Source organism: Rhodonellum sp. (assembly GCF_030656585.1).
GTDB classification, from domain to species: Bacteria; Bacteroidota; Bacteroidia; order Cytophagales; family Cyclobacteriaceae; genus Rhodonellum; species Rhodonellum psychrophilum.
The window spans coordinates 1-115,343 of sequence record NZ_JAUSPP010000046.1 but is presented as its reverse complement, the minus strand read 5'-3'; the positions used below and the strand labels follow the sequence as shown (position 1 = coordinate 115,343).

Annotated in this window: 100 protein-coding genes, 1 other RNA gene and 1 pseudogene; 61 read left to right on the top strand and 41 right to left on the bottom strand. The window is 40.6% G+C overall.

The features are described from left to right. Positions 1-67: 67 nt before the first annotated feature. Both Q7J63_RS12060 and Q7J63_RS12055 read right to left on the bottom strand, forming a co-directional pair. Positions 68-1,123, bottom strand: coding sequence for a LacI family DNA-binding transcriptional regulator (locus Q7J63_RS12060; protein WP_304886399.1), 1,056 nt, complete (start codon positions 1,121-1,123; stop codon positions 68-70). Positions 1,124-1,347: 224 nt separating this feature from the next. Then, positions 1,348-1,815 (bottom strand): DUF1456 family protein, encoded by a 468-nt coding sequence (locus Q7J63_RS12055; RefSeq protein WP_304886438.1) that lies wholly within the window; start codon positions 1,813-1,815, stop codon positions 1,348-1,350. Positions 1,816-2,225: 410 nt separating this feature from the next. On the opposite strand from Q7J63_RS12055, the gene Q7J63_RS12050 reads away from it, so the two are divergent. From Q7J63_RS12050 to Q7J63_RS12040, 3 genes are all read left to right on the top strand, one after another. Then, a complete protein-coding gene (locus Q7J63_RS12050) occupies positions 2,226-2,681 on the top strand; it encodes a DUF1801 domain-containing protein (RefSeq protein WP_304886436.1) in 456 nt (151 codons plus the stop codon). A 309-nt stretch (positions 2,682-2,990) separates the two neighbouring features. Then, positions 2,991-3,407: a hypothetical protein gene (locus Q7J63_RS12045; RefSeq protein ID WP_304886397.1), complete on the top strand. Its 417-nt coding sequence runs from the start codon at positions 2,991-2,993 to the stop codon at positions 3,405-3,407. Positions 3,408-3,488: 81 nt separating this feature from the next. Beyond that, on the top strand, positions 3,489-3,650 hold the full coding sequence (locus tag Q7J63_RS12040; protein ID WP_019597168.1) for a lmo0937 family membrane protein: 162 nt from the start codon (positions 3,489-3,491) through the stop codon (positions 3,648-3,650). 899 nt (positions 3,651-4,549) lie between these two features. On the opposite strand, the gene Q7J63_RS12035 is transcribed toward Q7J63_RS12040, so the two are convergent. From Q7J63_RS12035 to Q7J63_RS12025, 3 genes are all read right to left on the bottom strand, one after another. After that, positions 4,550-5,113: a DUF3109 family protein gene (locus Q7J63_RS12035; protein WP_019597171.1), complete on the bottom strand. Its 564-nt coding sequence runs from the start codon at positions 5,111-5,113 to the stop codon at positions 4,550-4,552. Positions 5,114-5,264: 151 nt separating this feature from the next. Next, entirely contained in the window at positions 5,265-5,753 is a 489-nt protein-coding gene (locus Q7J63_RS12030) for a hypothetical protein (protein ID WP_304886395.1), read from the bottom strand. A gap of 165 nt (positions 5,754-5,918) precedes the next feature. After that, complete coding sequence (locus tag Q7J63_RS12025) at positions 5,919-8,363, bottom strand: TonB-dependent receptor (RefSeq protein ID WP_304886393.1); 2,445 nt, start codon at positions 8,361-8,363, stop codon at positions 5,919-5,921. A 253-nt stretch (positions 8,364-8,616) separates the two neighbouring features. On the opposite strand from Q7J63_RS12025, the gene rnpB reads away from it, so the two are divergent. After that, an RNA gene (gene rnpB, locus Q7J63_RS12020) (RNase P RNA component class A) lies at positions 8,617-9,046 on the top strand. Positions 9,047-9,068: 22 nt separating this feature from the next. Then, positions 9,069-10,226 carry a sigma-54 dependent transcriptional regulator gene (locus Q7J63_RS12015; protein WP_304886392.1) on the top strand — a complete coding sequence of 386 codons (1,158 nt, stop codon included), beginning with the start codon at positions 9,069-9,071 and terminating at the stop codon, positions 10,224-10,226. Between the two features lie 186 nt (positions 10,227-10,412). Here Q7J63_RS12015 and Q7J63_RS12010 read toward each other — a convergent pair whose 3' ends face one another. Further along, positions 10,413-11,408, bottom strand: a complete 996-nt coding sequence (locus tag Q7J63_RS12010) for an acyl transferase (protein WP_304886390.1) — start codon at positions 11,406-11,408, stop codon at positions 10,413-10,415. Between the two features lie 71 nt (positions 11,409-11,479). On the opposite strand from Q7J63_RS12010, the gene Q7J63_RS12005 reads away from it, so the two are divergent. Continuing rightward, complete coding sequence (locus tag Q7J63_RS12005) at positions 11,480-12,154, top strand: hypothetical protein (protein ID WP_019597178.1); 675 nt, start codon at positions 11,480-11,482, stop codon at positions 12,152-12,154. A gap of 313 nt (positions 12,155-12,467) precedes the next feature. On the opposite strand, the gene Q7J63_RS12000 is transcribed toward Q7J63_RS12005, so the two are convergent. Further along, on the bottom strand, positions 12,468-14,873 hold the full coding sequence (locus Q7J63_RS12000; protein WP_304886389.1) for a thiamine pyrophosphate-dependent enzyme: 2,406 nt from the start codon (positions 14,871-14,873) through the stop codon (positions 12,468-12,470). 442 nt (positions 14,874-15,315) lie between these two features. On the opposite strand from Q7J63_RS12000, the gene ald reads away from it, so the two are divergent. Then, the gene (ald, locus tag Q7J63_RS11995; RefSeq protein ID WP_304886387.1) at positions 15,316-16,434 is read left to right on the top strand and encodes an alanine dehydrogenase; all 1,119 of its coding nucleotides are present in this window, start codon (positions 15,316-15,318) and stop codon (positions 16,432-16,434) included. Positions 16,435-16,743: 309 nt separating this feature from the next. Here ald and Q7J63_RS11990 read toward each other — a convergent pair whose 3' ends face one another. The 3 genes from Q7J63_RS11990 to Q7J63_RS11980 are packed head-to-tail and all read right to left on the bottom strand — an operon-like array spanning position 16,744 to position 19,540. Then, a complete protein-coding gene (locus Q7J63_RS11990; protein ID WP_304886386.1) occupies positions 16,744-17,349 on the bottom strand; it encodes a hypothetical protein in 606 nt (201 codons plus the stop codon). Positions 17,350-17,354: 5 nt separating this feature from the next. After that, a complete protein-coding gene (locus tag Q7J63_RS11985) occupies positions 17,355-17,993 on the bottom strand; it encodes a LysE family translocator (protein WP_304886384.1) in 639 nt (212 codons plus the stop codon). Then, the gene (locus Q7J63_RS11980; RefSeq protein WP_304886382.1) at positions 17,990-19,540 is read right to left on the bottom strand and encodes a GH3 auxin-responsive promoter family protein; all 1,551 of its coding nucleotides are present in this window, start codon (positions 19,538-19,540) and stop codon (positions 17,990-17,992) included. The genes Q7J63_RS11985 and Q7J63_RS11980 overlap by 4 nt, the downstream gene beginning before the upstream one ends. 47 nt (positions 19,541-19,587) lie before the next feature. Between Q7J63_RS11980 and Q7J63_RS11975 the strand changes: the two genes are divergently transcribed. The 5 genes from Q7J63_RS11975 to Q7J63_RS11955 are packed head-to-tail and all read left to right on the top strand — an operon-like array spanning position 19,588 to position 23,754. Further along, complete coding sequence (locus Q7J63_RS11975) at positions 19,588-20,262, top strand: YggS family pyridoxal phosphate-dependent enzyme (RefSeq protein ID WP_019597184.1); 675 nt, start codon at positions 19,588-19,590, stop codon at positions 20,260-20,262. A gap of 1 nt (position 20,263) precedes the next feature. Continuing rightward, the gene (locus tag Q7J63_RS11970; protein ID WP_304886379.1) at positions 20,264-20,647 is read left to right on the top strand and encodes a DUF423 domain-containing protein; all 384 of its coding nucleotides are present in this window, start codon (positions 20,264-20,266) and stop codon (positions 20,645-20,647) included. Positions 20,648-20,653: 6 nt separating this feature from the next. Next, positions 20,654-21,952, top strand: a complete 1,299-nt coding sequence (locus tag Q7J63_RS11965; RefSeq protein ID WP_304886377.1) for a D-alanyl-D-alanine carboxypeptidase — start codon at positions 20,654-20,656, stop codon at positions 21,950-21,952. A gap of 7 nt (positions 21,953-21,959) precedes the next feature. After that, a complete protein-coding gene (locus Q7J63_RS11960; protein WP_304886375.1) occupies positions 21,960-23,006 on the top strand; it encodes an LD-carboxypeptidase in 1,047 nt (348 codons plus the stop codon). Between the two features lie 13 nt (positions 23,007-23,019). Beyond that, entirely contained in the window at positions 23,020-23,754 is a 735-nt protein-coding gene (locus Q7J63_RS11955) for an SGNH/GDSL hydrolase family protein (RefSeq protein WP_019597188.1), read from the top strand. 64 nt (positions 23,755-23,818) lie between these two features. Here the strand turns inward: Q7J63_RS11955 and Q7J63_RS11950 are convergent, their stop codons facing one another. Beyond that, positions 23,819-24,211, bottom strand: a complete 393-nt coding sequence (locus Q7J63_RS11950) for a DUF1573 domain-containing protein (protein WP_304886373.1) — start codon at positions 24,209-24,211, stop codon at positions 23,819-23,821. Positions 24,212-24,224: 13 nt separating this feature from the next. Next, a complete protein-coding gene (locus Q7J63_RS11945; protein WP_304886371.1) occupies positions 24,225-25,676 on the bottom strand; it encodes an ATP-dependent RecD-like DNA helicase in 1,452 nt (483 codons plus the stop codon). Positions 25,677-25,698: 22 nt separating this feature from the next. Between Q7J63_RS11945 and Q7J63_RS11940 the strand changes: the two genes are divergently transcribed. The 4 genes from Q7J63_RS11940 (at position 25,699) to coaD (ending at position 28,151) form a co-directional block, all read left to right on the top strand. After that, positions 25,699-26,202 (top strand): NUDIX domain-containing protein, encoded by a 504-nt coding sequence (locus tag Q7J63_RS11940; protein WP_019597191.1) that lies wholly within the window; start codon positions 25,699-25,701, stop codon positions 26,200-26,202. Positions 26,203-26,265: 63 nt separating this feature from the next. Beyond that, positions 26,266-26,847 (top strand): hypothetical protein, encoded by a 582-nt coding sequence (locus Q7J63_RS11935; protein ID WP_026333551.1) that lies wholly within the window; start codon positions 26,266-26,268, stop codon positions 26,845-26,847. Positions 26,848-26,849: 2 nt separating this feature from the next. After that, a complete protein-coding gene (locus Q7J63_RS11930) occupies positions 26,850-27,680 on the top strand; it encodes a DUF3822 family protein (protein WP_304886368.1) in 831 nt (276 codons plus the stop codon). A gap of 15 nt (positions 27,681-27,695) precedes the next feature. Then, complete coding sequence (gene coaD, locus Q7J63_RS11925; RefSeq protein ID WP_019597194.1) at positions 27,696-28,151, top strand: pantetheine-phosphate adenylyltransferase; 456 nt, start codon at positions 27,696-27,698, stop codon at positions 28,149-28,151. Here coaD and Q7J63_RS11920 read toward each other — a convergent pair. After that, positions 28,142-28,825, bottom strand: a complete 684-nt coding sequence (locus tag Q7J63_RS11920; RefSeq protein WP_019597195.1) for an NUDIX hydrolase — start codon at positions 28,823-28,825, stop codon at positions 28,142-28,144. The genes coaD and Q7J63_RS11920 overlap by 10 nt on opposite strands. Positions 28,826-28,933: 108 nt before the next feature. Between Q7J63_RS11920 and pyrE the strand changes: the two genes are divergently transcribed. Next, positions 28,934-29,581, top strand: coding sequence for an orotate phosphoribosyltransferase (pyrE, locus tag Q7J63_RS11915; protein WP_019597196.1), 648 nt, complete (start codon positions 28,934-28,936; stop codon positions 29,579-29,581). Beyond that, positions 29,545-29,733, top strand: coding sequence for a hypothetical protein (locus Q7J63_RS11910; RefSeq protein WP_019597197.1), 189 nt, complete (start codon positions 29,545-29,547; stop codon positions 29,731-29,733). The genes pyrE and Q7J63_RS11910 overlap by 37 nt, the downstream gene beginning before the upstream one ends. Before the next feature lie 80 nt (positions 29,734-29,813). On the opposite strand, the gene Q7J63_RS11905 is transcribed toward Q7J63_RS11910, so the two are convergent. From Q7J63_RS11905 to Q7J63_RS11895, 3 genes are all read right to left on the bottom strand, one after another. Continuing rightward, complete coding sequence (locus tag Q7J63_RS11905; RefSeq protein ID WP_304886364.1) at positions 29,814-30,578, bottom strand: TIGR02757 family protein; 765 nt, start codon at positions 30,576-30,578, stop codon at positions 29,814-29,816. 1 nt (position 30,579) lies between these two features. Continuing rightward, positions 30,580-31,134 carry a hypothetical protein gene (locus tag Q7J63_RS11900; protein WP_019597200.1) on the bottom strand — a complete coding sequence of 185 codons (555 nt, stop codon included), beginning with the start codon at positions 31,132-31,134 and terminating at the stop codon, positions 30,580-30,582. 461 nt (positions 31,135-31,595) lie between these two features. Next, positions 31,596-32,765 carry a LysM peptidoglycan-binding domain-containing protein gene (locus tag Q7J63_RS11895; RefSeq protein WP_304886360.1) on the bottom strand — a complete coding sequence of 390 codons (1,170 nt, stop codon included), beginning with the start codon at positions 32,763-32,765 and terminating at the stop codon, positions 31,596-31,598. A gap of 212 nt (positions 32,766-32,977) precedes the next feature. Between Q7J63_RS11895 and Q7J63_RS11890 the strand changes: the two genes are divergently transcribed. The 14 genes and pseudogenes from Q7J63_RS11890 (at position 32,978) to Q7J63_RS11825 (ending at position 48,686) form a co-directional block, all read left to right on the top strand. After that, positions 32,978-34,333, top strand: a complete 1,356-nt coding sequence (locus Q7J63_RS11890; RefSeq protein ID WP_019597203.1) for a nodulation protein NfeD — start codon at positions 32,978-32,980, stop codon at positions 34,331-34,333. A gap of 1,053 nt (positions 34,334-35,386) precedes the next feature. Continuing rightward, the gene (locus Q7J63_RS11885) at positions 35,387-35,791 is read left to right on the top strand and encodes a DoxX family membrane protein (protein ID WP_304886358.1); all 405 of its coding nucleotides are present in this window, start codon (positions 35,387-35,389) and stop codon (positions 35,789-35,791) included. Further along, positions 35,788-36,234: a hypothetical protein gene (locus Q7J63_RS11880; protein ID WP_304886356.1), complete on the top strand. Its 447-nt coding sequence runs from the start codon at positions 35,788-35,790 to the stop codon at positions 36,232-36,234. The genes Q7J63_RS11885 and Q7J63_RS11880 overlap by 4 nt, the downstream gene beginning before the upstream one ends. Positions 36,235-36,254: 20 nt before the next feature. Next, entirely contained in the window at positions 36,255-37,913 is a 1,659-nt protein-coding gene (locus Q7J63_RS11875; RefSeq protein ID WP_304886354.1) for a bifunctional UDP-sugar hydrolase/5'-nucleotidase, read from the top strand. 439 nt (positions 37,914-38,352) lie between these two features. After that, positions 38,353-38,949 carry a lysophospholipid acyltransferase family protein gene (locus Q7J63_RS11870; RefSeq protein WP_370691897.1) on the top strand — a complete coding sequence of 199 codons (597 nt, stop codon included), beginning with the start codon at positions 38,353-38,355 and terminating at the stop codon, positions 38,947-38,949. Beyond that, on the top strand, positions 38,946-39,233 hold the full coding sequence (gene gatC / locus Q7J63_RS11865; protein WP_019597209.1) for an Asp-tRNA(Asn)/Glu-tRNA(Gln) amidotransferase subunit GatC: 288 nt from the start codon (positions 38,946-38,948) through the stop codon (positions 39,231-39,233). The genes Q7J63_RS11870 and gatC overlap by 4 nt, the downstream gene beginning before the upstream one ends. Beyond that, positions 39,233-42,046, top strand: a complete 2,814-nt coding sequence (locus tag Q7J63_RS11860) for a M48 family metallopeptidase (protein WP_304886349.1) — start codon at positions 39,233-39,235, stop codon at positions 42,044-42,046. The genes gatC and Q7J63_RS11860 overlap by 1 nt, the downstream gene beginning before the upstream one ends. A 105-nt stretch (positions 42,047-42,151) precedes the next feature. Continuing rightward, entirely contained in the window at positions 42,152-42,874 is a 723-nt protein-coding gene (locus Q7J63_RS11855) for an ABC transporter ATP-binding protein (protein ID WP_019597211.1), read from the top strand. 83 nt (positions 42,875-42,957) lie between these two features. Next, a complete protein-coding gene (locus tag Q7J63_RS11850) occupies positions 42,958-43,506 on the top strand; it encodes a cob(I)yrinic acid a,c-diamide adenosyltransferase (RefSeq protein ID WP_019597212.1) in 549 nt (182 codons plus the stop codon). Between the two features lie 4 nt (positions 43,507-43,510). Then, positions 43,511-44,584: a branched-chain amino acid aminotransferase gene (locus tag Q7J63_RS11845; RefSeq protein ID WP_304886347.1), complete on the top strand. Its 1,074-nt coding sequence runs from the start codon at positions 43,511-43,513 to the stop codon at positions 44,582-44,584. A 261-nt stretch (positions 44,585-44,845) separates the two neighbouring features. Next, a complete protein-coding gene (locus tag Q7J63_RS11840) occupies positions 44,846-45,367 on the top strand; it encodes a hypothetical protein (RefSeq protein WP_304886346.1) in 522 nt (173 codons plus the stop codon). 62 nt (positions 45,368-45,429) lie between these two features. Further along, a protein-coding gene (gene prfB, locus Q7J63_RS11835; protein ID WP_139189650.1) for a peptide chain release factor 2 occupies positions 45,430-46,531 on the top strand; the annotation gives its coding sequence in 2 pieces (ribosomal slippage) (positions 45,430-45,489 and positions 45,491-46,531; 1,101 coding nt in all). Positions 46,532-46,615: 84 nt separating this feature from the next. Continuing rightward, positions 46,616-47,791 carry an MFS transporter gene (locus Q7J63_RS11830; RefSeq protein WP_019597217.1) on the top strand — a complete coding sequence of 392 codons (1,176 nt, stop codon included), beginning with the start codon at positions 46,616-46,618 and terminating at the stop codon, positions 47,789-47,791. A 184-nt stretch (positions 47,792-47,975) separates the two neighbouring features. Then, positions 47,976-48,686: pseudogene (locus Q7J63_RS11825) on the top strand (lysoplasmalogenase family protein). 34 nt (positions 48,687-48,720) lie between these two features. Here Q7J63_RS11825 and Q7J63_RS11820 read toward each other — a convergent pair. The 6 genes from Q7J63_RS11820 to Q7J63_RS11795 all read right to left on the bottom strand — a co-directional run bounded on the left by Q7J63_RS11820 (position 48,721) and on the right by Q7J63_RS11795 (position 54,562). Continuing rightward, positions 48,721-50,073 carry a M24 family metallopeptidase gene (locus Q7J63_RS11820; RefSeq protein ID WP_304886343.1) on the bottom strand — a complete coding sequence of 451 codons (1,353 nt, stop codon included), beginning with the start codon at positions 50,071-50,073 and terminating at the stop codon, positions 48,721-48,723. 3 nt (positions 50,074-50,076) lie between these two features. Next, entirely contained in the window at positions 50,077-50,634 is a 558-nt protein-coding gene (locus Q7J63_RS11815) for an acyl-CoA thioesterase (RefSeq protein ID WP_019597221.1), read from the bottom strand. Between the two features lie 41 nt (positions 50,635-50,675). After that, complete coding sequence (locus tag Q7J63_RS11810) at positions 50,676-52,049, bottom strand: MATE family efflux transporter (RefSeq protein WP_019597222.1); 1,374 nt, start codon at positions 52,047-52,049, stop codon at positions 50,676-50,678. Between the two features lie 27 nt (positions 52,050-52,076). Continuing rightward, positions 52,077-52,616 carry an NUDIX hydrolase gene (locus tag Q7J63_RS11805; RefSeq protein WP_304886431.1) on the bottom strand — a complete coding sequence of 180 codons (540 nt, stop codon included), beginning with the start codon at positions 52,614-52,616 and terminating at the stop codon, positions 52,077-52,079. Positions 52,617-52,677: 61 nt separating this feature from the next. Then, positions 52,678-53,160, bottom strand: coding sequence for an Lrp/AsnC family transcriptional regulator (locus Q7J63_RS11800; protein WP_019597224.1), 483 nt, complete (start codon positions 53,158-53,160; stop codon positions 52,678-52,680). 211 nt (positions 53,161-53,371) lie between these two features. Next, positions 53,372-54,562 carry a hypothetical protein gene (locus Q7J63_RS11795; RefSeq protein WP_019597225.1) on the bottom strand — a complete coding sequence of 397 codons (1,191 nt, stop codon included), beginning with the start codon at positions 54,560-54,562 and terminating at the stop codon, positions 53,372-53,374. Between the two features lie 74 nt (positions 54,563-54,636). Here Q7J63_RS11795 and Q7J63_RS11790 point away from each other — a divergent pair, with 74 nt between their 5' ends. The 3 genes from Q7J63_RS11790 to Q7J63_RS11780 all read left to right on the top strand — a co-directional run bounded on the left by Q7J63_RS11790 (position 54,637) and on the right by Q7J63_RS11780 (position 59,508). Continuing rightward, the gene (locus Q7J63_RS11790) at positions 54,637-55,284 is read left to right on the top strand and encodes a sulfate ABC transporter permease (protein WP_304886338.1); all 648 of its coding nucleotides are present in this window, start codon (positions 54,637-54,639) and stop codon (positions 55,282-55,284) included. A gap of 277 nt (positions 55,285-55,561) precedes the next feature. After that, positions 55,562-57,604 (top strand): M3 family metallopeptidase, encoded by a 2,043-nt coding sequence (locus Q7J63_RS11785; protein ID WP_304886336.1) that lies wholly within the window; start codon positions 55,562-55,564, stop codon positions 57,602-57,604. A 59-nt stretch (positions 57,605-57,663) separates the two neighbouring features. Next, on the top strand, positions 57,664-59,508 hold the full coding sequence (locus Q7J63_RS11780; protein WP_304886334.1) for a DUF4153 domain-containing protein: 1,845 nt from the start codon (positions 57,664-57,666) through the stop codon (positions 59,506-59,508). A gap of 392 nt (positions 59,509-59,900) precedes the next feature. Here Q7J63_RS11780 and Q7J63_RS11775 read toward each other — a convergent pair whose 3' ends face one another. After that, positions 59,901-60,890: a cation diffusion facilitator family transporter gene (locus Q7J63_RS11775; protein WP_304886332.1), complete on the bottom strand. Its 990-nt coding sequence runs from the start codon at positions 60,888-60,890 to the stop codon at positions 59,901-59,903. Between the two features lie 166 nt (positions 60,891-61,056). Here Q7J63_RS11775 and Q7J63_RS11770 point away from each other — a divergent pair, with 166 nt between their 5' ends. After that, positions 61,057-62,142, top strand: a complete 1,086-nt coding sequence (locus tag Q7J63_RS11770; protein WP_304886330.1) for an AI-2E family transporter — start codon at positions 61,057-61,059, stop codon at positions 62,140-62,142. Continuing rightward, positions 62,123-63,064 carry a tetratricopeptide repeat protein gene (locus tag Q7J63_RS11765; RefSeq protein ID WP_304886328.1) on the top strand — a complete coding sequence of 314 codons (942 nt, stop codon included), beginning with the start codon at positions 62,123-62,125 and terminating at the stop codon, positions 63,062-63,064. Before Q7J63_RS11770 ends, Q7J63_RS11765 begins: the two co-directional genes overlap by 20 nt. Here Q7J63_RS11765 and Q7J63_RS11760 read toward each other — a convergent pair. The 4 genes from Q7J63_RS11760 to Q7J63_RS11745 all read right to left on the bottom strand — a co-directional run bounded on the left by Q7J63_RS11760 (position 63,052) and on the right by Q7J63_RS11745 (position 71,611). Beyond that, positions 63,052-65,982, bottom strand: coding sequence for a PAS domain S-box protein (locus Q7J63_RS11760; protein ID WP_304886326.1), 2,931 nt, complete (start codon positions 65,980-65,982; stop codon positions 63,052-63,054). The two genes, Q7J63_RS11765 and Q7J63_RS11760, sit on opposite strands and share 13 nt — an antisense overlap. Before the next feature lie 167 nt (positions 65,983-66,149). After that, positions 66,150-67,385, bottom strand: coding sequence for a porin (locus Q7J63_RS11755; RefSeq protein ID WP_304886324.1), 1,236 nt, complete (start codon positions 67,383-67,385; stop codon positions 66,150-66,152). Between the two features lie 94 nt (positions 67,386-67,479). Then, on the bottom strand, positions 67,480-69,741 hold the full coding sequence (locus Q7J63_RS11750) for an aconitate hydratase (RefSeq protein WP_019597235.1): 2,262 nt from the start codon (positions 69,739-69,741) through the stop codon (positions 67,480-67,482). A gap of 856 nt (positions 69,742-70,597) precedes the next feature. Then, complete coding sequence (locus Q7J63_RS11745) at positions 70,598-71,611, bottom strand: acyl-CoA reductase (protein WP_304886321.1); 1,014 nt, start codon at positions 71,609-71,611, stop codon at positions 70,598-70,600. Positions 71,612-71,755: 144 nt separating this feature from the next. Between Q7J63_RS11745 and Q7J63_RS11740 the strand changes: the two genes are divergently transcribed. From Q7J63_RS11740 to cas6, 5 genes are all read left to right on the top strand, one after another. Continuing rightward, a complete protein-coding gene (locus Q7J63_RS11740; protein WP_019597239.1) occupies positions 71,756-72,103 on the top strand; it encodes a 4Fe-4S binding protein in 348 nt (115 codons plus the stop codon). A gap of 172 nt (positions 72,104-72,275) precedes the next feature. After that, positions 72,276-72,605, top strand: a complete 330-nt coding sequence (locus Q7J63_RS11735; protein ID WP_019597240.1) for a DUF3276 family protein — start codon at positions 72,276-72,278, stop codon at positions 72,603-72,605. A 125-nt stretch (positions 72,606-72,730) separates the two neighbouring features. After that, a complete protein-coding gene (locus tag Q7J63_RS11730; RefSeq protein WP_019597241.1) occupies positions 72,731-73,813 on the top strand; it encodes an AI-2E family transporter in 1,083 nt (360 codons plus the stop codon). Between the two features lie 14 nt (positions 73,814-73,827). Continuing rightward, positions 73,828-74,925, top strand: a complete 1,098-nt coding sequence (gene ychF / locus Q7J63_RS11725) for a redox-regulated ATPase YchF (protein WP_019597242.1) — start codon at positions 73,828-73,830, stop codon at positions 74,923-74,925. A 104-nt stretch (positions 74,926-75,029) separates the two neighbouring features. Continuing rightward, positions 75,030-75,899 (top strand): CRISPR-associated endoribonuclease Cas6, encoded by an 870-nt coding sequence (gene cas6, locus Q7J63_RS11720; RefSeq protein ID WP_026333555.1) that lies wholly within the window; start codon positions 75,030-75,032, stop codon positions 75,897-75,899. Positions 75,900-75,937: 38 nt separating this feature from the next. Here cas6 and Q7J63_RS11715 read toward each other — a convergent pair whose 3' ends face one another. After that, positions 75,938-77,206, bottom strand: a complete 1,269-nt coding sequence (locus Q7J63_RS11715; RefSeq protein WP_304886315.1) for a DUF5103 domain-containing protein — start codon at positions 77,204-77,206, stop codon at positions 75,938-75,940. A gap of 95 nt (positions 77,207-77,301) precedes the next feature. Next, entirely contained in the window at positions 77,302-79,230 is a 1,929-nt protein-coding gene (locus tag Q7J63_RS11710; RefSeq protein WP_026333556.1) for an ABC-F family ATP-binding cassette domain-containing protein, read from the bottom strand. 95 nt (positions 79,231-79,325) lie between these two features. On the opposite strand from Q7J63_RS11710, the gene Q7J63_RS11705 reads away from it, so the two are divergent. Then, entirely contained in the window at positions 79,326-80,453 is a 1,128-nt protein-coding gene (locus Q7J63_RS11705) for a sorbosone dehydrogenase family protein (RefSeq protein WP_304886313.1), read from the top strand. A gap of 62 nt (positions 80,454-80,515) precedes the next feature. Here Q7J63_RS11705 and Q7J63_RS11700 read toward each other — a convergent pair whose 3' ends face one another. The 4 genes from Q7J63_RS11700 to Q7J63_RS11685 all read right to left on the bottom strand — a co-directional run bounded on the left by Q7J63_RS11700 (position 80,516) and on the right by Q7J63_RS11685 (position 84,981). Next, entirely contained in the window at positions 80,516-81,835 is a 1,320-nt protein-coding gene (locus tag Q7J63_RS11700; protein WP_304886311.1) for an AarF/ABC1/UbiB kinase family protein, read from the bottom strand. 11 nt (positions 81,836-81,846) lie between these two features. After that, a complete protein-coding gene (locus Q7J63_RS11695; protein WP_304886309.1) occupies positions 81,847-82,512 on the bottom strand; it encodes a TetR family transcriptional regulator C-terminal domain-containing protein in 666 nt (221 codons plus the stop codon). Positions 82,513-82,632: 120 nt separating this feature from the next. Next, a complete protein-coding gene (hslV, locus tag Q7J63_RS11690; RefSeq protein WP_019597249.1) occupies positions 82,633-83,175 on the bottom strand; it encodes an ATP-dependent protease subunit HslV in 543 nt (180 codons plus the stop codon). A 96-nt stretch (positions 83,176-83,271) separates the two neighbouring features. After that, positions 83,272-84,981: a pyruvate dehydrogenase complex dihydrolipoamide acetyltransferase gene (locus tag Q7J63_RS11685; RefSeq protein WP_304886307.1), complete on the bottom strand. Its 1,710-nt coding sequence runs from the start codon at positions 84,979-84,981 to the stop codon at positions 83,272-83,274. Between the two features lie 122 nt (positions 84,982-85,103). Between Q7J63_RS11685 and Q7J63_RS11680 the strand changes: the two genes are divergently transcribed. From Q7J63_RS11680 to Q7J63_RS11645, 8 genes are all read left to right on the top strand, one after another. Further along, entirely contained in the window at positions 85,104-86,063 is a 960-nt protein-coding gene (locus Q7J63_RS11680; RefSeq protein ID WP_304886306.1) for a YheT family hydrolase, read from the top strand. 25 nt (positions 86,064-86,088) lie between these two features. Next, positions 86,089-86,787 (top strand): SOS response-associated peptidase, encoded by a 699-nt coding sequence (locus Q7J63_RS11675; RefSeq protein ID WP_304886304.1) that lies wholly within the window; start codon positions 86,089-86,091, stop codon positions 86,785-86,787. Then, positions 86,787-87,686: an MBL fold metallo-hydrolase gene (locus tag Q7J63_RS11670; RefSeq protein WP_304886302.1), complete on the top strand. Its 900-nt coding sequence runs from the start codon at positions 86,787-86,789 to the stop codon at positions 87,684-87,686. The genes Q7J63_RS11675 and Q7J63_RS11670 overlap by 1 nt, the downstream gene beginning before the upstream one ends. A gap of 149 nt (positions 87,687-87,835) precedes the next feature. Then, entirely contained in the window at positions 87,836-88,834 is a 999-nt protein-coding gene (locus Q7J63_RS11665) for a 3-oxoacyl-ACP synthase III family protein (protein ID WP_304886301.1), read from the top strand. A 10-nt stretch (positions 88,835-88,844) separates the two neighbouring features. Beyond that, positions 88,845-89,408 carry a hypothetical protein gene (locus Q7J63_RS11660; RefSeq protein ID WP_304886299.1) on the top strand — a complete coding sequence of 188 codons (564 nt, stop codon included), beginning with the start codon at positions 88,845-88,847 and terminating at the stop codon, positions 89,406-89,408. An 84-nt stretch (positions 89,409-89,492) separates the two neighbouring features. Continuing rightward, positions 89,493-91,082: a toxin-antitoxin system YwqK family antitoxin gene (locus Q7J63_RS11655; RefSeq protein ID WP_019597256.1), complete on the top strand. Its 1,590-nt coding sequence runs from the start codon at positions 89,493-89,495 to the stop codon at positions 91,080-91,082. A gap of 44 nt (positions 91,083-91,126) precedes the next feature. Further along, the gene (locus tag Q7J63_RS11650) at positions 91,127-91,300 is read left to right on the top strand and encodes a Lacal_2735 family protein (RefSeq protein WP_019597257.1); all 174 of its coding nucleotides are present in this window, start codon (positions 91,127-91,129) and stop codon (positions 91,298-91,300) included. Positions 91,301-91,652: 352 nt separating this feature from the next. Next, positions 91,653-93,077 carry a DUF6600 domain-containing protein gene (locus Q7J63_RS11645; protein WP_304886296.1) on the top strand — a complete coding sequence of 475 codons (1,425 nt, stop codon included), beginning with the start codon at positions 91,653-91,655 and terminating at the stop codon, positions 93,075-93,077. A gap of 36 nt (positions 93,078-93,113) precedes the next feature. On the opposite strand, the gene Q7J63_RS11640 is transcribed toward Q7J63_RS11645, so the two are convergent. Continuing rightward, positions 93,114-93,638: a hypothetical protein gene (locus tag Q7J63_RS11640; RefSeq protein WP_019597259.1), complete on the bottom strand. Its 525-nt coding sequence runs from the start codon at positions 93,636-93,638 to the stop codon at positions 93,114-93,116. Between the two features lie 254 nt (positions 93,639-93,892). Here Q7J63_RS11640 and Q7J63_RS11635 point away from each other — a divergent pair, with 254 nt between their 5' ends. Further along, positions 93,893-95,131, top strand: a complete 1,239-nt coding sequence (locus tag Q7J63_RS11635) for an ROK family protein (protein WP_304886293.1) — start codon at positions 93,893-93,895, stop codon at positions 95,129-95,131. 273 nt (positions 95,132-95,404) lie between these two features. On the opposite strand, the gene Q7J63_RS11630 is transcribed toward Q7J63_RS11635, so the two are convergent. Continuing rightward, the gene (locus Q7J63_RS11630; RefSeq protein ID WP_304886291.1) at positions 95,405-96,442 is read right to left on the bottom strand and encodes a LacI family DNA-binding transcriptional regulator; all 1,038 of its coding nucleotides are present in this window, start codon (positions 96,440-96,442) and stop codon (positions 95,405-95,407) included. A gap of 319 nt (positions 96,443-96,761) precedes the next feature. Next, positions 96,762-98,924 (bottom strand): glutamine synthetase III, encoded by a 2,163-nt coding sequence (locus Q7J63_RS11625; protein ID WP_026333558.1) that lies wholly within the window; start codon positions 98,922-98,924, stop codon positions 96,762-96,764. Between the two features lie 233 nt (positions 98,925-99,157). Between Q7J63_RS11625 and mtaB the strand changes: the two genes are divergently transcribed. Beyond that, entirely contained in the window at positions 99,158-100,477 is a 1,320-nt protein-coding gene (gene mtaB / locus Q7J63_RS11620; RefSeq protein WP_026333559.1) for a tRNA (N(6)-L-threonylcarbamoyladenosine(37)-C(2))-methylthiotransferase MtaB, read from the top strand. A gap of 442 nt (positions 100,478-100,919) precedes the next feature. Here the strand turns inward: mtaB and Q7J63_RS11615 are convergent, their stop codons facing one another. The 4 genes from Q7J63_RS11615 to lpxK form a co-directional block, all read right to left on the bottom strand. Next, positions 100,920-102,611 carry a GMC oxidoreductase gene (locus Q7J63_RS11615; RefSeq protein ID WP_304886288.1) on the bottom strand — a complete coding sequence of 564 codons (1,692 nt, stop codon included), beginning with the start codon at positions 102,609-102,611 and terminating at the stop codon, positions 100,920-100,922. 12 nt (positions 102,612-102,623) lie between these two features. Then, the gene (locus Q7J63_RS11610; RefSeq protein ID WP_304886286.1) at positions 102,624-103,868 is read right to left on the bottom strand and encodes an ABC transporter permease; all 1,245 of its coding nucleotides are present in this window, start codon (positions 103,866-103,868) and stop codon (positions 102,624-102,626) included. A 265-nt stretch (positions 103,869-104,133) separates the two neighbouring features. Next, positions 104,134-106,080, bottom strand: a complete 1,947-nt coding sequence (locus Q7J63_RS11605; RefSeq protein WP_026333560.1) for a putative porin — start codon at positions 106,078-106,080, stop codon at positions 104,134-104,136. Beyond that, positions 106,070-107,131 carry a tetraacyldisaccharide 4'-kinase gene (gene lpxK / locus Q7J63_RS11600; protein ID WP_304886284.1) on the bottom strand — a complete coding sequence of 354 codons (1,062 nt, stop codon included), beginning with the start codon at positions 107,129-107,131 and terminating at the stop codon, positions 106,070-106,072. The genes Q7J63_RS11605 and lpxK overlap by 11 nt, the downstream gene beginning before the upstream one ends. A gap of 41 nt (positions 107,132-107,172) precedes the next feature. Between lpxK and Q7J63_RS11595 the strand changes: the two genes are divergently transcribed. The 3 genes from Q7J63_RS11595 to Q7J63_RS11585 all read left to right on the top strand — a co-directional run bounded on the left by Q7J63_RS11595 (position 107,173) and on the right by Q7J63_RS11585 (position 109,567). After that, positions 107,173-108,273: a Nif3-like dinuclear metal center hexameric protein gene (locus Q7J63_RS11595; protein WP_304886282.1), complete on the top strand. Its 1,101-nt coding sequence runs from the start codon at positions 107,173-107,175 to the stop codon at positions 108,271-108,273. Positions 108,274-108,276: 3 nt separating this feature from the next. Next, positions 108,277-109,044, top strand: coding sequence for a zinc ribbon domain-containing protein (locus Q7J63_RS11590; protein ID WP_019597273.1), 768 nt, complete (start codon positions 108,277-108,279; stop codon positions 109,042-109,044). Between the two features lie 100 nt (positions 109,045-109,144). Beyond that, complete coding sequence (locus tag Q7J63_RS11585) at positions 109,145-109,567, top strand: hypothetical protein (RefSeq protein ID WP_019597274.1); 423 nt, start codon at positions 109,145-109,147, stop codon at positions 109,565-109,567. Here the strand turns inward: Q7J63_RS11585 and Q7J63_RS11580 are convergent. Then, positions 109,545-110,174 carry a histidine phosphatase family protein gene (locus Q7J63_RS11580; RefSeq protein ID WP_019597275.1) on the bottom strand — a complete coding sequence of 210 codons (630 nt, stop codon included), beginning with the start codon at positions 110,172-110,174 and terminating at the stop codon, positions 109,545-109,547. The two genes, Q7J63_RS11585 and Q7J63_RS11580, sit on opposite strands and share 23 nt — an antisense overlap. A 53-nt stretch (positions 110,175-110,227) precedes the next feature. Here Q7J63_RS11580 and Q7J63_RS11575 point away from each other — a divergent pair, with 53 nt between their 5' ends. The 5 genes from Q7J63_RS11575 to Q7J63_RS11555 all read left to right on the top strand — a co-directional run bounded on the left by Q7J63_RS11575 (position 110,228) and on the right by Q7J63_RS11555 (position 114,851). Continuing rightward, a complete protein-coding gene (locus tag Q7J63_RS11575) occupies positions 110,228-110,653 on the top strand; it encodes a hotdog fold thioesterase (protein ID WP_304886279.1) in 426 nt (141 codons plus the stop codon). Then, positions 110,650-111,864, top strand: a complete 1,215-nt coding sequence (locus Q7J63_RS11570; protein WP_304886278.1) for a chorismate-binding protein — start codon at positions 110,650-110,652, stop codon at positions 111,862-111,864. Before Q7J63_RS11575 ends, Q7J63_RS11570 begins: the two co-directional genes overlap by 4 nt. Beyond that, complete coding sequence (gene menD, locus Q7J63_RS11565) at positions 111,861-113,549, top strand: 2-succinyl-5-enolpyruvyl-6-hydroxy-3-cyclohexene-1-carboxylic-acid synthase (RefSeq protein ID WP_304886276.1); 1,689 nt, start codon at positions 111,861-111,863, stop codon at positions 113,547-113,549. The genes Q7J63_RS11570 and menD overlap by 4 nt, the downstream gene beginning before the upstream one ends. Before the next feature lie 364 nt (positions 113,550-113,913). Further along, entirely contained in the window at positions 113,914-114,198 is a 285-nt protein-coding gene (locus tag Q7J63_RS11560) for a hypothetical protein (RefSeq protein WP_304886275.1), read from the top strand. 95 nt (positions 114,199-114,293) lie between these two features. Then, positions 114,294-114,851: a fasciclin domain-containing protein gene (locus Q7J63_RS11555; protein ID WP_304886273.1), complete on the top strand. Its 558-nt coding sequence runs from the start codon at positions 114,294-114,296 to the stop codon at positions 114,849-114,851. The last annotated feature ends 492 nt before the right edge of the window (positions 114,852-115,343 follow it).

The following is a 115,343-nucleotide window of genomic DNA, read 5'->3' as shown; positions in this document are numbered from 1 at the left end:
CAAAGTCATGGAAAAAATAATTACAACTTTGAGAAAAATAAAAATGTACTCCACTAAAACTCCCCGCCTATTTGGTTTTCCCTGATGCAGCACCCGACTCCAACATAGAGGATTTCCTGAGTATCAATTTCCCTGGAAGGCTGACCTGAAACAATTTAGGGCTTTTGGATCTTGATTTGAGCAAATTCAAAGTGCCTTTTATAAGCTCCTCTGCCAGTTCAGAAACAGGTTGGGAAACCACACTGATCGGGGGCGAATGGAGTTCAAACAATTCCCTGTCATCAAAAGTAATCACGCCAATATCTTCAGGTAGTCTTTTTCCCACTTCCCGCAGCACCCGCAGCCCTGTTATTGCCAAACTATTGGTCGAAAACAAAATTGCATCGATGTTTGGGTGCTCCTTCAATAAATTCTCAAAAACCTGTTTTCCCTTTGCGGACTTAACCTCGTCAAATTTAATTAGAAGTGAAATTGGATGCTTTTGATTGTTTTTGACTGCATCCAGATAACCTTCCAGCCTTTCCTTCATGGGTGAAAGATTGGATTCCAATCCCACAAATGCTATGTTTTCAAACCCCTCCTCCAACAAAGACTTTACCGCCTTTCCACAACTCTTGTAATTGTCAAGAACCACATAATTGTGATTCAGGTCATTATAATGCCTGTCAAAAAGCACTATTTTTCTATTTTCGGCGATCAGTGCATTGATTTCATCCTCAAAGTCCTCCGGTGGTGTAATGATGAAGGCATCTATTTGTCTGTCCTTGAATGTGGAAAGCAATTCCAAGGCTCTTTCTTTCTTGTTCTCCGTGCTGCAATAAATGATTTTGTATCCATTGTTGAAGGCCAAGTCTTCCATTTCCTTGGCAATGGTTGAAAAAAAGGGATCTGATATATCCTCTGCCATAAACACGATGGTATTGGATTTCCCAGTTCTCAGACTTTGGGCAGAAGCATTGGGTTTGTAGCCCACTTTTTCAATGTAATCCTCTACCTTCTTGATGACCTCATCACTGATCCGGTTTTTTGCCTTATTGTTGATGATAAAAGAGATAGTCGTAATGGAAAGTCCCAATTCCCTTGCAACATCTTTGATCGATATTTTCGACTGGTCTTTCTTCATTTTGGGATTTTTGGCAGACTTTGTATGCTCTGATACTTGGTTGAGGATTGAATCAAATTTGCATGCGCAAAGAAGACCAAACAAATCAATTGAATTTATTAAGCCCACCCAATTTCAAAAACGCAAAAATTCCAAAAACTAAGTAGATTCCGAAGGGATTAATTTCTGAAAACAGACTTGTAATCAAAGGTGTCCTTGAATTTAAAGCGTTTATTGGATTCATGTTAATCTTGATTTTCCCTATATTTTAACTTCATGCCGTGAAGAAAATTCCGTAAGATTTGATCCTTGCATTGCCTGTATTGGCTTTGTTCCGGTTTGCGAAAAAAAGCACTCAACTCGTGTTTGCTGATGCGCATGTCCACCGAATCAAGAATATCTAAAACCTCATCATCTTTTAAGTTCAATGCGATTTTCAGTTTTCTAAAAATAATATTGTTGTTTAGATTTTTCTCTGCGACTGGCTGTTCACCCTCCTTTTTGCCACGCTTGTAGTTGATCAGTCCATTTAGGAAGAGCGACAACTGTTTATCGTGAAGGCTTTGGTGCTCGGGGTCTTCATCACTTTTTAACCAATCACTAACCTGAGCCCTGGTAACAGGGAATTCAGCCAAGCCGAAGATTTCAATCATTGTGGAATCGCTGAAATCGAAAGTGTACCGAATACTTCGGATGATGTCATTGTTGGTCATGATGCGTTTATTTTTAACTTCATATACTAATCTTACGCTAATGTAAGGCATAAGATTGGTTTTGAAAGTGTGATTTGCATATTGAAATCATTAAAAAGCAGGAAGTTTAAATCCGATAGTCAAACCTTTGTTTGAAAAAAATCAAGAAACAAATAATCTAAGCACCCTTATCTCCATAAATTGACCCTGTTCAATTTTAATCTCACTTGAAAAAAATGAAAAGGGATAAAAACCGGACTGGGTGCTCTCTTCGCAATTGAAAATCCAATGACACTTAAATTTCAAAGTGGGAAAGCTCCATGGATGTTATTGAAAACTTTTGGTTTACAACAATAAAGCAAATAATGAATTCTCCAGCATAGCAATCCTGAAATAATTTCCCAAATTTGACTATACAAGCAACCAGACCTATGCAATTTGATGCCAGCTCCATCGAAGAATACTTTTCCATAATCCCTGAGGACAGAGTAATTCCAATGAAAAAACTTCGGGAGACCATCCTTTCGAATCTTCCCAAAGGCTTTGAAGAAATGCTCAATTACGGGATGATTGGGTTTGTAGTCCCCCATTCTCTCTACCCTGCTGGCTACCATTGCGATCCAAAATTACCTGTCCCTTTTATGGGAATTGCCTCCCAAAAGAGGTTTATCGCTGTCTATCACATGGGGATTTATGCGGATCCAAATTTATTGGAATGGTTTGTTGGGGAATATCCAAAACACAGCAAACTCAAATTGGACATGGGAAAAAGCTGTATAAGATTCAAAAAAACAGATCAGATCCCATACGAACTCATTGGGCAGCTTTCAGGTAAAATGACAGTTCAGGCTTGGATCGATTTGTATGAATCAAAATTGAAACCTTGAAAATCCAGGAAGATTGATTTTGAAAAGATAAAAAGCAGCCCAGTGAATTTGAACAGTAAAAAGGCCTTCCTTGGGCATTTTTTGCGTTATTTAAAAGGATTGAAAAATACCAATAATTTTTTTTTAAGAATATTATTGATGTAAATAGATGCATCACCATAGAATTATGCAATTTTTTAAAAAAAGGTGTAAGGATTACCATGCCAAGATGGTCGTAATTTGCAATTCAAAATAGGTGAATTTCGCTTATTTACAGAATCACATTTCTTTTTAAAATTTGGTTAAACAACAATCCAAACCAGCAAAATCATGAAAAAAATAATTTATTTAAGCGCCGCACTAATGTTTGCGCTCGTTTCTTGCGAGCAATCAAACAATGGCACCACCAACGATGACACGCTCATCGTGACCAATGACCAGTCCAAATTATCTGCTTTGGTTTCCACTACTTATGAAGATCTGATTCAGGAAAAAGTAAAACTGGAAAAAGAATTGATGGAATTGAAAAACGAAAAGAATCTGAGGGCTGGCACCATGGCAAAAGAATTTGACAATCTTACCGCAAAGTTAGACGCAAAACTTCAAGCCATGGAAAATAAGGCTACCCAGTACAGAGATGCTGCAGAAGACCAAAAAGAAGTAATTGAAAAAGAATTTGAAGTTTTGGAAGAACAAGCTTCTGAGGAAATCGAGTACATCAAAGATAATTTCAAGAAAAAAGATTAACCCCTAACATTTGGGAAACCCAGACTTCCTGCAGGATTAGATCCAGCAGGAAGTCTTGTTTAAAACTTAACCACATTCATAATGAGAATTTTATTGTATTTGATCGCTGTGATCGTCATCATCAGCTGGATAATTGGTTTTTTTGTTTACAGCATTGGCGCTATCATTCATTTGCTATTGGTAGTCGCAGCAGTCTCCATCTTGTTTGCCGTCATTAAAAGAACCAGTTCTTCAGGGAATTAATGGGATTCTCAATGGTATTTACCAAGAGGGAAATAAGCTTCCTTTTGGCAAATACTATTGATATTCACGCAACCTGTATTTTTCGATTCGTGATTTTTTTTTAAAAAAACCCTCCAATTCCCTTCTTAATTCTGTAGATCAAGATTTTTTAGGCGAATAATGTGATGTATGTACACGATTCCAAAAAACAAACATCCTTAAATCTGAAAGGTGTTTTAGGTTTCCAAATGGGCTTGAAACTACAAGAAAATCAGACTATTTGGAGAACTGGGCTTATAACCGATATAGTGAAGTCAAAATCAGCACCAATTAATTGATTATCAATTAATTCAGGTTGGATTGGGATTTGTAAGGCAAGACCCCGGTTAAATTGTAATTGAACCGTTCAATTCAGTTCGAAGAGTAAAATTTTCCATAAATTCGGTCACAAAATTTCCCTGTTCTATATTTGGAATAAATCCTTCTCCAGAAAGCAGGGCATTCACTTGGACACTGGATCAGTGTGATGTAATACACTAAAGTCCAATAGTATATGGAGATCCGAAGATTGATTTCAAAAAATCCAATGATTCGGGAATGAAACTACCGCAACTCCAAAAAAGACAGTTCGCCCTGCGAAAACATGCTACAAAACCCGCCTCATCCTCGGTTTGAAATTCAAGGAAAGAAACCTTACCGACAGGTTACATCCATAAGGTACAGTTGACAAAAACAAAATACGCCGACAAAGAATTATTTGACTGGATCAAAGAGGCTTACGACAATCCCTAGAATTGATTCCAACCTGTCTCAAGAGGAAAAATCTTCTGATTTCATCAGAAGATTTTGTTTGGTTTTAGCCAAAAAGCTATTGTGCCCAGCTGTTTGGGATTGGATAAAAATAAAATTTTCTTTTTTTATTATCCTTCTATTTCCTTTACCAATTCGCCGTACCAAGATTCTCCAAATTTACGGATCAGTGCATCTTTCAGGAAAATGTAAAGTGGTACACCCAATTTGCCCCCCAGAACGCAGGCGGCACTGCATATATCCCATCTGTCGTAATTCAAGGCTTCAAACTCATCATATTTATTGATCCTGATGGGATAAAGATGACAACTGATGGGTTTTTTGAAAGTGGTTTTTCCATCTAAATATGCTTGCTCAATCCCACACTTTAAGACTCCTCTTTCATCATACAAAGCATATGCGCATTCCCTGTTCTCACCGATAGTAGGCGTTCCCTTATCTCCGTCTTTGTCAAACACCCAGGTTCCTTGTTTCTCGATCACTGCCCTTCCTTCCTCCGTGATATAGTCTTTGATCTGGGGATAAATTTCTTCAAGGATCCTCGTTTCCTCGTCTTCTAGAGGTGCACCAGCATCTCCCTCAACGCAACAAGCACCCTTGCACTTTTCCAAGTCACAGACAAAAAACTGTTCCTTGATGTCATCACTAATCACAGCATTTCCTACCAATATCATTTTAATCCTCTTCTAGTCGACCGCAAATATAATCATTGTGGGAGGTTATTTAGGCTCCTGACAAAATTGCTTTTTTTCAGCTTACCCAAAAACCACCAAAAAGGCCAAGATCCGTGGATCTTGGCCTTTTAAAAATTATCCAAGCCTTGTATTAATTTACCGCATTTATTCTTCCGGACATGGAAGAATGGTTGCCGCAGATATAAGGAGCAATTTGGACGGCCAAATTCTGGGTTAGTGTGAAAGTGATGTTCATTCCATCTACCTGATAATTGACCTGATTATCCTTTTCAAGAGTCCCCTCAACATTATTTTGTGATAGCAAAATGGTATTGCCAATGCCTAAAATCTGGAATGGATGTCCCGCTCCTGCATTATTGATAAACTGGTACCTGCTTCCGATCTTCAATGTTAGAGGTGCATTTTCCACGTTGAGATCGGTACTGATTCCAGAGCCTGTCACTGCGGTGAATACAAATGCCCTGGCACCAATATTGGTGAATGCAACTGTTCCCGAGATCGTCTCTATGACAGGCATTGGCTCCATCTCCTTTTTATCATCCGAGCAAGCTAAAAACAAAAGACCCGACACTAAGGTCAAAAGCAAAATATTCAGTTTTAAATTTCTTGTGCGTTCCATTTTTTTTAAAGCATATACGAGGGTATTTCCAAAATTGGATTGGGCAAAAAAAGAACCGTTCCAATTTCTTGGAACGGTTCAACCCAGCACTATGAAGAAAAGCATTAAGCCTTCTAATACCTAACCCACAGGTTTAAATTTTGTTTGTCACCAGAGTATTTTTTTTTAAAACCTGAATTCAAAACCGGCAGTCACAAATCTCGGTAGGCCAAGTCTGATTCCTTGAGGCCTTCTATTGGATATGTATCTTTCGTCAGTGAGGTTTTTTACCGTAAGATTAAAATTGGTGTTCCATTTCGCAACATTATAATTCAAAACGGCATCCATTACAAAATAAGAAGGGATCTGACCTATTTCTCCAGAAGAGCTAGATGCTACCGTATTCAATTCATCCGTAAATTGACTTGCTACAAAATTCCCATTCAACCTGGCCCCAAAACCAGATTGGGTTTCCAAAGTAAAAGCAGAATTGATGAAAAACTGTGGAGCATAGGGCGTTCTGTTTCCGGAGATATTGACCTCCTCGAGAAATCTATCCTCTGAAAAACTTGCATTTACGTAGGCGGCATTGAAATCATACATCAATTTGGTTTTTTTCATTCCAATTACCCTACTCAAATCAAATACAACAGCACCTTCAATTCCTTTGTGGTTTGTCGCTCCTCCATTCACCAAGCCCGTCCCCAGTCCACCTGAGGATTCGGAAACCGGGATGATTTGGTTTGAAAAATCCATGAAGAATCCGGTCATTTCCACAAAAATCCAATTGTTGATATCCGTGCGCAATCCGAGTTCATAGTTCCAGCTTTTCTCAGCGTCGAGCTGATATATTTCACCGACATTAGAAATGGCATCCTTCACTCTTGGCGGCGCAAATCCCCTGTGGGCTCCTCCAAAGACGCTAATTACTTGGGTTGGTTTGTAGTTGAAACCAATACCTGGAATGATTTCAGTGATGGCATTTCCCGCCATCAAAACTGTATCCCTGACCCCAATGCCCGGAAAGCTTCTCCTGTTGATGTCTCTTTCGTAATCAAAGTTTTCAAACCGGAGCCCGGCGCTCAGCAATAATTTGTCAGTGACATTGATTTTATTTTGTACATATCCACTGAGTGCATATCCTGTTCGGATTTCATCCTCCACCAAATTGCCACTCTGAACACCCACTTTGGTACCATTCACTCTTTGCTCATAAGCTCTTTCATATAGAAAACGGGTACCAACGATCAATTCATTTTTGGCTCCAAACAAGTCGTAATCGATCTCCAGTCGAGGTTCCAATCCTGCAACCTCAAATTGCCTGTCTCTGTTTCCTGTGGAATTTCTCATGAAAACCGCTCCACCGGGAACAGCCGTATCCCCCCAAGTAACGCCCGTCCAGTTGGCCGGCGGATTGTTTGAATTGGTGTTTCTTGTAAAATCCTGCCGGTTCCAATTACGGGTGGTCGTATATCCAAATGCAGTTGTTTTCAACCTGACATTCTTGTTAAAATCATATTGGTGGCTGAAGCTCAATGAATATCTTCTGACATCCAAGCGATCATTTGGTGCCATTCTTGTGAAATCCTCATTTCCAGCATCGAACATGGTTTGGGTCAACCCAATGTAGGTAGCGTCGGAAGTTTCATTGTAAATCCCAAGCTTTACACCCAAACTTGATTTGGGGTTGATGTTAAATAGTAATTTTGTATTAAAATCGGTGATATCAAATCCAACGTAACCGACTTGATCTGCGCGTTTTTTCAAAAGATTTACGGCAATTCCAGTGTTCCCAAAGGTATTGCCATAGGAAACCATTCCAGAAAAATATCCACCCTCCCCTGTTTGAATTTTGACTGCTCCTTCTTCTTCTTGGGGCGGATTGGCTGTGATGTAATTTACCACACCACCTATGGTTTGTGGACCATAAAGTACCTGTCCAGATCCTTTGAGAATTTCTACTCCCGTCATCCGATCAATGGCTGGAGAATAATACATTTCAGGCTCTCCATAAGGTGCTAAAGCAACGGGAATTCCATCTTCCATCACCAATACGGACCGGCTTCTGTCTGGATCCAAACCTCTGATCCCTATATTGACCCGCATGCCCACACCTTCTTCATCCACAACATGTACCCCCGGGGATCTTCTGATCGCTTCATTTCCACTAATCGGATTGAGTGCTTTCAATTCTTTTTGATCTATATAGGAAACTGATCCCGGAACCCTACTGAAAATCCTATCCTTATCTGCGATGACGGTGATTTGTGGCATTTCTACACCGATTTCTTCAAAAACCAAATCGAGTTTATTCAATTGGCCCAATGTCACATTCACTTCTTTTGTAAAGCTTTTAAAACCAACGGCAGAGATTTTGATCGAATAATCCCCGTCTGGGAGATCAAAAATCTGGAAAGACCCATCCAAATTGGTATAGGTGCCTTTAACTGTCCCCAACACCAAAATATTGGCAAAAGGAATGGTTTCTCCATCAAGGGAGGTTACTTTCCCGGAAATGGAAACTGATTTTCCTTCATTTTCATTGGAGATTAACCCAGTTGCCTGGGAGAAATTGGTAAATATGAGTGGAGTCAAAACCACCGCCAAGAGCACTGTGTAAATGTATTTCATACAACAATCCATTATTGTTATTTGGATTTAATTTAAATAATGATGCAAATCTATTATCTATTTAAACTTAATCCAAATAAGGATTGAGTAATTTTAATTGGATTTTTCTTTCAAACCCCAAAAAATATAGATTTCATCAATCCACTTCAATTTAGAAGGTTCGACTTCCCCTATTCCACCTTTTTGACCGAAACAAAATTTGAAAAAAAAAAGACACTTGCAGCGCATTGGAATAAAATCCTTTTATTTGCGAAGTGCAAGCCGACTTGTCGCTGTTTTCTTTTGGTACCACCGAAAGAAGAGGGAGGAAAGTCCGGGCAACGTAGAGCGCCATACTTCCTAACGGGAAGGAGCTTTGCTGGTGACGGCAAGGTTACAGACAGTGCCACAGAAAATATACCGCCCGGGTCTGGTGAAAACCTAAACCGGGTAAGGGTGAAAAGGTGGGGTAAGAGCCCACCGCCCCGACAGTGATGAAGGGGGCAAGGCAAACCTTATGGGTTGAAAGATCAAATAGGCTCCGGTCCAAGGGCTGCTCGTCCAATCCCATGTCGATATTTTTATCGATACGGGAAACCGGAGTGGGTAGATCGATTGAGCCAGAGCGCGAGTTCTGGCCTAGATAAATGGCAAGTGTCCCGTTTTGCGGGAAACAGAACCCGGCTTACAGGCTTGCACTTTTACTTTAAAACAATCCAGGAAATTATGTCGAAAATTCTGATCATAGATGATGAAAAAGTCATCAGAGCTACCTTAAAAGAAATCTTGGAATATGAAAAATACCAAATTTTCGAAGCCCAAGACGGAGAGCAAGGATTGAAAATGATTCAAGAAGAAGAGTTTGACCTTGTTCTGTGCGATATAAAAATGCCCAAAATGGATGGCATTGACGTTCTGGACCAAGTTGCCCTATTGGAAAAACAGCCCCAATTCATCATGATCTCCGCACACGGCAGCATTGAAACTGCGGTAGAAGCAACCAAAAAAGGAGCTTTCGACTTTATTTCCAAACCACCGGATCTCAACAGACTTTTGTTGGCGGTCCGCAATGCATTGGACAAGAAAAACCTGGTTTCAGAAACCAAGGTCCTTAAGAAAAAACTTTCCCAAAAATTCGATATGGTCGGAGAATCACCGGCCATCAAACAGGTGAAAGAAACCATCGAGAAAGTTGCGCCAACGGAAGCTAGGGTACTGATCACCGGTCCAAACGGCACCGGCAAGGAATTGGTCGCCCATTGGCTTCACAGCAAGAGCAATCGCTCTGACGCTCCATTTGTGGCGGTAAACTGCGCTGCGATCCCTTCTGAATTGATAGAAAGTGAACTTTTTGGTCATGAAAAAGGAGCCTTTACCTCTGCCATGAAGCAAAGACAGGGTAAATTTGAACAAGCGGATCATGGAACCTTATTTTTGGATGAAATAGGCGACATGAGTCTATCGGCCCAGTCCAAAGTGCTTCGTGCCCTCCAAGAACACAAAATTACGCGTGTCGGCGGGGACAAAGACATCAAAGTGGATGTGCGGGTATTGGCGGCAACCAACAAAGATCTGAAAAAAGAAATAGAGGAGGGAAATTTTCGGGAGGATCTTTACCACCGCTTGAGTGTGATCCTCATACAGGTGCCACCATTGAAGGATCGTAAGGAAGACATTCCGCTATTGGTGGATAAATTCCTCGATGATATCGCAAAAGAATATGGAACGGCCAAGAAAGAAATTTCCAAGGAAGCCATCAAAAAACTCCAGGAGTTTCCATGGACTGGAAATATTCGGGAACTGCGTAATGTTGTGGAAAGATTGGTGATTCTAGGAGAAAAAACAATCTCCTTAGAGGATATAAAAAAATATGCTGACTATTGACGGTCAGCATATTTTTATACTTTTACTTCCTTTGAATCCAACGCCTTTGAATAAGCAGGGCAAGGTCTACTTGAAGCGCATGCACTAAGTACCATTATTCCAGCTGCTAACACTATAATTGCTAATCTTTTCATACTTTTTAAATTTCTAATATCAAATATGTTTATTTACTAATTGAATACAAAATTAATTCAGCATTAAATTACAGCCCCTCAACTCGCTGTTGTCAAACCTTCCCAAAACCTCCAGCATGCCATCCGGGTCGATTCTACCCAAATCCTGTGTTTCCAAAAAGGCACAAGAATAAAAGTTTGCCAAGTCAATAATATTGACACCTCCTTGACTTCTGTTGGACCAAGAAAAAGGGTCATTGACATCCCGGATAAGAACGCGCATGGTGGGCGGCAAATTATATTTACCATCCCCTTTTGAATAGGCCTGTGACATCAATTCCGTCATCCCATACTCCGAATGGATTAAATCCAATCCAAAACCGGTTTTTAACAGTTGATGGATTTCCTCCCTGATCATTTCCTTTCTCCTCCCCTTCATGCCTCCCGTTTCCATTACGATCAAATTGTCCATTTTGGGTAGTTCATGTCCACCTTCCACGAGATCCAATAAACCAAAAGTAACCCCAAGCAGCAGAACTTTCCTTTCTCCACTTTTAAGGAAATGGAGTTTTTCGACCAATTCCTGATGGTTGTACAAATAAAATCCTGAATGCGCAGATCCGGATTCCTGAATAAAGTAATCGGCCATCCTGACCAAGGAACTTCCTTTTCTTTCCAAGTAAGAAGGCAACAATGCCAAAACATGAAAATCCTTAATGGATCCATATTCCCGCTCAAACAGATGCAAGGAATGCTCAAGATAAAACTCCTCAGACCAAATATAGTGCCTACTTGTGATCATTCCGGTGGTTCCGCTACTGGAATAAAACTCCTCTGAATCTTTAGGCCTCCCACTGATCACTTGATGTTCCTTGAAAAAACCAATCGGAAGAAAGGGAATTTCCTCTATGGTTGTGACGGAAGCCAGGTTTATCTTCCTGGCGTCAATATAAGCCTTGTAAATGGGGTTGTTCCTCGCTTGAAATTCAAAAAGCTCCAAAGCTCGATCTTGGAAATCACCAAAATCCATTTGAAGCAATCTCTCGGAAAAACTTTTGAAATAATTCATCGTTTTATAATTTGTCTTGGCAAAATTGAACAACTTTACAATTGCCAGAATTCTTGTAAATTTAGAGGAGCATGATGAGTGTAAAAAATTTTACCTACAATTTATTGTTTTTAATCCTGCTGGGATCATGCATTTCCCCACCGGATAATTTCCCCTCCGTTCCAGAAGTGGCTTTTAAGGGTATGGAATTTGTTTCCACCAATAGCTCCGACTCCTTGATTGTCTCCATTACTTTCAAGGATGCCGAAGGAGATCTTGGACTCAATGCAACGGATGTGGATCCCCCCTTCAATGCCTTGGAATTCAAAAGGGACAATACAGGAGCGCTGATTCTCTACGGTAAACGTCCCTCAGAGGCTCCTCAATTCAACCCAATAGATTGGGCAGTCAATCCCACAGTCAACAATATTGTCGTTCGGGATACCGTTTGGGTCGAACAAAATCAAAATCACAACAATATCTTCGTTAAATTCTTTATCAAACGAAATGGGGTATTCAGTGAATTTCGCTGGGAAAATCCCCCATTTTACACCACCTTCAACGGTCGATTCCCAAGGATCCTGAACAACAACAATACCCAGGCTGTGGAAGGCACCATCAGGTATTCAATGCTCTCCTTTGGTTGGCAATCCCTATTCAGAAATGACACCATAAGGATAGATGTTCAGATTCAGGACAGAGCGCTCAACAAAAGCAATATTGTATCCAGTCCTGAAGTAACCCTTTCCCAAATTTCAAGAAGGTAGGTTTTTGAGTGAAACTGAATTTTTTTTTTGGGAATCCCTTAAACCCAAAACCTAATATAGGTTTCCAAATGGGATTGAACCTCAAAGAAAATCAGACGATTGGGAGAACAAATTCCGATACCAATAGGGCGCAGTTAAAAATAGCAAATACCCAATTGATTACCAGTCAATTACAATATTGAATTGTGTTCCCAATGCATAAAACAGGTTAAAACAGATCCAGCTCGAAGCATCATCAGGATTGTTTCATAGCCTTGCACAAAAAAAGACCCATAAAATATTTTATGGGTCTTTTTTTGTGCAAGGCTATTACTTAAATTTCCGGGAATCTTATGGGATCCACTTCACTCATCATTTCATATATTTTTTCCACGACATCTTCCACTGATGGTTTTGAGAAATAATCTCCGTCGGAAGAATACGCTGGTCGATGTGCCTTTCCCGCCAATGTGGCTGGCTCAGAATCAAGATAATAGAATGCCTTTTGGCCTTCTATCACCTGCTGCATCATGAATGCAGAAGCTCCTCCTGGCAAATCCTCATCAGTAAACAAAACCCTATTGGTCTTCTTCAACGATTCTGCAATCATCCCATCGGTATCGAATGGCAGCAATGTCTGCACATCAATGACCTCTATGTCTATCCCCATTTGCAGCAATTCTTCCGCTGCACTCATGACGATTCTACACATCGATCCATAAGTGACCACAGTGATGTCATTTCCTTCCCTGAGCACTTCTGGTTTACCCAATGGAACCCTGAATTCTCCAATATTGGAAGGCATTTTCTCCTTAAGTCTATAGCCATTCAGGCACTCAATCACCAATGCCGGTTCATCGGCTTTAATTAGGGTATTGTACATTCCTGCCGCCTGGGTCATGTCCCTCGGTACGCAGATCAACATTCCCCTGAGGGAATTCAAAATCATTCCGATCGGCGAGCCCGCATGCCAAACCCCCTCCAATCGATGGCCTCTGGTTCTGACGATCAAAGGTGCTTTTTGTCCTCCTTTTGTCCTGTATTGCAAGCAGGCAAGATCATCGGCCAAGGTCATAAGCGCATAATACAAATAGTCCAAATATTGAATTTCGGCCATCGGCCTTAATCCTCTCAAAGCAGCTCCTATTCCTTGCCCAATAATGGTACATTCCCGGATACTGGTATCGGTTACCCTCAATTCGCCAAATTTTGATTGTAATCCGGCAAATGCCTGATTGACATCTCCGATCTTACCGACATCTTCGCCGAAGGCAAAAAACCGCGGATCTGTGGCAAGTAAATTATCGAAACAGGCTTGGAGTATTTCACGGCCATCGACCAGAGAAGCATCATCGGCATATTCAACCGCGATGGGCTGTATATTGCCAACCCTATCTTCAGACTGACTGTATAAATGGCTGCTGTAACGATCTTCATTGATGGCTTGCTGATTTTGATACCAAGTCCTCAGTTCCGTTTTTATGCTTTCCGGTTCACTACGAAGCATCCATAAGACTCTTCGTACCGTACTGATCACATCCTTCCTGATTGGATTGAGCGTTTTGTTTAGTTCTTCTGCTATTTGTACGAATTTGGTTGATGTGGAAGGAAGGTTCTTGATTAAACTCACAGCTTCTTCCAATTCCGTTTTGATCCCTCCAGCAAATGCTTTCCAAGCGCTTTCTTTCGCTTCTTTCACGAAAGTCTTGGCTTCCTTTTCTATACGATCGAGATCTTCTTCGGTTGCAACCTCTTTGTTGATCAAGTACTCTTTAAATTTTAGGATACAATCGTTTTCCAATTCCCAAGAAAGTCTTTCCTTGCTCTTGTACCTTTCATGGGATCCGGAAGTGGAATGCCCCTGAGGCTGGGTCATTTCTATCACATGGATCAATACCGGCACATGCTCTTCCCGAGCGATCCTTGCGGCATTCTCATAGGTTCGGTCCAAACCTTCTATATCCCAACCTTTTACCACAAAAATCTCATACCCAGCTTGGTCGTCATTTCTCTGGAAACCTCTTAATATTTCAGAAATACTCCCTTTTGTGGTATGGTATTCATTTGGAACAGAAATTCCATACCCGTCATCCCAAACCGATACGACCATTGGCACTTGTAGCACGCCGCCCGCATTGATCGTCTCAAAAAACATACCTTCTGAGGTAGAGGCATTCCCAATAGTTCCCCATGCCACTTCATTTCCATGATTACTGAATTGCTTGAGGTGTTGGATTTCCTTGTTTTGACGGAATAATTTCGACGCATAGGCCAATCCCAAAAGTTTTGGCATCTGGGCTGCAGTGGGAGAAATATCCGCTGAAGAGTTTTTCATTGCAGACAACTCCTTCCACGTCCCATCATCATGGAGAAAACGGGTAGCAAAGTGCCCGTTCATCAACCTTCCTGCAGACGCTGGTTCGGCCTTTACATCTGTATGTGCGTACAACTGTGCAAAATACCCTTCGATCGTCAACTCACCTATGGCGAGCATAAAAGTCTGATCTCTATAATATCCCGAGCGAAAATCTCCAGCTTTGAAGTGTTTTGCCATTGCTATCTGGGCCATTTCCTTTCCATCACCGAAAATCCCGAACTTGGCTTTCCCCATAAAAACCTCTTTTCTCCCCATCAGGGAAGCTTGACGGCTCACTTGGGCCAAACGGTAATCTTTCAGAAGTTGCTCTTTATCAAGCACTTTTAGGTTTTTGTTTTTTGATAATGTTGCCACTACAGTCATGTTTAGATGAACTAAAAGTTAATTTGGGTTTACTGCACGCTTTGTGCAAGTATTTCAAAAATAATTAAATTTGCTATTTTAACAAAGCTCCAGACAGAATGATTGTGAATTTTTTTGAAGATAAATTTTATTTAAAATACTTAAAAATTACATAAACAAAATTTTATTTTGATTTTAAATAATTCAAGGTTTTTTTTAAATACAATTAATTCATTCCGCCAACGGAAACAAAGGCTAAATCATATTTAAAAACTGTCGGAATTATTCCTCATTAAACTTTAAAAGTTGAAATAATATGAAGTTAAATGTACTTGAATAAAATTAAATTTCAAATAGGTCCCGATTTCCTATTTGAATCAAAATAAGTGATCGGATTGTGTTCTGAAAATGGATTCCCTTATTATATTTACGCACACTATTTAATAACCCAAATTACAACTTTATGATAATCGGTGTTCCAAAGGAGATAAAAAACAATGAAAACAGGGTTGCCCTCACCCCTGCAGGCGCAAAAGAACTTGTCAAAAGAGGACATACCGTGTATGTTCAGCACAATGCAGGTGAAGGTAGCGGATTTACAGATGCGCATTACACACTGGCAGGTGCTTTGGTACTCGCTTCTATTGAAGAGGTTTACGGTGTTGCCGAAATGATTATCAAAGTAAAGGAACCCATTGAGCCAGAATACAAACTGATCAAGGAAGGTCAATTGCTTTTCACCTATTTTCACTTTGCCTCCTATGAGCCTTTGACCAAGGCGATGATCGCGAGCAAAGCTGTTTGTTTGGCTTATGAAACCGTTGAAAAAACAGATAGGTCTTTACCCCTTTTGGTACCCATGTCTGAAGTAGCTGGTAGAATGGCGATTCAAAAAGGAGCCAACTACCTTGAAAAACCACTTGGAGGAAGAGGTATCCTTCTTGGTGGTGTTCCAGGTGTTTTGCCTGCCAAAGTACTTATTCTTGGCGGTGGTATCGTGGGCACACAAGCAGCTTGGATGGCCGCCGGTCTTGGAGCTGACGTCACCATTATGGATGTTTCCCTGCAAAGGATGCGCTATCTTGCAGACGTGATGCCTGCAAATGTAAAAACCATGATGTCCAATGAATACAACATCAGGGAAATGATTAAAGATGCCGATTTGATCGTCGGAGCAGTTTTGATCCCTGGTGCAAAAGCTCCACATTTGATCACCCAAGACATGTTGAAGGACATGAAACAGGGAGCAGTCGTGGTGGATGTGGCTGTGGATCAAGGAGGTTGCATCGAAACATGCAAACCAACTACGCATGAAAACCCAACTTACGTGATAGAAGGTGTGGTGCATTACTGTGTGGCCAATATGCCGGGTGCAGTGCCTTATACTTCGACTTTGGCGCTGACCAATGCGACACTACCCTATGCCATTCAATTGGCGGATAAGGGGTGGAAAAAAGCAGCTCAGGAAAACCCAGAGTTGATCCCTGGTTTGAATATCATCAACGGAGACATTGTTTTCGAAGGTGTGGCTCAGGCTTTCAATGCGCCTTACGTACCTGTAAATAAATATTTGGTGGATTAATTTTTTTCACCATAAAACATTAAAAAACCCTCGAAGCCTCATGCTTTGAGGGTTTTTTGATTTAAAATTTGGGGTCTTTTTTTTTAAAACCAATAACCAATAACATAGAATCCCAAATTCGGTATTTCAACCAGAAATATGCATTCCGTTTCCTACTGGGCCTAAAACTTAAAGAAAATCAGGCTATTGGGAGAATGATGCGTAGCGCCGAGATTTGGCGAAGTCAAAAAAAGTTGACAACTCACTGATTTTTAGGAATTTCAGATTAGAATAAAATTGGTAATGCGTAACAAGGGTTTAATGGAAAAACTAAAGTGGGAAGACCAGACCAATTCCATTCTGAGTCAATTCCAGTTTATTGAAAATCTTGGGAAGGTTTTGTCCGTTCTGGTTATGAAAAACGTACATGACCACATCAAATCCCATCAAAAAAGCTCCTTGAAGCACGATAGACTTGCCAAAACCCTTGAATTGGTCTTTTTCCAACCTTTTCCCCCGTTCCAAAAGAAACAAGCCTCCTGCCATATAAGCCACATCAAGCGCCGCATTGACCAATAGGATTTTTTCTATCCCCTGCTGCGCCTCCATTGTTGCCCAAAATTCCGAGTTGGGAATTTCCTTGGTCGCTTGGTAGTACCCAAAACCAGCAATGGCCAAGTTGACCGAATTCCAATAAATATTCATTTGATGGAAACCTTTTGTTTCACCGCTTGTCCTACCGGCCATTACCCCACCTACAGCCATATTTCCAGCAGCCCACAAACCCAGAATCAGCATTCCTTTTTTGTTGTAATCCACACGGGTCTGATTGAATTCTGTCGCTCCCCTTTCATTCTGGGCATGGGCAAATCCAAAACTGACCGCCATCAAAATTAACACCAACCAAAATCGATTTGATTTGTCGTTTGTTTTCATAAATATCAGATTAATAATAAGTGTTTATCAAAAGCATATTTAAACAATCGCATTCCGAAAACTACAAGTACAACTGCTGTCACCCTATTTAAGTTTTTCATGACCTTGGGCGTAACCAAAGGCCTGATCTGCTTTGCAATATAGGCTTTCAATAAATCAATGCTGAATACCGTCAGCAATAAGCCGGTGTAATACACGAACACGTCCACTTTCCGGAAATCCGACTTGAGGTTGACAAGTCCAGCGATTGAGATCCAAAAAAGCAAAACAAATGGATTGATGCCATTGATGCCGAAACCCTTCAGAAACCCCATCTTTTTTAGTGGTTTGGCGATGGGAATGCCTCCGGAATTGGGTCTTAAAGGCGCCTTTTTAAAAAAAGTAACGACTCCGAATCCAATCAAAACGACCCCACCAAAATAACCCAATACAATTTCGAACATCGGGTTTTGAACAAATAAGCTTACCCCAAAATAAGTGATCACCACATAAAGCAAATCACTGGTAAAGATCCCGAGCGCTACGATGGCTGCATACCTGAAACCGCTTTCGATGCTGCTCTGGATTAATGTAAAAAAGACCGGACCGATCATAGCGGACAATATCATGCCCATACTCAAACCTTCTAACAAAGCTTGGCTCATAAATCAATATTATTTACTTTCAAAAAATAAAGCCATGCCTCTGCTTTTTCTCCTTTTAGCACCCTGGGAAATTTGTTTTGACCTCCCTCTTTTCCCTGTTCCCTCATCCAATTGTAAAAAATAGAGGGTGAAAGAACCGTTAAATGAACAGCTTTCAATGCATGTTGTCTTTCTACCCCATAATCGTCATTCAGGGTCATTAAATGTGAGTCAATCCTTTTTAATAGATCTTCTTTGCTAACGGAGTCGTCGGTTCCCACAAACCAATGGTGCGCAAAAAGCCCTTCATGTGCAAGTCCCAAAACCGTAAACTCACGGACATTTAAATTCAGTTCCTCCGAAACCAGTTCGATGGCATGATTCATATTGTCCACAGAAAGATGTTCGCCGCAAAGACTCAAAAAATGCTTTGTTCTTCCTGTGATGACGATTTCACATTTTTCTTTGGAAACGAATCGAATCACATCACCGATCTGATACCGCCATGCGCCTGCGCAGGTCGTGATCAACAGTGCATAATCCACACCTTCTTCCACCTCGTCGATTTTAAAGGTTTGGGGATCTTCGCGTAACTCTCCTTCCTCATTAAAATTTTTCTCATTGAATGCAATAAACTCAAAGAAAACCCCCTGATTCAGCACCAATCTCATGGACCTTTGCTTTGGGATGGCTTGATAGGCCAAGAAACCTTCGGAAGCCAAGTAGGTTTCCATATAGACAAGGGGCTTTTCCAACAGCTTTTCAAAACCCTTTCTGTAAGGTTCGAAGGAAACTCCTCCATGTACGTAAATCATCAAATTGGGCCAGATGTCGTGAATGGTTTTGAGCTGATATCTTTGGATGATTTTTTCCAGTAGGATCTGAAGCCAGGCAGGCACACCTACGATGATCCCAATATCCCAGTTCGGGGCTTCTTCAACGATTTGATCCAGTTTTTCTCCCCAATTTTTGTTTTTAGAGATTTTGTTTCCCGGTTTATAAAAGCGCTGGAACCAAATCGGAAGGTTTCCTGTGGTAATCCCACTGAGATCTCCGGAAAAAAAAGTCCCGTTAAAATCCAAATCTGTGCTGCCTCCCAGCATCAAAATTCCCTTGGTAAAAAGATTGTCAGGCAAATCATATTTTGAAAGCGTTAACATCTGTCGTACACCAACTTTACGGATGGCTTTGACCATGTCTTTGGTGATGGGAATGTATTTGGAAGAAGCACCAGAAGTTCCCGATGTCAGCGCAAAATATTGGATAGCACCCGGCCAAGTGATGTTCTTCTCTCCATTTTTCAACCGGTGCCACCACTCCTCATAAATCTTTTCGTAATTGTAGATGGGTATATTCTTTGAAAAAGCTTGGTAAAAATCGCCGTTTTCTTTTTTGAAGAACTTCAGTATTTGATCAAAATGATATTTTTTAGCTATTTCGGTATGCCTGGCTTTGATCATTAAATTTCTCAGCTCATTCTTTTGGATCTCCAAAGAGGAACTGAATTCCTGCTCCAATGCGCTCCTTAATCTGATGCCTTTTTTTAGCAATGTCCCCAATATAGCCATATCTTTGTTTTCAGAGTTTAACTGTTTTTTTAATCAAATTTAGAGGAATGAGTATTAAAGAAAATCTTATTGGCATTAAAAAAGATTTTGTTCACCCGGATTGTCTCCTGGTGGCCGTTAGCAAAACCAAACCTGTCCCACTTTTACAAGAAGCCTATGATGCCGGCATCAGGGATTTTGGGGAAAATAAAGTCCAGGAAATCCTGGAAAAACACGCCCAATTGCCCTCTGACATCCGCTGGCACATGATCGGACACCTTCAATCCAACAAAGTCAAAAACATTGCTCCTTTTATCTACTTGATCCATGGAGTGGATTCTTTCAAACTTTTGAAGGAAATCAACAAACAAGCAATAAAAGCAGACAGAACCATCTCCTGCCTTCTGCAGATTCATATCGCCAAGGAAGAAAGTAAGTTCGGTTTTGACAAAGCAGAACTGGAAGATATGCTGGGTAGCCCGGAGATTCACCAACTCGAAAACGTAAAGATAATTGGATTGATGGGAATGGCCACATTCACCGAAAATGAGTCTGTCATCAGGAAGGAATTCAGAGGGTTGAAAACATTGATGGAGGAGCTGAATCAAATGGATTTGCCTTCAAATTTCGACCTGAAAGAAATATCGATGGGTATGAGTGGCGATTATCGAATAGCACAAGAAGAAGGGAGCACCATGGTTAGGATAGGAAGCGCTATTTTTGGTCAGAGGAACAATCATTGAAATGAAAAAAGGAAAATACATCCGCCTGGCAGCTATTTTGGGGGCATTGGCCGTTGCAATCGGCGCATTTGGTGCACACGGCCTTTCGTCCATTCTCGAAAGTACAGGCAAACAAGACACTTTTGAAACTGCCGTCAATTATCATTTTTATCATGTCTTTGCGATTTTCGGCACCGCCATTCTTTTCGAAATATTCCCCGAAAAAACGCTCTTAAAAAAATCCATTTGGCTTTTTTTCGTTGGCATCATCATCTTCTCAGGTTCTCTGTATATCCTTGCCCTGACGGGAATAAATATCTTAGGAGCGATCACTCCTTTAGGTGGAGTCGCATTCATTTTGGGCTGGACCCTGTTGTTTTGGTCTTTTAAAAATCCCAAAAAATGATCGAGGATGCCAAGTAAATCATTCATTTCCTTATTATTCCTGTTGACTTTCCAGTTCGCCTTTGGGCAGGAGGAGGCAATCAAAAAAAGGTACCAAGGCCTTGATGAACTTTTGGGGGAGACTTCTTTCTTCGAAAACCACTTGACGGGATTTATGCTTTATGATCTTGACAGCCAATGGGTGATGTTTGAAAAAAACAGCCATATCAATTTCATCCCGGCTTCCACTATCAAGTTGCTGACCTTTTATGCGAGCCTCGTCACCTTAGGTGACAGCATCAATACCTTCCGATATGTTGCCAATGGGGATGAAATCACCATTTGGGGGACCGGTGATCCTTCTTGGGGGTATGACATACTTCCCCAACCAAAAATCAAGGAGTTTTTGGCTCCATACAAAAAGATTAACTTTTCCGATCAAAACTGGAATTCAACTGCTTTCGGATATGGCTGGCAATGGGACGATTATTATTATGCTTACTCTTCCGAAAGATCTCCATTTCCCATCTTTGGAAATCTGGTCACCATCAGCCATTCAAATAACATCCCCCGGGTATCCCCTACTCTTTTCAAAAACTCCCTTTCCGTGACGGATAAGGAAATGAAAGGAATAGAAAGGGATTTCCGTTCAAATGCATTTTATTACAATCCGAAATTATACATCCCTAAAAAGGCAGCTGTTCCATTCATCACCTCTCCGGAAGTATTCGTGGAATTGGCCAGTGCAACCTTGCAAAAACCCATTCAACTGGTAAAAGATGTTCTGCCCCAGGGACACAAAGTATTCAGGGGCGGAAACATTCGGCCATTATGGTCCGAAATGCTCCAGGAAAGCGATAATTTTATTGCAGAGCAATTGCTCATGATGGTCTCAGATCAGATTTTGGGTCAAATGAACACCGAGCGGGCGATCGATTACATCCTAAAAACCTACCTCATGGATTTACCAGATCGTCCACAGTGGGTGGATGGCTCAGGACTTTCCCGACACAATCTGGCCACGCCGAGAAGCATGGTTGACTTAATGGTAAAGATTGAAGATCTCCTTCCCAGAAATCAATTGATGCAGCTGCTTTCGCAAGGCGGAATCAGTGGTACGCTAAAAAACAATTACAAAGCCCCTCGACCTTATGTGTTTGCAAAAACCGGAACCATCAGCAACAACCACAGCATGGTGGGGATCATTCGAACGAGCCGAAATAAATTTTATGCATTTGCTTTCATGAACAATAATTATTTGAATAAGGCCAGTGAAATCCGTCGAGAAATGGAGAAAGTATTGGTTTATGTCAGAGATTCCTTTTAATTGAAATATGGACAAAAGAATTTTCCTCAAGACACTCGGATTGGGATTAGGAAGCCTTCCCTTGGTTTCCTTCATGGGTGAAAACACCAACGAGCCCAATGCAAAAACCCTTTTGCCGAAAGCATTTCAAAAAGGGGATACCGTAGGATTGATCAGCCCTTCCGCTGCTACCGCCGAAAGGATTCAGTTTCAATTTGCCCAGGAAGCATTGGAAGCATTGGGACTTCATGTGAAATTGGGGGATAATTTAAAAAACCGAAGAGGTCATCTCGCCGGGACTGATAATGAAAGAGCCGCAGACCTAAACGGGATGTTTTCGGACAAGGAAGTAAAGGCCATCATATGCATCAGAGGTGGTTCTGGGGCTGCAAGGATACTTCCCCTGATCGATTTTTCTTTGATCAAAAAAAACCCTAAACCACTCATTGGATATTCCGACATTACCGCCCTGCACAATGCCATCCATGCCAAAACAGGTTTGATCACCTTTCATGGGCCCAACGGCTCGGGAAGTTGGAACAGCTTTAATGTAAAACAGTTTGAGGATATGTTTTTCAAGCAAGAACAAATCCTATTCGAAAACGAGCAAATCAAGGGAGACGACCTGGTCATCAAACAAAACCGAATACAAACCATCACTTCCGGTAAAGTCAGCGGCAAAATTCTTGGTGGAAACCTCACTGTTTTGACGGCATTGTCCGGCACCCCCTACCTTCCGGATTTCAAGAATTCCATCCTGTTTTTGGAAGATGTCGGTGAGGAGCCTTACAAACTGGACCGCATGTTTAGCACACTTAAATTAAACGGAACCCTGAATAAGATCAAGGGCTTTATTTTCGGTCAATGTTCGGATTGCAACCCGTCAGGCGGATATGGTTCGTTGACATTGGATGATATCTTGGATGATTACATTCTCCCTTTGGGAATTCCAGCTTACAAAGGCGCCATGATCGGACATTTGCCCAAGCAATTCATCATTCCGGTGGGTGCTGAAGTAGAGATGGATGCGGACAGGGGGATTTTCACCTTACAAAAAACGATTTTTCAAAAATAAAATTGAATAATTCATGAAAAAACCCTTATTCAGAATCCTGATTGTGGGTTCTATATTTTCACTTCAAATGGCCTGCGTCAGCTTGCAGCCTACTAGTACCGATCAAAAAGGCACCAAATCAATGGAAAATCAAGAATATACTTATCTCGCACTTGGAGATTCCTATACTATAGGAGAAGGTGTCGAAGAATCGGGTCGATATCCAAATATTACAAGATCCCTGTTGGCAAAAGAAGCCATCTTTTTTTCCAAACCCATGATCATTGCCAAAACAGGTTGGACCACAGATGAATTGGCGAAAGGAATAGAGGCTGCAAATATCCAAGGAAACACCTATGACATGGTGACTTTGTTGATTGGAGTCAACAATCAATACAGGGGAAGACCGGTTGAGAATTATAAGGAAGAATTCAGGAGCTTGCTTTTGGATGCAATTGCTTTTGCCAAAGGCGATCCCAACCGAGTGGCAGTGATTTCAATACCGGATTGGGGTATCACCCCTTTTGCCAAAACGAGAAGTACCGATCAGGACAAAGTCGGACGTGAAATCGACGCATACAACACTGCCAAAGAAGAAATAGCAGAAGAATTAAAGGTGCATTTTATAGAGATCACCCAAGAATACCGCCAAATCGGGGCTTTGCCTGAAATGGTGGTTTCCGACAATCTACATCCCAGCAAATTGGTTTATGAGAGATGGTCGAAAAAGTTGACTGCAACGATATTGGCCTCCATGGAATTTAGGTAATAAAAAAAACTCCCACGAAGACCTATTGGCCTTTGTGGGAGTTTAAATTATTGGGAGAAAATTTTTATTTTCCTTTGGGAAGAACATTCGAAATCAATGACACTTTTTCGATTGGTTCTGAGGCGTTGGAATAAATCCTGACCACACTGTTTTGTTTTCCCATTTTACCAGCGGAATTGAAGCTGATCTTCAACTCAGAGGATTTTCCAGGAGCGATTGGTTCCTTTGGCCACTGAGTTGCAGTACACCCGCAAGTAACAGCCACATTGGAAATGATCAAAGGTGCAGTACCTGTGTTTTGGAAAACGAATGTATGTTCCACCTTGTCTCCCTGTGTAAGATCTCCAAAATCAATGGATTTTTCTTTAAGGGTCAAAACTGGACCAGTTTGTTGTTCTTGGGCTTGTGCGGCAAAAACCACCAAGGCCATCACCATAAATAAAGCTAGCTTTTTCATACTATAGATTTGTTTAATTTAATTCGTTATTTTCTTCATTTGAGTAAAACCTTTGGTGAAAATTCACCAGGAAAAGCTCCTTGGTTGCTCTTGTCACCGCAGTGTAAAGCCAACGTAGATATTCCTTGTCTACTTGTTCTTCAGTAAGATATCCTTGATCCACGAAAATGCCACTCCATTGTCCTCCTTGGGATTTATGACAAGTCAATGCATACGCAAATTTGACTTGTAAGGCTGAAAGATATGGATCTTTTTTTATCAGCGCCATTCTTTCTGACTTATTGGCAACGTCTGCATAATCTTCGGCAACTTGTCGATAAAGGGATTTGTATTCCTCTGGAGACAAGGCCGGTGTGGAACTATACAGTGTATCCAAAATCACTTTGGCTTCAAAGAACGGTTCTTCGGGGTAATCAATCAATCTTAATTCCAATGTAGCAAATCTAAGGCCATATACTTCTTCGAAGGATCGGATTTTCACCACCTCTGCAAAATCCCCATTGGCAAGAAAATTAACTTTTTCGGAATCAGCCATATAGGTATAATTGTTCTTCACAATCATCAAAAGATCACCAGCATTGATCTCATCTTCAAAGAAATGAATCATCTGACGGATATACCTATTGTATTGTACGGCGGATTTATTGGAACGGGTGATCACAATTGTGTTTTCAGTACCAAATTTTTCATAAGCATACCGCAAACCTTCCTCAAGCCTTTCTCCAGTCATTTTGAAAAAATCCCTAAAACCTTTGGTTGTGAAAATAATCCGGGGCTTGTCCTTCGTGATTTCGCCCCTGAGTTGGGTGGCATTGTATAGGATGCCCGAACTCAATTGCTGTCTCATGACTTCGGTCAATTCAGTATCCTGAACCTGAAGTCTAAAATTTCTGATCAGGTAATTCGTGTCCAAACCTGGACTGTTGGTACTTCCCACAGGTGGCAGTTGGGCGGTATCTCCCACCAGCAATAAGCGATTGCTGGATTCTTGGAACACATACTGGATAAGGTCACGCAATAGGCTTCCGCTTCCCCCACCATCATCGTTGAGCATGGAAGACTCATCCACAATAAAGATGGTGTCTTTGTAATAATTCTTTTGCAATTCAAACCTTAGGCCGACTTCACCAGCTTCGCTGTTGGGACGGTAAATGATTTTATGGATCGTGAAACCAGACTTCCCACTGTAATTGCTCATGACCTTGGCGGCGCGTCCTGTTGGAGCCAAGAGTACTGATTTTAACCTTAAAGCAGGCAACGACCGGACCAAGGCTGAAATGACGGATGTCTTTCCTGTTCCAGCATACCCCCGGAGAACGAAAACATAAGAATCCCTAACCTTTGCCGTGAGGAACCCATCCATCTTGGAGAAAAACAATTCCTGTCCCTGGGTTGGGACATGTGGGAAATTTCTTTTGATCAGAAGAGAGGCTTTTATTGCCTCTTGATTATCTTTACCATCCATCGAATGCGAATCTAAGAGTATTATGATAAACTTGGAGAAAGAAATAGAAGAGAAATTTGGAGGAAGACTTCGGACCCGGGTGAATGGGGTTTTGATTCGTGACAATAAAATACTGATGATCAAACACATGATGGGAAAAGAGAAATTCCTGTGGAATGTCCCTGGAGGTGGAATGAAGTATGGAAGTTCTGCCACTGAAAACCTGAAACGTGAGTTTTTGGAAGAAACAGGTTTGGAAGTAGAGGTCTCAAATTTCTTATTTACCTATGAATATTTAAAAAAGCCACTTCATGCCGTAGAATTGTATTTTGAGGTAAAAGAGATCGGGGGGCATTTACAAATGGGCACCGATCCTGAACTGGCCCTTGACCGGCAGTTGATCACTGAAATAGGCTTTCTCAACATCGAAAATTTGGCAGTCATAAAAAAAGAGGAGAAACATCAGCTTTTTTGGGGAATAAAATCCTTGAAAGAGATAGGAATGTGGAAAGGATATTTTAATTTTGAAAATAATTCTTTAACATAGCATCTTAATAACAACACATTAATCAACCATCAATCTAATCTTGAAGTTTAAATTTATCCAATTATGACTTTACCCAGAATTTTATCAATTGTCTTTCTTGCAATTGCCCTCTTCCTAGGCTATAAACTCTACATGAGTGTAGATGATGTGGTTGAAAATGAAAAAACAATTGCGCTTACGGAAGCTAGAATCATTGAAAAACTCCAAATGCTTAGAGATGCACAAATTGCGTACCAAGCAACCCACGGTGAATATGCAGGAAATTGGAAGGACCTAGAAAAATTCATTGAAGAAGGAAAAATTTGGTTGATTCAAAGAAAAGAATCAACAACCTTGTTGGAGTATGGCAAAGAGGAAATCACTGTAAAAATTGACACTTTAGGTTCAGTAAACGTAATGGACTCTTTGTTCAACGAAAGGAAATATCCGAACTTCAACCTCCAAAACCTTCACATCGTACCTGGATCCGGTGGAAAGCAGTTTGAGTTCTTTGCAGACAAAATAGAAAGAAGCCAAAGACAGATCGGTGTATTCGAAATAAGGGATCCAGATCCAATCAATCCTAAGAGAAGGGCGAACAACAAAGAAAAAGCCTTGAGAGTTGGATCCAGAACGGATTCTTCTACAGCAGGTAACTGGGAATAATCTTGAGAGTTCAAAAAGAAAATATCCAAAATAAGGTATATAGCGATAGATTTGACATCCAAGAGGTGTCAAATCTATCGCTTTTCTTATTTACCCATCAATATGTACTGATGGGTCGGGATAGAAACGATAAAATTTCCGCAATTCACCAAGTTGGGTTTCCGGAAACGGGCAGCTTGAAAGATGCAATCAAATCGGATTTCCTTTTCAAAATGGATGTCCCTACTCAGGTATATGTCCACAATGACTCATTCAGTCTGGTACCGGGGGTCTTATATGATCCGTCATTAGATTCAGCCTACCTTTTGTTTTCTGGGGAAGCTCAAGAAAACCAACAAACATTCCATTCAAGTTTCGAAAGTTCCAAGCTCCAACTAGTTGGAAGCCTAAACCAGGAATTGTTTGATTTGATTTCCGAAAACAAGCATAAAATCTCCTTCCACCATGGTGCCTGTTCATTCTTGTCCTTTAGCCTAAAGGGAAAAACCGATTATATAGATCAGGAAATATTAGTAGTAATCTATGATGGGTTTTGCTATTTGTCAGCATTCACCAATCAAGAACTTACACTTTTCAATCGATTTGAAGTCGATAACAAAGAAATCCTACTGGATTACATTTCAGGTGTTGCCCATCAACTTTCCTTCAATGCCAGGCACTACAGAGTTTCGATCTTTGGAGAAACGCAGGATTTTGGGATCTCCAGCAGTTGGGGAGAGCAATATTTTTGGAATTTCAAACTTCCCACTCCAAGTCTCAATCAAAGCTATCACGAAGGCACACTACTTTTCAAAGAGTCAATGCTCTTTGAATCCTTGTATGAATTCAAATAAATCCATCGCCTTTTCATGAAAAAAACAGCCATATTTCCTGGTACATTCGATCCTTTTACCAAAGGGCACCATGATATTGTCATGCGAAGTCTCAACATTTTTGATGAGGTCATCATCGGGATTGGCTATAATTCTGCCAAAAAAAACAGATATTTTGAGATAGAGTTGATGGTAGATAAAATCAAAAGTATTTACCAAAAAATGCCACAAGTACAGGTACTCATCTATAACGAATTGACCTCTACTTTTGCAAAAAAACATGATGCGGTTTTTTTGGTTAGAGGCCTGAGAAACACTACCGATTTCGAATACGAAAACACAATCAGCCAAATGAACCGAAATCTAAACCCGGATTTGGAAACCGTGTTTTTGATTACCTCTCCTGAGTTTTCAGCAATCAGCTCCACTATCATTCGCGAAGTTCACAAATATGGGGGGAAAATTGAGGAGTATTTACCTTATCAATTGTGAAGGGTCTGTTCCATTCTTAAAAAACGCTTGTACAAATACCGCATAGATGGATAGGAATTGACCAAAGCAACCTTTGCTTCATGGTGCGTCATCCAACGAATATCATCGATACCTTCTTCTTTTTGGGGTTTCATGCCTACATCATTGATGTTCTCCATCGCATACCAATAGGTCTTTTTCAAAATGCTTTTCCTGTCTTGGGTATAAGTATGCCATGTTTTACAAATCTCCGGCCCCAACTTGACCTTGATATTGCATTCCTCTTCCACTTCCCTTAATGCACAGTCCAAAGGTGATTCCCCCTTCTCGAATTTCCCCTTTGGCAAATCCCATTTTCCCAATCTAAAAATAAAAAGTGCCTTTTGTCCTTTCGTTACGATCCCACCAGCAGCTTTGATAATGGTAAACCTACTTTTTATAAATGCTGTAACTTCATTTTTCTTGGCACACACCAAGGTGACCGAATCCAAGTTTTTCAATTTTCTGTTTCGCAATAAGTAAAGCAACTTGATGATCACATCTTTAGAGGGCTCAATGATCAATACGTCATCATGGAAATCTGCAGTTGCGGGAAAATCTTGGGGATTGTCATAAATGCATTCAAAGGTTTTCTCCTCTGGCAAATCCTTTGGTAAAAGGATGTCTACCGGTTTGTCATTGATAAAAATCTTCATGGCTAGGGGTAATTCTCAATCTGGATAAAACTGAATATCTGTCAAAATTGCATAAAAATTTTCAGCCTGCACAACAGCCCCTTATTTTTTATCCATTATTTTTGGACCATGAAATTATTCGATTCAACCATCGCTTCCGAGGTAGCAGCCAAACTACTCGAAATTCAAGCCATTCGTCTTCAACCAGAGAAACCATTTACCTGGGCCTCAGGCTGGAAATCACCCATCTATTGCGACAACAGACTTTCGCTTTCCTTTCCTGATGTTCGTAACTTCATCAAAGACAACCTTGCCAAAGCCATCCGCTTACATTTCCCAGAGGTAGAGGCAATCGCAGGAGTTGCTACGGCTGGAATCCCTCAGGGAGCACTCTTGGCTGATGTTTTGGACATTCCCTTTATATATGTCCGTTCCAAAGCCAAGGGGCATGGTATGGAAAACATGATCGAAGGAAAAGTAACTCCTGGTCAGAAAGTGGTTGTGGTGGAAGATTTGATTTCCACCGGTGGAAGCTCCCTAAAAGCAGTGGCTGACTTGAAAGCTGCGGGATTTGAAGTATTGGGAATGGTCGCTATTTTCACCTATGGCTTTGAATTGGCGGAAAAGAACTTTGAGGAAGCTGGAGTTTCATTGGTTTGTTTGAGCGATTATGCGGCCATGCTGCCCCAAGCAGTTGCTGATGGTTACATTGACAACGGCACCTTGACTTCTCTGGAAAAATGGAGACAAAATCCATCCATCTGGAAACAGGATTGATCCTGTATTATAAAGATTATGGACAATGGGATTCCCAAACTGGAATCCCATTGTCGATTTTTTTGATTGAAAAAATCATGGGAATCATGGAAAACGTCTTGGGTGACTTGGGATGGGACAAATTTTTCCTCTCCGAACATGATCCATGTTAAGCGGATTTTCGAAAACCATTTTGCCAAAGAAGAGCGCTTCCTTGGTCAAGCACTAGGCTTGGGTAACAAAAAATGATTCTCTAAAACTTCTCTTCGACTCCCAGTCCGAATAAGGCAAAATCATACTTTACGGGATCTTCTGGATCAAATCCCCTAAGCTTATCCGTCAATTCTACGGCAGTTTGCCAATCAGTCTGTTTTCGGGTAATCAAGCCGAGCTTTCGCCCTACCCTATCCACATGGAGGTCACAAGGGCAGATCAATTGGTTTGGCTTTATGGTATTCCAAATACCAAAATCCACCCCTTTGTCATCCGAGCGCACCATCCACCTCAAAAACATATTGATCCGCTTGCATGCGGACTTCCTCTTGGGTGTGGCAATATGTTTTCGGGTACGTTGAGGCGCGTCTTCCAACTGAAAAAAATAATCATGGAAATTGGTAAGTAGTTGCCCCATTATATTTGGCTCATCCTTCCAACCGATTAAAAAAGCATTTTCCAAACTCTCATGTTTTTGATAGTGCCATTTGAAGAACGCCAAGAAATATAGTGTATCAATGTCATTAAAGGTACGATGCTTGAAATTCAGAAATGGCTTTAGATCCTCCTCGGAATGATTGAGAATAAAATCATGTGGTGCATTGTCCATCATTTCGAATAATTCCAAGGATTTGTTGATGATGGTTTTCCGCTGGCCCCAAGCCAAAACCGCAGCAAAAAAACCAGCGATCTCGATATCTTGTTTTTTGCTGAACATGTGCGGAATGGAAATTGGGTCCAATGCAATAAATCCATGTTGATTGAACTGCAACACTTTTTGATCCAAAAACTCTTTTAAATCCATCCTATATCGTGACTTTTACTTCGCCACCTTGCGTACCGTCAAACCACTTTAACAACAACCAGTCGTCCTCTTTTTGCGAAAGATGCCAATCAAAGGATTTAATGGTAGTCAATTTAGTCAGTTTATCTTGGTCTGGATCGTAAAGGCAAATATCAAAATCTGGAAGATCTTTGGATTCGGTCGCATTCCATTTCTCCAATAAAAATCCTTCTTCCATGATCTTTATTTTTTTGCCAAAATAATGGTCTTCAAGCACGGAGGGTATTCCATCTGTTCTCCTAATTTGGTAACAAGCTGGACCGAACATGATTTGCTTGAATATTTTGCCTTCCAAAAGCACGCTTGAATTTGATAGAGGCTCCCATTCTGAATTTTGCAAAACAATTTCTTCTCTGTTGGGGCTCAACCTTGTCAGCAATTTGGATAATGCAGAAAAAAAATAGGTAACCCCTACAAAAAGGATCCCAAAAGTCGCCAAAACCGGATAGGAAATGATAAAAAGCATGTTCCAGACAAATCTGAAAACATGATGGATAATTAATTGAAATTTATTCATGCGAAGTACCAATGCCGACACAAAAGTAAGCGATAAAGGTTTCAATACCAAAGCTGGGATTGTGTCCGAAAATTGTCTCCGGAAATTCAGCACAAAAAATACGGATAATATCACTTCCAAAAACCAAGTCCTTAACCACAGAGTCCTCTTCCACTCCCCTCATATGGACTAAAAAAAGAAGTTCTACTTGACCAAAAAAAAGACCATTGGGACAGGATTGTGTCTCAATGGTCTTTTATGGGTTAAAATGTAAATCTTTCAGTGAAAAATGTCCAGATTAAACCCGAATTAGGCATTAGGTTTCCTAATGGGAGCTGAAACTGCAAGAATATCTGATTATTTTAGAGAATAATGTAAAATCGCGATATTGTAAAGTCGAATACCATGAACAACTGAATGAATATGATGGGATTTCAGCCCAAAATTGAATTGCTTTTGCACAAAACGGGTAAATCCAATTATTAGAACGAAATCTCCACGGGGAATCTGGAATTGATTGCACGCAACTGATCGAATGCTGCTTTCGACAATTTTATAACCAACCTGCTGTTGTCTCCTGTTTCCGGTAATTTGCCGACAACCCTTGCAAAGATCGTGATGTCATTCTCTTCATTCCTTACCCGCATGATCGTTCCAACTGGTGCATCCCGATGAAGTACCAGGTATTTTTTATGATTTCCTGTCCCTTCGATGACCTCTGCCAACCCAGTCTGCTTCATGTTTTTATATGCCGTATTGGATTCCGCTTCTGCAGGCTCAGGACTACTCAAAGTACCGTTCACTCTCTCATTGTTTATGATGACTGGAACTGTCGCCTTGATCACGGGTACTGTGGAAGGTGCTGCGGCTTCCCTTCCTACTTTTAGTTTTTGTCCTACTGCGAGGTTATTGGAAGATAACGCATTCCAATTGATCAGATCGCCCATTTTTGCATTGTATTTGGTGGCTACACCAAAAAGGGTTTCTCCCGCACCAACCGTATGGGTAATCCAATCTCCTGGTACCAATGTTTCCGCATTGTTTGAGGGGGCCGCAGGTACAGAAGAAGAAGTGTTTCTCACCTCGGCGACTTTATTATTTTCCTTGGCAATAGGTTTCTCAGCTGCTTTCTTTGGCTCAGCTGAAGATTTTTCTCTGTTGGGATTTGCTGTCCTTGCGTTTTTCTGAGCGCCTACCTCCGGCTTTTCACTCGGAGAATTGGCAAGTGCTGCTCCTTCGATGATCAATGCTTGGCCAACACTCAGGTCATTTCCCTGAAGTTTGTTCCAGGACATAATTTCTCCCACTGTGATGTTGTACACTTTTGAAATGGAAAACAATGTTTCTCCAGCGGTTACTTTATGAACCTTTGCACCTGTCGGGATTGCCGTTTTGGTGATGTAAGGAATCAGTATTCTTTGGCCAATCTTAAGGCCTTGTTTGAGCTCTTCATTTTTTTGAATGATTTCATTTACAGAGGTTTGGTATCTTCTTGAAATCCCGAATAAGGTTTCTTTCTCACTTACCAAATGAACGATAAAAGATTGATTCCCTATTTTTTCGATGCCTATAGAGTCCCTTAAAACCAAATTGGATCCATGGGCAAAAAAGCCAAAAATCATAAAATACATTACCAATAGATACTTCTTCATACTTCCACAATTTATACTCGTACAAATTTCTGATTTATTTTATCAATTGCAAGGACAAAGACATGCATGTGCCGAATATTGACAAAGGTCCGCAACATTTAACGAATGTATTTGTTTTTGGTGTGGGATTAGGCGTTAATAAAACAGCTCGTTTTAGATTTTAGTCCAGATTATTTTAAATTTTGGTATATTTAACACAAATAAATTTGACTATGAAATTTGCTTTCCCTCTGTTGTTGTTAACTTTTTTACTGTCTTTCATGCCTACTATTGCTCAAGAAAACGATAGTATCCCTGGTAAAAAGAAAGTCTATACTTTTGAAATAAAGGCGGATATAGATCCGAGAATGAACAGAAAGGTGAAATTGGCCTTGGAAGATGCGGCAAGTAAAGGTGCCGACATGATCATCATCGAAATGGATACTTACGGTGGAGCCGTAAACGACGCCGATGATATCCGAACCATGATTTTGGAAACAAACACCCCCATACACGTCTTTATCAACAAAGATGCCGCATCCGCTGGGGCACTGATTTCGATTGCATGCGACAGCATTTATATGGCTCCTGGAGCCAGTATCGGAGCAGCCACTGTGGTGATGGGCGGTGGTGGGGAAGCTGCACCGGACAAATATCAATCTTACATGAGGTCCATGATGAGAAGCACCGCTGAAGCCAAGGGACGTGATCCCAAAATCGCGGAAGCAATGGTGGATGAAAAACTCGAAGTGGAAGGAATTACGAAAGCAGGTTCGGTGGTCACATTTTCTGTGTCGGAAGCCATTGCAAATGGATTTAGTGAAGGTCAGGTGAACTCCATCGATGAGATTGTTAAAAAACAGGGCATTGAGGACTACGAGCTGATTGCCTATCAAACTTCAGGGGTGGAAACAGTGATTTCCTTTTTCTTGAACCCAGCAGTTAGCGGTTTTCTGATCCTGATAATTTTTGCCGGAATCTATTTTGAAATTCAAACTCCCGGGGTTGGATTTCCATTGGCTGCCTCATTGGTCGCCATTATCTTGTATTTTATCCCCTATTACTTGACCGGCTTGGCGCAAAATTGGGAAATCGCCGTCTTTATAGCCGGTGTAATTTTACTTATGGTGGAAATCTTCGTCATACCTGGCTTTGGGATATTCGGAATACTTGGGATTATTGGCATTCTTACAGGCCTGACTTTGGGAATGATTCCAAATGATGCTTTTGATTTCACCTTCGTTCCCTCAGGAGATCTTTTTGTTGCCTTGTTGACTGTGATTTTGGCTGCTATCGTTGCTGTTTCACTCATTTTCTTTTTGGCCCCCAAAATCAATCAATGGAAGGCATTTAGTACCATTGCTCTTTCAACTACCCAAAAAAGCTCGGAAGGATACACCTCTACATTTTATGCGGATGACCTATTGGGTAAGGAAGGTGTCACACATACCCGATTGATGCCGAGTGGCAGAGTCATGATTGAGGATGAAGTTTACGATGCTTATTCGAGGGGTGAATTCATTGACAAGGGTGAAAAAATCAAAGTCATCAGTACTGAGGGGACTTCTATAAAAGTGAAAAAAATTTAAAGTCAATAGGGCTGATTGGGGTCTTTCGCTCCAATCAGCTCTATTTTTCCTGGAATTTTCAAAATCAAGTTTTTTGTTCTGCCCTGCCTTTTTTAGCGGATGAAACCCGTGTTCTGCATTACCATTTCAATTTTAGCATACAATTTCTATACAATTAGTTTTTGTCTGCAATTTTTAACTTCCCCAATCGGTAAATTTCAACCCCTTTAGCCTACCTAATACATATTTTAGGTTAAAACCCATTTTACGCAAGCTGATCGAGTCGGCTTTTTGAAGAGCGAAATTCCTTGTGTGATAAAATACACTGAACCTGCTTTTTGAGCGCTTTATATTTGTTATCGAAGAATTTGTGTTCAATTAAAATCAAACTTAACAAATCCGCTCAGCATGCTGTTGAAAAATTTATTGACAATATTTGGAGCATTGTTGTTCATTTACTCCAACCCAAGCACGGACCTGAAATATGATTTTGTCTCCTCCAACCAAAAGACGGAGGTTAAAAAAACTTGTTCATCAAACCCTCAAAAACAAAAATGCCCAAACAAATGTCTTCAATACCCTGCAGATACATCCAAAAATAATAAATCGGATTTCACTTCCGAATGTCCTTCAACTAGTTTTTTCTTGGGGGCAATTTGGAAAATTAATTACGATACTCCCTTGACCTTGGAATCCCAAAGACCAAGGAGCCTGTCAAACCTCCACAATTCCCTGTATCAGGAACCGGATTCCAAACCTCCAAGATTTTTATTGATTTAATGATGATTGAGGAAAGCTTCCTTTTGATTGGTCCAACGAACCGAAAATCAGGATTGTCTTCCTTTTCTATTCACCCGAAACATGCAATAGTTTGACAGATAGGGTTGAAACTGTACAGAAATCAGAGTATTTGAAGATTGACGCATTTTACCAATAGGGTGAAGTCAAAAATTGAAAATAACGACTGATTGTTGAGCAATTTCAGGCTGGAAAAAAGATAACGCATGATAAGGGTTTAATTCTTTAAAGAATCATAAATTGATGGAAAAGCTTTCTTATTTAATATTGCGTGGAATGAGTAGCCTGATATTTATCATGGCAGGACTCAACCATCTTATCCATGGTGAACAAGCCGCAAAAAAGTTGGAACAAGCTGAATTGGGCTATTTGGCAACATGGATGGCTCCGGTAGAAACACTGATTCTATTATCAGGTATAGGTCTGCTTTTGGGAGGGATATTGTTTTTGATTGGCTTCAAAACCAAAATCTCCTCGCTTGTTCTTTTACTGATTTTGATCCCCATTACCCTTACCATCCAAGTTTCAGATGCGGGAACCAATGGACCTCTTTTCAAGAACATCGCCTTGATGGGTGTCTTGATTTTCTTCATCATGAACGGTGCTGTTTCTTATGGATTGGATCAGTTAATCCACAATAAAACTCAAATGAAAAATTCACTTAAAAGAAAAGATATATGAAAAACATAAAAAGCACTGTCGGAATAATGGCTTTTGCTGCATTCTTCTTTTTCCACACCTTTGTCTCGATGGCTCAGACAATTGAGGCGCAGGATCCCGAACACACCAGTAAGAACTATGCTGTATTGATCAGTCAGCCCAACCATGTGGTGGCTGCCGTGGATACCGGAGAAACATTGTCTGCAGAAAGCAAATTCCAGAGAGGAGAATTTGTCATTATGGCCTGTGGGAAATCCGTTGAGGCTTTCGTAATGGGTAGCGAATTTTCGGAAGTGATCGCTAAGGGCGCAGAAGCAGGAATCAAATACCGCATTTGTGGCATGTCCCTAAAACAGTTTAAGGTTGCGCCGGAAAGCCTAATGGAAGGCCTTGAAGTGGTCCCAAATGGACTTACTTACATCTTCGAATTAAAGCGCATTGGGTATACCACATTGGAATTATAATCAATCAAACTTCAAAAAACATGATGAAATCAAAGTTGAAATTTTCGCCTAAATATATTTTACTCCCTCTTATACTCCTATCGATTGGCTTTCTTGGCTCCTGCCAATCTGGGGAAAACCAATCAAACTCAGACCAAGAAGTGGAAAAAATCACGATTTTACAGACCGCAGATATTCATGGGCAGTTGTTGCCCCATCAGGAATTCTTCATTGAAAATGACGAATTCGTCTTTAAGGTAAGAGGCGGTATCGCCAATATCCAAACAATTTTCAAGCAAATCAAGGCAGAAAATCCAGAAGGAACCATCATTTTGGATGGAGGAGACATGATCCAGGGAAGTGCCATCGCGGCACTCTCCAAAGGTGAAGCATTTGGACCGATTGTAGCCGCCATGGAATATGATTTCCTGATACCGGGGAATTGGGAAGTCGTCTATGGCAACACGCAAATGCAGGCAGTCTTAAAAGCCTACAACAAGCCGCTCATCGCAGCCAACATGTATGAGGATGCGACGGGAGAGATGCTTTTCAAACCTTATATCATCAAGGAAGTGAAGGGTGTAAAACTTGGTTTCTTGTCTTACAACGATCCGGAAATTCCTATCCGACAAAACCCAAGCTTCAGCGAAGGGCTCACGTTTAAGAGCATTGAAGACAATCTTCAAGCCATGATCAAGGAAATGAAGGAAGAAAAAGGAGTGGATATCCTGTTTTTGGTCACCCATATCGGGATTTCAAAACAGGTCCATCTTGCGGATCAGGAGATTGTAAAGGGAGTTGATTTTATTTTGGGCAATGACACCCATGAGCGGATAAGAGTTCCTTTGAAAAGAAAGTATGCCCAAGTGGTAGAGCCAGGTGCATTTGCCTCTTTTGTGGGTCGACTTGATCTTGAAGTCAAAGACGGAAAAATTGTAGGTCAGTCCTATGAATTGATTGATGTGGATCCGAAAGTATATCCGGCAGATCCAGACTTGGATAAAATTGTTCAAGAACAACTTGCGCCCTATAATGCCACTATCAATAGGGTAATCGGACATACCAACACCGCATTATTCAGATATTTGGTAGTGGAAAATGCAATGGATAACATGATCACTGACGCCGTCAGATGGAAAACTGGAGCAGATATCGCCATTTCGAATGGGTTTAGGTTTAGCACCCCAATTGTCCCGGACGAAACCGGAAAAGCGGCAATCACTTATGGAGATGTCTGGAATATGATACCGGTAAACGAAAAAGCAAAAACAGGCGTCGCTTCCGGACAACAAATCAAAGATTGGATGGAAAAAGAGTTGAACAATGTGTTTGCAGAAAATCCTCTAGAAAGATTCGGTGGCTGGCTGGTGAGATTTTCCGGAATGGAACTTACCTTCAATGCAAACGCACCCAAAGGAAACAGGGTGGTATCCATTTCCGTGGGTGGCAAGCCGCTTGACTTGAAGAAAGAGTATACATTAGCGGCTTGTCTGAGAACAGGGGAACCCATGGATGTAATCTGCCGCATGCCAAATGTAAAAAACCCCAAAGTCTTGGACTTTACGGTCCATGATATTATCGAGCAATATCTTAAGGAAAAAGGACCCGTATCCCCGAAAATTGACGGGAGGGCCAAAGCTTTGGACCTTCCGTCACCTGTATTGTCCCAATTGCCAAATGTGGACTACACCTTTAAATAACCTTTGATCTCTTTCACTTACAAACTCCGGATCGCCCCTAGTGGACCATCCGGAGTTTTTTTTTACAAGGAATGCATCCCCCAAAACCGAGATTCAAAATTCCCATATGGGATAAAGCAATGCCTTGATCTTTTCAAATAACAATCAGGCCATCTAAAATCCATGCAAAATCATTAAGTTTACACTTTGCCAAAAAATGAAAATTGTTCAATTTCGGCAGCGCAAACAAATTATTGGTGATCTCACTTCAAATGAAAAAGGATAGGAAGGCATGATTTTGACCCGAAGAATTTATACTCTTTATGTTTTTTTGGTTTTTTGCATTGGTTTTCTTCTAGTCTTTCCACTTTTACTCATTTTCATTTGGGTCCCCGGACTCAAGAAATTTGGACGCAAAATCAACAGGATATGGGCCAAAACATTCTTTGTTCTAATTTTTATGCGTGTTGAACTGGAAGGAAAAAAGCATATCGAAAAGGATAAAAACTATGTGTTTGTGGCCAATCATTTTTCTTACCTGGACATAGCCATGATGGGACTGGTTCCAGGAGATGTGGTTTTTATCGGCAAAAGTTCCATTCGGAAAATCCCGCTTTTCGGCTATTATTTCAGGAAATTGCACATCGCAGTCAATAGAACCAGCCCTAGAAGTAGAGGGGAAGTTTTGGTGCGGGCTAAAAAATCCATCGATCAAGGGAGCAGCTTGGTGATTTTTCCGGAAGGTGGAATCACCACCACCAATCCTCCCCATATGAACAGATTCAAAGATGGAGCATTTTCATTGGCCATCGACAAACAAATCCCCATCATTCCAGTAACTTTATCGTTTAATCATTTAATTTTGCCAGACGATGGCAGATTTCTTTTCAATTTAAGATCCGCTAAAATGGTTTTTCACAAACCAATTTTGACCGAAGGGAAAACATCAAAAGATGTAGCGTCATTGAGAGAAACCTGTTTCGAAATTATTCAACAACAATTATGGGAAGACAACACCGTTTTGTCCCCCGATAACCAAAGTTTAAATACCCTATGAAAATAGATGTCAATACCTTGAAAAAAATTGCGCACTTGGCCCGATTGGAATTTGATGAGGCAGGAGCAGAAAAAATGACTCAGGATATGTCCCAAATCCTGGATTGGGTAGAGCAATTGAATGAAGTCGATACTCAAGGCGTAGAACCGATTACAACCATGTCCTCAGAGGTAAATGTCCTTAGAGAAGATGCTGTGGCCAATCACCTTACACATGAGCAAGGGCTGAAAAATGCGCCGCAGCGGGATTCCGATTATTTCCGAGTACCTAAGGTGATGGAATAATGGATTGGCTATCCCTGAAAAAAACCAATGAATTCCTTTTGAAAAGTCTCCCAATACTCCTGACGGCATTGGGAGGCTTTTTCTTATTGTTTACTTTTTTCTTTTGGGACCAGGCAGTGATGCCAATCGAACCTGGACTTTTCGTGGAATCCATAACCATCCCCCTGGATTTCATCAATTTGGGAGGAGAAATACTCCCAATAGAAATCGATAATGCCCTGGTATTTCAAAACTTTGAATCCCTCCCTCCCATATTTTTCCCATGGGTGACTTTGGGTTTTGGATTGGTATTTTGGTTCTTGTTCATGCTGGGTCTAACTTTGGTCAGTACCTTGAGGAAAATGTACTTCATCGGAGGTACCGCATCCATCATGTTTTTACTGGCTTTCAGTGGCGTCAATGGGTTGAATATTGGTGGGATCGCCAGTAATTATGCCTTGATTGCTTTGCTGCTGGGAACGATAGTTCCAATCGTATTGATTCAATTTTTCTTTTCACACTGGCAGATACTTTTTAAATTCCTGCTGATCGCCACTTTGTCTAGCGGCACGATGTTCCTCCTTATTCAAGCAAGTGAAGTTTCAAAACCTTTGACCTTGATTTCAGAGAGCCTCACTTTGCCAGCGACAGTAATCGCTGTTTTGTTTATGCTTCACATCGGGCATGCCTTTATTTCTGGTGTCTATATTTTTCTTGCCCGGTTGAACAAGGGTGTAGGACTGAAGATTTCCTGGCACATCACTGTTATTTTTATCCTGTATTTTCTGCTTTTGATTTTCACCCTTTTGAAAATTTCAGGTGAAATCAACCTGCCTTTCCCGACAATTCCGCCCATGTTCCTTATGCTTATTTGTGGCATCATGGGCTATTTTGTTTTGCGGTTGAAAATTGATCAGGTCCCGCAACCCTTTGAAAATCCCTTGATCGGAATATCTTTTTATTGGTTGGGTTTTGCCATTACTGTTTGGACTTGGTGGAAAGCTGATTTCACGGAAAACCAACCTTTATCCGAATTCTTCAACAATGTTTTTTTGTATGGTCAAATCGCTTTGAGCTTACTCTTTTTCGCTTATTTATTCACCAATTTTTCGAACCTGATGAACAAAGGAGGGGCCTTGGAAAAGGTGCTTTTCAAGCCACAGTTTTTCGCCTATTTCCACATGAGAATCGGTGCCGCAATGACCCTGGTCATCCTAACCATCTACGGAGAGGGAGTGATTGGGGTACAGTTGAGCACTGCCTCTACCAACTTGTCTGCCGATTATTATTACCAAACCGACAGACCTTTGGAAGCGAGTATTCTCTATGAAAACTCATGGCTCCAATACCGAAAAAACGACAAAGCGAAAAATGCGGCTACACATCTTCGCTACCGGCTCAACCAGCCTACAGCGGCGATGGAACACTTGATTGAAAGCTTTGACAATGCTCCGAATGTTCCTAACATTCTCCTTTTGAGTTCCAAACTGCATGAGGCGGAGAAGGTTTTCGAGGCACAGTTTTATCTTGAAAAAGGATTGGAATATTTTCCGGGAAACCCTCATTTAAGCAACAATCTTTCCTTGTTGTATTCCAAGTTGAATAGACCAAAAGAAGCCCTTGAAACCATAAATTTGGTCTCTTCCAAAAACCCCGTTTCCCTGGCAAACGAGATTGGCTTGAAAACAAAGCATGGCTTTTTGGAAAACATTCCCATGGAAGGGAAGTCTGATCTTATCCTTCAGATCAATAGATTGGCCACTGCCAACAGATTGGGAAATATTGATCCTTTCGAAATGGACATGAGGGATCTACCCTCCGAATTCGCGATCCGTTCTTCGTTACTGCGCAATCTATGGAGCAACCATGTGGCCGATAATTTGGACCTAGATCTTGCCCTTTTGGATTCTATGATCGGACTTGAACAACGGAGTATCGACGAATTGCATTATCGAGAAACAAGGGTGGTCCGGACCTACCAGGATCAATACATCAATGAAACCCTCAAGTACTTAAATGGAATCGCCCATGCATACCCGAGTTCTGGGGGATATTTCCATTCTCTAGCAGCTGGAATTCTTATTGGTCAATTGGATTTTGAAAAAGCGGCGATCGATCTTTTGGTTGGTCGAGAAATGGGCTTTCTTAAATTCAAGCCTTTTCATCTTTCTATTCTTTATTTTGGAGGAAAACCAGATGAAGCAAAAGCCATTCATCAAAGTTTGCGAATTGATTTCCCTGAATGGATGGCCTGGGACGATCAGGGCAATCTTCGGGAAAATGATATGACCCGATTTTATACCGGCATCTCAAATCTCCACAGACAGATGCCTGAAAAATTCATGGCATACCTTACCTCCATTACGGACAAAGCCTTGAAGGCGGATTTGGCCTTTTTCATTTTGATTCACAAGGCACATTGGCTGTCGGAAACCGAATTGGATCTGATCAAAAAACAAATTTCGACCGCGCCTTCAGCAAAATGGACGGAGGCGGAACTGGATGAACTGGCTCAGGTATGGACAGGAAAAACAGATGCTTCAGCGGTGACAGGAAGCGAAAAAGTGAATAAATGGGTTAAACCCAACCTTTCCCCCACAAGAAATGCCTATTTTACACCCTTGGTATTGAAGGCTGTAGAAAAGGAGAAAGACGATTTAAAAAAATATGAATTGCTTCAGGAAGCGAGTCAATTCAATAAGGATCCTTTGCTGTGGATTAATTTTGTAAAACAAAGCAGAAAAATCGGTCTGGAGAGTTATGGTTCCAATGCATTGGTGGAGATGCAGGGGTGGCTGGATACCAATGAAATAGAAAAGTTACAAATGAAATAGAAAAGTTACAAATGAAAAACTTGTAACCACAATTACCGTTATTTGAGAAAGAAACTTTTTCTTTTTCACTTTTCCCATTAGATTCAAAGCTTAAACAACTCACTGATGAAAAAAATAATAGAAACCACGCAAATCCAGAAAACTTACCGGATGGGTATGGAGGAAATACAAGCCTTAAAATCAGTTTCCATTACGATCAACAAAGGTGAATATGTTGCTTTTATGGGGCCATCAGGATCCGGAAAATCAACCTTGATGAACATCATTGGTTGTCTGGACACGCCCACTTCAGGTTCTTATATTTTGGCAGACAAGGACGTAAGTGATATGTCTGAGAATGAGTTGGCCGAAATCCGAAATAAGGAAATCGGGTTCGTATTTCAGACATTTAACCTTTTACCAAGGGCAACCTGCCTTGAAAATGTGGCGCTTCCCTTGATCTATGCAGGCTTGAACAAAGCAGACCGCTCTGAAAAAGCCTTCAAAGCCCTCCAAAGTGTGGGTTTGGACGACCGCGTCAATCATCGCCCAAACGAACTCTCTGGAGGTCAAAGACAAAGAGTGGCGATCGCCAGGGCTTTGGTGAATGATCCCAGCATTATCCTGGCAGATGAGCCCACTGGAAATCTTGACTCCAAAACCTCTTACGGCATCATGGAGCTGTTTGACGAGCTTCACCAGAAAGGAAATACCATCATCATGGTGACCCACGAAGATGACATTGCACATTATGCACACAGGATTGTAAGATTAAGAGATGGTTTGGTTGAATCCGATTATATCAACCCAAATCCGATCAGAGGTCATCAGCCCATCGTTGCCGAATAAAAACATTTAAGTTATTGCAAATAGATTGCTAATTTTGCAATCCCCTGCAATAGGCAATTAACAATCTCTAATTACGGATTTGAATGAAAATTTATACGAAAACCGGAGATTCCGGTTCCACTTCCCTTTTTGGTGGGAAAAGAGTATCCAAGGCCCATTTGAGAATCGAAGCATATGGAACAGTCGATGAATTCAATGCTTTCATCGGTTTGCTGAGGGATCAGGAAATCAATCAAAACAGGAGCGGATTTCTCAAAGAAGTCCAAGACAGGCTATTCACCATTGGGGCAACATTGGCCTCAGAACCTGGCAAGGAAAACCTGAAAAAACCAGATCTGCATCTATCGGATTTGGAGGCCCTGGAAAAAGAAATTGACTTAATGGAAGCGAATCTTCCCACTTTGCGTAATTTTATACTTCCCGGAGGACACCAATCGGTTTCTTTCTGCCATTTGGCAAGAACGGTATGCCGAAGAACTGAACGCTGCGTCATTGCGCTCATGGAAATGGAGCCCGTTGATGAAATCATAATCAAATATTTGAACAGACTTTCGGATTACCTTTTCGTTTTGGGCAGATTGATGGCCCAAGAATTAGGAACAGAAGAAGTAACCTGGAAACCAAGATCCTAACACCATGAATAATACCACCCTAAAGATCGATATCACCAAAATCAATGCTTCAAAAATCCCCGATACGGATTTCACGAATTTGGTCTTTGGCAAAACCATCAGTGACCATATGTTTGTTGCCGATTACGCAGATGGAGAATGGTCGAATGCAAGGATAGAACCTTATGCACCCTTGTCCCTAAATCCTGCAAATGCTACGTTGCATTATGGTCAATCTGTATTTGAAGGGATGAAAGCTTATAAAAATGAAGCAGGGGAAATCCTTGTTTTCAGAGCCGATGCCAATCAAAAAAGACTAAATGAATCCGCCAAAAGGCTGTGCATACCAGAAGTCCCAGAAGAATTATTCATGGAAGGTCTAAGTCAACTATTGGAACTTGACAAGGATTGGATTCCAAACAGGCCGGGTTACTCACTTTATGTAAGGCCCTTTATATTTGCCACAGATGACTACTTGGGTATCAGGCCATCAGAAAAATACAAATTCATGATTTTCACCTGCCCGGTTGGTGCTTATTATTCCAAGCCGGTTTCGGTAAAAGTCGAATGCCAATATACCCGGGCAGCAGAAGGCGGTACGGGAGCAGCAAAAGCTGCCGGAAATTATGCTGCATCTTTACTACCCGCGCTTCAAGCCCAAAAAGAGGGCTATGATCAGCTTCTTTGGACTGATGGGAAATCGCATCAGCATATCGAAGAAAGCGGGACCATGAATGTCATGTTCTTGATCAACAATGCATTAATCACTGCCCCTACCACTACAGGAACCATCCTGAAAGGAATTACAAGAGACAGTGTTTTGACACTGGCAAAGGAAATGGGTGTGAAAGTGGAAGAGAGATTTTTGAGGGTAACAGAACTTGAAGATTCCTTGAGAAACGGCACCCTCCAAGAGGCCTTTGGAACTGGAACAGCGGCCACGATTGCGCATATCTCGAAAATCCATATCAATGGCCGTGATTATGTGCTTCCTGAAATTAAGGAAGATTCATTTTCCTCCAAAATCTTGAATACCTTGGACGCCATCAAATACGGCAAAATTGCGGATACTCATGACTGGATAATTAAGATCAAATAGGTTTCTTATAATTCGAATGATTTTCTAATTGGAATCAAGTAAAAGAGCTTAGTGATCGTCATTAAGCTCTTTTGTTTTTGAAGAGTAAGCCATAAAATTAGGTTTGATCAGATTTTGACAAGGCAATAAAATTTCCAAAACTAAGGGAATCGCTGCTATTCAGAAAGAAAATCCTCAAGACCGAATCGGACCCTTCGCTTTTGAAAAACGAATAAATCCCATAATTTCAATTTCTAAATATTGATTCTATTCCTAACCAAAATGGACCAACGCACTATCAAGAAATTCTGGCTGTTGATTTCGATGGTATTTTTTTTCGGATCAAATGAGGCTGTTTCACAAAAATTCTTATTGCTCCAAAAGGGATCCAACCAGAAGACGAGATTAAAATATGAAATCGGAGAAATCATTACCTACAAATCAAAAACCAATGATTTTTTCATTACAGATAGGATTACCGACATTCAAAATGATATCCTTGTTTTATCTGAAAATGTACTGAGACCAGAGGATATTGTTTCCATAGACATCTACGACAAAGACCCACGAAATAGAACGCTCAAAAATCTTTCTACTTTAGGCATGGCAGGAGGATTCGTCTTTTTGTTGGCGGATGGTGTAAATGGTCTATATCAGGAAGGAAGACCATCCATTGGACAAGGGACGTTGGTGACATCAGGCATCATGATAGGTACTGGTTTTATTCTTTCTAGGATTCGCTACCGGTATTTTGAGAACAAGGGCAGGAACAAAATCCAGCTAATCGTTCTTTATGGCGAATAGGGGGAAATAGGTTTAGAAGGGAATTTTTACGACTTTTGCATCTCAAAAAAACAAAATAAATTATGACATCAGACAAGTTGAAAGACTTGAAGGCCCGTATTTCGGCCTTGAGGAGGTATCTTTGACTACGATCGTAAGAAAGCTGAGATCGAAGATTTAGAGGCTGTATCTGCCCAACCTGAATTCTGGAATATTCCGGAAGAGGCAGAAAAAATCATGAAACAAATCCAAGCCCGAAAAGCATGGACGAGTGTTTATGAAAAAGCAGAAACCCATATACAGGATTTAGAGGTTTTGTTTGATTTTTATGGAATGGGTGATGTTTCCGAGGAGGAGATTAAAGCTGAATTCAAAAAAGTCGAAACAGAAGTTGAAGAATTGGAGCTCAAAAAAATGCTGAGCAACGAGGAAGACCAACTCAGTGCGATGGTTGAAATAAATCCCGGTGCCGGTGGTACCGAAAGCAATGATTGGGCATCCATTTTAATGCGGATGTACATCATGTGGGGAGAAAAAAACGGCTACAAAGTTCGGGAAGTGGACCTTCAGGAAGGTGAAGTTGCAGGAATAAAATCCGTTACTTTGGAATTTGATGGTCCCCTGGCTTATGGTTTCTTGAAATCAGAAATCGGTGTACACCGATTGGTCAGGATTTCACCCTTTGACAGTGGTGGAAGAAGACATACTTCTTTTGCTTCGGTATATGCTTATCCCGTGGTGGACGATACGATCGAAATCGAAATCAATCCTGGTGACGTGGATCTTCATACATCCAGATCCGGAGGAGCCGGTGGTCAGAACGTGAACAAAGTGGAAACCAAAGTTCAGCTGACCCATAAGCCAACAGGCATCGTGGTGGTTTGTCAGATAGAACGTTCCCAACTTGCCAACCGGGAAAAGGCGATGCAGATGCTAAAATCAAGACTTTATCAATTGGAGATGGAGAAAAGAAATGCAGCAAGGGCAAAGGTCGAATCCGGTAAGTTAAGGGTCGATTTTGGTTCACAGATCCGAAACTATGTGCTTCATCCCTATAAATTGGTGAAGGATGCAAGAACTGGGCATGAAACCTCCGACGTTCAAACTGTTTTGGATGGTGGCCTGAATGACTTTATCAAAGCCTACCTACTCGCCCAAAGTGAGGAAGAGGCCAAACAAGATTAACTCCCAAAGTACAAAGAACAGGTTTTTCTGCAATTCATTGTTGCTCGAGAACCTGTTCTTTGTACTTGTTTCAAAATTCAAGAAATGAAAATCCTCCCTGCATTTTTTACACTGGATTTCTTTTTGCTTTGCGCCAGCTCATTTCTGTTTTTTGCAAGCTTCAACATGATTATCCCGGAACTGCCCTCCTACCTGAGCTCCTTGGGCGGTGAAGATTACAAGGGGTTGATCATCTCACTTTTCACCCTTACGGCAGGGTTATCGAGGCCTTTTAGTGGTAAACTTGCTGACAAGATCGGAAGGGTCCCAGTGATGATCTTTGGTGCCGTCATCTGTATTTTTGCAAGTCTCCTTTATCCCTTGATCAGTTCAATTGCGGGATTCTTATTGTTAAGGTTTTTCCATGGGTTTTCTACTGGATTCACTCCTACTGGTATTTCTGCCTATGTGGCCGATATCGTGCCTTTTACCAGAAGAGGTGAGGCCATGGGAATCCAATCGCTTTTCGGCTCATTGGGAATGGCTGCAGGTCCAGCCTTGGGCGGATATATCGCGGGAATATGGGGGATCAACCCACTTTTTTATACGTCTTCGTTCACTGCTGTTCTTTCCATCCTCATTTTGATCGGCTTAAAAGAGACTGTAAAAGACAAAGAACCTCTTCAGATCCATCATTTCAAGCTAAACAGACACGAAATCATTGAGAAAAGAGTGCTGGCCCCATCCCTTGTTCTTTTCTTGACTGTTTTTTGCTTTGGTACGGTTTTGACGATTATCCCTGACTTTTCCGAAAGCTTGGGCATCAAAAACAAGGGTTTGTTTTTTGCTGTTTTCACACTTGCATCGCTTGGTATTCGAATCCTTGCAGGAAAAGCATCCGATCGATATGGAAGAATTCCGGTGATGAAAATCGCGACACTTTCTATGGCCATTTCTATGGTGGTCATTGGATTCGCCACCACCAAAAACATGTTCCTTTTTGGTGCGGTTATTTTCGGTTGTTCCACAGGAATGAATTCTCCAACGGTCTCAGCCTGGACGATTGATCTATCATTAGATGCTTTGAGGGGGCGTGCCTTGGCCACCATGTACATTGCTTTGGAAGCTGGAATTGGGATTGGGGCTTTGGTTTCGGGATGGTCTTACAACAATGACCCAAGTAACTTTCCACTCGTATTTTCATTGGGTGCAATCACTTCCTTATTCGCTTTTTCATACCTTTTCTTTTTACCTAAGGAATTGAAGGACGTTCGGCACTAGAGAATAAGCACTGAACCATGCTGGATCTTATCCTAAATTTTTTATTTATGCGGAAATAAAGCAAAGAAAGATAAAAAAATTGTTTTATCGATATTCTAAGAATTATCAATCTTTATTTTGTGTTTTTTCTATTTTTTATTCTTAAATAAGTGTAAATTAATGTAGCTTTTTAAATGGTATTCAGATGTTGAATCTAAATAAAATATTGACAAAAGGATATATATTTACTTCATCCTGCTGCATCGTATCGTTTTTTTTGGGTTTCAATATTGGATATTTAATTTTCAAACCAATGATTGTTCCCATTCTAATCGGAATTATTTTAATCAAATTCAAAAATTTAGAGCATCCACTAATCCCATTGCTTCTTGTGGCTACTTTTTTTTCGTTTATGGGAGATTTGTTGTTCATCGTGACTGTTGAAGAAAGCCTCTTTAAACTTTTGGGTCTTTGTACCTTTATTGTTTCAAAAGTCGCTTATGTGATGTTGTACTTTTTATCCTCAAAAAATACACGCTTCCATATCGTGAGTTGGAATAAAAGATGGCCTGAAATAATCACTACATTTATACTTTTAGGTGCTTTTTTCTATTTTTAAAAGTCGCTTGGCGACTTTTTCCTCCCTGGACTGATCTATGGAATGGTGAGTGTCTTGGCTGTTTTAATGGCCCTCAACCGAAGATTTTATGTTTCTCGAAATAATTATTCAATGGTAATCAGGGGTGCATTGTTTTTTTTGGTGAGCGATATATTTATGGGTATGAATTTTTCATCGAAAGACGGTTTGTGGGACGGGTTGACTTTGGTTTTTTACGTAATGGGCCATTGGTTTGTCACCAATGGCCTGATGGAACAATTTACTGAGGAAGTGAAAGAAGAAAAGACAAACTTTTAGCTTGTCTTTTCAAATCTGATAAAGAAGGTTGTTATCAATTTCCCAAATAGGGTCGGATCCTGGGAATAGCGAGGATTTCTCTTTGGCGTCCATCAAAATAGGTTACTTTTTCTCCGTCAAAAAAAGCTCCTTCTTCCAACATGACCCGAATGTCTTTATTCCATTCTTTTACAAAAACAACCGCATTGAGTTCAATCGCATAGGCGGTATTTGGGAACAAGGGATAATCACCGGCTCCAGGTGTATCACCTTGATTGTCCCACATACCGATGGTAGGTCCAGACGCGTGTCCATAAAACCCAAGCGGATGGGAATAAATACTCCCTTTTATCCCTTCCTTTTCCATTATTTTTCTGGTTTCCCTTAAAATGGCATTGCCGGATCTTCCTGCGACAAATTGGGAAGTCAAGATATCCTGTAACCGGTTTCCGACCATAAGCGCATCTTTGAGATATTGAGGGATTTGTTTTTCATCAGGCTTGAGTACGTATGCCAATTGCTGCGTATCTGTATTCAATCTCAAATAAGTGATCCCAAAATCAATGTGCAACAAATCGCCGGGCATGATCACGGCAGATTCCGGCTTCACGGCAAATGACCTCAAATGTTCTTGAGAAGATGGATCGGCCCTTTGAATGTCCACGGTAGGGTGAAACCAAGTATCAAGTTTCAACTCTCGTATTCTTTCCCTATACCACCATACCACATCCTCTGTCGTGGTGACTCCTGGCGTAATGACAGCCTCGGACAATCCTTCAGCAATGATTGTGTTGGCAATGGTTTGGAGGTGTTTGTAAGTCGCCATCTCTGAGGCAGTCCTTGTCTCCAACCAACCCACAGCAAGATCCTGTGCCGAAGTGACTCTGCTTTTTAATTCCTCAGGAAGATTTTCGATCAGGGAATTGTATTCCGTGACATTCAAGCCATCGGCATGTCCATAATCCTTGGCCATGTTGATTCCTATTTTTTTGGGATTTCGATCTGAAATCAATTGTGCAAGCGCTTTCCATTGATCTGGCTCCGTATCGGGATCCCAGGCTTTTTGGAAGGATTTTCCCACTGCATATCTTGCAACAGCAAGGCTTTCCACCTCACGGCTTCCTTCTGGCTTGAACATGACCAGCATTGTCCTACGACGGGCAGCATGCCATGTCGCGGGCAAGAATGTTTTGATCACAGGATCCTCATTGTATTCTCGAGAGATGATCACCCACATATCAATTCCAGTGCGGTCCATGATTTCAGGCAACACGGTTTGTATTCTTTCTTCCAGCCATTGATCAATGACATTGGCTCTGGCCCGTTCGGACAAAATATGGGGATGTTGGGCAAAAACAAGTTGGCTAAGGAGTAGAAATGCTCCAAAAAGCAGAAAACATTTTTTCATATTTTAATGGGATTGATTGATACAACGGTGGTTGGAAAGTAAAATCTCTATTTCCTGCTTATCCCAGTCTTCTTTGATTTTACTTAGGTTTTCTTCGTATTCTCTCTTGAATTGTCTTCTATAAATGGCCTCCACAAATCTCCTGACATCGGTTTTGTCTTCTAGGATAAGCTTTGGAACAAGGGTCGGTTTGTCGTCATCCCCTTTGGCCACCATCGTAAAATAGCAGGTGTTGGTATGTTTGATTGTGCCGGTTTTTACGTTTTCCGAAATCACCTTGATCCCAATGACCATTGAACTATTCCCAACATAATTGATGGAGCCCATCAATGAAACCAACTCCCCAACTTCCACTGGTTGTAAAAAGTCCACAGTATCCACAGAAACAGTCACACAATAAGCCCCGCTGTGTTTGCTCGCAGTAGCATACGCAACCTTGTCCATAAGAGAAAGAAGTATTCCTCCATGGATCTTTCCTCCAAAATTGGCATACGAGGGGATCATCAACTCGGTGATTACAATTCTTGAAAAACGCGATGGTTTGGCCTCTTTTTCTTCCATTTTTTTTTCTGAAAATAGGGAATAAAAAAAGATAAAAAAAACTAAACTACACCAGAGATTTTTTGCGCTTCTTTATTGACCAAAAGCCGGGCACTTAAACTATTGAACCTGTAGAGCAGCATCCCCCCGGTGAGGGTAAGCCCAATCAATAGTCCATACCAAATCCCCAGTTCTTCGAATCCATAAACAAATGCCAAGACATAACCCAGTGGCAAGCCAATCACCCAATAGGCTATCAATGTAACGATGGTTGGCATCTTAACATCTGACATCCCCCTCAGTGCACCAAGTCCCACCACTTGAATACCATCGGATAATTGAAACAATCCTGCTACAACCAATAAACTTGCACTCATTTTGATCACTTCTGGATCATCGATATACAGGGAGGGAAGGAAATTCCGAAACAAAATAAAGAGAACCGCGAAACAACACATAAACAAAGCAACCATCGCAAATACCGTAAAACCTGCTTCTCGGAGGGTTTTTATATCGTTTCTACCCAATTGATTCCCAACCCTCACCATTGCGGCGGAAGACAAGCCTGAGGCCATCATGTAGCTGACCGAAGCAAGGTTGATCGCTATCTGATGTGCTGCCAAAGCATTGACGCCTATCCAACCCATCATGATTGCGGCAGTACTAAAGGCGCCAACCTCAAATACAAATTGCATTCCAGTAGGAATTCCAATCTTCATCAGCTTGGAAATCATCGGGAAACTGAGATTTTTGAGACTAAAATTGATGTTGAAATTTTTGTATCTCTTTGAATTCCAGACATAATAAGCCATCATCAAACCCATCAAAACCCTGGAAATCAAAGTTGCCCAACCAGCACCGTTCAGTCCCAATGCCGGAAAACCCAAATTCCCATAAATCATGACCCAATTCAAAAAAACATTCAATCCATTGCAAAAAATAGTGATGTACATGGCCTGCTTGGTTTGTGAAAGTCCTTCGGCAAATTGTTTGAAGGTTTGAAAAAACATAAACGGCAAGAGGGACAAGGTGATAATGGCCAAGTACGGAATCGCCAAAACCACGACCTCCTGAGGCTGATTCATGAATTCCAATGCGGGAGAAAAGAGGAGAATAAAAATAAATAGGACAATACCCGTTGCCATGTTCAGGACAAATCCATGTCGGAAAAGTTTGGCAATCCTTCCTTTTTTCTCCTTCCCATCTGCCATCGCCACCATGGGTGTAATCGCCATGGACACGCCAATGCCAAACATCAGGACCACAAAGAAGATGCTGTTCGCCAAAGATGCCGCCGCCAGTGGTATTGCCCCCAATCGACCCACCATCATGCTGTCTGCAACTCCTACCAATACCTGCCCCAATTGGCTCAACATGACAGGATAAGCCAAATAAAAAGTCTTAGAATAATGGTCTTTAAAATTGATCAGAGACATGGTGAAGGTAAAATTGATGATCTAAATTCAAATATTGAATAATTTCGCAACTTTTAGAAGCCCGGCGATGGAAATACTGTCCGTAATTTCCCCATCCATGACCTTTTGGATCGCTTCTTTAAGTGGCAATTTAAGCACAATGATTTTTTCGGTTTCCTCAAATTCCGTTTCTCCCGGAGTCAGTTCTTCTGCAAGGAATACAAACCCTTCCTCATCGGTCACGGAATTGGAAGGGTGGATCCGCATGATTTGAGTCCATTTTTTTGCACTATAACCTGTTTCTTCCTTCAATTCCCGTTGCGCACCAAGCAGAATATCCAGGTCGTTGGGACTACCGCCCATCGGTATTTCCCAGGAATATTCATTCAAGGCATATCGGTATTGGCCGACGAGCCAAGTGTTTCCATTTTCATCCACGGGGATGATTCCAATGGCTTTATTCTTAAAACAAACTTTGCCATAGATCCCATCATTTCCAGAAGGGTTGATCACATCGTGTTCCTCGATTTTGATCCAGGGATTTTCGTAGATAGGTTTTATTTTCTTGGTTTTCCAAGGATTTTCCATAGTATTGTCCATAAAAAAAGGGTGACGATCAGCCACCCTTTCAATGATTTGAATCGGCTTATCAGACTGGAATAGGCAATACTTTGCTATCCTTAAAAGTAGAAAGAATTACCATAGACTGCATGGAATCCACTTCCCTGATTTCACTTACCTTTTCCAACATCAATTTCTGGTAAGAAGTGATGTCTTTTGCAATGATTTTCAAAATAAAATCACCTGTACCTGTGATATGGTGACATTCAATGACTTCTTGGATTTCGTTGATCTCTTTCATAAAAGCATCAATATTGCCTTTATTGTGACCGATCAAACTGACAAGTACAAAAGTACTTACACCCAAACCGATTTTTTCAGAGTCCAATTTTGCATGGTAGCTCTTGATGATTCCTGATTGCTCCAATTTTTTTACACGCTCCAGAGTCGGGGCAGGAGAAAGTCCTATATCTTTTGAAAGCTGAGCATTTGTTATTTTTGCATTGGCCTGTAGGATCTCAAGGATCTTTCGGTCTATTTTATCGAATTTCACTCTTATGTTATTATCCATGATCTAAAGAATTTTCAAAATAATATGTGGCACAAAGTTAATATAATTTACTTTTGTTTTAAAGCGTTCCCCAACAAAATACGACCACACATACAAAATATTGTTATTTTATTGAGTGGATTGGAGGATTTTTTCGATTGAAAACCATTACGTTCTCTTGATTATTCAAATAATCTCCTGTATTCGCATTTAAGCAAACGTCCAAAAAGATTTAAAGTTTATTCTTTTTGATATAATCTCTGGCTTCCTTGTGTGCAGGGTGTTTTCGCTTGGCATATTTCTTCACTTGATTGAAATAAGCCTTGGCCTGAGGCTTGTTTTTTTCCAGGTTCGCCTGTTTTCCCAAGGCTATCAAGGAATATAGGTAATACCCACTTTCTTGACTTTCGGATTCTTCTCCATAAGACAGTGTCTTCAAATAATATTTTTTGGCCTCCAGCCCATTATTGGTCTTCTCAAAAAATTGGGCAATGTAAAATGCGGCATATCTTCCACTATTCGACTCATATCCACTCCATTTTTCATCAATTCTTTTCAGGATTTCCAAAGATTCATCCTTTGCTTCTGCCATCCTGCCAACTGCATAAAGATGCCTTGCAAAAGACCGGTGAAAATATGGGTTATTGGGGAATTTCTGGTGGAGATAATCCGTGATGGCCAAGGCTTTGTAGGGCTGTTTTTCATCAGAAGCATACAACCTGAAAAGGAAATACTGTGCCTCCACTCTTGCGTAAAAGGCGTTTTGTGCCACATCTTCCAATTGCTTCAGACCAAGTTCCTTGTTCCCTTTTGGAAAAAAAGCCACAATGGGTTTCAACATTGGGTAATTTTCGGGAATCCAAACTGAGAAATAATTGAAAAGGGCATCACCGAGCATAAGTTCAGGATTCAATTCATCCTCACCCCTACTCAAATTCAAGTATTTCAGAGCATTTTTCCCCGCAAATGTCGCCCGAGTCCAGCTTTTTCGCTCACTGTATAACCTGCCTTGGAATCCATATGCGCCTGCCAAAAAAAATGCAGCTTCCTTGTTGGTAGGGTCTTGGTCATACATTTTGTCTGCTTTTTGGATCACCATATCCATTTGACGGATAAAGGCATCATCGAACCTTTTGTTTTCTATATCCGGGGCTATTTTCCACCATTGACTTAAAGCCATCAAAAAATATGGAAGCGGATGTTCCGGGTATTGATATTGTAAGACCCGAAAACCTCTTTCAGCAGATTCAAAATCAAAATTATAGAGACTGTTAACAGATTCTGTAATTCTGAATTGCAAACTTTTATCCAACAAAAGGTATCCCGGATTCTCAACTTTATCTATTGCCAAAGCTTGTTGTGCCTCCGAATTTCCAAAAAAAGAAAGCCAGATCAAGCCTGTTAACACCAATTTAATTCGCATTTTTTTTAAATTTTTAGTAAAATTAGATGGTATTCCAAACAAAAAATTAAATTTGACAACATTTAATTTCTCAAATGGTCAAAGTAAGATCCCAAATTGGTCAACGCATCGAAGAGTCAATAAATTTCGATAAGCGCATTTTTTTTGTTTTACTGTTGCTCCTATTCTATGCAATCCGATTTCTGACCAATGACGTCCTCGTTAAATCCATTCCCGGATACGAACAATTGCAGGAAGATGGTTCGCTTTCCATTTTCTTTATCTTCAATGCCTTGAATTATTTATGGACACCTTTTGCCCTTCTCTGGAAATTTACCGTTATCGCATTTATCATTTGGATAGGGGCATTTTCTTGGGGTTATAAAGTGTCCTTCAAAAAACTTTGGCAATTTGTGATGGTCGCGGAGATCGTCTTCATTTTTCCGGAATTGATCAAATTGCTTTTTATCATGACGACTTCGGGTCAATTAACTCCAGATGAAATAAAAGGTTATGCACCCTTATCACTTTATTCTTGGATCAATCCTCAGGAAGTCGCAACAAAATTCCATTATCCCCTCCGAACCCTGAATCTTTTTGAAATCCTATATTGGATGCTGTTGATCTTGGGTTTTCACAGCATCAGCAATAGAAGCCTCAAAATTTCCACTTTGGTGGTTTTGAGCAGCTATGGATTTGGTTTGCTTATTTGGTTGGTTTTTTATGTAATGTCATACAGATAAAGCATTCGCAGAGCACCCAATGGCTGAATACACCATTGGATGCTCTGCCAGTATAGCCAGAGTTTCGTTTTCATTTCCAATTGCAATTTTCCATCCGCTGCTTTTCTTGAGGAATATTCCAGTCGGGTTTTCCCTTGACATAAAATTTAATTTTTGATACAAAAATCCATTTTGAAAACAGGGGATTATCGGCAGGGGATTTCATACCGCTTAAAAAGATTGCTTAACTTTGAACGTCCACTTTTCGTAAGTTTTCCAATATTAAAACACAATCCATATGAATCCACTTTTGAGTAATTTCGATACTCCATTTGATACCTCTCCTTTCCATCTTATCCAGACAGACCATTTTCTTCCCGCCATCCAGGAAGCGATAAAATTAGCCAAAATAGAGATTGAGGAAATCAAGAAGGTAGCCACACCAGATTTCAAAAACACAATAGCGGCTTTGGACAATGCTGGGGAAAAACTAAATATCGTTTCCTCCATTTTTTTCAACCTAAACAGCGCCGAAACCAACGATAAAATCCAGGCATTGGCAAGGGAAATCTCCCCACTTTTGACTGCCCACGGCAATGATATCCTTCTTGACGAAAATCTTTTCGACTTGGTCCAAAAAGTACATCAACAAAAAGACCAGCTCCAGCTTACGGAGGAAGAAAAAACACTCCTGGACAAGACCTACAAATCCTTTGTCAGAAACGGGGCAAATCTGAATGGCGACCAAAAACTTCGCCTAAGGGAAATCGACCGGGATTTATCCCAGCTGAGCCTGAAATTTGGCGAAAATGTCCTTGCAGAAACCAATAAATACGAATTGGTTTTGGAGAATGAAAAAGATTTGGACGGACTTCCTGAGGCCGTAAAGGAAGCCGCCGCACAAACGGCAGAGGAAAAAGGAAAAGCCGGCAAATGGGTTTTCACTTTGGCTTATCCGAGCTATGTCCCCTTTTTGACATATGCTGATAGCCGAGATTTGAGGAAAGAACTTTTCATCGCTTTCAATACCAAAGCATGCAAAGGGGATGAACTGGACAACAAGGAGCACATTCTTGATATGCTCAAATTGAAAAACGAAAGAGCAGTTCTCCTGGGGTATGCTAGTTTTTCTGATTTTGTATTGGAAGAAAGAATGGCCAAAAGTGGTCCCGAAGTCATGGAATTTTTGCACAATCTTTTGGAAAAAGCAAAGCCCAAAGCACAGGAGGAAGTAGCCGAATTGGAAGCTTTCGCAAAATCATTGGAAGACATCGACATTCTCCAGAAATGGGATTTTGGGTATTATTCCGAAAAACTCAAAAAACAGAAATTTGAAGTGGACGATGAATTGCTAAGACCTTATTTCAAGTTGGAAAATGTCATCGAAGGTGTGTTCAGTACAGCCAGCAAGCTTTATGGCATTCAGTTTTTGGTCAATAAGGAAATCCCGGTTTATCACCCCGAAGTCACGGCATATGAAGTGAAAGACTTGAAAGGGAAGCACTTGGCAGTGTTTTATGCGGATTTTTTCCCTAGAGCAGGAAAAAGAAATGGTGCTTGGATGACCAGTTTCAGAGGTCAGAAAATCAAGGATGGAGTGGACCAAAGACCGCACATCTCCATTGTTTGTAATTTTACCAAACCTACCAAAACCAAGCCTTCACTGCTCACTTTCAATGAAGTCACTACCCTATTCCATGAGTTTGGACATGCGCTTCACGGAATGCTCGCCAAAGGGAATTATGAATCCCTATCAGGAACGAGTGTGTTCTGGGATTTTGTGGAGCTACCTTCCCAGATATTTGAAAACTGGTGTTATGAAAAAGAGTGTTTGGACATGTTTGCCCAACATTATCAAACCGGGGAAACCATACCGGCTTCCTTGATTGAAAAAATCAAAAACGCGTCGAATTTCCATCAGGGTTATCAGACGCTCAGACAAATTAGCTTCAGTCTATTGGACATGGCTTTCCACAGCGTGGATCCAGGATTTATCAGCGACATAAAAGAATTTGAGCAAGAAGCGATGAAAGAAACCAACTTGCTTCCAGATGTCGAAGGCACCTTGATGAGCACTTCTTTTTCCCATATCTTTCAAGGGGGTTATGCGGCGGGATACTATAGCTACAAATGGGCTGAGGTTTTGGATGCGGATGCATTTGAATTGTTCCAAGAAAAAGGGATTTTCGATCCGGAAACAGCAGAGTCTTTCATGACCAACATTCTTTCTGCAGGTGGCACAGAGCATCCGTCTATCCTATTCGAAAGATTTAGAGGCCGTGCGCCAAAACCAGATGCCTTGTTGAAAAGAGCTGGACTTGTCTCCACGAAAGACCAATGAGGTTTCCTTCTTTAGAATTCATTTTACAATCAGCCAAAACGGCCGCAAAAAGATTCCCTTTGAGTCTTTTTGTGGCCGTTTTGGCTACTGGCTTGGCAATTTCTCTTGTCCATGAAAAGAATGATTGGGTGAATTTGACCCGATTGAATTTGATGCTCACGGCAGCATTGGGAATTCCTCTCTATTTTTCCGTTGGTGTTTTATCAGAGAAAAAAATCTTGAAAGGCTTCCAAAAACCTCTTGGTTATTTGGTTGCCACCCTTGTTTTAATATTGATTTTTTTGAATTTCCCTGTCAGGGATGCTCCTGAAAATACGCATGCCCCGTATATCCGATACATTGTCTATTTTTTGGCGATTCATTTGGTGGTCGCATTTTCCCCCTACCTGGCCAACAAGGATTTGAATGCATTTTGGAATTACAACAAGGTGCTTTTTATTCGTTTGGTTACAGGGGCGTTTTACTCCTTTGTCTTGTTTTTGGGTCTAACTTTGGCTTTGGGGGCAGTTCATCTATTGTTTAAATTGGATATCACACCAGAATTTTACCTTAGGCTGTTCTTGGTGGTAGTGGGAATATTCAATACCTGGTTTTTCTTGTCTGGTATCCCAGAAGATTTTTCAAAGTCCGAATCTGAATCGAATTTCCCAAGAGAACTAAAGGTGTTTTCGCAGTACCTTCTTTTGCCTTTGCTGTCTGTTTACCTGGTGATTTTGTATGCCTATGGCGCAAAGATCATTTTGACATGGGATTGGCCAAGTGGAATTGTCACCTACATGATCATTGCAGTGTCGATTTTGGGAGTTTTCACCAATCTGCTGCTCTTTCCCTTTCAAAATTCTGAAAACAATCTTTGGATGAAGAAATTTTTTAAGGTGTATTATTTTCTATTGGTCCCCTTAATTGTTTTGCTTTTTGTGGCGGTAGGGATCCGAGTTGGCCAATATGGGATAACCGTGAACCGATACATCATCATTTTGTTGGGGATTTGGCTTTCCTTGATTTCATTCTATTTTATTTTGGGTTTCAAAAATTTAAAAACCATTCCCATTTCGCTCAGTCTCTTCATGCTCATTGGGTCCTTTGGTCCTTGGGGGATGTTTGCCATCAGTGAAAAAAGCCAGCTGAACCGATTAAAAACAATGTTGGAAGGTTCCGGAATTTTAATGGGAGGAAAAATCCAAAATGAAGTCATTTGGGACATGGATACCAAAGGGAATCTCCAAGGGGAAAAACTTGGGAATATTCAGAAAATAAAACCCAAAGATTTGGGAGAGCTTTCTTCGATTTTGAAATATTTGGGAGATTTTCATGGATTCGGAAAACTGAAAAGCTGGTTTGACCAAGATTTGAGCCAGCTCATTTCCCAAGCCTCCGCAAACAAGGAACCATGGGAAAAACCCGATCCGGCAACTCTCTATATGGAAACCATGGGCCTTAGACTTGATTTTGGCCCGTTGGAAGGAGAGAATGGCTTACTACCTATTGTTTTGATGGCCAAATCTCAAAATCAAACGGAAATATCAGGATTTGATTATTTGATCCATTATACCTGGTTTGCTGCCGAGCCTAAAGAAGCCTTGGAAACGGAGTTGGGCAAAAACCGCTTAGGTGTCAACTTTCCGTCAGACATTGATGAGAAATTGGTAGTGATTTGGAACGACAAAACTTTGACATTTGATATCAAACCCTGGATATTGGATTTAATTGCCCAAAGAAACCTTGATGCGAAATTTGATTTTGAGCAGGAAGCTTTGACTTTGGAAAAGGAATTTGAAGGCTTAAAAGTCAGATTCCTGTTTTCGACTATTCACCTGAATCAACAAGAGGAGAAGACTCGGGTGGAATTTGTAGATGTGAAATTATTGATTGGGACAATGTCTATAGCCAATTCTGAAAAATAACCGAAATGACTTGGCTTCGATAATCTTCCTTTCACATATCAAGCGATGAACACGATGCCAATAAAAAAAGGTATGTATAAACATACCCCTTTTCTATAATTTCTAATCCATTTGAAAAGCATTTCCTGTTTGAAAACAGACCTTAAAACCTGGGCTTTGTTAGATTATAATTAAGAATCCAACAAGAACCAACCACACTACTGACGAAACTGCCAACAGCAATCGAAATTGTTTGTCCTCGTTCATAGCTATTTTTTTGTATAATATACAAACTATTTTGCAGACAATCGAGGAACAATGTTTTTTTTTGAAAAAAAATACATCAAAAAAAGCAATATGCGATAGGCCTAAGCGTTCTGTAGAGTTTGAATTATCCCAAAAAACAATAGGCATTATACGGAATCATGATAATGTTTTTGATTCTTGGACATATTGGCTACCGTCCATTCAATCTTGACCGTAATCGGTGCTTTTCTTACCGGACAAGCCGTAAGTTGGCAATATTGACAACAGTTTTCAGGGATGCATGGATCAGCATGGATAAATACCTCCATCATTCCCGGCCAATCTTCTTCCAATACTTTTTCCACGCCCTGTACCTCATCGTGCACTTGATTCAAATCAAGGTAATAAGGAAGAGTCAAATGGAGATCGATGTGTCGATCGCTTCCATACTGTTGCACCCGCAAATTGTGGATGTCGATCCAATTTGGCTTTCTGGTCTTGTTGAGAAGCCCTACAATGGCCTCGACAGAACTGGGATCCGCTTCATCCATCAAACCACCCACAGATCTTCTCACCAATGCATATCCTGAATAGATAATGTACAAGGAAAACAATATGGAAATGACAGAATCCAAATAATACAGACTTGTAAAATAGATGATTGCCACACCCAAGATCAATACCAAACTGGTAATGGCGTCTGTCATCAAGTGCTTGCCGCTGGCCTCAATTGTTAAGCTTTTTAGTTCAACCCCTTTTTTCTGAAGAACAAACCCAAGCATTCCGTTGATAAGCCCTGAAATGCCAATTAAGGCAATCCCTATCGGCAATTGGTCAAGTTCCTGGGGGTCAAAGAAATTATTGATCGCTTGAAAAATGATGAAAATTCCAGCAAGAATGATCAAAGTACCCTCTACCCCTGCACTAAAGAATTCGATTTTCCCATGACCATAGGGGTGATTGTCATCCTTGGGTCGTGAACTTAAATAAATACTGTACGATGCAAAACCCGCAGCCACCACATTTACGATACTCTCCAGGGCATCAGTAAGGATTGCTGTAGAATTGGTAAGGGAATAAGAATAGAATTTGACAAAGAGCAACACAAAACTCACCAAAAATGCTACTACAATCCATTTTGACTTTTCCTTTTCCACGATCTAAACACTTTTTTTGAATCGGTCAAAATTAGCGCTAATTTTACCAAAATATAATTATTGGCCTTAATGTTGTCATCAAATTTGAATTGACCTGATTCTATAATAATACAATCACCCTCATTTATTTCATCACATACTTCCAAAATCTTTTTAAAAAAACAACATGAATCCGCCCAAATTCAAAATCCCCTCCTATCTGAAAGCATTGGCGATCCTAACTTTGATCATCATCATTGTGTTTATATTGATTATTGGAAGAAGCATTTTAATCCCTCTTTTCTTAGCTGGATTTATTGCAGTATTGCTCACCCCCGTCACGGAATGGCTGGAAAGCAAAAAATTCTCAAGGATTATCAGCACTTTTTTCGCTTTGTTTTCAAGTTTATTATTGATCGTAGGATTTATTGCTTTCGTCGTTACTCAAGTCGCCAGTTTTACAAAGGACTTGAAAGATGTCGGAGGGAAACTAAATTCCAACCTGAGGGATGTAGATGATTTTTTGAAGAGCAATTTCAAACTGGAAACAGGTATCGGCAATGGCATCGACCAGGAGTATATCATCGATATGCTGCAATCCAATAGTTCCAGTATTTCAGAATTTGTGTTGGGGACTTTAGGATCTCTTGCTGGCGTCGTTTTACTCCCTGTTTTTATCTTTTTCTTCTTGCTGTATCGGGATCACTTGACAAAATTCATCGTAAAGATATATGCCGAAAATGACCAAGAAAATATAAGAAAAGAAATCAAGAATTTGCGCAGACTGGTCCAAAACTACATTATAGGAATGGTGAAAGTAATGGCCATATTGGCAGTTATGAATACTGCGGTCCTTCTCGGGCTGGGTATTAAACACGCCATTTTCTTTGCCGTATTTGCTGCAGTACTCAACATAATCCCCTATTTAGGGCCGTTTTTAGGGGCTATTCTTCCAACTTTATATGCATTTTTGACGATGGACAGTTTATTCTATCCCATTGGTGTAGTGGTAGCCTTTCAGATTATCCAATTGATCGAAAGCAATTTCCTCACGCCAAAAATCGTTGGTAGCAATGTCAACTTAAATGCCTTTATTACTTTCATTGGCTTATTGATTGGAGCCTCGATATGGGGAGTAATTGGGATGATCTTGATAATCCCCACATTGGCAGTTCTCAGAAAAATATTTGAATTAAGCGAATCCTCGAAACCTTATGCTTTCCTGCTTGGAGAAGAAATTGATGATGAAAAAGATGATTTGGAAAAACTATAATTTCACGGTCGTAATCGTTTTACTCCTGATTTTACTTTCGGGATGTGATAGTGCCAATGACAAAAAAGGCAGATTCCTGTTGAAAGGAAATGAAAAATTGAAAGAAAATGACCTTCAGGGAGCCATAGAATTCTACGGTGAAGCACTCAAGATCGATGGGGAGTTTGCCGATGCTTTTTATAACCGAGGGATTGTTTACCAAAAGCTCAATCGCCTGGATGAGGCGATCATGGATTACGCAGAAGTCCTTCGGATCAATCCCGATAATGCTGCCGCTTTGTTTCAAAAGGGCCTTGCCTCAATGGATAACGGTGAATATTACAAAGCTTTGGATGATGCCAACCAACTCATCCGTCTGGATTCCGAAAATTGGAAAAGTTATTTCCTTTTGGGACTTGTCCACGAGCGGATGAAAAAATATCCAGAAGCATTGGATGCTTTCGAGAAAGGACTCAAAATCGATAGTGAAAACACAGAGCTCTTGGTAAACAAGGCCACCATCCTATTCTACCAAAAGGAGTATTTGGAAGCAAGCAAGCAGTTGGAAAAAGCAGGGAAATTAAACCCGGAGGAGGCTAATATTTATAACCTTCGATCCATGATCGCCTTCGAGGAAAAGGAGTACACAAAAGCCTTGGAATGGGTTGAAATAGCAATCCAAAAAAACGACAGAGAAGCTTATTTTTACAACAACCGGGGTCTGTATTTTCTGTTTTTGGGAAAGCTGGACCAGGGCCTTCAGGATATAAATTTAAGCCTCAAACAAAATCCAAAAAACATTTATGCCCTAAGAAACAAAGGGATTTATTACTACCTCAATGGTGAAAAAGATCAATCCCTAAGGTATCTTGGAGAAGTTTTCCAAAAAGATCCAGATTTGGAAATGGTCCAAGAATACTATCAAAAGGCTCAGGAAATGTAATTTAAATCCAAAACCAAATCTTTTATTTTTTTCAGAAGTTCTTCTGCATCTATCGGTTTAGAAACAAAACTATCAAATTGGCTTTTTTGTATCTTTTCCAAGATTTCTGCTTTGGAAGCCGCAGTAAGCGCAATCACTGGAACCGAGGAAATGTTTTTTATCAATGCTGTTGCCTCTATCCCATCCATTATGGGCATTTGAATGTCCATCAATACACAATCATATTTCCCATTTCTGACCATGGCCACAGCGGCTTCACCATTCGAAACTCTATCAAATTCAAATCCCCATTTCTTGATGATTTTGCCCAAAACCAAAGCATTCACATCATTGTCCTCTGCAACAAGGATTTTTGGCTTATTTGTGGATTCAATGGAAATCTCCTTTGGCTGCTGCGGGAGTACTTTGGCCTTTTCCAATTCCAAGTCAAAGAAGAAGGAAGACCCAAAACCGGGTACTGATTCCAAATTGATTTTGCTTCCCATTCTATCCAATAGCTTTTTTGTAATGGAAAGTCCTAAGCCAGTTCCTCCATATTTCTTATTGAAAGAATACTGAATTTGATCAAAATCCTCAAAAATCCTATCTTGATATTCTTTTGCAATGCCAACCCCATTGTCCTTCACCTCAAAATACACATTTATCCTATCAGAAAGGTCACTCTTGAGTTTCATGAACACTTCAACCTGACCATTTTTCGTGAACTTCAAGGCATTGGTAATCAAATTATTGAGCACCTGAGCAATTCTAACCTTATCCCCCATCACCATCAAATCAAGGTCTGGGTCTAAATACAAGTTCAATTTATTAAAGCTTTCTTTCGCATGGAATCCCAAGCCTTTGATGACTTGTCTTGCCACCTCTGACAGGTTTATCGATTTGTTCTCAAGGGATAGTTTTCCAGCCTCGATCTTTTGAAAATCCAAGAGATCGTTTATCATAATGATGAGATTATCTGCTGCAAAGCTGATTGTATTGATTATTTCCCCCTGAGCAAAACTATGTTCCTCTTGGGCAAGAGAATAAACCGAACCAGAGATCGCATTCAAAGGCGTCCTCAAATCATGACTGATCATAGAAAGAAATTCGGATTTTACCCTATTGGCTTCATCGGCTGATTCCCGTGCTTTTTTCAGATCAGCTTCAAAATCCTTTTGTTCGGAAATATCGGTCAGGTAGCCATACCAAACCACATCCCCATTAGGCAGCAATTCGGGTCTTGCTCCCCCCATTACCCATTTGAAATCACCAATACCGGATTTTTTGACCCTAAACTGACACGACCATGGGCATATTTTTCTGGCAGAAATAACTGAGGTACTGAGGACCTGACTGATATCTTCAGGATGGATCTTCGAAATCACCATACTGATGTCCCCGATTTTAGAAAATTCCTCTTCTGTCAAATCGAGGAGGGTCATGATGCCGGGGCTCAGATAGGAAAAATTCATTTTGCCTTCATTGTCCAACACAAATTGATAAAGGGCTCCAGGGACTTGATCCGCTAGATGCAATAAAAAATCGGAGGATTGTCTTAAGGTTTTCTCCAAGGATACCCTTTCTGAAATATCCCGGAAAAAGGAAATGATATAACTTACGGCTTGGATTTGAATAAGATTGCAATTCACCTCCACTGTGCATTTAGATCCATCAACATGCCCGAGTTCACTTTGAAAAATCCTGGAATTGCTTTCTTTCAAATCCAATAGATAATCCTCCCAAACTTCGCCATCCAAGAAGCCAATAGCCAAATCCCTGATATCGGATTTCTTTGTTTTGGGATCAGCAAGGCCCGACTTCCTAAGAATTTCTCGGTTGGCAAAAATAATTTCGCCCGCTATGTCCATCACCAAAATCCCATCCGGCGAAAGGTTATAAAGTTCTTTAAACAATCCGATTTCGTCCAAATGGGACTTTCTCTCAGAAATATCGCAAAAGGTCCCAAGTGCAGTGGACACTTGATTATCCTTAAATCTTGGCTTTCCCGTTACCCTAACCCATTTTTCATTTCCCTTTTCGGTTTTTATCTTAAGCTCAAGGTCAAATTCCTTGGCTTCGGTAAACAAATCATCCAAGGATTTTTGCATTACCGGTTGAAATGAAGGAAGGAAAAAACCTATGTATTGTTCAATGCCAGATACTTTTGCCTCTTCTATTTCAAGAATGGAATACAATAAATCGTTCCCATAAAACGCCTGTTCCTTCGGGTCCCATTCCCAAACACCCAATCCATTTATTTCTACCCCATGACGAAGCAATTCATTTTGCCTTTCACGCTCAATCTTTTTGTTTTGACTTTCGGTAATATCTCTTCCAATGGCATAGAACTTGCCTTCCATAAAATGAATCTGCCAGTCGATCCAAAAGAAATCCCCTGATTTGGCGCAAAATCTTGCTGAAAATCGATTTTTTTCTTTCTCTTTTTTCGCCCCAATTAATATTTCTTTGACCATCCCAAGATCATCCGGATGGAAAAATTGACAAAGATCTACATTGATTAGCTCCTCCGGAGAATATCCCAAAAGTTCATAAATGGAATCGCTCACCCAAGTGAGAAAATTTTCCTGCCCGATCCCAATGAGATCAATGCTGTTTTTAAAAAACACTTCTGAATCCTTATAATCAGGCAGATGCTTTCCCTTTACTTCCTTGCCTTTGTAAAACAAAAAGTAATTTGAGCCATTGTCTTGGGGCAACTCTAAATGAAAGGAATATGCTCTGCCGTGAAAATCGATGATCAACTCCTCCTTGAAAATATAAGAATTGATATCCAATCCCAGCCCCACAAGGCTTTTATCTTCCAAGAATTGTCCTACCTGTTGTTCAAAAACCGAATTGGTATAAAAAATATTATAGGGAAAAGTATCATCCGCCAAAAAAACCATCTCTGAAGATTCAAAGATTATTTTCTTAAACATACTGTTTATACCTATTTCCTTCATCGGAATAATCTGAGAAATTAAAGCGGGTGCGGAAATCAACTAATTGGGTGATAGATCAGTTCCGATAAACAAACATACAATTAAATGTTTTTTATACCAAATAAAATGTTTTTAAAATTGTTAAAAATGTTTTTCATTTCAATTCAAATACCAAACTCAACTTGAAACATACCTGTCCACGTATTGCCTGCGCGGTCAAGATCAGTCAAACCTTCCAGCCATCTGTAGCCGATATTCGCCTGCATTTTTATCCTATGCCCATTTATATACCTGGTATAACCAAGCAAGGATTCATCGATCCGGTTTTGGAACTGGGAAATCTGTGAGTTGGGAATCACATATGCATACCTCAATGCCAATTCGGATTTCTTGTTGATCATTTTACTCACTTGGGTATTGACGCCTCCACCCACCACCACGAATCGGACATCTCCAAGGGCATTGGTCGTGATGGGGTCGGGTGATGTACGATTCATGTACTCCGACAATACAGCCCAACCTTGGTACTTAAAAACCCCATCAATAATTAAGCTGTTCATATCCTTAAACTCATAAAGTTCCTGACCAAGTTGGCCACCCGTTCTATTTGCTTTGTTATTTCTGGAAAAAGTAAGCCCAAGGGACAACTTCGGGTCGGTTTCGAACGCAATGTCTCCTTCTGAGTAATCTCCATTGTTCTTGAAATTTCCAAAAGGCAAGATTTCCAACCTACCCGTGTAAGCCAATCCATCATTTATCTTGGAGGCATTTCTGCCATCTCCAGTGGATATTGCACCTTTGAGCTGCAAAATGGATTCATTGGGGAAATTGAATGTGTAATAGCCAAAAAAGCCAAAGTCCCTGTCCAGCGTAAACAACCCGTTGACAACAGACCGATCCGCAAATTGAAGATTTCCTGAACTGTTGACACGTTGCCTATTGCCAGGCAGTTTCGATTGACCAAAACCCACATAAAAATTTTTATTGAAAGTATAGTAGATAATTGCATCCCTGATCGGCTGGGCAATGTCCCCACTTTCCAAGTCAAGATCTGCCTTCGAAAATGCAAGTTGAATGTAATACTGAACTCTCGGGCTCAATACAAAACCATCTAATCGGAGCCGAAGCCTCCTCACACGCATCTCATATTCATTGACATTGAGCAAATCTCCACTGACCGTATTGAATCCAGCCCTGTTCTGCATTCTAAATCTCAAATTCAAGAGAAAAAGTGAATCTTTGGAGATACTGATTCCTTCCTCGACATTTATTAGCGCTCTTTCATCCGATTCCACAGTCTGTGCTGCGAGGAAGATTGGCTGAAGGAGGAACAGGAGAAGGAATCCAAAAATGATTTTTAGAACATTTTTGGATCGAACAGCGAAAAAATATGTTTTCATAACTTCTAAAATAGTTTAACAACTAAAATTGACAAAATTAGTGCATAAAAAAGGCTGTGGAAAATTCCACAGCCTTCATTTGAAAATTGGATATTTAGACTTGTTCTTTGCTCAAATTCAATGCAGAACCCGCTTTAAACCATTCAATCTGTCCCTCATTGTAGGTATGGTTGACGATGATTTTATCCATGCTTCCGTCGGAATGAAAGAAATTCATAGATAGTGGTTTTCCTGGCGCAAAAGAATCCAAGCCGACGATGTCGATGGAGTCATCCTCCTTGATCAAATCATAATCGGAAGGATTGGCAAAAGTCAAGGCCAACATTCCTTGCTTTTTCAAATTGGTTTCATGGATTCTTGCAAAGGATTTCACCAAAATCGCGCGAACACCTAGGAACCTAGGCTCCATGGCTGCATGCTCTCTGGAAGAACCTTCACCATAGTTTTCATCACCCACTACAATAGACCCGATGCCGTGTTGTTTGTATTGACGCTGAACAGCAGGAACTTCCCCATATTCACCCGTCAGCTGATTTTTGACCTTATTGGTCTGATCAGTGAAAGCATTCACTGCTCCGATCAACATGTTATTTGAAATATTATCCAAATGGCCTCTAAATCTAAGCCAAGGACCTGCCATGGAGATATGATCGGTGGTACATTTGCCTTTGGCTTTTATCAATAATTTCAATCCTTTTAGGTCGATTCCCTCCCATGGCATGAAAGGTGCCAAAAGTTGCAACCTTTCGGATTTTGGATCTACGATTACCTGAATCTGTGATCCCTCTGTCGCTGGGGCTTGGTATCCTGCATCTCTCACCTCAAACCCAAGGCTTGGCAATTCCAAACCGCTCGGCCCTTCTAGTTTCACCGATTCCCCATCCTCATTGATAAGACTGTCAGTCATAGGATTGAAAGTCAAGTCTCCCGCAATGGCTAAGGCCGTAACGATCTCTGGAGATGCTACAAAAGCATGCGTGTTGGGGTTACCATCCGCCCTTTTTGCGAAATTTCTATTGAATGACGTGATGATGGAATTTTTCTCTTGTTTATCAGCACCATGTCTGGCCCACTGACCGATACAAGGTCCGCAAGCATTGGCGAGGACTACGCCTCCCATTTGTTCAAAAATATCAAGAAATCCATCCCTGTCCACTGTAAACCTGACCAATTCAGAGCCAGGAGTAATGGTATATTCGGATTTTGCAATCAGCTTTTTGTCTACTGCCTGTTTGGCCAATGAAGCCGCACGGGAAATATCTTCGTAGGAAGAGTTGGTACAAGATCCAATCAATCCCACTTCAAGCTTTGCCGGCCAACCATTTTCTCTCACTGCAGCAGCAAATTTAGAAAGTGGCCAAGCCAGATCAGGGGTAAATGGACCATTGATATGAGGCTCCAACTCCGAAAGGTTGATATCGATCACTTGATCAAAATATTTTTCAGGTTGAGCATACACCTCTGGATCGCCCATAAGATGCTCCTTGATTTCATTTGCCAGATCAGCAATTTCGCTTCTCTCAGTCCCTCTTAAATAAGCCTCTGATTTCTCATCATATCCAAAAACTGAAGTAGTTGCACCTATTTCAGCGCCCATGTTGCAAATCGTGCCTTTACCTGTTGCCGAAAGTGATCTTGCTCCTTCGCCAAAATATTCCACAATAGCTCCAGTTCCACCTTTCACTGTAAGGATTCCTGCCACTTTAAGAATTACATCTTTTGCAGAAGTCCAACCAGAAAGCTTTCCTGTCAACCTTACACCTATCAATTTAGGAAATTTCAATTCCCATGGCAAGCCTGCCATTACGTCACAGGCATCAGCTCCACCAACTCCGATGGCTATCATTCCCAATCCACCGGCATTGGGTGTATGGGAGTCCGTACCAATCATCAATCCGCCTGGGAAGGCATAATTTTCCAGAACCACTTGGTGGATAATACCTGCACCTGGTTTCCAGAATCCAATTCCGTATTTGTTGGAAACAGAGGATAAAAAGTCATAAACCTCTCTGTTTTTATCTTTTGCTTTGTCAAGATCGGCAATAGCACCGACTTCTGCCTGGATCAAGTGATCACAATGTACCGTAGAAGGAACGGCAACTTGATCCCTACCCGCTTGCATGAATTGTAAAAGTGCCATCTGCGCGGTAGCATCCTGCATGGCAACCCTATCAGGCCTAAAATCAACGTAAGAAACCCCTCTTTCGTAGGCTTTGGATGCTGCCCCTTCAGAAAGGTGTGAATACAATATTTTTTCAGTCAGCGAAAGCGGTCTTCCAACTGCTTTTCTTGCAGTCTCTATACGAGAAGGGAATTTTGAATAGACTGCTTTGATCATTTCTATATCAAATGCCATTGAAATATTTTGTTTATGTTGAAAATGATAATTTTAATCGTTGACAAAGATAAAAAAATAGCCTAAGAATAGAAGGAAAATCATTTCATTGGTCGATATTTAAACAAAGCCTAAATAGAAGGTTGAAAACTGCCGAAATTACTGATAAATAACAGATAAGCGGTTTTTCAAAATAAAATCAAGCCGGTATCCCAAGAAGAATGGGATAGTTTCTTTTGAAATCGCTTGCTTTATTTTTTAACAAATCTGATATTTTTTGAGCAATCCCACTTGAATGTTTTTCGCCATGGCCAAATGTGAATGAAGTCCAATAATTACCTAGATCCTGTTGTTATCAAGAAGTATCATTTGACATAATTTCTTTGGTTTTCATTTCCATACAGTCCCCAATTTATTTAGCATCTAAAGCGATGGAGAGATCAATCGATTACGGAGCATCATTTGGAGTTTCGCAGATTCTAAAAGAAAATTCCTGAAAATTAAACCCGAATTCTAAGACACCAAAAAAGTAACGTAAAGCATCTAACTTGATTAAGTTAGATGGAAATATGCATTAGGTTTCCTATTAAGCGGTTGAAAATGTAAGAGGATCAGAATATTAGTAGAACAATGCAAAATCGATATCGTGGAGTCAAAAACCACAAACAATTTCTTGATTATCAAGCAATTTTAGACTGAAATAGGGTTGGTAATGTACAACAGGTGTTAAAAAAATCGGCAAAGGTTAAGGGATTCTTTTGGCGTGGGATTGCATCAAAAATGACATAAAAAACTTTTATGGAGTAAAATTTGAAAACGGAAGCCAGTTCTGCTTTGAACTTCCCCCAAACAATGAAGAGGCTTCCTAAAAATTCATTTACAATTTGGATAAAAACTCAACTGTATTCACTCCATCTGCATAGTCTTCCAAAGTGGGACATTGGGATTGCCCGAAAACTAAACTTCCATTGAGCCATCCATTTCTGGTGACAATGCATTGTGTCTTTTCTGAAATTTCCGATAGCCGTTCATCAAGGGAGCCTTGATCTTCATAAGTTTCATAATAAATGACCGAAATGGGTGAAACCAATTCTTTGCTTTCCCTTAAAAGCAAAAATCCATTGTCCAAATGAACGACGCCATTTACCAAGTAAATGGATTTATTGTAATCATAATTATTGTTGTATTTGTGGTGATTGGCAACCGATTTAAGTTCATTGATGGCGTCTAGGAATTTGATTAAATCACCTTGGTCTTTCACAAAAATCTTGGATACATTCCTGCATCCCAATCCAAAATACTGAAAAATATCCTTTGCCAATTCCAAAAAGTCCTCTTTGGTTTCACTCCCATCTAAAACACCGATGGAGGTCCTGTTTTTTCTGATTAAGCTGGGGTATTTCCCAAAATAATAATCAAAATACCTAGCCGAGTTATCACTTCCAGTGGCGATATATGCGTCTTTTGCTTTGAGCATTTCCTCGAAAAGCACCAAATCCTTGAATTCATGCTCAATTTCTATCAATTCTTGGACAAGCCAAGGAATCAAGACTTGATCCGAAGAACTCAGTTTAACACAGGCCCGATGTCCTGTTAACAATACCGCCAACATATCGTGAAAACCAACGCCGGGAATATTGCCTGCCATCAAAATTCCTACCGATTTAGGGTTTGGTGTCTCCGGGAATTCATACGGTGAAAGCCATTTTTCGATCTTGTCTTGGTCCAAAAAAGCCATCAATCCCTGAAGTGCACCTTTGGTTTGCTCCGGAGTAAACCAATTATTGTTGTTTTCAACCTTCCAAGCCAGGGCATTCAGCTCATCTTCCGTCAATTTTTGGATTTTTTTTCCCAAAAGATGAAATGCAGCAATTCTTTCTCCTAATGTCATTTTGATCGGTTTATAGGGCAAAGATATTTGTTTTTAGAGAGAAAAATTCCAGATAAAATGAATATAAATTAATTCGTACAACAACTTTATTTTTTCATTTGTTAAATGGTTATTAATTTTGCAAAATATTAAATAGAATTTACCATGGCAATAATGATAACCGATGAATGCATCAATTGTGGTGCATGCGAACCAGAATGTCCAAATACTGCGATTTATGAAGGCGGTATTCAGTGGACTTGGGGTGGCGGGACAAACCTAAAAGAAGTGACCTTACCAGATGGGACGGTGGTGGATGCGAATGAAAAGCTGCCACCCGTATCGGATGAGTTTTATTATATTGTGACAGAAAAATGTACGGAGTGTACTGGATTTCATGAGGAACCACAGTGTGCGGCAGTATGTCCGGTGGACTGCTGTGTGGATGATCCCGACCATAGAGAAACGGATGAAGAACTTATGGCGAAAAAGGAATTTATGCACGGAGAATAAAAAGTGGGAGTTTCCCACTTTTTATTCTTTTAAAGCTTTGATTTGACTGTTTATTCTAGGTTTCAGTCTCTATATCTAAAAAAAACTAAAATTCCTCTTGAATTTCATTGTTGAATTCATTTAACTTGTCATTCAAATCAGTTTTGAATTCAGACAACAAAAACTTTGGAAAGTGGAAGACAACAGAGGTAATGACAGGGAAGAGATTTTCTCAAAAAGAGTAAAAGCAGGGAAAAGGACATACTTTTTTGATGTAAAGTCCACAAAATCAAATGATTATTACCTTACCATCACGGAAAGCAAAAGGAAACTGAAAGACGATACTTTTGTTTTCGAAAAACACAAAATTTTCCTATACAAGGAGGACTTTGCTAAATTTGTTGGGGCGCTTCAAGAAACTGTTGATCATGTCAAAAATGATTTAATGGCGGATTTTGATTTCGAGCAGTTTGAAAGTGAAACATCCCAAAGCGAGTTTGATGATGAGCTAAAATGGGATTAAAACCCCAAAAAACAACAAACAGGAGAAAGAATCAAAACCTTCGATAGTGTAAAAATTACCGAGGAAACGCGTCAATCAAAAATTAAGGCTTGTATGTTTCTTTCTCTTGTTTCATTTTTGCACTTATGCAGAAGCTGATTATCTACGTTCTCATTTTCATCATTCTATTCTTACTTGTAGGATGGTATTTTTCGAACATAACCCTTTATTTTATTTTTTCTCTGGTCATTGCGGCAGTTTTACGTCCCTTGACCAATAGGATCAATTCAATTCATTTACTTGGAAGACACGTCCCAAGGTGGATAGCGGTTTTGTTCTCCTATGGAGCCATCTTTTTGGTACTGTTTTCCATCGGATTGATGTTCATCCCCCTGATCAGTGCACAAATTAACCTGATTGCCTCTTATGATTTGGATTTCCTTTATGAGCAAATTCAAAATCCCGTAGGTCGGATTGAGGATTTGCTTATCCGGTACGAAATCGTGAAAAGTGAACCTGGTTTTTTGATTACTCAGGTTCGGGAGAATTTAATCACCAATCTAAATATCATCAATCTTCAGGGATTCATCAATTCGGTCCTTAATACAACAAGCTCCTTCCTTATCGCCATTTTGGCAATAGGTTTCATCACCTTTTTTTTGTTGCTGGAAAATGGTTTGCTCAGAAGAAACATCCTCAATTTGATCCCAAATGCTTATTTTGAGATTTCGGTTTCGACATTCAATATAGTTGAGAAACTTTTATCCAATTATCTGGTTGGTTTATTGATTCAGATGACTTCCATTTTTTCTATGGCATCCATCGGATTGACCATTTTGGAAGTGGAGTATGCGCTTACCATAGCGGTTTTTGCGGCAGTAGCCAATTTGATTCCATATGCAGGCCCACTTCTTGGCGCTACCTTTGGCGTACTTGTCGGGCTCTCGACTGCTGAATTTGCAAATCCAAACGAGATTTACTTCTTTTTATTTAAAATATTGTCCGTGTTTTCCGTGGTTCAAATAATGGATAACATCATCCTTCAGCCATTAATTTTCTCTAAATCCGTAAAAGCACATCCACTTGAAATTTTTGTTATTATCTTTGCGGGGGCAAAAATTGCCGGTGTGCTGGGAATGATCTTTGCCATTCCGATATATACCATTTTTAGAGTTTCGTTTTTGGAATTCTACAGAGGTTATAGAGAATACAAAATATTTAAAATATAACATAAAAATCAAAAATGGCTTTACAATGCGGTATCGTTGGACTTCCCAACGTTGGAAAATCTACTTTATTCAATGCTATATCCAGTGCAAAAGCCGAAGCGGCAAATTTCCCTTTTTGTACTATTGAGCCCAATGTCGGGATGGTTACTGTTCCGGACAGAAGATTACAGATCTTGGAAGCACTTGTAAAACCACAAAGGGTTTTGCCAACGGTCATCGAATTTGTCGATATTGCCGGCCTAGTCAAAGGCGCAAGCAAAGGCGAAGGTTTGGGAAATAAATTCTTGGCCAATATCAGGGAAGTTGATGCCATTATCCACGTAATCAGGTGTTTTGATGACGACAATGTAGTGCACGTAGCAGGCGGAGTCGATCCGCTTTTTGACAAAGAAGTCATTGACACAGAATTACAGCTGAAGGATATTGATTCGGTGGATAAAAAAATCCAAAAAACTGAAAAAGTTGCCAAATCCGGAGATGCTAAGGCTAGAAGGGAATTGGAAACCCTTCAGTTGTTCAAGAAAGAACTTACTGAGGGTAAAAATGCAAGATCAATTGACGTAGAAAAAGAGGATCTTGAAGTTCTTAGAGATTTGCATTTATTGACCTTGAAGCCTGTGCTTTATGTCGCCAATGTGGACGAAGCAAGTATTTTAACAGGCAATGCCTTTGTGGATAAGCTTAGGGCAGAAGTTGAAAAAGAAAATGCTTCGGTTATTGTACTTTGTGCTTCCATCGAGGAGCAGATTGCGGAATTTGATGAGCCAGAAGAGAAGGCACTTTTCCTTTCAGAATACGGATTGGATGAAAGTGGATTGAATAAATTGATCACGGCAGCATACTCATTATTGGATTTAATCACCTATTTCACGGCTGGAGTACAGGAAGTACGTGCTTGGACGATTAAAAAAGGCTGGAAAGCACCGCAAGCCGCTGGAGTGATCCACACAGATTTCGAAAGGGGATTCATCAAGGCTGAAGTCATAAAACTTCCTGACTACGAGCAATTTAAAACTGAGGCTGCCTGTAGGGAAAATGGTAAAATTTCCATCGAAGGAAAAGAATACGTGGTTCAAGATGGTGATATCATGCATTTTAGGTTTAATGTATAATATATTCTTAAATTTTTTTTGTACTTTTGCAAGAAGCATTACAGTTTGTAAAACGTTTAATTATCAGTTTTAAATTTTTGTTTAATTTTCTTTTTTAAAAACCCGTGAGAATAAGATTAATATTTTCGTTAAAAAACAAAGGTGCTTATTTACCCTTTCATCACCAGTATATACTGGCGCAATTCCTCAAAGGTCTCATCGTAAAAGGTGGGAGAGAAGAATTTTTCAACTACAATTACTTCAATTTCTCTGGTCTAAAAGGACAGACCAAAGTAAGTCGAAGCGGATTACATTATTACTCAAGTTTAGTCACTTTAGTGCTTTCATCACCCAATGAAGAGTTTATGGACTATCTACTTGAGCAAGTATTTGACACTCCGAAAATTGAGTTAGGCAATCTGATTCTCACTCCTGAGTACACCGAGCAGGAAATTGAACCTACCTTGGAAACATCAAACAAGTTTGTTTGTATTTCTCCATTGGTACTTTTGACTCCATCATTCAATGATGAGTCGGGGAAAAGATTTATCAACCCGGATACAGATGAATTTTCTGATCTGTTGTATGAATCCACCCTTACTCGTATGGAAAGATCAGGTTGGTATAGCCAGGAACAAATGGAATCTTTTTACAAGTTCCAAGTGGTTCCGGATATGAATTATGTAAATAAGCTGAGAGAGCAGCAAAAGAAATTTGCTAGAATCTACTCCGTCTATGACATGGATGTGAAATATGAGGTGAGAGGATATACTTTACCTTTTACCTTGTACGCAGCACCAGAAGTTCAAGATTTCGTGTTCAAATGTGGTTTGGGTGCCTTCACCCACAAGGGCTTCGGTATGCTGGATTTAGCAAACCATGCCACTGTCCAAAGAACGGAAACCTACAAGTTCAAAAGAGAAGGTTTTATTCCTTACAAAGCTCAGGAAAGAACCAGACCCTCTGAATCTGAAGAGAAAACGGAAGAAAATTAACATCCTCAAAAATCCCGATCAAATGATCGGGATTTTTTTTATAGCCTTCTTTTATTTGGATTAAGATTGACATATCCGATCAGTTCGTCATACCTGGATCCCATATCCCGGTAATAAACCAAAACTTCATACTCATTTTCGGTTTCAAAATAATCCCCTTCCAAACTGCTGGTTTCCCATCCGTTCGCATGTAAATAAGCAAATTGATAATCATACCAACCTTGTTTCAACAATAGATTGGCCTGATAAGTATTGGTTTTTTTGTTGAGTGTCATTTTTGCATTTGGATCTCTCCCCCATTGGGTCAGTGCTCCAATGATATATGGTGGTTCAAGGATACCATCTGAAGCCAGATTAAAAGTCGTCAGAAGGTATTCACTTTCAAGTTCATGGTTCTGCCTCTCAAAGTTGAAAATCGCATATTGACCATTCACATCGAGATATTGAGAATAGGTCAAAGTAGGCCTGGGCACATCCACCAAGGTTTCTGCATAGACAATATCCTCCTCCATAGTTACTTTTGCTATGTTGACACCTCTAGTCCTCACATACCTTAGGTCAACAAACCTAAATTCATTGCCAGCCATAAAGGTATTTGTTCCATCAAACAATTGATATTCCATCATTTTGATGTCCTCTCGCACCATGGTGGGTTTTAAATCCATTTTGACATTGTCCCAGCGCTGGTTTTGTCGAATGATAACTTTTAAAGTGTTTCTTGGGTCAAATACTTCTCGATTGTTATAATTCAAATTCAGGTTGATTTGCTGCGCACTTCTTCTTTTCTCAGTTTGGCTCGATGGAACTACCTTAGCCACTACCTGAACTTGGTTTTGAAACACCATGAATCTCCTGGTCAATATGGTTTGCGATTCATCCCTATTGCGGTAAACCTGTATGATGTAATTCCCAGATTTGGAAACTTTAGGAAGTAGGAAATTGTAATGGATGTAGGGAATCCTTGTATTGATGGAATAAGAATAGTCAAGTATATTAAACTCGTTGAACTGATTCAGGTACTCATTCTCTTTCAAATCAGAGGGCCTCCAATCTGAATTGCAGTGGATGATCTTTGCTGAATATTGGTCAGGGTCAAAGGACAAGTCGTCAAAGGTAAGATTCAGGGGTAAATTTGCTCCCAAAGCGATCACTGGAGAACTCAATTGACTGGCAAAATCGGTTGAATTGGGAAAAAGTCTAACCGACTGGATGTTTTCTTCAAATATCCTGTCAAACATAACTTGTTGCCCAAATAATTGGGCATGGAATACAAATCCAGTAATAAGGAGGGATAGAAAGGCTTTCATCTTATTTATTTTAATGAACATTCAATATAAAAAAATAATGCCAAACTATCTCTTTACAAAGTAGTTTGGCATTATTTGAAAAACAACGCGCAGATTTAAGAAAGCACTTCTTGGAGAAGACCAATTTCCTCCACCAAGGATTCCCATTTCAAATTCAAGGTTTCTTCTTTTTGTTTGAACTGAAGATATTTTTGATTTGCTTTTTGCAATTTATCCGCATCGGCAAAAACTTCTGGACTGGCCATTTCTACTTCCAATCCCTTCTTTTTGGTTTCTATTTGAAGAATCTCCGCTTCAATAAGCGTCAATTCCTGCTCCTTTTTTTTTAAGTCCTTTTTAGCTTGATTGGTTTCGGAAGGAGGAACATCCTTTTTCTTGTTCTCGACTTTGGCTTTTGGCTCGCTTTTTACCTTTGCGGCCACACTATCCTGATTTTTGGCTTGCCATTCCACATACTCATCGTAGGTTCCTGGATATTCTTTTATCTCATGATTTTCGATGTACCAAATCTTGTTGGCAACTCCCCTGATGAAATGTCTATCGTGGGAAACCGTGATAAAAGTTCCTTCATACTGCTCCAGCGCCTGAATCAATATATTTACAGACTGGATGTCCAAGTGATTGGTTGGCTCATCCAAAAGCAGGAAATTGGCTTCAGAGATCAAAGTCTTGGCCAATGCCACCCTTGATTTTTCCCCACCGGAAAGGACTTTTATTTTCTTGAAAACATCATCGCTACTAAAAAGGAAACAGCCTAGTACGCCGCGCAATTCTGTCTCTGACTTGTCAGATCCTGCTTGCACCATTTCCTGGATAATCTCATTGTTGATGTTCAAAGCCTCCAACTGATGCTGGGCATAAAATGACTTGATCACGTTAAAGCCTTGCTCACTTTTCCCTTCCACGGGTTCTGTCCCACTCAAAATCCTCAAGAGTGTTGATTTCCCCTTTCCATTGGCACCGATCAAAGCGATCTTATCTCCTCTTTCTATCCTTACTGTAGTGTTTTTCAAAATCACCAGGTCTCCATAAGCCTTGGAAACATGATCCAAAACAACAACGTCCCTTCCTGATTTTTGGGAAAACTTGAATTTGAAATTCACTGAAACATTATTGTCCACCACCTCAGAAACCCGATCCAGCCTTCCCAAGGCCTTCACCCGAGATTGAACTTGATTGGATTTGGTAGCCTTTGCCCTGAAGCGTTCAATAAACTTTTCAGTTTGCTTGATCATCTGCTGCTGGTTTTCATAGGCATTTTGCTGGATTTCCATCCGCTCCTTTTTCTCTTCTTTGTAAAAAGAATAGTTACCGGAATACTGTATGAGACTTTCATTCGTGACTTCCACCACCGAATCAATGCAATTGTCCAGAAAATCCTGATCGTGGGAAACCACGACTACGGCTCCTTCATATCCCTTCAGATAGTTTTCAACCCATTGGATGGAAGGCAAATCCAAGTGGTTGGTAGGTTCATCCAACATCAACAATGCTGGCTTTTCCAAAAGCAACTTCGCCAGCATTACCCTCATTCTCCACCCACCGGAAAAAGTCTTCAGTGGCCTGTTCAAATCTTTTGTATTGAAACCGATTCCTTCCAGTACCTCTTCGGCTTTGGCTTTGATGGTGTAGCCTTCATTTGCCTCAAACTGATCCTGCAAATGGGCAAGTTTATGCAATACTTCTTCTGAATAATCGGTTTCCATCAACTTAAGCGTTGCATCGATTTCGTCCTGAAGTTTTAGCGTGTCTTTAAAGGCCTCTAAAGCCACATCCAATATACTGTCCTCAGACAGATAAGAAAGTAAATCCTGGTTCAAGAATCCAATGGTGCAATCTTTGGCTTTTTGGATATCCCCTGAAGAAGGTTGAAAATCACCGTTTATTATTTTCAATAAGGTGGATTTGCCAGTTCCATTGGCGCCGACAAGTCCAATTTTGTCTTTTGGTTTTATGTGCAGAGAGGCATTTTCATACAAAGCTCTCCCTCCAATAAAATAGGATAGGTTGTTCATTGATAACATGGTGCAAAAATACGGAATCTCCCATTCATAAAATATTTACTGGAAAAAATTAACGATATTTCTGATCTTACAGGCCAAATAAAAACCTTTTCACCATGTTCAGATCTCTGTTTTTCCTCAGTTCTCTATTTTTAAGCCTTTCTTGTTCGGGGCAAAACACCAAGTCCGGGGAAATAAAACTTGAAACGATCACCTTACCAGAGAATTTCAAAATCAGCGTTTGGGCAGATCAAGTGCCCAATGCAAGATCGCTGGCAAGAAGCGATGAAGGGATCGTTTTTGTTGGCAACAGGCAGGGAGACAAAGTATATGCGCTCCAAGACACGGATGGCGATGGGAAAGCAGACAAAAAATACGTTTTGGCGGAAGGTCTTCGAATGCCAAATGGAGTAGCTTTCAAGGATGGTGATCTTTATGTGGCTGAAGTCAGCCGCATATTGCGGTTCAAGGACATTTCCAATTCACTGGAAAACCCAACGTATGAAGTAGTCTCAGATCAATTTCCTGACAAAGCACATCATGGCTGGAAATTTATCGCCTTTGGGCCTGACGGAAAATTATATGTGCCTGTGGGTGCTCCCTGCAATATCTGTGAACCTGAAGAGGAAATTTTTGCTTCTATCACCCGAATCGATGTCAACGATCCACAGTCAAAACCAGAAATTTTCGCAAAAGGAGTAAGGAATACAGTTGGCTTTGACTGGCATCCTGAAACAGGTGAATTATGGTTTACGGAGAACAACCGTGACATGATGGGCGATGATGTTCCGGACTGTGAATTGAATGCTGCTCCAGAAAAAGGCATGCATTTCGGCTACCCCTATTGGCATGCTGGCGATGTGAAGGACCCGGAGTTTGGAAACAAAGGGAAATCGATGGGAAGTTATACTGCTCCAAAAGCAAAACTAGGCGCCCATACCGCCCCTTTAGGAATGCGATTCTATACTGGCCAAATGTTCCCTGACACCTACCGCAACTCCATCCTCATCGCAAAACATGGGTCTTGGAACAGAAGTAAAAAAGTGGGTTATCAACTGACAAACATTACGTTAGACACCAACAGTGGAGTAGAAAAAGAGACAGTTTTCGCTGAGGGATGGTTGAATCACGAAACCCAGGAAGTCTGGGGAAGACCAGTGGATGTTTTGGAAATGCCTGATGGAAGTCTTTTGGTCTCAGACGATATGGCCAATTGCATTTATAGAATCACTTATGAGAAATAAAAAAATGCTGATTAGGTTTAAATCTAATCAGCATTTTATATTTTTTCATGCTTTGAATACTACTATTTCAACCAATCGGGCTTTGTGGTGACCACAGTTGCCTGCAACTGATTCAGAAGATTGTACACGCCGAAATAAGTACGATTGATATAAAGGCCATGTCGTGAACCCCTTGCTTGCCTCGACTTTCTAAACATTTTCTCATTAGAAATCCGATCACCCAATTGGAAGATTTTTTCAAAATATGTGTCATCTGAAAAATCAAAGGTGTCTACGTGAAAAGGTTTTCCCAACAAGGAGATCATTTCCTTAAAAACACTCTTAAAATAGAGTTTTTCCTCATCGTTGTCTTTTTCACTGATAAACTCAAGGTTGTAGAAAATCTCATTCAACTCCTCTTCATTCATCAGTAAATCCCTTTTGATCAATGAGAAGTATCCATGATAGAAATCCTCCGGAATGACTTTAACGCAGCCAAAATCAATTATCCCCAATGTTCCATCGGGTTGAATGATAAAGTTACCCGGATGGGGATCCGCATGTACCTGCATCAGGTTATGGACTTGATGGTGATAAAAATCCCATAAGGCCTGCCCTATTCGGTTTTTTTGCTCTTGCGTGGGATTCGACTCCAACCATTCCTTGATATGAAGACCATTCAACCAATCCATGGTGATGATCCTTTCACTGCTCAAGTCACTGTAATATTTCGGGAATACAAGATCTTTTATGTGTGCACAGGCCTCAGAAATTTCTCTGGATCGGTCAACTTCCAACACATAGTCTGTTTCTTCGAGAAGTTTTTCCTCCACCTCATCCATGTAGTGATCCAACTCCTTCACATTCATGTTGAGCAATCTCAATGCAAATGGCCTGACCAATTTTAGATCCGAGCTTACTGAATCTGCGACGCCAGGATATTGGATTTTGACCGCAAAGGTCTTTCCATCCTTCGTTGCCTGGTGTACCTGACCAATGGATGCGGCATTGATGGCCGACTTGGTGAAGGTATCAAACATCTGATCTGGATTTTTACCAAAGTATTTTTGGAAGGTCTTTATGACTAAGGGAAAAGAAAGCGGAGGCGCACTGTATTGCGCCATCGTAAATTTATCTTGATATGCCCGAGGCAAGATATTTTTATCCATGGACATCATTTGGGCAACTTTCAGGGCAGAGCCTTTGAGTTCGCTCAATGAATTGTAAATGTCGGTTGCATTGTTGTTGTGCAGTTCTTCCTTGGTATGGGAGGGATTGACAACTTTTTTAGCATAATGCTTTACATAATTCCCACCTACCTTTGCTCCTGTGGTCAGAAATTTTGCTGCACGCTGTACTTTTGATGTGGGAATATTCTGCTGCTCTTTCACCTTACTCTCCATGATTCCTTTGATTATTTGTTCTGATATAAAAATTTTGCAAAATCGATAAAGGTGTCCAAAGCGCTTTTCCCCATAAGGTCGAAAGCAAGGTTTACTGATTTTTCGATAGCGGCATCCGTTTTTTCGAAGGCTGGTGAAGCATCTTTCAACCAAAATTGAAAGACAAACCACACCTGAAACCAAAGCGCATCATCGTAGCGATCACTGATCACAGGTCTATTGGCAATTTCTTCCGTTTCTTTGCCCTCCAAGATGATCTCATTGGCAAAATCCTTGAATTTGCTTTTGAAGACCTTAACTTCCATTGGTAAAAATTTATCCATTGACTTTTGGTCTTTGTAAATGGACAACAAATAAGACCTGTTTTTTTTCAGCTCTTCAACCCAAGTGAACAAGAAACCCAGTAGCTTCTCCCTTGCGCTGTATTCTTTGAAAACTTCTTGGGATTCAATATTGACAATTGTATTTTCAAAAAGCTGCGCCCATACTGCTGATTTGATCGCCTCGAATGAAGTGAAATAATTGTAAAACTCCTCCTCTTTCATCTTCAAGTCTTTTGCGAACTTAAACACAGAAACAGGTTCTTTACCGTTTTCCAAAACATGTTTTATATAACCTGAAATTATTTTTGATTTTAGATCAGTCTTCACGGCCTTCTTTGCTGGTGCTTTTTCCATAGTGATTTCATTTGATATGGATATAACCAAAAAACAAGCGCTTCGGTTTAGGGAATCTATAAATAAAAAAACCTTGGGCTTACCCAAGGTTTTTTTATTTCCTTAAAACTCAAAAGGCTGTTAGCCCGTGACTTTTTCCACCACAAGATTATGATTGGTATAAATACAAACATCAGCAGCTATCCCGAGGCTTTCCCGAACCATTTGCTCGGCTGTGAGTTCGGGGGCAAATTTTTTCATTGCTCTTGCCGCAGATTGGGCATACATGCTTCCTGAACCGATAGTGGCTATTTCCATGTCTGGCTCTATCACATCACCTGTGCCAGAGATGATTAGAATGTCGGTACTGTCAGCCACAATCATCATTGCTTCCAATTTACTCAGCATCCGGTCTGTGCGCCATTCTTTGGCCAATTCGACCGCAGCCCTTTTCATATTGTTGCCGTAGGCACCCAATTTCTCTTCGAATTTTTCCAATAAAGTAAAAGCATCTGCGGTGGAACCGGCAAAACCTGTCACGATTTTCCCTCCCTGAAGCTTCCTGATTTTGTTTACTGTACTCTTGGCAATTGTATTTCCCAAGGTGGCTTGTCCATCTGCCCCGATCACTACTTCACCATTATGTCGTATCGCCACCACAGTGGTTGATTTTAATCTTTCCATAGTTGAATGAATTATTTTTTTCTTTAATAACAAAACCCATACGCAAGCAAAAAGTCCTGCAGAAACAGGACTTTTTGACATCATTTGTACAATTGGTTAGATCAGGATTCTAACGGGATCCTCGAGCAAACTTTTGAAGGTTTGGAGGAAGGCGGAACCGACAGCTCCATCCACTACCCGATGGTCACAGGACAAGGTGACTTTCATCAAATTCCCAATTTTAATTTGCCCGTCTTTTACAATGGCGGTCTCTTTGATTCCTCCAATAGCCATGATGCAGGCATCTGGTGGATTGACGATCGCAGTGAATTCATCTATACCAAACATCCCAAGATTGGAAATAGTGAAGGTATTTCCTTCCCAATCCTTCGGTTGAAGTTCTTTGTTTTTGGCTTTTCCTCCCAAGGATTTGGCTTCATTTGAAATCTGGGACAATGACTTACTGTCAGCAAATCTGATAACAGGAACCAACAAGCCTTCTTCTACAGCTACCGCCATACCAATGTGGATATGGTCGTTGTACCTGATTTTATCACCCAACCAGGAAGTATTGACTTTTGGATGCTGACGCAAAGAAGCTGCTGCCGCTTTGATCACCATGTCATTAAAGGAGATTTTTACTGGGGAAATCTCATTCATGCTTTTTCTCGCCTCTATTGCCTTGTCCATGTTGATTTCCATGGTCAGGTAAAAATGCGGCGCGGTGAATTTACTTTCGGCCAGTCGTTTTGCAATGGTTTTTCGCATTTGCGAAACTTTCTCCTCTCGGAACGATTCCTGTCCAATTGCTACTGGAGCGGCTCCCTGTGACGTTGCTGCAGCAGCTGGAGCAGCAGGTTTCTTGATACTCGCGGGATCAAATGTCTCAATGTCCCTCATGACAATCCTTCCTGCTTCACCGGATCCTTTTACAAGGGAAATGTCAATTCCTTTATCGGAAGCCATTTTTTTGGCTAAGGGGGAAGCTTTAATTCTCCCATTTTCTGAAGAAGGTTGCGCTACTTCGGAAACTGGAGCATCTTTTGTACTTTCTTTGGCTTTTGGCTCAGCAGGTTTTTCAGCGGTTTTTTCCTCAGAAGCCACTTCCTTGGAAGGTGCCTCCGATGCAGTGTTTTTTGATTTTTGAGCCTGAAGAAGTTTCTCGAAATCAGCTCCTTTTTCACCTATGATGGCAATCACTCCATCAATTTCAACAGAATCACCTGCCTCAACACCGATGTACAACAATGTACCATCCTCGTAGGATTCCAATTCCATCGTAGCCTTGTCAGTTTCCACTTCTGCCAGTATATCTCCGGATTTGATCTCATCCCCAACTTTCTTGAGCCAGGAAGAAATAGTTCCTTCCGTCATGGTATCACTCATCTTGGGCATGGTTATCACCGTGGCATTGATGCCCGAGATGTCCACATCTTCAGTTTTGGCTGGCTTTGGAGCAGCTTCTGGTTTTTCTTTTGGAGCTTCTTCTTTTGTCTCCTCGGAAGAAACCTCCTCTTTTTTATCTTCTTTTTTTGATGAGGGACTTCCCCCTCCTTCGATTTCCTTCAGTAAATCGGTTATGTTTTCACCTTTTTCACCAATGATGGCAATGACTCCATTGACGGGCACCGCATCTTTTTCTTGCACACCAATATGAAGGAGCACACCCTCATCATAGGATTCCAGCTCCATGGTTGCCTTATCGGTTTCCACTTCTGCCAATATATCTCCAGGTTTCACTTCATCTCCAACTTTCTTCAACCACGCAGCGATAACCCCTTCTTCCATGGTGTCACTCATCTTGGGCATTCGTATTATTTCGGCCATAAGCTTGTTTTCCTTATTCAAATTTTAAGCAGTCCAAAAATAGTTCTTAAAATATCCTTATTCAAATTTAATAATAGTATTTTCATGATCTTAAAGTTCACTTCACCACAGTTTGTTTTAAAATGCCATTGATTAACAAGACCGAATACGAAAATCCCAAATGGCTTTTCAACGGTCATTTGCAAACCATCGTGCCGGGATTGTTCAGAAACATCCAACCCTTAGCTTTTGAAAGAGAGCGCATTAACACTCCTGATGGAGATTTTTTGGATCTGGATTGGCTCAAGAACAACTCACAAAAACTCGTCATCATCAGCCATGGATTGGAAGGAAATAGCCAGAGACCTTATATGATGGGGATGGCTAGACAATTTTTCACAAAAGGATTCGATGTCTTGAATTGGAATTTCAGAGGTTGTGGAGAAGAAATTAATCTTAAACCTATTTTTTACCACTCTGGAGCCACTTATGACTTGGATACGGTGATCGAACATGCAGAAAAAAATTATGATGAGATTTTTTTGGTGGGATTTAGCCTCGGGGGCAATCTCACTTTAAAATATTTAGGGGAAGAAAGAAAACGGTCTCCTAAATTGAGAAAGGGTGTTGCCATTTCCGCACCAGTCCATTTGGAAAGTTCCTGCGAAAAAATATCCTCCCGTGAAAATTTCATGTACGCAAACCGCTTTCTCAAAACCTTAAAAGAAAAAGTAATTAAGAAAGCGCAATTATTCCCAAAAGAAATTTCCACAGGCACGCTAAGAAAAATAAAAACCTTGAGGGATTTTGATGATTTCTTTACTGGCCCCATTCATGGGTTTGATGACGCCCATGATTATTATGAACAAAATTCATCACTTTATTTCTTGGAAGGCATCAAACTTCCATCACTCATCCTGAATGCCCAAAACGATCCGTTTTTGAGTCCTAAATGCTTTCCTGTCAAACTAGGAAGAAATTTGGAAAATGTATGGATGGAATTCCCGAAATATGGCGGACATGTGGGATTCATCCAAAGAAAACAACAGGATATTTATTGGTCGGAACAAAGGGCATTTGAATTTATCACTGGAGATCAGTAATTTAAACTTTATTATTTACAACCACATGTGCGGCAGATATTCACTCAGCAAAAGTAAATTGGAATTGGAAGAAAGATACCAAGCGGAAATGCTGGAAGCTTTTGATCCAAGGTACAATATAGCACCCACCCAACTTGTCCCTGTAATCACTTCAGATAGTCCAAGGGGGTTTTCCCATTTTTACTGGGGAATAACCCCTGAATTTTCGAAGAACAAACCTGTCTCCCAAAAATTCATCAACGCAAGGGCCGAAACCATAACAGAAAAAATCTCCTTCAAATCTTCCTTTGAAAAAAGAAGGTGCCTCGTTCCCGCAGATGGTTTTTTTGAATGGAAAAAAGTTGGGAAAAAAATAAGGGTTCCCTACAGATTTACGCTGGCCGATGAAAGCCTATTTTCATTTGCTGGGTTATGGGAAGAATACGAAAATGAAAACGGAATTATCCAACATACCTTTTTGATTCTCACCACCAGTCCTAATGGACTGGTGGCTGATGTCCATGACCGAATGCCTGTCATTATCAAAAAGGAGGATGAGAAAAAATGGCTGGATAAATATTCCTCTGAAGACACTCTTTTGGATATCCTAAAAACCTACCCAGCAGATGGAATGATGTCCTACACAGTCTCGCCTTTGGTCAACCATGTGGGAAATGACAGCCCACAAATCTTGCGAAAAACGTCTCCCATGGATCAATTTGGAAACTATACCCTGTTTGGATAATGGCAAAAACCCACATTATTGACCTTTGCTTTTTGGATACCCAAGAAGCCATTGCTTCCTTTTTGATAGAAACCAGTGATGGACCAATATTGATAGAAACGGGTCCGGAAAGCACTTTTCCACAGCTCCAAAAAGGAATTGAACAGCTGGGGTTTCAACTTCAGGACATCAAGAATGTATTTTTAACCCATATTCATTTCGACCATGCAGGTGCTGCTTGGCAATTCTCAAAATTGGGAGCAAAAATCCACCTCCATCCCTTGGGATTGCCACATTTGGCATCTCCTGAAAAACTTTGGGAATCCGCTGCACGCATTTATGGAAAAGATATGGATCGGCTGTGGGGGAAAATGGAACCCATTCCAGAAGCTTTACTCGTGCCTGTTGATCATTTGGAGATTATCCATATTGGAGATGTTTCTTTGAAAGCACTTCATACACCCGGACATGCGGTCCATCATATCGCTTGGAAATTGGATGGGGATATTTTCACGGGTGATGTAGCTGGGGTTAAAATCAACAATGGCCCGGTAGTCCCTCCTTGCCCCCCGCCGGATATCCACATTGAAAACTGGAAACACTCGATCCAATTCATTCTGAAGAACCAACCGATGAGGCTTTTTTTGACCCATTATGGAATCGTAGAAAACCCCGAAGAGCACTTAGAGGCACTTGAGGATATTTTGGACACCTGGTCAGGATGGATGAAACCTTATTTTGAAAAGGGAATTCCACAAGAAGAAATCATCTCGGAATTCATGAAATATACCAAAAGTGAATTGGAGGCAAAAGGTGTGGATGCCAAAACCATACAAGTATACGAATACGCAAATCCAAGCTGGATGTCCGTTGCAGGATTGATGCGGTATTGGAAATTGAAAAGCCAGGGGAGGATTTAAAACTCGCCGTTAAAATAAATAAGCTTAAAATTGTCTTTTTTCAGTCCCTTGAGGCGTTTAATTTGTTATCCAGATACGAATTGGGATATTTGTCCTCTTTATCACCTGAAATTGATTTGAAAAAACACCCAAAATAACGCATCCAGCAAATGAAAAGATCCAGAATAACAGGAGCAGGACATTATGTTCCCGAGCAAATCATCACCAACGAATACCTTTCCACCATCATTGACACCAATAATGAATGGATCGTGGAAAGAACCGGAATAGAAGAAAGAAGGTGGTTTACTCCTGGAATTGACACCGTGACCTCAATGTCTGTCAACGCTTCAAAAATGGCTTTGGACCGTGCTGGATTGACAGCAAAGGATATTGATTTCATCGTATTTGCCACCATCACACCGGATTATTTTGTGCCTGGAAACGGCGTATTGCTCCAGAGGGAATTGGGTATGCAGGGCAAACCTGCCCTTGATATCCGAAATGCATGTTCAGGATTCATTTATGCACTTTCAGTTGCAGATCAATTCATCAAGACGGGAATGTACAAAAACATCTTGGTCGTTGGCGCGGAGATTCAGTCCTCGGCATTGGACAAAAGTGATGCGGGAAGGTCCAGCACAGTCATTTTTGCCGATGGTGCGGGTGCTGTGGTATTACAGGCCGTCGGGTCAGATGAGCCGGGAATATTGTCCACACATCTGCATGCAGATGGAGATTTTGCCGAAGAACTTTACCTGAAAGACCCAGGAAGCAGCCGAGATGTCAGGCTTTCGCCAGAAATCGTGGAAAACCCAAGTTTCAAGATGTTCATGAACGGAAACGTGGTCTTCAAACATGCAGTAGTGAGATTCCAGGAAGTGATAGAAGAAGCACTTCAAACCAATCATAAGAATAAATCAGAAATTGACCTTCTGGTCACGCATCAAGCCAACCTGAGAATAAGCAATTACATTCAGCAAAAACTTGAGTTGCCCGACGAAAAAGTATTCAACAATATCATGAAACTGGGGAATACAACCGCAGCAACCATCCCAATAGCCCTAAGCGAGGCATGGGAACAAGGCAGACTGAAAAAAGGGGATTTGGTATGCTTGGCAGCCTTTGGAAGTGGATTCACATGGGCTTCAGCCTTGTTGTACTGGTAAACCCCGAAGGATGCCCGATCGAAGAGAAATCAACCTGGACTTATGGAAAAACAGAGATGTTTTTGAAGAAATCAACCTTCAGACAGAAAATTTCTTAAATATATTTTCTGAACTGGCCAATCTCATTTCCCTTGATCGGTTGAAGTCTATCCATCCCTATTCGAAAGGGATGAAAATAAGCAAGGGAAATCAGCTTTCTCAATGCCCCTATCAGGTTCTGGATATTTTGCGGGATTTTCATCCCCAAACTGGCTTCAACATCCGTTTATTGAATTGGTTTGGTCATGGCATGATGATTTTCCTCCATTATGCTCCGACAACAGCCATCCGCTATCAAAAAACGATAGAACGGATCTCAACCGAATTTCATTTGAGTAAAACTTCAAGTCCTTGGGATTACAGCCAATTGATCTTAAGTCCTGCCCCTGAACAGGTATTCGATGTTGCCATTCATCTTTCCGAATTCAACCATGTGCAGCTTTTCAAATTCATAACAATTGAGAAATGTAGTCAAAAAACACTTTTCATATTGACGAGAGAAGTAGAATCCATATTGGATTATCATTCTGGATGACTTCCTAATTTAATCAATTTAACCTAATTTAGAACTGTCCTTTAAGGATTCCGTATTTAAGAGCTGGAATTGAACGAAAACCTTATGAAATCAATTTTTGGAATTTTTGTCTTTGTTATACTATCAAGCCTTTCATTTGGACAGGAAGTAAACAAAATTGTCACAATCTATAATACAGACTCTACTTTCATGGGAACTGGGGTAATGCAAAATGGATTGATGGAGGGATTTTGGAGATTTGAAAACCCGAAAACAAACCAACTCATTCAAACCATGTTTTTTCAAAATGGCCTGAGAGAGGGGAAATCCATCAAGTACCACCCCAACAAAAATAAGCATGTAGAAGCTGAATACAAAGGCAATAAGCTCAATGGGGCGTTCATGGAATATGATGTGACGGGGGCATTAAAACTGGAATTGATTTTCAAAGACAGTATCCCTGTTGGTCCTTACAGGGAATACTACGGCCGCGCAGAAAACCCTGATTTTTTTAATCCTAAACAAATAAAGAAGGAAGGCGATTTTGTCAATGGGAAAAAAGATGGGAGATGGATCACCTATTATAATAGCGGCCAATTGGCGATAGTGGAGAACTACAAGAACGGCATTTTGGAAGGTCCATACATGGAATACAACGTAAATGGCCAGCTGATAGTAGAGGTAATGTATCAAAACAATTTTCCAAATGGACCATTTAAACGCTACTCCTTTGAAAACATGTTGGGTGAACAAGGAGAATACACAAAGGGCAGAAAAACAGGCAAGTGGATCACCTATTTTCCGGGGACAAGAATAGTCGAGTCGGAAAAATCCTATGATGCCAATGGTAACAGTTCGGGAGAATGGAAGTTTTACTACGAAAACAAAAGACTGGCAAGGGTTGAAAAATATGAAAATGGCGTTCCTGTAGGAACATGGGAAGAGTTTTTTCCCAACCAAAATTTGGCAAAAAGAAAAACTTATGCCCTGGGCATGCCTGTTGGAGAATACATCGAACACCATTCCAATGGAAATATATCAGTAACGGGTAAATATGAAAATGGGATGAAAGTTGGCTTATGGAAGAATTACTTTCCGGACGGAACGCTTTTTTCCATCGGAGAATACAAAAATGATTTGAAAACAGACCTTTGGAAATATTTCAACAAAATAAACATTCTGGTAGCAGAAGGGGAATACATTTTAGGTTCAGAAAACGGACAATGGTTTTATTACTATGATGGCGGCCAATTAAAATCGGTTGGGAGTTATTTCCTGGGATTTGAAAATGGTATCTGGGGCTTGTTTTATGACAATAAACAATTGACTCAGGAGGAAACTTGGAGCAATGGTAGACTATTGAATGTCGGTGATTATTACAGTTATGATGGAAGTCAAATTCTCGACAAAGGAACTTTAAAAGATGGGAATGGAACAAGGATCACCTATTATATCACTGGAAAAAAAGAATCAGAAGGACAATACAAATCCGGAAAAGCAGATGGGACTTGGATCTATTACCATGAAAATGGACGGAAGGCTTCAGAGGGAAGTATGATTGACGGTAAGAAAGAAGGCCTTTGGAAGTATTTCAATACCAGTGGAAGACTGGAACAGATCATCACCTTCGAAGAAGATGAGGTGGTTCCGGAAAAGGAGCTAGAACCACTTATCAAGTTCAATCCATTTGATTAAAATTAAACACTGCTGGACTTTTAGGGTTTTAAAAAGAAAAAGACATGTTCGGACTATTTAAGAAAAAATCAGAATTAGAAAAGCTTCAAGAATCCTATAAAACAATTCTTGGAAAAGCGCACCTTGAATCGCAACGTGACAGGACCGCATCGGATAAATTGATGGCCGAGGCAGAGGAAATCGCAAAGAAAATTGATGCCTTGAAAGCCAAAGGGTAGTGGGTGAAAGACCGCAACCTTTTCATTGACTTCATTTGAATTCTAAAATTTCATTTAGGAAGTTAGGGGCAAGTAATGCTTTTGAAATTCAAAATTAATTCTTTGGGCGACAGATAATCGACCGAAACCATATCATTGAACCATTTAAAGCCTTGAGACAGAAACTCAGGGCCTTTTTTTTGCCTTATTCTAATCGAAAATCAAATAAAATCGGTATTATTTGAAAGCTAAAAAAGATTAATATTTTGCTAAATCGATTTTCTTATTATTTTAATTCTTCAATTCAATAATAATCAAAACTTTTATTTTAATCCCCCCGTAAAACCAACTAATATACTTAACCAAAACTATTATGAAAAAGACGACAATCCTCAATTTCGGGCTTCTCCTAATGCTCACAATTGGGATGGCTAAATATAACAATGCTGAAGCTTCCCAACCATACGGTGTAAATTTTCAAATATTCTATAATGAGTTAAGTCCTTATGGCGATTGGGTAATGGATCAAACATACGGATATGTTTGGATACCCAATGTGGATCGAAATTTCCACCCCTACTCCACCAATGGATATTGGACAATGACCAATTATGGCAACACTTGGGTTTCCGATTATTCTTGGGGATGGGCACCGTTTCACTACGGAAGATGGCTCATGGATGATTTCTACGGATGGGCCTGGGTTCCTGGCTATGAGTGGGGACCAGCTTGGGTGAATTGGAGAACAGGAGGCGGGTATTATGGTTGGTCACCTTTGGCCCCAGGAATTGGAATAAATGTTTCTATCAATTTTCACAGAAACCACTGGGTTTTTGTTCCCCAAAGAAGATTCAGACATAGAAACTTCCACAGGTACCATGTTCCAAGTTATCAGGTTGTGAATATTTACAACCGTACTACCATTATCAACAACACCTATGTGTACAACAACACCACTTACGTGACTGGACCAAGCAGGAGAGAAGTCGAAAAAGTAACAAGGCAATCTGTACCTGTATACGAAGTTAGAAACAGCGAAAGAGCTGGAAGAACCACAGTTAGCAATAATTCCGTGGCGATGTACAGACCTGAAGTAAATAATTCACGAAGCGTAACTGCTGCACAGCCAAAACCTTCTAGAGCATTTACGGCCGAAGAGTACAGATCCAAATCTATGGGGACTTCCATAAACAACTCAGTAGCAACGCCTTCTAGAAACCAAGCCAATACAGCAAATGCGAATGGCGCTTTAGCACCAGAAAGGACGAGAAGTATTCCCTCAAACACTGCTGCGAGTAATCAGCAAAATATTCCTACAAACAGGAATACCCGAAGTGAATCAGGGAATATCGACACCAATAGAAAGCCAAGTGCGGTTTCTCGTCAGGGAGGGGTAAATCAAGGAAAAATAGCCCCTACAAGGAACAACGGGACTCGAGAATCGGCGGCGCAAAGTAGCAAACCCACTCAAGAAAGGATATCCACTCCTGCAGTGAGGACTCAAGCTGCACCGGTGCGAGAAAGCAGAACTGCGCCAGCCCAACAAACGCCAAGAAACTCTGGAGTGGTCCAAGGAGAAACAAGAAGCAATCAAAGGGTCAGCACAGCTCCACAGACACAAAATAGAAATAACGGGACAGTGACAAGCGGAAACTCTTCAAGCAGGAACTCTACTCAAGCCAGCCAACCCACAAGGTCAAACACTAGGGTTTCTGCCCCTACCAACAACACAAGGGGCGAGACAGTCACCACTGGAAGCAGGACCACCAGTACCAATCGATCCAGGGGAGGAAATTAAAAGAGGAGGCAAATTGCCTCCTCTTTTAATTTCCTCTTACTTTCTTGAAAAGTCATCTTCAACGCGAACAATATCCTCCTCGTTGGAGGGATTGCTTGGATCGGTATGCATCCATATTTCTGCAACGATGCCCCATGAATTTTTCCCTACAAGACGGTGCCTTTCACCTTGCGCCAAACGAATCAGCACTCCGATTTCCAAATCATTTTCCAAACCCACTTGGTCTGTGTCACTTCTGACGATTCCTCCTTCTCCTGCCACCAACTTCCAGATTTCAGACCTTCTGTGATGGTATTGCCAAGAAAGTCTTTTGTGAGGACCCACGATTAATATTTTGGGACTTAATTTTTGTTTGAGTTGGGCATCATCCAAATCCAATTCTGCAAAAAACATTTCCTTGAATGCGAGGATTTGATCTTCCTTGATTGCGAAAAATCCACCCCATGGCCTTTCCATATCCTCACGGATGATCTCAAAACCTTTTTCTTGGAGAAGTACTCTTATAAAGTCAAATAATTCTTCTTTTGAACCAAAAGAAGCCAACTGTTGATTTTCAATCATAATATTGTATTTGATACACCTTAGAATCTTCTCCAAAAATATATATTTTTTCCATAAACATCCTCCAAAAAAGCGATCCTTGCCAAAACAAAATGGATTTGGGGAATTTCGGAGATTCTTTTTAGAAACACCCTCTCTCAAATGCTTTTAAGGCTGAATTTTTAAGCACCTTCTCCTAACATTTTTTATTTTTTTGATGAAGCCCTTTTGAATTTTTTGAAAAAATCACGTAATTGAAAAATTAAATTTTGTGTATGAATCTTATTGACCCGAAAAAATCCTTAGATCAAAAAGAAGGTGTTGTAGAAATCAAAAACTACATCAATAAAATCAAACTTATCAAAAACCTTTATTCAAAAGGAAGCAATACCGCGGGTGAAATATGCAATGAAGTAGGCATTAGCCTTCCGACAGTCAACTCACTCTTGGCAGATTTAATGACTTCTGGCGAGGTCATTAAACAAGGCAGGGCAGAATCTCAGGGGGGGCGAAAACCCGATCTGTATAGGTTGGCAGAAGATTCTTTTTATGTCCTTTCTGTAGACATCAGCAAATTCAGGATCCGAACGGCCATTTATGACAGTTCAAATAAGGCCATTACGGATGCGAAAACAATGAAAATCACATTGAACAACGAAAAGGAGACTTTCGAAAAAATATGTGATTTTATCCAACAGCATTTGGCCAGCTCCCAACTTCCCGAAGAAAAAGTAATCGCCGTGGGGATTTCCATGCCCGGCTTGATTGATTCCATCCACGGCGTCAACCATACTTATCTGAAATTTGGTAAAAAAAGTCTGGTGGACAGTTTTGAATCCAGGTTGGGAAGAAAAGTGTTTTTGGAAAATGACGCGAGGGCGATGACCTTGGCCGAATTCAAATTTGGCCATAACGACAATTTCAAAAATGTATTGGGTATTTTTATTGGATGGGGCATCGGTTTGGGAATCATTATCGATGGCAAAATTTACCAGGGAGCTTCTGGATTTGCCGGTGAATTCAGCCACTCCCCCATTTTTGAATCCAGAGAAATTTCCTGCGTTTGCGGAAAAAAAGGTTGTCTTGAGTCCGTTGCCTCCGGCACGGCGATTGTCCGAATGGCAAAAGAGGCGATTGAGAGTGATGTTGAATCCATTTTAGGGAGAATGGCAAAAGAAAATCAGGGAGAAATCGAACCGATTTTGGTGGTGGAAGCCGCACTTGCAGGAGATCAGAGGGCAATAACGATTTTGTCTGAAGTTGGATTGAACTTGGGAAGAGGCATATCCATTTTGATCCAACTGCTCAATCCTGAACTGATCATCATTGGAGGTTCAGTTGCAGAAGCAAAGCAATATCTCATTACACCCATTCAACAAGCCCTCAATATCTACAGTATGGCAAAATCCCGTGAGAATACACAGCTCTCCCTTTACAAACTGGGAAAAGAGGTCGGTTTACTTGGGGGAGTGGCTGTGGTGAATGAAAAAATATTCGATGACATTCTTCAATAAAAAAAAATAAAATCATCAGACATCTTCGTTTGAAAAAATGAATGTGATGGTTTCTATATACAAAACTGGATGTATCCGGAATCATTTCCCAAGTTGGATCAAGGACACAAGGGCTCTTCGCCAATGCTTTAAGAAGAAATTCGGCATTTCTCGTTCAGAACAATGCAAGCGCCTTACGTTATGAATTGATGGCATCTGTTCCATTGTGAAGGCCTACAATTATCAATCCTTTTAAAAAAATTTATCTTGATTCTCTTATCAAGACCTTTACACTCAATCTTTCTCAATCTTCATCGTTGATTCCCGAATATGAAATTTTGTAGGCAAGACCACTTTCATGGTGTGTGCTTCATCATTGTCATTTTTCAACTGGAGAAGAATCCCTTCCATCAACTTTTCCGCAATCAGTTCCAGTGGTTGTTCTATCGCAGTGATTTTTGGTTGGTAAAGGTTGAAGAAAAAGTGGTCATCAAAGGTGACTATGGAGATATCACTTGGGATTTGTGAATTTAACTGCTTAAGGGCTGCCAATCCCTTAAGCGCCAAAAAATTTGTCGCAAATAAAATCGAATCCAATTTGGGGGAGGTTTGGATAAATTTCTGGATGACCTCAATGCTTTCCCTCTCAGAAATTGCTCCTTCGTAGGACATTTTTAAGATGTTGGTTTGAAATCCGTTTTCAATCATGGTTTTCACATATCCTTTCAACCTATCCTGCATTTGATTTTGATCGGAGTCAAGCGTCACGAAACCGACATACTTACAGCCTGTTTTGATCAAATACGCAGTGGCTTCCGCTGCACTTATTTCATTTTCAATAATTACATAGTTGCAGTCTACCGCTGGAAGCCATCGGTCAAACAACACGACTGGAAAATCTTCGTCCAACAACTCCTGAATGGTTACTTCCAAATCGGGAGTGGGTGTAATGATAAAGCCATCCACATTTCTATTTTTGAAGGTTTCAATCATTTCTTTCGCTTTCTCCGGCTTATTTTCGGTGCTGCAATAGATGATTTTATACCCGTTTACATAAGCTTTTTCCTCAATCAATTTGGCTATGGTTGAAAAAAAATAATTGGATATATCCTCCACCATAAATACAATGACCTTAGATTTTCCCGATCTCAGGCTTTGGGCCAAATGACTTGGCTTGTAATTTACTTCCTTGATGTATTCCTCAACTTTTAGGGTAAGTACATCGCTAATCCTTTTTTCTTTGGCTTTACCATTGATTACAAAGGAAACTGTGGTAATGGAAACCCCCAATTCCTTGGCGATATCCTTAATGGAGATTTTTTTCTTGGCCATTCTCTGTAATGTTACCCAAATTTATTTTCATTGAACTGATAAAATTAAAAACCATCAAACAAGCTGTTTGATGGTTTTTAATCCAACATGGCCAATTTTCAAACCTCAAACCTCATCCTAAGGTATAGATTCAAAAAAAGAATCCTTTCAGGATTGAATTTAATTTGAAATCCTTCTGAAATGTGCGTTCATAAAAATACTTGTTTTCATAAACTTCACACGTTTTAAAACAAATATTTTTTTGGGATTCCAAAAGAATGGAAGCACCTCGAAAATAATTGTCAAAAAAAAGGGCCACCGAATCGGTGGCCCTTTCAATTTATTTGATGAATAACATCTCGCGATATTTGACAAGTGGCCAGGATTCATCATCCACCAAAAGCTCAAGTTTATCGACAGCATACCTGATTTTTTCAAAGTACATATCTTTCACCTCTACGCTATAACCTTTTGCGCGCTTGGTAAGATTCTCCTCCTTATTCAATTGCTTTCTAGCTTCAGTCATGCCGATGACATTGGATTTAACCGATTCTAAATGACGGCTGATTTCCTTTATGGTATCTATGGCAGCAGTATTGTCCAATCCCAAACCTTGTAAACCATTTGCATTTTTGATCAATTTATTTTGATACAAAATGGCCGTAGGAATGATATGGTTCAAGGAAAGATCTCCCATTACCCTGGATTCGATCTGTACCTTTTTGATGTAATTTTCCAACATGATTTCATGTCTTGCGTGCAATTCTATGCTGGAAAGCACATTGTGCTTAATGAAAACCTCAGCTGATTTTTTATCAAGATAGGTATCCAGTGCAAAAGGAGTGCTTTTCAAGTTGGAAAGCCCTCTTTTTTCTGCTTCCTTCTCCCATTCTTCAGAGTAACCATCTCCTTCGAATCTTACTTTTTTGCTTTCTTTGATGTATTTTCTCAAGACGTTGACAATCGCCAATTTCTTCTCTTTACCACCATTCATCTCCTTCTCGATATCCTTGGAAAGATTTTTCAAGGTTTCTGCTACGATTACGTTCAACACGGTCATCGGTCCAGCCACGTTCGCTTGAGATCCTACAGCCCTGAATTCAAACTTATTCCCGGTAAAGGCAAAAGGAGAAGTCCTGTTTCTATCTGTGTTGTCCAATATGATTTCCGGGATTTTGCTGATTCCCAGTTTCATGTACATATTGTCACCTTTCTCGATTTTGATATTCCCATTTTTCTCCAATTCATCCAAAATTCCACTAAGCGTAGAACCAAGGAATACAGAAATGATCGCAGGAGGTGCTTCGTTGGCGCCCAATCTAAAGTCATTACCCGCTGAGGCAATGCTTGCTCTTAAAAGATCGGCATAGTCATAAACTGCCTTTACGGTAGCGATCAGAAAAGTAAGAAATTGAAGATTTTCTCTAGCGGAATTGCTCGGCTGGAAAAGATTGACCCCGGTATCCGTGATCAAAGACCAGTTGTTGTGTTTCCCGCTACCATTGACTCCGGCAAAGGGTTTTTCATGGAATAAGACTTTCAGGTTGTGCTTTTCGGCGGCCTTATCCATCAGATCCATCAGCAATTGATTGTGGTCCGTCGCGATATTGATTTCTTCAAACAATGGCGCAACTTCAAACTGCCCTGGAGCTACTTCATTGTGTCTTGTGGAAACCGGGATACCCAATTTAAGCGCCTCGATTTCAAATTCCATCATGAAATCCTTCACCCTCGTTGGAATTGATCCAAAATAATGGTCATCCAATTGTTGTCCTCTTGCAGGATTGTGTCCAAAAACACTTCTTCCGGACATCACCAAATCAGGTCTTGTCGCATAGAGTGCTTTGTCTATCACAAAGTATTCCTGCTCAACACCCAATGAAGGAGTGATTTTCCTGACATTTCTGTCAAATAATTGACAAATTTCAACAGCAGCATCATTGATGGCTTCCATTGATTTCAACAATGGCGTTTTGTAATCCAAAGCTTCGCCAGTGTAGGCTACAAATATCGTAGGAATACAAAGTGTCTTATCGAAAATAAATATTGGGGAAGATGGATCCCAAGCAGTATAACCTCTTGCTTCAAATGTGGATCTAATCCCACCATTCGGGAATGAAGAGGCATCAGGCTCTTGTTGGACCAAAGCAGATCCTTTGAATTTCTCAATTCCAGCCTGAGCATCAAAGAATGAATCATGTTTCTCAGCAGTGGAACCAGTCAAAGGCTGAAACCAGTGCGTATAATGTGTTACTCCTTTGGAAAGTGCCCATGTTTTCACAGCTGAACCAATTTCCTCAGCAGTACTTGAATCTATTTTGCTTCCCTTATCGATGGCCTCAACAACCTTTTTGAAAACGGATGGTGCCAAAGATTCTTTCATTTGCTTGATACCGAATACATTGGTACCATAATAATCAGAGATTTTGTTGGACGGCGGGACAACTGGAACGCGTTGCCTGTTTTGTGCCATCATTAATGCTGTTTGTCTTAAAGTTGCCATTTTCTACAATATGTGGTTTGATTTAATACCCACAAAAATAGGAATTATTATTAATTTACAAGATAAAGACTCTTTTTAAAGGCATTTTTTCAAAATATTTACATTAATTCTAATAAATAGGCGTCATTTTTAATAAAGACAGCTAAAAAACCGATCAATTTGAGCCTAAAATAGAAAATTGAAAAATACAGGAGAATAATTAACTTTGTGACCTTCATAAAAAAGGAATTGAGTTGAAAAAGGTAGCGTTTTATACATTGGGATGTAAATTGAATTACTCTGAGACTTCCTCGATCAGCAGGATGTTTGAGCAAAAGGGGTATTTAAAAGTAGATTTTGATCAAAACCCTGATATTTTTATCATCAACACCTGCTCGGTGACTGAAAATGCCGATAAGAAGTGTAAAAAGATCGTCAAAGAGGCGAAAAAAATCTCGCCAAATGGTTATGTGGCCATTATTGGTTGCTATGCACAACTCAAGCCCCAAGAAATTGCCCAAATTCCTGGTGTGGATGCTGTACTGGGCGCGGCCGAAAAATTTCGGCTGATCGAATTGTTGGACGGATTTGCAAAAGAGCAGGAAACCAAAGTTTTGACTTCAGAAATCCAGGAAGCCACCACATTTAACAATGCTTTTTCGATCAATGACCGAACCAGGACATTCCTTAAAGTCCAGGATGGTTGTAATTATGGTTGTGCTTTTTGCACAATTCCCCTTGCCAGAGGAAAAAGCAGAAGCGATACTATTTCAAATATCCTTGAAACTGCGAGGGAAATTGCCTTGACGGATGTAAAAGAAATTGTCCTTACAGGAGTGAATATCGGGGATTTTGGCATACACGATGGTCGAAGAAAAGAGAATTTTGAGGATCTGGTAAGAGCATTGGATGAAATCGAGGGAATTAACCGATTTCGGATTTCTTCCATCGAACCCAACCTGCTCACCAACGAAATCATCAAATTTGTCGCACAATCCAAGCGATTTGTCCCCCATTTCCACATCCCCCTTCAGTCAGGAAGCAATGAAATCCTGAGAAAAATGGGTAGGAGATATCTTCGGGAACTCTATGTGGATAGGGTTAATAAGATCAAAACATTGATGCCTCATTGCTGTATTGGGGTGGATGTAATCGTTGGGTTTCCGGGTGAAACGGATGAACTTTTCTTAGAAACCTATAACTTCCTGAATGAATTGGATATTTCCTATCTCCATGTTTTTACCTATTCGGAGCGGGCCAATACCCGTGCTGTCGATATGGAAGGGATCGTTCCCATCAAAAAGCGGAACGAAAGATCTAAAATGCTCAGAATTCTGTCCGAGAAAAAGAAGCGGAAGTTTTATGATGAAAATCTGGGCCAAACTTATACTGTCCTTTTTGAAGAGGATATTGAGAACGGCAAAATGCATGGATTCACCGAAAACTATATCCGTATTGCTGCCAAATATGATCCAATATTGATCAATGAACTGAAGTTGGTGACATTATGGGAAATCAATCCAAGCGGTGCTGTGGATGCAGTCGAACCCGAAACGGAATATCAAAGCCATTAACCTTAATTCCTAATCGGTCATTCCTTACATCCTTATGGGAGAATTAGATTGAGAAAAACAAGCAAAAAAATCAAATAGGACCCTTTAACCCATGTCAAGCAGGCCAATTCAACTCCATCCTGTGATTGCTTAAAAATCAGTTTTTGACTTCGCCATATCCGTACGATACCTTATTCTTCAAATAGTCTGATTTTCTTCCAGTTTCAATACTTAACAGGAAAACCAATGCATGCTTCGGGTTAAAGCAGATCCCCATCTTTTGATCCCAACGCCATTCACTTTGTCTGCATCTATTTGGTTTGATGGCAAAAAGAGCCCCACAGCCAAAAATCAAGACAGGGAAGCTTCACTAAAAACATCCCCCTTGTTCAATTGCAATTTTTAGACAAAAAGATGATTTAAGGATTTCAAGGCAACTGGAGAAAAGAATAAAAATGCAAATTCATTTAAACTCTCCCTTATAGAATTGCTTTGTGGCATAATCAACAGCCCTTGCGGTCAATGCCATATAGGTAAGGGAAGGATTTTGGGTTCCTGTTGAGGTCATGCAGGCCCCATCCGTCACGAAGACATTTGGTACCAAATGAAGTTGGTTTTGTCCGTTGAGCATGGAGGTACGCAAGTCTTTCCCCATGCGTACACCTCCCATTTCATGGATATCCAAACCAGGAGCTTGCTTGCTGTCTTTTCTTCTGATCTCTATACAACCCGCTTTGGACAACATCGCTTCGCCCTGCTCAAAAAAGTCCTGTAGGATTTTCTCATCATTATCATCATAGCTGACATCGATTTTTAACAATGGAATCCCCCATTCATCCAGTTTATCTGGACTTAAAGTGACTTGGTTGGATGCTTTGGGTATCGTTTCCCCTTGCATCATCATATATACACCCCAATTGCCTGGGATAGCATTGGCTTCTTTGAATGCTGCTCCAAAAGGTGCATTGGGACTATTTCCCCAACCTGCACGTCCAGCCGTATAAAAAGTCATGTATCCCCGTAGAAAATCTGTTTCTTGTTTCTCTACATTTCTGAAATTAGGCATCATGACTGCTGTGGGTCTTCTTCCGAAATCATAGCGGTCCTCAAAACCTGGCATTCGGGCGGTGATTGACCCTCTATAATTGTGAAAGGCTATATATTTCCCCAAGAGATCATGATCATTTCCCAAACCATTGGGAAATCTTTTGGAGGTTGAATTCATAAGAATCAAATTCGTATTCAGAGCACCGGCGTTCAAAAACACAATAGGGGCAAAATATTCATAAGTTTCCTTAGAAAGTCTATCAACAACCCTTACTCCTTTGACTTTCTCCTTATCATCATCATAAATCAGGGAATGCACCACCGCGTCAGTCCTAAGGGTAAGGTTTCCAGTCTTCTCGGCAGCAGGCAAGGTGGATGCATTTGAGCTAAAATATGCTCCAAATGGACAACCACGATAACATTGATTTCTAGCCATGCATCGTCCTCTTCCTTGATCCAAATGTATTTTTTTTGGAGCCGTCAAATGTGCGCAACGACCGATGATTACATCTCGATCTGAAAAATTTTCCGTAATGCCTTTTTGGATTTCCTTTTCGACACAATTCATTTCCCAAGCCGGTAAAAATTCACCGTCGGGAAGCGTTTCCAATCCATCATAATTCCCACTGATCCCGACAAATCGCTCTACGTGACTGTACCATGGCGCAAGATCGGCATACCTAATCGGCCAATCGACTGCATACCCGTCTCGGGCCGGGCCTTCAAAATCAAATTTGCTCCATCTCTGGGTTTGCCTAGCCCAGATTAAGGATTTACCCCCAACTTGATATCCCCTGACCCAGTCAAAGGGTTTGTCCTGTAAATAGGGATGTTCTTTGTCCTTCACGAAAAAATGTTGTGTGTCCTCTTTGTATGCGTAGCATTTGTTGACGACCGGATTTTCCATTCTATCCTTCAGGGGAATGCTATTTCTGTGGGGCATTTCCCAAGGAGCTGCATTCATCGTTGGATAATCTTTGAGGTGCCTAACTTCCGGCCCCCTCTCCAAAACCAAGGTTTTCAGCCCTTTTTCACAGAGTTCTTTGGCGGCCCATCCACCACTAATCCCAGAACCTATTACAATGGCATCAAAGCGGATATTCTCCATCCTTATTAATTTTTACTCATATCTTAGCGATTCAATAGGATCAAGCCTACTGGCTTTGTATGCAGGAAAATAGCCAGATCCAAGTCCCACGACAATACAAATCACAAAGGCAACCAAAATCCAAAACCAAGGTATCAAGAAACCACCCGGTCCGATAATATTGGCGACGATATTGCCTATTCCTATTCCCAAAATCACTCCTAAAATCCCGCCAAGAATACAAATCACGATTGCCTCAATCAAAAATTGCTGCCTTATCCTCAATGGAGTTGCTCCCAGAGCCTTTCTGATACCGATTTCCCGAGTCCTTTCTGTCACGGACACCATCATGATATTCATCAAACCGATGGAGGCTCCCAATAAGGTGATGAATCCAATGGAAAACCCACCTATCCTAAGGTAGCCTGCGACCTCCTCCAAACTCTCAGAAACGGATCGGCTTTTGGCGATCTCGAAAGAGTCCTCCTGCCCTATCCTATCCTGTCTGATATTTCTCATGATTCCAGTGGCCTGTCCCATCTCATAATCCAATTTTGTTGGATCTGATCCACTTGCGGTAATGCTGTATCTGAAAGTCCCTCGGCTATCCAACCTACTTGCATTTTCAATGGGAATAAAGATCGCTCTGTCCGCTCCAGGCCCAGAACCTACCCCACCCTGTTTCTCAAGGATGCCAACGATTGTGTATTTCCTTCCAAAAAATGAAATCTGTTGATTTAGTGGATTCTCTTCTCTGTCAAAAAGGGTGTCTATCAATTCCACGCCAACGATACAGACATTGTTCCCATATTGAACTTCTGTCATACTGAAATTTCTTCCGGTTTCTATCTTTATCCCTTTAATCTGAAAATACAAGTCATCTGCTCCGGTAACTCGGGTATTTGGATTTGTTTTTTTGGAACCTCTTTTGATTTCGGCTGCACCAGATACCGTTGAAAAAATGGTGGACGCGCCGATGCTGTTAAAACTAGACTTAAAAACCTGTGCCTCCTTATATTTAACCAATGGATAGGATTTTTCCACCTTCCCCTCCTGAACAGCTCTTCCTCCAGAAAACCCCTTGGACCGTATATCGAAATTATTGGCCCCCAATCCTGAAAAACTCTCTTCTATCTGCGCCTTTATGCCATCAATGGCAGTCAACATGCCAACCAGCGAGGTGATGCCTATTGCAATGATCAAACCGGTCAAAATAGTCCTTAGCAAATTGGCTTTAACGGATCTCAAAGCCTCCTTAATATTTTCGAGCAAATTCATAAAACGTTCATATTAGAACAAAAATAAGGCTTTACAACCCATAACTAAGTATAATATTAGGGATAATCCTTAAATATTGGACCATATCCTCCCTTTATTTTTGGCTACACATTCAAAAATCAAAAAAATGCGCTGTAAACCCGCTACCTGTACTCTTTGGGTCTGGTTTTGAACAGAAATCTTCTACTGGAATTGGAAATTTTTTCTTGAATTTGAAATGGTTTTAAACAAAGAAAAAGCATTCCCTTCATGACCACCAAACAACTCAATCAAACAACGGCCAACTGATCCCAATATCCAATGCTCCCTTTAGTCCGGTAAAATCAGGAGTGACAAAATATCCAGGCTCGGACAACAGGTTGCTGTTGACGTGGTTGTACCGAAGCAAAATCCTTGTCCGATTGATTCGGGCATTCAGGAAGAAATCCACCACCGGATAGGCGAGAACTTGAAACGCGTTTTGCAAATAAAACTGCTGGATGGCGGGACTGTAGGCTTCCGCAAAATTATCACTTCTGTATCTTCCCTCTAATCCAATCTGGACAAACAGCTTCTCATTAAACAATGGACTGTCGAAGAAAACCCTGGAATTGATGAATAGCTCAGGAATCCTGAAGTTATCCGCACCTTCTCCCGTGATCAGGGTATATTGAATTTCCGATTCCCAAAAAAACTTTTTCTTGAGATTAAAACTGGATTTCAAGCCTGGAATCACCATAAATGCTCCTCCAGAAGCCTGAGTAGCTTGCTGAAATTCATTGAAAAAGATATAGTTATTTACTCGGTTCAAGGTAATGTTCGGCCGCAAGGTCCAGCTGGGGAAATCCAATTTGATAACCCCTTGAATCTGATCCACGCCAACATTTGAAAACCTATTGCTCCAGCGGTGATGGTTTCCTCGGTACACTTCTTGGATGGAAGTTGGCTTGGATACTGACTTCGTATAAGAGGCTTCCAAAAAAGGGGAGACGAACAAACCGTGAATCCTAAATGCACCAGGAAGCAAGTATTCACCTTCCGCCTCAAACCTCCATTTTTCACTCAAATCTCCTCTCAAGGCTCCTCCAATATACAATTCATCAAATCCATTTGGATTGCCCAAAAATGGACTTTTCATTTTACCTGTACGAAATTTTACAAATGCATTGTAATACAACAAGCCAATATCCCCTTTGAAACCCACTTCATTTCTCCATTCCGAAAAATGATTTTCATTGGCGGTACTGTCTCTAGTATTGAATCTTAAGGGATTGTACAGATCAAAAAACGTTGAATCAGTAGAATTGAGATTTGTTTTAAACGAAACCACCTGTTTTCTTTTGTCAAAAACGTGATACACCTGCCAACCTTTCAGCAGCTCATATTCCTGGTAAAGATGAAGATCCTGTCTCAAATCCGTTGCCCTTGAATTCCTAAGCCAAACTTTGGCATCTTCATAGGTATAATACAGAGATGTGGAATCCACTTCGGGTGGAATGATTCCACCTTGCTCTCTTGCAGTATGTTTCATCCTTGTGAAATTGGACAAAAGCATATACTTGTCATTGTCAGATTTGTAGTTGGTATGAATCGAATAGGAGGTTTGGTCTGCGGCATTGTCATCCCTTGCATTTGGATTCAGCGTTTTCCTCGCTTTAATGGTGTTTAGATTGAATCCTACATTCCACTTGGACGTCACATTCCTGGCAAAAGTCAAATCAAGCATATTTCTATTTCCCCCACCAAAAAAGGCGGACATATTCGTATACGGAGACTTGGTATCAAAATACTTCAGACTGTCAGGCGAGTGGTAATAAAGATCGTAGGCATTGAATCCTGAGGTGGTCCCGATCATTTTGGGCGCCTGAAAAAAGATAGGTTTGGCCGCCGTCCCCAAATTCCCAAGATCCTGGTATTTCCAACCTGACTTGGCCACTGGCTCATAATAATGGAAATTGTTCAAGACCGTGTCGACCTCGTGCTTGATAACTCTGTTTTGCTTGAGGTCTTTTTCAAAAAAATACAAGGTGGTTTTGGGACCAAAAACCATCTTGGTGGAATCATCGATCAATTTCTTTCTTCCTCCACTTTCCGAGCTTACCTCTTGATCAGGATCTACCGTTTGTCTTTCTCTGGCAGGAGGATTGATCGGTCTGGTGGGTATTTGGGCCCATGCAGCTTCGCTGAAAAGCAGCATAAGAAAAAATACGGGCAACCAATTCTTAAAACTCACGGATATAACCTTTTTCCTGAACAATTTTTGTAATATTTTCATAAATATACCGCTGATCTGCCTCATTCAGGTCAGCTTTTACAGGCAAGGCAAAAATCGGAATTTCTATCAAATAATCACGGAATTTAGGATCTTTTAGTTTCCCAGCATCTTTTTCGGTAGTCAAAACCATCACATCACGATATTGGTCAAATCTCTCCCTGATTTTTTGAACGTCTTCCACTGTATAGAAATAATGATCCCGATAGGTCATTGTTTCAACCAATTCAAATTTTTTCTCCACATATGCTTTCAACACTTGGTCATTTGCGATGCCTGAAACCAAAATCACTTTTCGTTTCAACTGCTGCCCGCCTCCAAAAACGGAATAAGGTGTTCCATATTTCAAGCCTGCAAAAAAAACCGGACAATCGGGTTTGGAATATTTCCTGATTTCAGCTTTGTATTTAATTTTCTGGGCATCCTGTATCCCTTCTGGGCATTTGGTCACAATGATCAAATCTGCCCGTTTGGCGCCCTTGGCATTTTCCCTTAAGGTGCCCACTGGAATGATTTTGTCTTTGAAAAATGGTTTTTGATAAGTAGTCAACAAAATCCGGTAATCGGCAATCACATACCTGTGCTGAAAAGCATCATCCAAAACTATCAACTCTGTTTCGGGTCGGTGAAAAAGTATTTCAGGAATCGCCAATACCCTCTCCTCCCCCACGGCTACAGTTACTTGTTTTCCGTATTTGGTCAAAAGCTGAAAAGGCTCATCTCCGATCTCCTGTGGCCCCAACCCTTCCTTCCCGAGCAAAAATCCCCTGGATTTTCTCCCATAGCCTCTACTGAGCGTTGCCAATTGAAAGTCCTTCATCAGCAACTCAATAAGAAATTCTACCAAGGGGGTTTTTCCTGTCCCTCCCATGCTTAAGTTTCCAACCACAACGGTCGGAATCAAAAATTCAGTGCTTTTCTTTTGTCCGCTGTCAAACATCCCATTTCTCAAACGGGTCACTCCATCATACAGAAGGGCAATTGGATAAAGCAGAGGGTCATACCAGCGCATTGGCTATTTTTCCTTAATTTTGAACAAAAGTAAAATAAATTATGGTTTATACGATCAGGGAAATAGTTTCTTACCTCGAAAAAATCGCTCCCCCAGCCTATCAAGAATCCTATGACAATGCCCAATTGATCACGGGAAACCCATTGGATGTGGCAAAAGGAATACTTTGTACACTTGATGTTACAGAAGAAGTGATTGAAGATGCAATTTCCTTAGGATGCAATATGGTTGTTGCTCACCATCCGATTATTTTCAAAGGCTTGAAAAGCCTTACCGGAAAAAATTATGTAGAAAGAACGGTAATCAAAGCAATCAAGCATGACATTGCGATTTTTGCCATGCATACCAACCTTGATCATATTGCTGAAGGGGTCAACAAAAAAATTGCCGACCGACTTGAATTGACCAACACAAGAATTCTCCAACCCAAAAAAGAAATCCTGTCCAAACTGGTCACTTTTGCTCCTTTGGAAGCTACCGAAAAAGTGTTGGCTTCTTTATTTGCAGCTGGGGCAGGCCATATAGGCGAATACTCAAATTGCAGCTTTATCTCTGACGGGACTGGAACGTACACACCTTCGGAAAAATCCAATCCGCATAAGGGAAGCCAGGGAAAACCCCACAAAGAACCCGAAACAAGAATCGAGGTACTTCTGCCCAGTTATTTGGAAGGAAAGGTGTTGCATGCGCTTAAGGCCGCCCATCCGTATGAAGAAGTCGCCTACTATATACAAAAGATCGAAAATGAAAATCAGTCCGTTGGTGCAGGTATGATCGGTGAATTGGCAAGTCCCATGGATGAAAATCAATTTTTGAGTTTCCTAAAACAAAAAATGGATCTAAAGATTCTGAAGCACACAAGACTGCTGAACAAACCCATTCAAAAAGTGGCAGTATGTGGTGGTGCAGGAATTTTCCTGTTGAACCAAGCCAAAAAATCAGACGCAGATATCTTTATCACAGCGGACATCAAATACCACGAGTTCTTTGATGCTGAAAATCAATTGGTTATTTGTGATATTGGACATTACGAAAGCGAAATTTACACAAAAGAGTTAATCTTGGAGATATTGTCACGAAATTTTAGTAATATTGCACTCTATTTTACAAAAGTAGTTACGAATCCCATAACTTATATATAGTACATGGAAAGTACCGTTGCACAGAAACTCGAAGCCATACTCAATCTTCAAAAAATAGATTCCCGTCTAGATTCCATTGTCAAAATCCGCGGCGCCCTGCCTGAAGAAGTGCAGGACCTTGAGGATGAGATTATTGGATACGAAACAAGACTCGAAAAATTCAGTAAGGATATTGCGGCCCTTGATGATGATATCAAGAGATATAAAGAAAATATCAAGGAGTCCGAAAAACTTATTAAGAAGTACCAGGAACAACAAATGAATGTCAGAAACAACAGGGAGTATGACGCCATTACAAAAGAACTGGAACTTCAGGATTTGGAAATTCAGGTTTCAAAAAAGAAAATTGCAGAAGCTCAAGTAAGAATTGAAGGAAAAAACAAGGATTTAGATGCCTTGAACGAAATCCTGAAAGACCGAAAAAAGGATCTTACAAACAAGCAGGAAGAACTTGAAACCATTGTTTCAGAAAGTGAATCCGAAGAAAGCAAACTCAGGAATGACCGTGAGAAAGCTTCCAAGAAAATTGAAGAAAGACTTTTGAAGTCTTACGCCAAAATAAGGGAAAATGCCAAAAACGGACTGGCAGTAGTAATGGTGAAAAGAGAAGCCTGCGGAGGTTGCTTTAACATCGTACCGCCACAAAGACAAGCCGATATTCGAGAAAAGAAAAAGCTGATTGTCTGCGAGCACTGCGGAAGAATCCTTGCTGGTGTAGAAGATGAAATCGAGGAGGAAAACGCTCCAAAGAAAAAAAGAAGCAAAGCCTAACAGCATTCTAAAAGCCCGACAATCTCGGGCTTTTTTTTATTTTTATTCTCATTTTCAATAAACACTTGATTTTCAATTTCATTTTTTATAGTTTGGTAACATGAAAAAATTGTTATCACTTCTATTATTCTGTTTCCTTTGCAACTTTGCTTACAGCAAAGACCCTGGGGAAAAGACTTTCTTGGTGATATTCGATAAATCAGAATTGAAGGAAAACAAAAGCACTGCTGCTTTTATCGAATTAAGCTTGATGGGTATTTTCCAAACAAGGTCTTATTCGGGAAACTCGGATGCTGCGATTTTGGTGAAAATCCCCAACTCCACTATGGACAAATGCCAATTGGGAGAATTCACTGTGAGGTTGAACAAAAATGAAACACTTTCCTTGAATGAAATCGCCTTTCAAATTATTGACTTGAATGAATCAAAAGAGGTTTATCAGGAATTATTGGCCTCCTTCGAGGAAAAAACCCAGAAAATCAAAAAAGCTGAAAGAGCTGTCAAATCAGCACCAGCTCCTTGAGGTGATCTCCAGAATTGAATTTTTCTATTTTGAATGTACCCAGGTCATCCCGATGTAGTAAATACAAACCGAGATTCTGGTGTAAAAAAACATCCATATATCTCAGGTCATATCTCAACAAGTAACAAAGAAGAATGCGCATGGCTCTTCCATGCATACAAATAAGGATGGTCTCTCCCTCTTGAGCAAGTATTTTTTCAATTCCCTTCTCCAGTCTTTGACTGACCATTACTGGACTCTCACCACCTTCGATGGCATAATCCAAATCGCCGGAAGCCCATGTTTCCAACATGGAATTGTAATAGGTATTTTCCTCAGGAGTCATCGGCACTCCCTCATATCTCCCCCAACTGATCTCGTTGAGCTCAGGAATGGATTCACTGGGAATCCCCAGGTCAATGAATGATTGGATGGATTGCCGGGTTCTTTGCAATCCTGTATAATAAACCTTGTCGAATGGAACATCTTTATAGGCATCAAAAAATGCAGCTGCCTGCTTGTGTCCGTTCCAGTTTAAGGGAGCATCTATTCCGCTTCCCTGAACGATTCCTTTTAGATTATAGTCTGTTTGTCCGTGACGGACTAAGAAGATTTTTTTACTTAGCAAGATTCTCTATTTTTGTTCTAGATTTCAAAGAAAAAGCTTTTATCCCAAATAATATGATATTTCCCAAAAACCTTGCTTTAGACACGATCAATAATTGGGGCAAAGACACAATGACGGATTTTTTGGGAATTGAATTTACCAAAATAGGAATTGACTTTTTAGAGGCAACAATGCCCGTATGTTCTAGAACCAAACAACCCCTTGGGCTGTTACATGGAGGGGCAAATGTAGTGCTTGCGGAAACTCTGGGAAGTGTGGCCGCAACGCTCACCCTTGACAAGGAAAAGCAATTTTGTGTCGGCTTGGAAATCAATGCCAACCACCTTAAATCTGTCAGGGAGGGTTTTGTGAGAGGGGTAGCCTCCCCTATCCATCTTGGAAAAAAGACCCAAGTATGGGAAATAAGAATTTATACAGAAAGTGGTGATTTGAGCTGTATCAGCAGGATAACCATGGCGATTTTGGAAAAAAACCAATGATGGATACAACCTTAAAAAAAGGAATATACACGCTAAACCAATATTTGGGAAATGTACTTGCCAATGCAATGTCAGAAGGACACCAAGTGGCATTGTGGAGAAAACCCAAATCATCTTTTTTACAAGTGCTGATAGACACTACGGGGAACCTGAAAAGAACCCCCTTGCAAATAGAGGTTTTGCCTGCTGGATTTATCGTGCACCCTTTTGTGGACCAAGAAGATAAAAAAGCATTTTTTCTGGAAGCCAATCAATATTTAAAAATTGATTTGAATTATCCCTTGGAAGAACAGGAATCCTTGCCCGTACTTGAAGAGGGGATTGAGACTTCAAAAGCCGCTTCAGATACCATAAAAAAGGCGATTTTTGAAAACATTAATTCTTCCAAAACCTCGAGAGAAACAAACAAAGAGGCGTTCCTAACTTTGGTGGAGAAAGGACTTGCCGCCATCGAAGCAGGGCATCTCAATAAAATTGTACCTGCAAGGACAAAAAAATTGAAGTTGAATCAGGATTTTGATTTGGTCAAATCGATTTTGAGCATGGTAAAATCCTATCCAAATGCGTTCATCAATTTCTTCCATATTCCGAGCATTGGTTCTTGGATCGGTGCTTCCCCAGAGGTTTTGATACAAACCAAAGGAGATAATTTCTCTACCATGGCACTCGCTGGGACACAAAAAGCCAGAGGTGACAATCCCCTGAAAACTGTTGCATGGACTCAAAAAGAAATAGAAGAGCAAGCACTGGTAAGTAGATACATTGTGGATTGCTTTAAAAAAATCAGATTGCGCGATTATGATGAACAGGGCCCAAAGACGGTTTTGGCAGGAAATCTCCTCCATTTAAGGTCGGATTTTAGAGTCGACATGCGCAGGACCAATTTTCAGCAATTGGGTTCGGTCATGTTGGAATTGTTGCACCCTACCTCTGCCGTTTGTGGCATGCCGAGAAAGCCTGCTTTGGATTTTTTGTTGGAAAATGAAAAATTTGACCGCTGCCTTTTTGCGGGATTTATCGGCCCTGTGAACATAGAAGAGGAAACTTCCATCTATGTGAATCTTAGAACTGCACAATTATTGGATGGTTTTGCTTTGCTGTATGCCGGAGCTGGAGTCACCGAAGATTCCATCCCGGAAAAAGAATGGGAAGAAACCGAAATGAAATGTGAAATCATCTCCCAACACCTCAATCTAGAAAATTCACTTTGATCCTCAAACCAATAATCGACCTTGTGGCCATCTGCGCCAAAAAAGGCATCAGAAATGCAGTATTATCCCCAGGTTCCAGGTGCGCACCCATTACATTGGCCTTCGTAAGGCATCCCGACATCCAAACCAAAACCATTGCGGATGAACGCTCTGCTGCATTTATCGCTATGGGCATGGCCCAACAATTGGAAAAACCAGTTGTTTTGGTTTGTACAAGTGGATCTGCAGCACTCAATTATTTCCCTGCAATAGCCGAAGCTTATTTTCAACAAATCCCGCTATTGGTGATCACAGCAGACAGACCCCCTGAATGGATCGACCAATGGGATGGACAAACCATTCGCCAAAACAATGTGTACGGGGAGCACGTAAAGGCAAGTTTTCAATTCCCCGATGAATTTGGCCATCCCGATAAGGAATGGCATGCACAGAGAATGGTGAATGAAGCCCTCATTCTTTCCACCAGCTATCCTGCCGGACCTGTCCATATCAATATTCCATTGAGAGAGCCTTTCTACCCAGAAAAAGGCGAGATCTTTGATTTTTCGAGCAACATCAATCTTATAGAAGCAATTTCTGTACTCCCTACTCTTTCGGAGGAGACACAAGCAAAGCTCCGGTCAAAACTCAATAAATTCAGCAAAATCCTAATCGTCCCAGGGCAACAACGGCCGAATGGACAAATCCAAAAATTCTTGGATGAGTTGGTTTTATCACAAAAGGCAATAGTCGTTACCGATAACCTCTCCAATCTCCAATCTGCGCAAACCATCAATTGTCATGATCATTTTCTAGGTCTGAAAGAAATAAACGGATTCTTGAATCCTGATTTGATCGTTTCCTTTGGAAAATCCATTATTTCCAAAAACCTGAAACTCTTCCTGAGAAAATCAAAAGCAGTTCATTGGCACATTCAACCAGGAGGATACGTTCCGGACACCTATCAATCCCTTGCCTTTCATATTCCAACAAGCCCTTGTCTTTTTCTTGAATTCCTTAAGGAAAATGTCTCTTCGGGAAATACCGAATTCATTCAAGGCTGGAAAAAAATGGATCAATTGGTTAGAGAGAATCTATCCAAAATAATTACTGAAGCACCATTTGGTGAATACAAAGCCATTCAGAAATGTCTGGAAAAACTTCCCGAGAATACCAAAATCCATCTTGCCAACAGCATGGCAGTTCGGTACGTCAATCTCCTTGGGATGCGGGAACAGGAAATCATCTGCAACCGTGGAACCAGTGGCATTGACGGCACAAACAGCACAGCTGTAGGCTGCACATTCACGACCAAAGATCAGGTAACGATCATCACGGGAGATGTGGCATTCTTTTATGATCGCAATGCATTTTGGCACAATTACACGATGCCTAACCTTAGAATCATCCTGCTGAACAACCATGCAGGCGGGATATTCAGGTTGATCGAAGGCCCAGCCAACCAACCTGAACTCGAAGAATATTTTGAAACTGAACAGGCCCTTTCCGCCAATCATTTGGCTGCGGAATATGGATTTGAATATGTCAATTGTACGGATGAAGACCAATTGGATACGGCTTTGGAAGGATTCTATAAAAAATCCATCCATCCCAAAATCATAGAAATCCAGTCAGAAAGCGTATCCAATGCGCTGGTATTGAAGTGGGTGAAAGAGCAGATGTCTGGGATTTTAAAACCCAATTGATTTAATTTAAAACCTAAAGGTTAACATTTTTACAATAGCTTTAAAAAACCCAAAAATTTTGAAGGTCTTATTGAACAAGAATTCGAAAAAATTAAAACTCCTGACACCTTGTTTGCTGAGGTAGTGTTCCCTAGTGTTTCAATCAAGCAAAATCGAAGCCGCTATTCGTAATATTAATGTGACGGCATCCTTTTTTGTTTCCCAAATTCACCGCCAAAAAAGGATAAGAAATTTCACTTGTACTGCCGGAGAGATAAAAAAGTACCTAAGCCCGCTCCTTGATGTGCGGACAATTTTTTGAGAAGTCAATAATCTCACATCAGGAGTGATGGGTTGTAACTTTGATTTGGCTTAAACCCGAAATATGCCTGAGGTCTCCCAATTGGGATTGGAACTGAAAGAGAATCAGGTCATTGTAAAAACAAGTCGTATTACCGATACGGTGAGGTCAAAAACAGTTCACAACTGGCTGATTACAGAGGGATTTCAGGAAGGAATAGAAATGTCAATGCATAACATGGATGCAATTCCTTCTGAGGTCTTTCTGTCCTCCAAGACCATCTCCACGACCCTGTCAATTTCCCTTCGGGAAAAAAGGACAATTTATCCAAGCTGGAAAAACCATAGAAAAGGAAAAAAATTACAATGAAAATCAATGGTTTTTTTCATGATTTAGGATGACGAAAGTCATTTAAGATAAAAATATCCTTTATTATCTTGCATACTCAAACCAACACTAAAACAATGAAAAGTTCAATTTTAAAATCACTCTTAGCCTCAGGATTTTTCATCATGATGATGTCCTGTTCCGCACCGGAATCCGGTACTTCTGAAAATTCCAATGAAAGTTTTTCCCAAGCCGGCCAATCTGCTGTGGCGGATGATTTTTCCAATCCAAATGTTGTTCAGGTGGCTATCGGATCTGAAGACCACTCTACCTTGGTGGCAGCGTTAAAAGCGGCAAACTACGTTGATGCACTTTCCAATGTTGGCCCTTTCACGGTATTTGCGCCAAATGATAATGCATTTGGGGAGTTACCAAAAGGAACAGTTGAAACCCTCACCAAGCCGGAAAACCAAAGGCAGTTGAGGGATATTCTTGAATATCATGTACTGCTCGGGGTTTATAAGCCGGAGGATTTCGTAAATGGGCGCAAGCTAGGCACAGTGCATGGAAACAGTTTGATGGTCGAGATAGCTCCGGATGGCTCCAAAATGATCAATGGCGCCAAGATTTTGGGTACTGTGGTTGCATCCAATGGCATCATCCATGTTGTAGATAAGGTTTTGCTTCCAGACTGATAATTGTCATAAACATTTGAATTCGGATTGAACTGGCCTAGACCCTGTCTAGGTTTTTTTGTGCCGTGCATACATGGCAATCGATTAGTTGTGGAATGGTTGAACGCCAAATATTTATTCCGTTTCTAAATCGGGATGAAACTGCAAGAAAATCAGACTATCGGAGAACATAAAGTATTTCCGATGTGGCGTCGTCAAAAAAAATAGCAGACAATTGACTGACCATTAATCAATTTCATATTGAAGTTGATTTGCAAGTACCTAATACGGGTTTAAACCCCATTGATTTAAACCCGTATTGACATAAAATTTCTATTGATTATTTCCCGAAAAATTAAGTTTCATCCCCAATTTAACCCGAAATATGCAATAGGTTTCCAAATGGGATTGAAACTGAAAGAAAATCAGACTATTGGGAGAATAATTCCTGACACCAATAGGGTGAAGTCAAAAATAGTCAACTCCTAATTGATTATCAGTAAATTAAAATAT

Coding starts and splice junctions, on each gene's coding strand:
- Q7J63_RS12060 (WP_304886399.1), bottom strand. CDS start 1,123: ATGAAGAAAGACCAGTCGAAAATATCGATCAAAGATGTTGCAAGGGAA.
- Q7J63_RS12055 (WP_304886438.1), bottom strand. CDS start 1,815: ATGACCAACAATGACATCATCCGAAGTATTCGGTACACTTTCGATTTC.
- Q7J63_RS12050 (WP_304886436.1), top strand. CDS start 2,226: ATGCAATTTGATGCCAGCTCCATCGAAGAATACTTTTCCATAATCCCT.
- Q7J63_RS12045 (WP_304886397.1), top strand. CDS start 2,991: ATGAAAAAAATAATTTATTTAAGCGCCGCACTAATGTTTGCGCTCGTT.
- Q7J63_RS12040 (WP_019597168.1), top strand. CDS start 3,489: ATGAGAATTTTATTGTATTTGATCGCTGTGATCGTCATCATCAGCTGG.
- Q7J63_RS12035 (WP_019597171.1), bottom strand. CDS start 5,113: ATGATATTGGTAGGAAATGCTGTGATTAGTGATGACATCAAGGAACAG.
- Q7J63_RS12030 (WP_304886395.1), bottom strand. CDS start 5,753: ATGGAACGCACAAGAAATTTAAAACTGAATATTTTGCTTTTGACCTTA.
- Q7J63_RS12025 (WP_304886393.1), bottom strand. CDS start 8,363: ATGAAATACATTTACACAGTGCTCTTGGCGGTGGTTTTGACTCCACTC.
- Q7J63_RS12015 (WP_304886392.1), top strand. CDS start 9,069: ATGTCGAAAATTCTGATCATAGATGATGAAAAAGTCATCAGAGCTACC.
- Q7J63_RS12010 (WP_304886390.1), bottom strand. CDS start 11,408: ATGAATTATTTCAAAAGTTTTTCCGAGAGATTGCTTCAAATGGATTTT.
- Q7J63_RS12005 (WP_019597178.1), top strand. CDS start 11,480: ATGATGAGTGTAAAAAATTTTACCTACAATTTATTGTTTTTAATCCTG.
- Q7J63_RS12000 (WP_304886389.1), bottom strand. CDS start 14,873: ATGACTGTAGTGGCAACATTATCAAAAAACAAAAACCTAAAAGTGCTT.
- ald (WP_304886387.1), top strand. CDS start 15,316: ATGATAATCGGTGTTCCAAAGGAGATAAAAAACAATGAAAACAGGGTT.
- Q7J63_RS11990 (WP_304886386.1), bottom strand. CDS start 17,349: ATGAAAACAAACGACAAATCAAATCGATTTTGGTTGGTGTTAATTTTG.
- Q7J63_RS11985 (WP_304886384.1), bottom strand. CDS start 17,993: ATGAGCCAAGCTTTGTTAGAAGGTTTGAGTATGGGCATGATATTGTCC.
- Q7J63_RS11980 (WP_304886382.1), bottom strand. CDS start 19,540: ATGGCTATATTGGGGACATTGCTAAAAAAAGGCATCAGATTAAGGAGC.
- Q7J63_RS11975 (WP_019597184.1), top strand. CDS start 19,588: ATGAGTATTAAAGAAAATCTTATTGGCATTAAAAAAGATTTTGTTCAC.
- Q7J63_RS11970 (WP_304886379.1), top strand. CDS start 20,264: ATGAAAAAAGGAAAATACATCCGCCTGGCAGCTATTTTGGGGGCATTG.
- Q7J63_RS11965 (WP_304886377.1), top strand. CDS start 20,654: ATGCCAAGTAAATCATTCATTTCCTTATTATTCCTGTTGACTTTCCAG.
- Q7J63_RS11960 (WP_304886375.1), top strand. CDS start 21,960: ATGGACAAAAGAATTTTCCTCAAGACACTCGGATTGGGATTAGGAAGC.
- Q7J63_RS11955 (WP_019597188.1), top strand. CDS start 23,020: ATGAAAAAACCCTTATTCAGAATCCTGATTGTGGGTTCTATATTTTCA.
- Q7J63_RS11950 (WP_304886373.1), bottom strand. CDS start 24,211: ATGAAAAAGCTAGCTTTATTTATGGTGATGGCCTTGGTGGTTTTTGCC.
- Q7J63_RS11945 (WP_304886371.1), bottom strand. CDS start 25,676: ATGGATGGTAAAGATAATCAAGAGGCAATAAAAGCCTCTCTTCTGATC.
- Q7J63_RS11940 (WP_019597191.1), top strand. CDS start 25,699: ATGATAAACTTGGAGAAAGAAATAGAAGAGAAATTTGGAGGAAGACTT.
- Q7J63_RS11935 (WP_026333551.1), top strand. CDS start 26,266: ATGACTTTACCCAGAATTTTATCAATTGTCTTTCTTGCAATTGCCCTC.
- coaD (WP_019597194.1), top strand. CDS start 27,696: ATGAAAAAAACAGCCATATTTCCTGGTACATTCGATCCTTTTACCAAA.
- Q7J63_RS11920 (WP_019597195.1), bottom strand. CDS start 28,825: ATGAAGATTTTTATCAATGACAAACCGGTAGACATCCTTTTACCAAAG.
- pyrE (WP_019597196.1), top strand. CDS start 28,934: ATGAAATTATTCGATTCAACCATCGCTTCCGAGGTAGCAGCCAAACTA.
- Q7J63_RS11910 (WP_019597197.1), top strand. CDS start 29,545: ATGGAGACAAAATCCATCCATCTGGAAACAGGATTGATCCTGTATTAT.
- Q7J63_RS11905 (WP_304886364.1), bottom strand. CDS start 30,578: ATGGATTTAAAAGAGTTTTTGGATCAAAAAGTGTTGCAGTTCAATCAA.
- Q7J63_RS11900 (WP_019597200.1), bottom strand. CDS start 31,134: ATGAATAAATTTCAATTAATTATCCATCATGTTTTCAGATTTGTCTGG.
- Q7J63_RS11895 (WP_304886360.1), bottom strand. CDS start 32,765: ATGAAGAAGTATCTATTGGTAATGTATTTTATGATTTTTGGCTTTTTT.
- Q7J63_RS11890 (WP_019597203.1), top strand. CDS start 32,978: ATGAAATTTGCTTTCCCTCTGTTGTTGTTAACTTTTTTACTGTCTTTC.
- Q7J63_RS11885 (WP_304886358.1), top strand. CDS start 35,387: ATGAGTAGCCTGATATTTATCATGGCAGGACTCAACCATCTTATCCAT.
- Q7J63_RS11880 (WP_304886356.1), top strand. CDS start 35,788: ATGAAAAACATAAAAAGCACTGTCGGAATAATGGCTTTTGCTGCATTC.
- Q7J63_RS11875 (WP_304886354.1), top strand. CDS start 36,255: ATGATGAAATCAAAGTTGAAATTTTCGCCTAAATATATTTTACTCCCT.
- Q7J63_RS11870 (WP_370691897.1), top strand. CDS start 38,353: ATGCGTGTTGAACTGGAAGGAAAAAAGCATATCGAAAAGGATAAAAAC.
- gatC (WP_019597209.1), top strand. CDS start 38,946: ATGAAAATAGATGTCAATACCTTGAAAAAAATTGCGCACTTGGCCCGA.
- Q7J63_RS11860 (WP_304886349.1), top strand. CDS start 39,233: ATGGATTGGCTATCCCTGAAAAAAACCAATGAATTCCTTTTGAAAAGT.
- Q7J63_RS11855 (WP_019597211.1), top strand. CDS start 42,152: ATGAAAAAAATAATAGAAACCACGCAAATCCAGAAAACTTACCGGATG.
- Q7J63_RS11850 (WP_019597212.1), top strand. CDS start 42,958: ATGAAAATTTATACGAAAACCGGAGATTCCGGTTCCACTTCCCTTTTT.
- Q7J63_RS11845 (WP_304886347.1), top strand. CDS start 43,511: ATGAATAATACCACCCTAAAGATCGATATCACCAAAATCAATGCTTCA.
- Q7J63_RS11840 (WP_304886346.1), top strand. CDS start 44,846: ATGGACCAACGCACTATCAAGAAATTCTGGCTGTTGATTTCGATGGTA.
- Q7J63_RS11830 (WP_019597217.1), top strand. CDS start 46,616: ATGAAAATCCTCCCTGCATTTTTTACACTGGATTTCTTTTTGCTTTGC.
- Q7J63_RS11820 (WP_304886343.1), bottom strand. CDS start 50,073: ATGAAAAAATGTTTTCTGCTTTTTGGAGCATTTCTACTCCTTAGCCAA.
- Q7J63_RS11815 (WP_019597221.1), bottom strand. CDS start 50,634: ATGGAAGAAAAAGAGGCCAAACCATCGCGTTTTTCAAGAATTGTAATC.
- Q7J63_RS11810 (WP_019597222.1), bottom strand. CDS start 52,049: ATGTCTCTGATCAATTTTAAAGACCATTATTCTAAGACTTTTTATTTG.
- Q7J63_RS11805 (WP_304886431.1), bottom strand. CDS start 52,616: ATGGAAAATCCTTGGAAAACCAAGAAAATAAAACCTATCTACGAAAAT.
- Q7J63_RS11800 (WP_019597224.1), bottom strand. CDS start 53,160: ATGGATAATAACATAAGAGTGAAATTCGATAAAATAGACCGAAAGATC.
- Q7J63_RS11795 (WP_019597225.1), bottom strand. CDS start 54,562: ATGCGAATTAAATTGGTGTTAACAGGCTTGATCTGGCTTTCTTTTTTT.
- Q7J63_RS11790 (WP_304886338.1), top strand. CDS start 54,637: ATGGTCAAAGTAAGATCCCAAATTGGTCAACGCATCGAAGAGTCAATA.
- Q7J63_RS11785 (WP_304886336.1), top strand. CDS start 55,562: ATGAATCCACTTTTGAGTAATTTCGATACTCCATTTGATACCTCTCCT.
- Q7J63_RS11770 (WP_304886330.1), top strand. CDS start 61,057: ATGAATCCGCCCAAATTCAAAATCCCCTCCTATCTGAAAGCATTGGCG.
- Q7J63_RS11765 (WP_304886328.1), top strand. CDS start 62,123: ATGATTTGGAAAAACTATAATTTCACGGTCGTAATCGTTTTACTCCTG.
- Q7J63_RS11760 (WP_304886326.1), bottom strand. CDS start 65,982: ATGTTTAAGAAAATAATCTTTGAATCTTCAGAGATGGTTTTTTTGGCG.
- Q7J63_RS11755 (WP_304886324.1), bottom strand. CDS start 67,385: ATGAAAACATATTTTTTCGCTGTTCGATCCAAAAATGTTCTAAAAATC.
- Q7J63_RS11750 (WP_019597235.1), bottom strand. CDS start 69,741: ATGGCATTTGATATAGAAATGATCAAAGCAGTCTATTCAAAATTCCCT.
- Q7J63_RS11745 (WP_304886321.1), bottom strand. CDS start 71,611: ATGACATTAGGAGAAAGAATTGCTGCATTTCATCTTTTGGGAAAAAAA.
- Q7J63_RS11740 (WP_019597239.1), top strand. CDS start 71,756: ATGGCAATAATGATAACCGATGAATGCATCAATTGTGGTGCATGCGAA.
- Q7J63_RS11730 (WP_019597241.1), top strand. CDS start 72,731: ATGCAGAAGCTGATTATCTACGTTCTCATTTTCATCATTCTATTCTTA.
- ychF (WP_019597242.1), top strand. CDS start 73,828: ATGGCTTTACAATGCGGTATCGTTGGACTTCCCAACGTTGGAAAATCT.
- Q7J63_RS11715 (WP_304886315.1), bottom strand. CDS start 77,206: ATGAAAGCCTTTCTATCCCTCCTTATTACTGGATTTGTATTCCATGCC.
- Q7J63_RS11710 (WP_026333556.1), bottom strand. CDS start 79,230: ATGTTATCAATGAACAACCTATCCTATTTTATTGGAGGGAGAGCTTTG.
- Q7J63_RS11705 (WP_304886313.1), top strand. CDS start 79,326: ATGTTCAGATCTCTGTTTTTCCTCAGTTCTCTATTTTTAAGCCTTTCT.
- Q7J63_RS11700 (WP_304886311.1), bottom strand. CDS start 81,835: ATGGAGAGTAAGGTGAAAGAGCAGCAGAATATTCCCACATCAAAAGTA.
- Q7J63_RS11695 (WP_304886309.1), bottom strand. CDS start 82,512: ATGGAAAAAGCACCAGCAAAGAAGGCCGTGAAGACTGATCTAAAATCA.
- hslV (WP_019597249.1), bottom strand. CDS start 83,175: ATGGAAAGATTAAAATCAACCACTGTGGTGGCGATACGACATAATGGT.
- Q7J63_RS11685 (WP_304886307.1), bottom strand. CDS start 84,981: ATGGCCGAAATAATACGAATGCCCAAGATGAGTGACACCATGGAAGAA.
- Q7J63_RS11680 (WP_304886306.1), top strand. CDS start 85,104: ATGCCATTGATTAACAAGACCGAATACGAAAATCCCAAATGGCTTTTC.
- Q7J63_RS11675 (WP_304886304.1), top strand. CDS start 86,089: ATGTGCGGCAGATATTCACTCAGCAAAAGTAAATTGGAATTGGAAGAA.
- Q7J63_RS11670 (WP_304886302.1), top strand. CDS start 86,787: ATGGCAAAAACCCACATTATTGACCTTTGCTTTTTGGATACCCAAGAA.
- Q7J63_RS11665 (WP_304886301.1), top strand. CDS start 87,836: ATGAAAAGATCCAGAATAACAGGAGCAGGACATTATGTTCCCGAGCAA.
- Q7J63_RS11660 (WP_304886299.1), top strand. CDS start 88,845: ATGCCCGATCGAAGAGAAATCAACCTGGACTTATGGAAAAACAGAGAT.
- Q7J63_RS11655 (WP_019597256.1), top strand. CDS start 89,493: ATGAAATCAATTTTTGGAATTTTTGTCTTTGTTATACTATCAAGCCTT.
- Q7J63_RS11650 (WP_019597257.1), top strand. CDS start 91,127: ATGTTCGGACTATTTAAGAAAAAATCAGAATTAGAAAAGCTTCAAGAA.
- Q7J63_RS11645 (WP_304886296.1), top strand. CDS start 91,653: ATGAAAAAGACGACAATCCTCAATTTCGGGCTTCTCCTAATGCTCACA.
- Q7J63_RS11640 (WP_019597259.1), bottom strand. CDS start 93,638: ATGATTGAAAATCAACAGTTGGCTTCTTTTGGTTCAAAAGAAGAATTA.
- Q7J63_RS11635 (WP_304886293.1), top strand. CDS start 93,893: ATGAATCTTATTGACCCGAAAAAATCCTTAGATCAAAAAGAAGGTGTT.
- Q7J63_RS11630 (WP_304886291.1), bottom strand. CDS start 96,442: ATGGCCAAGAAAAAAATCTCCATTAAGGATATCGCCAAGGAATTGGGG.
- Q7J63_RS11625 (WP_026333558.1), bottom strand. CDS start 98,924: ATGGCAACTTTAAGACAAACAGCATTAATGATGGCACAAAACAGGCAA.
- Q7J63_RS11615 (WP_304886288.1), bottom strand. CDS start 102,611: ATGGAGAATATCCGCTTTGATGCCATTGTAATAGGTTCTGGGATTAGT.
- Q7J63_RS11610 (WP_304886286.1), bottom strand. CDS start 103,868: ATGAATTTGCTCGAAAATATTAAGGAGGCTTTGAGATCCGTTAAAGCC.
- lpxK (WP_304886284.1), bottom strand. CDS start 107,131: ATGCGCTGGTATGACCCTCTGCTTTATCCAATTGCCCTTCTGTATGAT.
- Q7J63_RS11595 (WP_304886282.1), top strand. CDS start 107,173: ATGGTTTATACGATCAGGGAAATAGTTTCTTACCTCGAAAAAATCGCT.
- Q7J63_RS11590 (WP_019597273.1), top strand. CDS start 108,277: ATGGAAAGTACCGTTGCACAGAAACTCGAAGCCATACTCAATCTTCAA.
- Q7J63_RS11585 (WP_019597274.1), top strand. CDS start 109,145: ATGAAAAAATTGTTATCACTTCTATTATTCTGTTTCCTTTGCAACTTT.
- Q7J63_RS11575 (WP_304886279.1), top strand. CDS start 110,228: ATGATATTTCCCAAAAACCTTGCTTTAGACACGATCAATAATTGGGGC.
- Q7J63_RS11570 (WP_304886278.1), top strand. CDS start 110,650: ATGATGGATACAACCTTAAAAAAAGGAATATACACGCTAAACCAATAT.
- Q7J63_RS11560 (WP_304886275.1), top strand. CDS start 113,914: ATGCCTGAGGTCTCCCAATTGGGATTGGAACTGAAAGAGAATCAGGTC.
- Q7J63_RS11555 (WP_304886273.1), top strand. CDS start 114,294: ATGAAAAGTTCAATTTTAAAATCACTCTTAGCCTCAGGATTTTTCATC.